Raw genomic sequence first — 112,112 nt, forward strand, 5'->3', positions numbered from 1 at the left:
TCGGACCGGCATGATCGGTCTGGCCCTGCCGGAGCTGGGGCTGCCGTACTTCGCCGAACTCGCCCAGACGATCATCCGGATCGCCGAGGAGCACGGGATCCTGGTGCTGATCGAGCAGACCAACGCCAACCGGGAGCGGGAGATCGAGGCGCTCGGCTCGCGGGTCCGGCACCTCACCGACGGGTTGATCTTCTCCCCGCTGGCCCTGGGCCAGGAGGACGTCGACCTCTTCGACGTGGACTTCCCGATGGTGCTGCTCGGCGAGCGGGTGTTCGGCGGGCCGACCGATCACGTCACGATGGACAACATCGCCGCCGCCCGGGCCGCCACGGAACACCTGCTGGCCCGGGGCCGACGACGGATCGCGGTGATCGGCGCCCACCCGGGGGAGCGGATCGGCACCGCCGCCCTGCGCGTCCAGGGCTACCGGGAGGCGATGACCGCCGCCGGGATCGCCGTCGACGAGCGGCTGGTCGCCGAGGCCGGTGCCTGGCACCGCTCCACCGGTGATGCCGCGATGACCCGCCTGCTGGACGCCGGGGTGGAGATCGACGCGGTCTTCGGCCTCAACGACGCGGTGGCGCTGGGTGCGATGCACGCCCTGCGGAGGTACGGGCGCGGCATCCCGGACGACGTCGCGGTGATCGGCTTCGACGACACGGAGGAGACCGCCTACTCGGCGCCGACCCTGACCTCGGTGGCGCCGGGCCTGGAGCAGATCGCCCGCACGGCCGTCGACTTCCTCCGTCAGCGGATCGAGGGCACCGCCCCGTCCACACCCCGGCAGGTCATCACCGACTTCTCGATCACCGAACGCCAATCCACCGGCTGAGCAACCCCCGGGTTGCGCAACCTCAGAGCGTGCGGCTGAGGACGAGGTCCCGCTCGACGCGTCGGCCGACGGTGAACGTCCGCTCGCCCGCCACGGCGAACCCGGCCCGCCGGTAGAACGCCTGCGCCCGCGCGTTCTGGCCATTCACCCCGAGCACGATCTGCACCGCCCCGGCCGCGCGGGCGGCATCCAGGGTGGCGGCCATCAGCCGACCGGCCAGGCCGCTGCCCTGCGCCCGCGGATGCACGTAGCACTTGGACAGGTACGCGGTGCTGACCGGATCGGCGACCACCGCCGACAGCTCCGGGTCCAACGGCTCGCCGACCAGCGTCAGGGTGTACCCGTCCAGCCGCCCGGCGTCCTCGGCCACGATCACCAGGTGCCCGGCGGTGCTCAGGTGACCGGCGAAGTGCTCAGCCGTCAGGTGTGCCGCGATGAACGCTCGCTGATCCGCGGCGGGCATGTCCGCCGGGCAGGCCAGCGGAAAGGTCAGCGCCGCCAGCTCGGCCAGCGCCTGCGCGTCGTCGATCCGTCCGGCCCGCACGTCCGCCCGCGCTCCCGCGTGCGGACTCGCCGGTGACTCAGCGGCCACGGAGGCGTCGCTGGATGGCACGGGCGACCAGCGCGAGCGCCCAGATCGATCCGGCCGCGGTGGCGGCGTCGACGCCACGACGGGTCTGCGCGCGCCGGTTGCGGAACTCGCGCATCGGCCAGCCGACCTCTGCCGCGTGCCGTCGCAGGCGGGCGTCCGGGTTGATCGCGCACGGGAAGCCGACCTCGGACAGCAGGGGCACGTCGTGCGCGGAGTCGCCGTAGGCGAAGGACTGGCTCAGGTCGAGCCCCAGCTTCTCCGCCAGTGCCCGGACACCCTCGGCCTTCGCCTCGCCGTGCATCATGTCGCCGACCAGCCGCCCGGTGTAGAAGCCGTCGGTGTGCTCGGCGATCGTGCCCAGCGACCCGGTCGCACCCAGTCGACGGGCGATCAGATCACCGATCTCGGTCGGGGTCGCGGTGACCAGCCACACCTGGTGGCCGGCCCGCAGGTGCTGTTCCAGCAGTCGCTGGGTGCCGGGGAAGATCCGCAGCGACAGCACCTCGTCGTAGACGTCCTCCGCCAGCGTCAGCACCTCGGCCACCGAGCGGCCGCGCATGATGCTGAGCGCCCGGTCCCGCACCTCGTCGATCTGCTTCTTGCTCTCGCCGAAGGTGAGGTAGTGCGCCAGGTTGAGCCCGAACCGCAGCACGTCGACCGTCTTGAAGAATCCGCGGCGGTACAGGCCCACGCCCAGATGGAAGGCGCTGGCCCCGCGGATGATCGTGTTGTCCACGTCGAAGAACGCGGCCACCGGTGACGGGGCAGGCGGCGCCGTGGTCTCGGCGACGATCTCGCCCACGACCCGACCGTCCACCGTCGGCTGGTGACTGCCGTCGTGAGTCGTGGGCTGGGGCACCCGGCCACTGTAACGAAGCGGCCTACGCTCGTCCTGTGCCCACACCGCCCACCCCCAGCCGCGTCACGCTCTACACCCGTTCGGGGTGTCATCTCTGCGAGGCGGCGCGGGACGTCGTGCGGGAGGTCTGCGGCACCGACTGGGTCGAGCTGGACGTCGACGACCCCGCCGTGCGCACCGGGGACGGTCGCCCGGCGGCGGAGGTCTACGGGGAGCTGCTCCCGGTGTTGGAGGTCGACGGCCGGCGGGCTGGCTACTGGCAGATCGACGCCGATCTGCTCGTCGCGGCCATGAACCGGTCCTCGACGCTCTAACCTGGGACCGTGCGCCCCCTGCCGTCGACCACCGTCGCCCGACTGCCGGGATACCTGCGCTCGCTCGGCGGTCTGGCATCGGAGAGCGTGCACACCGTGTCCTCCGACCAGCTGGCCGAGTTGGTCGGGGTCTCACCGGCGCAGCTGCGCAAGGACCTGTCGTACCTCGGTGCGGGTGGGCGACGCGGGGTCGGCTACGAGGTGGACAGCCTGCGCCGCCAGATCGCCCAGGTGCTCGGCATGACCGAGGAGCGCCGTCTGGTCATCGTCGGGATCGGTAACCTCGGCCACGCGCTCGCCACCTACTCCGGCTTCGCCGACCGCAGCTTCGAGCTGGTCGGCCTGGTCGACACCGACCCGAGTGTGGTCGGCACGACGGTCGCCGGGCACCGGGTGCGGCACGCCACCGAGCTGGAGGCCGTGGTCCAGGAGGGTCAGGCCACGATCGCCATCCTCGCCACGCCCGCCTCCGCCGCCCAGCAGACCGCCGACCGTCTGGTGGCCGCCGGGGTCTCCGGCATCCTGAACTTCGCCCCGCGCACCGTCCGGGTCCCGGACGACGTCGAGGTCCGCGAGGTCGACCTCGGCTCCGAGCTCCAGATCGTCGCCTTCCACGCCCGCCGCCTCAGCGCCGACTCCTGACCGCCCCAGCGCCGACTTCCGACCGACCCGCCGCCGACTTCCTGACCGGCTGCCGTCGACTTCGGCACATCCGCCCCGAGTTCGGCACCCCAGCCACCGCACTCGGGGCCGAACCACCGAACTCGCCGCCGCCGAGCTGCGCCAGCACCCGCGCACAGCACGAGGGCCCGGTCACGGCAGGGGGAGTGCGCGACCGGGCCCTCGTGGGCTGGGGGAGATCAGGCCTTGATGGCCGAGACCTCGAGGGCGATGTTCACCTTGTCCGACACCAGGACGCCACCGGTCTCCAGGGCGGCGTTCCAGGTCAGGTCGAACTCCTTGCGGGAGATCGTCAGGGCGGCGGAGAACCCGGCGCGCTGGTTGCCGAACGGGTCGGTCGCCGCGCCACCGAACTCGACCTTCAGGTCGACGGACTTGGTCACGCCGTGGATGGTCAGGTCGCCGGTCACGACGTAGTCGTCGCCGTCGTTCTTCACCGAGGTGGAGGTGAAGGTCCAGTCGCCGAACTTCTCCACGTCGAAGAAGTCGCCGCTCTTCAGGTGGCCGTCGCGACCGGCGTCACCGGTGGAGATGGTGGACGGGTCGAGCGTCGCGGTGACCCCGGACACCTCCAGGTCGTCGCCCACGGTGATGGTGCCACCGGTCACGGCCACGGTGCCGCGCACCTTGGAGATGCCGGCGTGACGGACGGTGAAGGACGCCTCGGTGTGCGACGGGTCGATGTTCCAGGTGCCGGCGACGAGGCCGGTGGGGAGAGCGGTCATGATGTCCATCCTCGATAGTTGAAGCGTCAATCGCTGGTAGTTGAGATTTCTACTACAGTGGCGACCAGGATGCAAGGGGTGGCGTGGAAGGATGCTGCGGTGACCGAGGTGCAGTGGCTCAACGACGACGAACAGGGCTGGTGGCGGGCCTACCGCGACGGTACGGCGCGACTGTTGGACGTGCTCGGCCACGAGCTGGAGCAGGACACCGGACTGTCCCTCGGCGAGTACGAGGTGCTGGTCCGGCTCTCCGAGGCGCCGGAGCGCACCCTGCGGATGTCCGAGCTCGCCGGTGAGCTGGCGCACTCCCGCAGCCGGTTGACCCACACCATCCGGCGGATGGAGTCGGCCGGTCTGGTCGAGCGCACCCCCTGCCTGCAGGACGCCCGCGGCGTGAACTGCACCATGACCCCGATCGGCTACCAGCGCCTGGCGGACGCGGCCCCCTCGCACGTCAGCTCGGTGCGACACCACCTGGTCGACGTGCTCTCCCCGGAGCAGCTGCGGGCACTCGGCGAGGCGATGGCGGCGGTCGGCGCGGCGCTGCAGACCGACCGGGACGACGACTAGTCCCGGGCACCCAGACTCGTTTGCGAGACTGACCCCATGGTCACCACCACCGTCCACCTGATGCGGCACGGCGAAGTGCACAACCCGGAGGGGCTGCTGTACGGCCGGCTGCCCGGCTACCACCTCTCCGAGCGCGGCGTCGCGATGGCCGAGAAGGTGGCCGCGTACCTGGCAGGCGAGGCCGACGGCCCGCGCCGGGACGTCACGGTGCTCTACGCCTCCCCGTTGCAGCGCGCCCAGGAGACCGCCGCGCCGATCGCGGCCGCCCTGGGCCTGGAGATCCGCACCGACGAGGGTCTGATCGAGGCGGAGAACGCCTTCGAGGGCATGACCTTCGGGGTCGGCGACGGATCGCTCCGTCACCCGCGGCACTGGCCGCTGCTGGTCAATCCCTTCCGCCCGTCCTGGGGCGAGCCCTACACCGAGCAGGTGGCCCGGATGGTCGCGGTGGTCGAGCGGGCCCGGGACGAGGCGCGCGGTCACGAGGCGGTGCTGGTCAGCCATCAGCTGCCGGTGTGGATCACCCGCCGGGCGCTGGAGAACCGTCGGCTGTGGCACGACCCCCGTCGCCGCCAGTGCTCCCTCGCCAGCCTGACCAGCATCACCTACGACGACGATCGGCTGGTGGGCATCGGCTACACCGAACCGGCCGCCGACCTCCTGCCCGGTGCCTCGGCGGTGGCAGGGGCATGACCTCCCGGATCAGCCGCCGGACCGTCACCGCCGCCGCACTGGCCGCCGGTCTGTTCGCCCTCACCGCCTGCTCCGCCGGCTCGCCCTCCGGCAGCGCCACCACCGACGCCGGGTACCAGTCGCAGGACGGGTCCTTCACCTCCTGGGTGGTCGGCGACCGGCAGGGGCCGGTCTCGGTCTCCGGCACCGACTACGCGGGCGCCGCCCAAGACACCGGCGACTGGCTTGGTGACGTCGTGGTGCTGAACACCTGGTACGCCGCCTGCCCGCCCTGCCGCGAGGAGGCAGCGGACCTGGTCGACATCGCCAACGACTACGCGGACCAGGGCCTGCACGTGCTCGGCATCAACGGGGTGGACGACGCGGGCGCCGCCGAGTCCTTCCAGCGCACCTTCGACGTGCCCTACCCGAGCATCGACGACCGGGACAAGGCGGCGGTCGCCGCGTTGCAGGGCGTGGTCCCGATCCAGGCGACCCCGACCACCGTCGTGCTGGACCGCCAGGGCAAGGTCTTCGCCCGGATCGTCGGCATGGCCGAGGGATCGACCCTGCGTGCTCTGGTCGAGGAGGCCCTGGCCGAGGACCCGGCGTGATCCCGGCGTCGGTGGGCGCCGACTTCGCCCAGACCGCAGCGAGCGGATCGCTGCTGGTCGCGGTGCCGGTGGCGATCCTGGCCGGACTGGTGTCCTTCGCCTCGCCCTGTGTGCTGCCCCTGGTGCCCGGCTACCTCGGGTACCTCGGTGGCATGTCGGCGGCCGTGGCGCCCACCGGTGGGCTGCCCGCACAGCCCGGACGGCTCGGGGTCGCGACCGAGACCCGACCCGCCCGTGGCCGCCTGGTCGCCGGGGTGTTGCTCTTCGTCGCCGGATTCACCGCGGTGTTCCTGGCCTACGGCTCGCTGGCCGGGTCGCTCGGTCGACTGCTGCTGCAGTGGCAGGACCCGGTCACCCGGGCGCTCGGTGTCGTCACCATCGTGATGGGCCTCGCGTTCTGCGGACTGCTGCCGTTCTGGCAGCAGGACCGTCGCCGCCTGATCGCCCCGCGCGCCGGGCTGTGGGGCGCCCCGGTGCTCGGCATCACCTTCGGCATCGGCTGGACCCCCTGCATCGGCCCCACCCTGGCGGCGATCCTCGCGCTGTCGCTGGACGGGGGTTCGGCGGGCCGGGGTGCGCTGCTCGCCCTGGCGTTCTGCATCGGCCTCGGTGTCCCGTTCGTGCTGGTGTCCTTCGGGGTGCAGCGCAGCCGCCGGGTGCTGAACTGGCTCGGCCGGCACAAGGTCGCGGTGATGCGGGTCGGTGGCGGTCTGCTGATCGCACTCGGCCTCGCGATGGTCACCGGGGTGTGGGGGCACCTGGCGACCTGGCTGCAAGGCATCCTGACCGACTCCCAGCCCTTCATCCCGGCGGTGTGACCCGATGACCCAGAGCAGTTACCGCCCCGAGGGCCTCGAGGACGCGTTCAGCGAGCCGGGCAGCCCGGCGCCCGCGCAGGTGCCGTCCATCGGCGTGGTCGGCTGGCTGCGCTGGATGTGGCGGCAGCTGACCAGCATGCGGGTCGCCCTGCTGCTGCTGATGCTGCTCGCGGTGGCCGCCGTGCCCGGCACCGTCTGGCCGCAGAACGCCCAGGACCCGGACAAGGTCGCCACCTACCTCGCCGACCACCCGACCCTCGGCCCGTTCCTGGACCGGTTGCAGGTCTTCGACGTGTACTCGTCGATCTGGTTCTCCGCGATCTACCTGCTGCTGTTCGTCTCCCTGGTCGGCTGCATCCTGCCCCGGTCGAAGACGCACTGGCGGGCGATGCGCAGCCGTCCGCCCAAGGCCCCGCGCCGCTTCGACCGCTTCCCGGCCCGGGCCGAGGGCGAGCTCGACGGGACGCCGGAGCAGGTCGCCCGCCGGGCCGCCGCGGTGCTGGGCGCCGGTCGCCGGTTCCGGGTGGACGTCAAGGACGAGGGCCGGGGCGTGTGGAGCGTCGCCGCCGAGCGCGGGTACCTGCGTGAGACCGGCAACCTGGTGTTCCACCTCGCGCTGGTCGGACTGTTGATCGCCGTCGCCACCGGACAGCTGCTGCACTACCGGGGGCAGGCGATCATCGTCGAGGGCCGGGCGTTCGCGAACACCCAGAGCGACTACGACACCTTCGAGTCCGGCACCGCCTTCGACCCGTCCTCGCTGGCACCGTTCAGCCTGCGGCTGGACTCCTTCGAGAGCCGGTTCGACCCGGACACCCTGCAGTCACGCGACTTCACCGCCGACGTCACGCTCACCGAACCGGGTGCCGAGCCGCGGTCGGAGATCATCAAGGTGAACCATCCGCTGGAGACCGGCGGCGCCAAGATCTACCTCCAGGGCAACGGCTACGCCCCGCAGGTCACCGTCCGGGACCCCGAGGGCAACGTCACCTTCTCCGGTGCCGTCCCGTTCCTGCCGCAGGACACCGTGTACACCTCCCAGGGCGTCATCAAGGTCCCCGACGTGACCTCCGGCCCGCAGATCGGCCTGCAGGGGGTGCTGCTGCCCACCGCCGAGTCCATCGGCGCCGGGGTGTACCGCTCCACCGACCCGCAGCCGAACGACCCGCTATTGGCGCTCGCCGTCTGGACCGGTGACCTGGGGCTGGACGACGGCATCCCGCAGAACGTCTACCAGCTGGACGAGACCGGCCTGACCCAGGTGACCGAGGACGACGGCACCGCCCTCACCCTGTACCTGCGACCGGGCGAGACGGTGGATCTGCCGGACGGGCTGGGCACGATCAGCTTCGAGTCGCTGCCCCGGTTCGTGGCACTGGACCTGCGGCACGACCCCTCGCTGCTCTGGGTGCTGGTGTTCGCGCTGCTCGCCTTCGCCGGTCTGGCCGCCTCGCTGTTCATCCCGCGCCGCCGGATCTGGCTGCGCCTGCGTGACGCAGACCCCACCGGGTCTCAGGACGAAGGTCCCGGCACTGGCCGTACAGTGGTGACCGCCGCGGCCTTGGCACGCGGTGACGACGTGGGGCTGCAAGCAGAGCTGGACCGGGCGATGGACCGCCTGCTCGATCGTGACCCCGACGTGCGACGCGTGGGCTGACGGAGGACGGCGGAACATGGCAATCGGCGACATCAGCACCCTGCTGGTCTGGGGTGCCGCGACGGCATTCACCATCGCCCTGATCGCGTACTCGGTGGCACTGGCCCGGGTGGCCGACGCCGCCACCGCCGAGCACCGCCGGGAGCGGGCGCGCAAGATCGCCGCCGCCAAGGCGGAGAAGGCGGCCGTCGGCGCCGGGGGCGGCCTGATCCTCCCGGTCGACGACCAGCCGCCCGCCGCTGCCGAGGAACCGGCCGACACCGGGGTGGCGAACTCCCGCGCGGCGAACGGCATCGCCCGCAGCACCTCCTGGCTCGGGCTCGTCCTGCTCGGTATCGGCATCGTGACCCGGGGCATCGCCGCCGGTCGCTGGCCCACCGCCAACATGTACGAGTTCACCCTGGTCGGCACCTTCGTCGCCGCGGTGGTGCTGGTCCTGGTGCAGCGCCGCCGGGTGATCCCGTTCCTCGGCGTCGTGGTGATGGGCATCGCGGTGCTGGCCCTGGTGCTCGGCCTGAACGCGTTCTACGTGCAGGCCGACGCGGTGCAGCCCGCCCTGCAGAACTACTGGCTGGTCATCCACGTCGGCGTCGCGATCACCGCCACCGGCGTGTTCACCGTCGCCTTCGCCACGTCCGTCCTCCAGCTGCTGCAGGACGGACGCGAGTCCGGCCGGTCCCGGGTGGAGAAGAACCGTGGCCTGGCCCGCTGGCGGGTGACCGGCCCCGCCTTCGCGTGGCTGCGCACGGTGCCCTCGGCCCGGCAGCTCGAGGCGCTGTCGTTCCGGCTGAACGCGATCGGCTTCGTGCTCTGGACGCTGACCCTGATCGGCGGCGCGATCTGGGCCGAGCAGGCCTGGGGCCGGTACTGGGGCTGGGACCCCAAGGAGGTCGGCACCTTCATCGCCTGGGTGGTCTACGCCGCCTACCTGCACGCCCGCACCACCCGCGGTTGGGCCGGTCGTCGTGCCGCCTACTTCGTATTCGTGGGCTACGCGGCCGTGCTGGCGAACTTCACCGTGGTGAACCTGTTCGTCACCGGGAAGCACTCCTACTCCGGCATCTGAGCCGACCGGGCCGGGACGATCCCGGGCCCGAGCAGGCAGGACCGGCGCTCCGACCGGCTACTCGGAGCGACCCTCGTCGACAGTGCCGTCGGTGTCGCCCTGCTCGCGCTGGCGCTTGCGCTGCTCCTGCTCCAACCGCCACAGGAAGTCCGGGTCGTCATCCGGCGCCACCGGCCCGCGACGCGGCTGACCTGGGCCTGCTGACGGCCGTCCGGCGCCGCCACCGACACCCGGGCCGCCGGCGGTCGCCGCGCGCTGCGACCGGCTGACCACGAACCACAGCACCGGTCCCAGGATCGGGAAGATCACCACGATCACGAGCCACAACCCGGCGGGCAGCCCGCGCCGGTCGCGGGAGTCGCTGTTGGTCACGTCCACCGCCGCATAGACGGCGAGGGCGATGATCAGGAGGAACAGCAGGACGCGAGCCATGCCGTCCAGCGTAGACGGCGGTGGCGCGTCCGCACCGGGTGATCCGGGCCGGGCGCGGGGTGACCGCGCGGTCGGGTGTCCGAGCTTCCACGTAGGGCCGAACACGGCCAGGGCGAGCTGACGGTGTGATCGATATCGACCCAGCGTGACGGGTGGCTAGGTGTTCCCGACGCGCACCGGTCGGCGCTCCCCACACCGTCAAGCTGCCCGCCGGGGTCACGCTGCAGAGCGGTTCCTCGCAGTGGAACGGCGAGCCGATCACCCCGGAGTACACCGCGAATGCGGACGGCACGACCACGCTGGTCTACCGGCTGGGCGACATCGCCGTGGACAGCGCCGCCGCCCAGGCGCCGGTCACCCTGTCGGTCACCCTCGACCCGGCGATGGCCCAGCCGACGACGCTCACCGTCACCGCGAAGGCCACGTCCGTCTCGGACGGTGCCGGTGGCAGCACGGCCGGCGTCACCTCGGTGCTGTCGGTCAACGTGCCGCAGAGCATCCAGGTCAGCAAGACCACGAACGTCACCTCGACCACGGCGGGCACCCCGGTGACCTACACCGTGTCCTGGGGCAACCGGACCTCGGACGACATGGCCGACAGCAGCTTCGTCGACCTGCTCCCCTTCGACGGCGACGCCCGTGGCACCACGGGTCTGGGCGGTCTGGTCCTGAACGCCGTCACCGTGGTCTCCGACACCTCGGCCGCGACGGTGCAGTACACGACGGATGCGCCCGAGTCGGTGCAGGCGGCGCTGGTCACCGACGTGACCGGCGGCACCGGCATCACCTGGACCACCGGCACCCCGCCGACTGACAGCACCGAGGTCACCGCGCTGCGGTTCGTGCCGAGCGTGCCGTTCACCACTGGCGCGATAGGGAAGGCCGAGATCACCGTCACCCCGACCGCGCTCGACTACGGCGGCCGGCTGGTCAACTCGGTGGACGGCTCCGTCGACGGCTGGGCGGTGGACCTGCGCAACGCCGCCTCGGTGACGCTGGACTCCAGCGCCTCCCAGGTGGTCGGCAACGTCTACGACGACCCGGACTTCGCGTTCGCGCGGACCGAGAACTCCACCGGTGTCGCCTCCCCGGTGGTGCAGATCGTGGCCGGCTACGCCTTCGGGCCGGACGGCGACGACAACGGCGGTGAGGGCGACGACGTGCCGCTGGCCGAGCCGATCACGGCGCTGGTCGACACGGACGCCGCCGCCTACCTGGACGACCCGCAGGTCGGGGACTTCGTGTTCCCGGGTCTGGCCCCCGGCAAGTACGACATCCAGGTCACCCCGGCCGCCGGGCACCATGTCGGCGTCCTGCCGGACCTGGCGAGCAACGACCCGCTCACCGGTCTGCACGTCGGCAGCATCGCCACGGACGTCGTGATCGCGCCGCGCACCCTGGTGAGCGGCCTGGACTTCGGCATCCAGCGGAACGTCGCGGTGCCCCAGGCCAACCCGGACCAGGCACGGATCGGGGTGGGCGCCTCCGAGGTGGTCATCCCGGTGCTGACCGACTCCACCGCGGTGGACACCGACGCCCAGGTGGCGCTGCACACCCAGGCGGACACCCTGGAGGGCGACACCGCGACGGTCACCGTCCCGGACGGCCAGACCACCAGCCAGGTGAGCGTCGACGCGGACGGACAGATCGTCTACACGCCGAACCAGGCACTGGTCGACGGCTGCACCGCGGACGGCGGGGAGGCGTGCACGGAGCAGTTCGAGTACACGCTGACCGACTGGTTGGGTCAGTCCGACACCGGGCAGCTGACCATCACGGTCCAGGCAGCACCGGTGGTGTCCGGTGGCTCCGCGACCGCGGCGCTCGGCGGCGACGTCACCTTCGACGCCGCGCCGGTCACCGCCGGCAGCATCTCCTCGGCCACGGTGGCGCAGGCACCCGAGGCCGGGACCGTGACGGCGAAGGCCGACGGGACCGTGGTCTTCCGGGCCGGCGACGCCGACGCGGGTGACTACGCATTCACCGTGCGGTTCACCGACGACCTGGGCCAGAGCAGCACGGCCGACTACACGGTCTCCGTGCTGGACGGCCCCGCCGTGGTCGGCGGCTCGGCGGTGGTGCCGCTCGGTGGCAGCCACACCTTCGACGCCGCGGTGGTCAGCGAGACGGCCATCGTGTCGGCCGAGGTCGTGCAGCCCCCGGCAGCCGGGACGGCGACCGCGGACAATGCCGGTGTGGTGGTCTACGACGCCGGGACCGCCGCCGCGGGCACGTACACCTTCCAGGTGGCGTTAACCGACGACCTGGACCAGACGTCCGTCGCCACCTACACGGTGACCGTCCAGGGCACCCCGACCCTGACCGGGGGATCGGCCACGGTGCCGATGACCGGGTCGCACACCTTCGCGGCCGCACCGGTCACCACCGGTGAGATCACCTCGGCCGTGGTGTCCCAGGCTCCGAGCGCGGGGACGGTGACCGTCACGGTCGGCGGATCGGTGGAGTTCGCCGCCGGTGACGCCGCCGCGGGTGTGTACGCGTTCGACGTCACCATGACCGACGACCTCGGACAGACCGGATCCGCCCACTACCAGGTCACCGTGCAGGCGGCCCCGGTGGTCACCGGCGGCACCGGACGCACCGGTCAGCAGGGCACCCTCACCTTCGACGCGGCGCCGGTCACCACCGGCAGCATCGCCACGGCCGCGGTCGGCACCCAGCCGGCCGAGGGCAGTGTGACGGCGGCCGCCGACGGCGCGGTCACCTACCGGGCGGACGGCGCGGCGGGCGGGGAGTACACCTTCTCCGTCGTCTACACCGACGACCTGGGCCAGACCGGCACCGCCGCGTTCACCGTCACCGTGCAGGCCGCGCCGACCGCCACCGGTGGTGCCGCGGTGATCGCCGTGGGCGGGTCGCAGACCTTCGTCGCCGACCCGGTGACCGACGGCCGGATCGACGCCGCCGCGGTGTCCGAGGCTCCGGCTCAGGGCAGCGCCACCGTCGACACCTCCGGCGCGGTGGTCTACACCGCCGGGGACGCCGCGGCCGGTGACCACGCCTTCGTGGTGACCTTCACCGACGACCTCGGGCAGACCGGCACCGCACGGTTCGTCGTCACGGTGCAGGCCGCTCCGATCGCCACCGGGGGATCGGTCGCGATCCCGCTCGGTGGATCGCACACCTTCGATGCGGCGCCGGTCACCACCGGTGAGATCGTCTCGGCGGTGGTGTCCCAGGCTCCGGCCGGCGGCACCGTGACCGTGCAGCCGTCGGGTGCGGTGGCCTTCGAGGCCGGTGACGCGCCGCTCGGCAGCTACGACTTCGCCGTGGCCTTCACCGACGACCTGGGGCAGAGCGGGACCGCGGAGTTCACCGTGGTGGTGCAGGACGGCCCGACCGCGGTCGGCGGGACCGCCCGGATCGGTCAGCACGACACGGTCACCTTCGACGCCGCACCCCAGTCGACCGGGACGATCGTCCGGGCCGAGGTGGGCACCGCTCCGGCGGCCGGGACGGTCACCGTCGCCACGGACGGCACGGTGGTCTACACCGCCGACGGGGCCGAAGGCGGGCAGTACACCTTCACGGTGGCGTTCGTCGACGACTCCGGCCAGACCGCCGAGGTCACGTTCGAGGTCGAGGTGCAGGCAGCCCCGACCGTCCTGGACGCGCGCGTGACCACCACGGTCGGCACTGCGGCGATCATCGACCTCGGAGCCGCCTTCGACGGCACCGCGGCCACCCTCGACCGGATCTCCGCGCCGGAGCACGGCACGGCGGAGCTGCGATCGGACGGCACCGTGCTGTACACCCCGGTCACCGGGTACGTCGGTGCTGACTCGTTCACCTTCACGGTGGTCGATGACCTGGGTCAGACCGGGACCGGCACGGTGTCCGTGCGGGTGGATGCCCTCGACACCAGTGGTACCGGTGGCAGCGGGGAGACGGACACGCCGGGGACCGCCACTCCGCCGGTGGTCGTCGCCCAGCCCGGGCCCGCTGCGCCCGGCGCGTCGGGTCAGCACGCCGGACCCACGTGGCTGCCGCGCACCGGTGCGGAGGTCACCGGGGCCGCGCTGCTCGCCCTGCTGCTGATCGGGGCGGGTGCGGGGCTGATCCAGAACCGGCGCAGCCGGAAGCACCGCGAGGGCTGATCGCCAGCGACGGGGCGGCATCCAGGGACTCCTTGGGTGCCGCCCCGTCGGGCTGTCCGCGGCTGCCCGCGTAGGCTGGCCGGGTGCCCGTCCTGATCTACTCCCTGCTCCGGTTGGCCCTGTTCGTGGTCGCCACCGTGGCGCTCGCCTTCGCCGGGATGGGCTGGCTGTTCGCCGTCATCGTCGGTGCCGTGCTCGCGGCGCTGCTGTCCTACCTGCTGCTGAACGGACCCCGCGACCGCGCCGCGCAGTGGATGCAGGCGCGGGCCGAACGGCGCGGCGACCGGCCCAAGCTGTCCAAGCGCGCCCAGGAGGACGCCGACATCGAGGATGCGGCCGCCGACCGCGACGCCGCCGATCAGAGCGCCAGGCCCAGCCCCAACAGCACCCCGTAGGCCAGCTCGAACATCCCGGTCCCGGCCAGCACCGGCACCAGCGCGATCCCGCGGGCACCGAGCAGCACCGTCGACGACAGCAGCACGGCGGGCAGCGCCAGCACCATCACGATCAGCGCCCACGGGTTCGCCAGTGCGCAGACCAGGCCGAGCAGCACCGGCAGGCAGATCATCAGCACATAGGCCCAGCGGGCGCGCCGCTCGCCGAGCCGCACCGCCAGGGTCCGCTTGCCGACCAGGGAGTCGGTGGGCACGTCGCGCAGGTTGTTGATCATCAGCAGCGCGCACGCGATCAGCCCGACCGCGACCGCGCCGACCACCGCGGGCCAGGTGATCCGGTCGGCCTGGGTGTACGTGGTGCCCAGCACGGCGACCAGTCCGAAGAACACGAACACCCCGACCTCGCCGAGCCCGAGGTAGCCGTAGGGCTTCTTGCCGCCGGTGTAGAACCAGGCGGCCAGCACGCACAGCACCCCGATCGCCAGCAGCCACCACTGGCCGCTCAGCGCCACCAGCCCGAGGCCGAACAGGCCCGCCACCCCGAAGCTGGCGAAGGCGGCACCCTTGACCGCGCGCGGGCTGGCGGCGGCCGAGGCGGTCAGGCGCATCGGCCCGACCCGCTCGGTGTCGGTGCCTCGGATGCCGTCCGAGTAGTCGTTGGCGAAGTTCACCCCGACCTGCAACGCCAGCGCGACCCCGGCGGCGAGCACCGCCCGGCCGAGATGCGCCTGGTCGATCTGCGCCGCGGCTCCGGTGCCGACCAGCACCGGTGCGGCGGCGGCGGGCAGGGTGCGCGGGCGGGAACCGGCGATCCACTCGGACAGCGTGGCCATGAGACTCCTGAGTCAGTGGGTGAGGCGGTCGGCGGCCAGTGCGGCCACTCCCCGACGGTCGATCTTGCCCGGTCCCCGGGTCGGCAGCGTGTCCAGCACCAGCTGGTGCCGGGGTGCGGCGGCCGGACCGAGGGCAGCGGCGACCCGGGTGCGGACCGCGGCCGGGTCGGGAACGGCGGTGCCGGGGTGCAGCACCAGGACCGCCGTCACGGCCTGACCCCAGTGCGGGTCCGGCACGCCGACCACGCAGACCTCGGCGACACCGGGCAGCTCGGCCAGCACGCGCTCGACGGCGGCGGGCGGCACCTTCTCCCCGCCGGTGATCAGCACGTCGTCCGCCCGGCCGAGCACGGTGAGCGTGCCCTGCGACCAGCGGCCCAGGTCGCTGGTGTGCAGCCAGCGGGTGCCGTCGGCATCGGTGCGGAAGCTGTCGGCGGTCAGCTCGGGACGGTCCCGGTACCCGGTGGCCAGCATCGGTCCGGTCAGTGCGATCCGGTCGTCGGGATCGATCGCCACCCGCACGCCGTCCAGCGGCACACCGTCGTAGACGCAGCCGCCGCAGGTCTCGGACATGCCGTAGGTCGTGACCAGCCGAACGCCCCGGGCCCGCGCGTCGGCGATCAGTCCGTCGGGTGCGGCGGCACCGCCGAGCAGCACCGCGTCGAAGCCGGCCAGCGCGTCGGTGGCGGCCGGATCGGCCAGCACCCGGATCAGCTGGGTCGGCACCAGGGAGACGTAGCGCGGTCCGTCCGAGGGCACCTGGGCGGCGGCCGCCAGGAAGGACGCGGCGCGGAACGGTCCCGACAACCGGACCGGTTCCGTCCCGGCGGCCACGGAGCGCAGCACCACCTGAAGCCCGGCGATGTGCGCGGTGGGCAGCGCCAGCAGCCAGTGCCCCGGCCCGGCGAGCCGGGTGTGGGTGGCACGGGCCGAGGCCAGCAGCGCGTCGGCCGACAGCAGCACGTCCCGGGGGGCGCCGGTGGACCCGGAGGTGCGGACCAGCAGGGCGACGTCGTCCGGCACCGGGGTGCCGGGCTCGGTCGGTTCGTCGGTCGGCAGCACCGCCGGACCCGCACCCGACAGCGCGTCACGCAGGGCGGTGGTCAGCTCGGCCACCGGGGTGGCGGGGACGACGCGGACGGAGCGGCTCACCGGATCAGGGTAGGTGCGCCCGTACAGTGATCGGCGATTGTCGACCCGAAGGAACCCCATGTCCACGATGACCGCACGCCGCAGCCCCCGTCGAACGGCCGGTGTGCTGCTCAGCACCTGCGTGGCCCTGCTGCTGGCCGCCTGTGCCACCGGCACCCCGGATCCTTCAGTCAGCACGGCCGCGCCGACCGTCGAGCCGAACAAGGTCGCGGTCGCCGAGCCGGAGCTGCCCGCCGTGTGGCCGCTGACCGGCGAGTCCGGTGACCTGGTGAACCGCCCGGCGTTGGCGGTCAAGATCGAGAACACCGCCGTCGCCCGGCCGCAGTCCGGCCTGAACCAGGCGGATGTGGTGTGGGAGACCATCGTCGAGTTCGAGGTGTCCCGCCTGGTCGCCGTCTTCCACTCGCAGGTCCCGGGGGAGATCGGCCCGATCCGATCGGTCCGGCCGATGGACACCGCGATCACCTCGCCGCTGAACGGTCTGCTGACCTTCTCCGGTGGGCAGCCCGGCATCCTGCAGATGGTCGCGGACGCCCCGGTGCAGGCGCTGAGTCACGACGCCGGGGTGGACGGGATGTACCGGCTGAAGTCCCGCTCGGCCCCGCACAACGTGTACGCCACCCCGGCCACGCTGTGGTCGCAGGCCGACGCCGAGCACCAGAACAGTCCGGGCCAGCAGTTCGCCATCGCGCGCTCGCCGGAGCTGGCCAGCGCCGTCGTCGCCGGCGCCCCGGCCTCCCGGCTCGACTTCCGGCTCTCCGGGCAGTCCAGCCCGGCGTGGCAGTGGAACGGCGAGGTGTGGCAGCGCTGGGAGGGCAGCACCCCGGCCACCGACGCCGCCGACGACACCCAGGTGCACGCCGACAACGTGGTCGCCATCGTCGCCGCCCACCCCAACACCGAGTTCGGTGCGCAGAACGGCGCACCGGTGCCGACCTACACGCTGGTCGGCACCGGCTCGGGCACCCTGGCCTCCGGTGGCAAGACGGTGGACGTGACCTGGCAGAAGGACTCCGAGGCGGCGCCGATGCGGCTGTTCCTGGCCGACGGCACCGAGGCGACGCTGGCACCGGGCAACACCTGGGTGGAGCTGGTCCCGGCCGAGACCGGGTCGATGACGGTCTCCTGAAGCCCTGACCCCCTGACCCCCTGCCCCGCTGGGGCCCGGCCGGACCGCTCAGCGCCGGGCGTGCCCCAACCAGCCGGCCAGCCGCTCGGTCGGGCCGGCCTGCGGGTCCACCTCGACCACGGCGGCGAACGGCGTGCGCTCGTCTCGGGCGTCGGCGGGCAGGAACTGTGCCGCGTCGGCCAGCGCGAACTCGGCGGCGGCCGCCGGTCCCTCGCTGGGCAGCCCCAGGGCGACGGCGATGTCCCAACCGTGCACCAGCGGCTCCTTGACCCATCCGGCCACGGCCGCGCGGGCGGGAACGGTGCCCCAGGGGGCGGTGACCAGGCGGTCCAGCACTGACGGCTCGGCCCAGCTCGCCAGAGTGCGCTGCACCGCCTCCTGGTGCCGGGTCGCCAGGTCCGCGTCGGCGATGTCGTCGTAGAACACCGGGACATCCCACGGCGAACCGCCGTCGACCACGACGCGGGCCCGGTCGACCGAGGCGATCACGTGGGCGATCACGGTGCGCACGTCCCAGTCGGCGCACGGCGTGGGGGCGCCCAGGTCACCGGAGATCAGGGTGGTGAACCACGCGTGGGCGTCCTGGAACAGCGGGCGGGGGTCGGTCATGTCGTGCTCCTTCGATCGGATGTGTCGTGGGGAGCGTGGCGGCCATACCCGACATCTGCTGTCATGTTTGATAGGTCACATGCGCGCCGATCGACTGCTGTCCATGCTCTGGCTGCTGATGGCACACGAGTCGCTGTCGGCCACCGAGCTGGCCCGCCGCCTGGAGGTGTCGTCCCGGACGGTGCTGCGCGACGTCGAGGCGCTGTCGGCCTCCGGCGTGCCGGTGTACTGCGAGCGCGGCCGGTCCGGTGGCGTGCGACTCCTGCCCGGCTTCCGGACGCGGGTCACGGGCATGAGCCAGGAGGAGACCCGTGGGGTGTTCCTGGCGATGGCCGCCCCGGTTGCCGACTCGTTGAACTGGGGCCGGGCGATGACCTCGGGGCTGCGCAAGATCGACGCGTCGCTGCCGGGCGATCAACGGGGGACGGTGGACGCCCTGGCCCGGCGGCTGGTGATCGACCCGGCCGGGTGGCTGTCATCCGGGTCGGTGCCACCGCTGGAACCCCTGCTGTCGGCGGCGCTGGCGGATCGCCGCCTCCGGGTCCACTACCGGCCGGGCAGCGGCGACGCGTGGGCGGACGACGTCGACGCCTATGGGCTGCTCGCCGCGGGCGGTGCCTGGTACCTGGCGGTGGGCCGAGCGGGGGAGCCGCGCTTCCTCCGGGTGGACCGGATCGTCGACCATCAGGTGCTGGCCGAGGGCTTCGACCGGCCCGGCGACCTCGATCTACGGGTGCTCTGGCAGGACCGCCGTGCCGCCTACCGGGACCTGCGCCGCGACCCGGTGCGGGTGGTCGCCGCGCTGCACCCGGATCGGCGGGCCCAGGTCGCCGAGTCGGCGATGGAGCTGACCGACACCGGGGTCACCGACGACGGCTGGCTGCGGGTCGCGGCGCGGTTCGGTGACCGGCGGCACGCGATGTCCGTGCTGGAGGCCTGTGGTGCTGACGCGGTGGTCGTCGAGCCGACCTGGCTGCGCGAGCACCTGATCGACCGCGCGCGCCGGGTGCTCGCTCAGTACATGTAGCCGAACCTGCCCCAGTCCGGGTCGCGGCGCTGCAGGAACGCGTCCCGGCCCTCGACCGCTTCGTCGGTCATGTAGGCCAGCCGGGTCGCCTCCCCGGCAAAGACCTGCTGCCCGGCCAGGCCGTCGTCGGCCAGGTTGAAGGCGAACTTCAACATCCGGATCGCCTGCGGGGACTTGGTGGCGATGACCCGGGCGTACTCCAGTGCCGCGTCCTCCAGCTCGGCGTGGTCGACCACGTCGTTCACCGCGCCCCAGTCGTAGGCGTCCTGCGCCGAGTACTCGCGGGCCAGGAAGAAGATCTCCCGCGCCCGCTTCTGCCCGACCTGACGGGCCAGCAGCGCCGAGCCGTACCCGCCGTCGAAGCTGCCGACGTTCGCGTCGGTCTGCATGAACCGGGCGTGCTCCCGGGAGGCGATGGTCAGATCCGCCACCACGTGCAGCGAGTGACCGCCACCGGCCGCCCAGCCGTTCACCACCGCGACGACCACCTTGGGCATGGTCCGGATCAGACGCTGCACCTCCAGGATGTGCAGGCGTCCGGCGCGGGCCGGGTCGATCTGGTCGGCGGTCTGGCCATCGACCGACTCGGTGTACCGGTAGCCGTCCCGGCCGCGGATCCGCTGGTCACCGCCCGAGCAGAAGGCGTAGCCGCCGTCCTTGGGGGAGGGGCCGTTGCCGGTGAGCAGCACGGTGCCGACGTCGGAGCTCATCCGGGCGTGGTCCAGCACGCGGTACAGCTCGTCCACCGTGTGCGGGCGGAAGGCGTTGCGCACCTCCGGCCGGTCGAAGGCCACCCGGACCACGGGCAGGCCGCGCGGGCTGTCACCGCTGCGGTCGACGCCCCGGTGGTACGTCAGGTCGGTGAGGTCCTCGAAGCCGGACACCGTGCGCCAGCGGGTCGGGTCGAAGGTGTCGGAGACGGTGGCGGGCAGCTGGTCGGTCACAGCCAGCAGCGTAGGCCAGCATAAAGTGGTACGGTCGTACCAATTACGGGGCGTGCGACGGCGGAGAACCCACCCGGCGCGTCCACTGGCGGGACGTCCCGTCGGAGGGTGAACGACATGGCGTGGGTCGTCCTGATCCTGTCCGGACTGCTGGAAGCCGGATGGGCGCTGAGCCTCAAGGCGTCCGAGGGGTTCAGCAAGCTGTGGCCCAGCGTGTCCTTCGTGGCGTTGCTGGCGCTGTCCATGGTCGGCCTCAGCTGGGCGTTGCGTACGCTGCCGGTCGGGCTGGCGTACGCGGTGTGGGTCGGCATCGGTGCCGCCACCACCGCGGTGCTCGCGATCATCTGGCTGGGCGAGGGAGTGTCGATGGGCAAGATCGTGTCGCTCGCGCTGATCGTCGCCGGGGTGGTCGGCCTGAACCTCACCTCGACCGGCACCGGACACTGAGCCGATGACCGTCGGTGGGACCGCCAAGGGTGCCCGGCGACGGGAGCTGATCGCCGCTGCCGCCGCGGCCCTGGTGCTGGACCAGGGACCCGGCGCGCTGAGCCACCGGGCGGTCGCCGCCCGTGCCGGTGTCCCGTTGGCCGCCACCACCTACTACTTCCGCGACCTGGACGAGCTGGCAGCCGTCGCCGGTGCGGCGCTGGTCGACAGTTGGACGGCGCACGCCCGCGCGGTGCTGGACACCCTGACCGACGGTGACGACCCCGCCGCCGTCCTGGCCGAGGCACTGCTGCCCCCCGGCGACGACTCGGCGATCCGGGCACACCACGAACAGGTGCTCGCCCTCGGTCGCAACCCCGTCCTGGCGACCGCCGTCGGCGCCGCCCGGGTCCGGCTCGACGCCGTGCTCACCGAACTGATCGAGGCGGTGCTCGGCCGCGGCGCACCGGCCCGCACCCGGGATCCGGAACTGGTGCTGGCGGTGGTGGACGGCGCGGTGGTCGCGGCGGCGAGCGAGGGCCGGGCGATCAGACCGCACACCCGCCGACTGCTGGGCATCCTGCTCGCCTGACCGCGCCCATCCGCCCGCGCCCGGGGTCGGCACTTCGCGCCCGAGTTCGGCAGTTGGCCGGGCTGGTCACGGCGCGAACTAACGACCTCGCCACCGGACTGTGCCCGAGTTCGGCACGTGGCGCCCGAGTGCGGCAGTTGGCCCCCGAGTTCGGCACCGCACGCCCGGGGTCGGCACTTCGCGCCCGAGTTCGGCACTTCGCGCCCGAGTTCGGCACTTCGCCGGGCCGGTCGCGGCGCGAACTGACGACTTCGCCACCGGACTGCGCCCTGCTGGGCTGCGACCGAGCCTCTAGGCTGAGGTGGTGCATGTCTACGCGATCGGGCTGCGGACCAGGTTCCGTCGGATCACCGTCCGCGAGGGGGTGCTGATCGAGGGACCTGCCGGCTGGGGCGAGTTCAGCCCGTTCTGGGACTACGACGCCGCCGAGTCGGCCGCCTGGTGGCGGGCCACCCGGGAGGCGACCGAGCAGGGGCTGCCCGAGCCGGTCCGCGACCGGGTGCCGGTCAACGTCACGGTGCCCGCCGTCGACGCCGCGCTGGCAGCACGGATCGTGCGCGACTCCGGTGGCTGCCGCACCGCCAAGGTGAAGGTCGCCGAACCCGGCCAGACCGCGGCACAGGAGGCCGACCGGCTGGCGGCGGTGCGCGAGGCCCTGGGACCGGAGGGCGCGATCCGGGTCGACGCCAACGGCGGCTGGGACGTGGACACCGCGATCGACCGCCTCCGTCTGCTCGATCGGGCCGCCGGAGGGTTGGAGTACGCCGAGCAGCCGGTCGCCACGGTGCCCGACCTGGCCCGGGTGCGGCGCGCCGTCCAGGTGCCGATCGCCGCCGACGAGTCGATCCGCCGCGCCGAGGACCCCTTCGCCGTGGTCCGGGCCGAGGCGGCTGACATCGTGGTGCTCAAGGTGCAGCCGATCGGCGGCGTGCGAGCCTGCCTGGACCTAGCGGAGCAGATCGGGTTGCCGGTGGTGGTCTCGTCCGCCATCGAGTCCTCGGTCGGCCTCGCCGCCGGGGTCGCCCTCGCCGCCGCCCTGCCCGAGCTGCCCTACGCCTGCGGTCTGGCCACCGCCCAGTTGCTCACCGACGACGTGACCGCCCATCCGCTGCTGCCGGTCGACGGAGCACTGGACGTGGCCGCCGCCCGGTCGCTGCGACCCGAGCCGGAGCGGCTGGCAGCCGTCGCCGCCGACCCGGAGACCGCCGCGCGCTGGCGACACCGCGTGGACCAGGTGCTGGCGGTGGCCGGATGAGCGCCCCGGCGCCGCACGCGGCCCGGGTGCTGATCCAGGCGCTCGCCGAGCTCGGGGTCCAGGACGTGGTGCTCGCCCCCGGTTCCCGTTCCGCGCCGCTCGCCTACGCGCTCGCGGCCGCCGCCGGACCCGACCGGCCCCGTCATGCCCCGGAGCTGCGCCTGCACGTCCGGGTCGACGAGCGGGTCGCGGGCTTCGTGGCACTGGGGCTCGCCCGCGCCGACCGGGCCACCGGCCGCCGACGGCCGGTGGCCGTGGTCACCACCTCCGGCACCGCGGTGGCGAACCTGCATCCGGCTGTGCTCGAGGCCCACCACGCCGGGCTGCCCCTGCTGCTGCTGACCGCCGACCGGCCGCACGAGCTGCGGGGCACCGGCGCGAACCAGACCACCGAGCAGCTCGGCGTCTTCGACGCGGCGGTGCGGTTGGCCCTGGACGTCCCGGCACCGACCGGCCGGGCCGGCGAAGACCGCGACCTGCGTCATCTGGCGGTCCGGGCGGTGTCCACCGCGCTGGGTGCCCGCACCGCCGACCCCGGCCCGGTGCAGCTGAACCTGGCGTTCCGCGAGCCGCTCACGCCGGACGACGAGAGCTGGCCGGAGCCGCCGTCGACCGGACTCACCGAGGTCTGGCCGGGTGCCGTGCTGCCGCCCTTCGGCCCGATCCCCGCCGGACCGATGGTGGTCGTCGCGGGGGACGGGGCGGGCGAGGACGCCCGGATGCTGGCGGAGACCGCCGGTGTGCCGCTGCTCGCCGAACCCTCCTCCGGGGCCCGATCCGGTTCGCACGCGATCAGCACCTACCGGCTGCTCCTGGACGACCCGGATCTGGGCGGCAGGATCCGATCGGTGGTGCTGTTCGGTCGCCCGACCCTGAGCCGACCGGTGTCCGCGCTGCTGGCCCGGGACGATGTGGACCTGACGGTGGTCGCACCGCACGGTGCCGACTGGCCGGATGCCGGCCGGGCTGCGAACACCGTGGTCAGTGCGATCCCGCAGGAGCTGATGCGGTCGGCCGGTGACCCGGAGTGGCTGGACGCCTGGCGGGTCGCCGACGTCCGTGCCCGGGCGGCGCTGGACACCGAGCTGGCGGTGGCCCCGGAACGTTCGGGTCCCGGGCTGGCGGGTCCGCTGGTCGCCGCCGCCGTCACCGCCGCGATCAGTGGCGACGACGTGCTGGTGCTGGGTTCCTCGAACCCGATCCGGGACGTCGACCTGATGGCGCGCTGGTCGGAGCCGGTCACCGTGCTGGCCAACCGGGGTCTGGCCGGGATCGACGGCACCATCTCCACCGCCACCGGGATCGCCCTCGGGATGCCCGGCCGGAGGGTGCGTGCCCTGATGGGCGACCTGACCTTCCTGCACGACGTGGGCGGTCTGCTGCGCCTGGACTCCGAGCCGGTGCCCGAGCTGCAGGTGATCGTGATGAACGACGCGGGTGGGTCGATCTTCGCCACCCTGGAGCACGGGGCGCCGGAGCGTGCGGCCGTCTTCGAGCGGATCTTCGGCACCGCCCACCGGGCCGACCTGGCGGCGCTCAGCGCCGGGTACGGCGTGCGGCACCGCCTGGTCCGCACCCGGGACGAGCTGGCCGAGGCGCTGGCGCACCCGCTGCCGGGCACCAGTGTGGTCGAGGTGCTGGTCGACCGGATCGACCGGCGGGCGCTGACCGGTCGGCTTTCCGCTGCGGTGCGGGCCGCCCTCGGGAGAGAATCGTTCTGAGCCATCGCGGATTCGCAGCGGACTCCCAGGTTCCGTCGAGGAACGCTCCAGATCGGTGGGGTCGAATGATCCCCGAGGAGGTTTGACCCCATGAGCACACCCGAGGACCGTTCCGACGGCATCCACCGCGAGGACGAGGGCGCACCCCGCCACGGCGACCAGGCGCGCGAGGACCGCGCCGTCGACCAGACCCCCGGTGACGACCAGGCGCAGACCGGGTCCGCGCACCCCGAGGCGCCCAGCGCCGGGTCGGCGCCGACCCAGCCGGTGCCCCAGCACCCGCAGGAGGCGCCGACCCAGCGGATCGCGCCCGCCGCCACCCAGGCACTGCCGCAGACGCCGGCACCCACCCAGCCTCTGCACGCGCCGCTGAGCGGCCCGGTGCCGGGCAGCGGCCAGGCAGCGCCCGCCGGCTGGGGTCGTCCCGCCGGTTCCCCGCAGCAGCCCGCTGCGTCCGGCGCCCCAGCCCCGGCTCCCCGCCCCGCCGACCCGTTCGCCGTGCCCACCGCCCCCGCGGCGGCGCACGCGCAGCACCAGCAGCCGGGCCAGGCGGCCCCGCACCAGCCCGGCCAGTCCGCCCCGCACCAGGCCGCCCAGCAGCACCCGCAGCAGCCCTACCCCGGCGCGCCGGCCCAGCCGTCGCACCAGCCGAGCGCCCGGCCGACCGTCTCCTGGGGAGCGCCGGCCCCGGCCCCCGCCCCGCAGGAGCAGCCCACCGCACTGCAGCCGCGCCCGGAGGCGTTCGCCGGTCCCTACGGCCAGCCCGCCGACCCGGAGCACGCGAACGGCGGCCCGGAGTACCCGGCCGCCTTCGGGGCGCCCGCCGCCGGTGACCAGCAGCCGCCGCAGGGCAAGAAGCAGCGCAACCCGGTGCTGATCCCGATCGTCGCCACGGCCGTCGTCACCGCGCTGCTCGCCACCGGTGGCTCCGCCCTGGTGTTCAACGCCATGAACGACGGCTCGTCCACCGGGTCGGCGAACATCGCCACCCTCGGCCAGTCCAGCGCCGACGGGGTGCCGGTCGCCGGGTCGTCGGTGGAGAACCCGGACTGGCAGGCGGTGGCCGCCGCGGTGAAGAACTCCGTGGTCGCGATCCAGGTCGTGACCAGCGCCGGTGAGGCCGAGGGCTCCGGCGTGATCGCCGACGCCGACGGCAACATCATCACCAACAACCACGTGGTCGCCGGTGCGCAGGACGACAAGGTGCAGGTCACGCTGAGCGATGGCCGGATCTACACCGCCGACGTGGTGGGCACCGACACCACCACCGACCTCGCGGTGATCCGGTTGCAGGACCCGCCGGACGACCTGTCGCCCGCGGCGATGGCGGAGAAGACTCCCACCGTGGGCGACCCGGTGATGGCGGTCGGCAACCCGCTGGGTCTGGCGAACACCGTCACCACCGGCATCGTCTCGGCGCTGGACCGCCCGGTGTCCACCACCGAGTCGGGCTCCTCGGAGACGGTGGTGACCAACGCGATCCAGATCGACGCCGCGGTGAACCCCGGCAACTCCGGTGGACCGCTGTTCAACGCCGCCGGTGAGGTCATCGGGATCACCTCGTCCATCGCGACCACCTCCAGCGCCTCTGGATCGATCGGCCTCGGCTTCGCGATCCCGATCACGCTGGCGCAGTCGGTCGCCGGGCAGCTGGTGAAGGACGGTGTCGCCGAGCACGCCTTCCTCGGGGTCGGCCTGACCGATGGCACCGCGACCGCGGACGGGGTGACCCGCGCCGGTGCGCAGGTGCAGTCGGTCTCCGGTGGTTCACCGGCGGCCAAGGCCGGGCTGCAGAACGGTGACGTGATCGTCGCCATCGACGACAAGGTGGTCGCGGGTGCCGAGTCGTTGACCGGCTACGTCCGCACCCACGCCTCCGGCGACCAGGTCACTCTGACGGTGGTCCGGGACGGGAAGTCGCTGTCGATCGACGTCACGCTCGCCGTCCGCGAGGAGGAGGGCGCCAGCTCCGGCTCCGGCGGCTCCGGGCAGGGCGGCCAGCAGGGCGGCGGCCAGGGCCAGGGTGGCCAGAACGGTCAGGGTGACCAGAACGGCCAGGGCGACGGTTCGGACGGCTCCGGGAACGGGCTGGAGAACATGACCCCGGAGCAGCTCTGGCAGTGGTTCCAGCAGCAGCAACAGCAGCAGGGCGGCGACCAGGGCTGAGACCCGTCCCGCGCTGATCGGCCCGGGAGGTGTACCCCCTGCCCCGCCCGGACCGCCGACGGCCCCCGCATCCACGTCGATGCGGGGGCCGTCGCGTGTCCGGGCTGCGCGGCGGGGGAGCGGGTCAGTCCGAGGCGAGGGCGTCGTGCATCGGGACCAGCTTGGCCCGGGACTCGGCGAGTTCGGAGTCGGGATCCGAGGCCGCGACGATGCCGCAGCCGGCGAACAGCCGCAGCCGGTGCGGGTCGGTCGGATCCAGCTCCGCCGACCGCAGACCGATGCCCCACTCGCCGTCACCATCGGCGCCCAGCCAGCCCACCGGCCCGGCGTAGCGCCCCCGGTCCATCCCCTCGATCCGCCGGATCAGCTCCCGGGCGGCGTCGGTGGGGGTGCCACACACCGCGGCGGTCGGGTGCAGGGCGGCCGCCAGGCTCAGCGAGGTGCTCTCGGTCGCGGCGAGCACGCCGGTCACGTCCGACGCCAGGTGCAGCACGTTCGGCAGGTGCAGCACGAAGGGCACATCCGGCACGTTGGTCGATGAGCAGAACGGTGCCAGGGCGTGGGCCACCGAGCTCACCGCGTACTCGTGCTCCTCGAGGTCCTTGGACGAGTGCGCCAGGATCGCCGCCCGGGCCAGATCGGCCTCGTCGTCGCCGGTGCGACGGATCGTCCCGGCCAGCACCCGCGAGGTGACCAGCCCCTTCTCCGAGCGCACCAGCAGCTCCGGGGTCGCACCGATCAACCCGGCCACGCTGAACGTCCAGCAGGTCGGGTAGTGCGCGGACAGTCGGCCCAGGGCGTGCCGCACGTCCAGCGGCTGCGCGGTGTGCGCCACCTCGTCCCGGGCGAGCACCACCTTGTCCACCTCACCGGCCCGGATCGCGGCGACGCCGCGTGCCACGACCGCGGTCCAGTCCTCGGCCGCCACCGATCCGTCGGTGTAGCTCACCTCGCCCGGCGCCGTCACCGGCGGCAGCGCGGACAGGTGGCGTGCGATCAGCTCGGCGTCCGGTGCCGGACCGAGGTTCCCGGCCGGTTCGATCACCGTCAGCCAGGACCGGCCGTCCCGGCGTCCGACCACCACCCGCGGCACCACCAGGGCACCCCCGGCGGCTGACAGGTCGTCGAAGGCGAAGGAGCCGAAGGCCACCGGCCCAGTGCCGGGCAGGCCGACCTCGTCCCGGACCACGGCGTGCGCGACCAGCCGCTGCCAGGCGCGCTCCGCGTCGGCGAACCGCTGCTCGCCGGTCACGTCGATCCGCACCGCCTCGCCCCAGCCGACCAGACCGTCGCCACGGCGCACCCAGGCCAACGGGGCGTCGGCGGGGAGCAGGGTCAGCAGGTCGTCGGGGGCGTCGAGTGCGACGGTGCGCACGACCAGCGGTGCGGCGGCGGGCGACGCGTGGTCGCCGAGGGGCGTGGTCATCGCGGACCAGGGTACGACCGCCCGGCGGGTCCGGCGGTGTGAGGTCGCCGACCGCGACCGGCCCCGCCGCCGCCCCGACCGTGCGCACCACCCGCGCCGACCTGACACGATGGCCCCATGTCTCGCGCCTCCCTCGACAAGGACCCGCACGACGTCGCCGCGATGTTCGACGGCGTCGCCCGCCGGTACGACCTGACCAATGACGTGCTCTCGCTGGGGCAGGACCGTGCCTGGCGCCGAGCCACCCTGACCGCGCTGCAGGCGGTGCCGGGGGAGAAGGTGCTGGACTTGGCAGCCGGGACCGGTACGTCGAGCGAGCCGCTGGCGGACGCCGGGGTGCGCGTGGTGCCCTGCGACATCTCGACCGGGATGCTCGCGGTGGGCAAGCAGCGCCGACCGGATCTGCCCTTCACCGCCGGGGACGCGACCGCGCTGCCCTTCGCCGACGACTCCTTCGACGCGGTGACGATCAGCTTCGGGCTGCGCAACGTGGTGGACACCGTCGCGGCGCTGGAGGAGATGCGCCGGGTGGTGCGTCCGGGCGGTCGCCTGGTGATCTGCGAGTTCTCCACCCCGTCCTGGAAGCCGTTCCGCGCTGTCTACGACGGCTACCTGACCAAGGCGTTGCCCGCGGTGGCCCGGGTGGTCGCCAAGCAGTCGGCCGCCTACACCTACCTGGCCGAGTCGATCCAGGACTGGCCGGACCAGCTGGGTCTGGCGTCGCTGATGAAGCAGGCGGGGTGGGGTGCCGTCGCGTACCGGAACCTGACCGGTGGCATCGTCGCGCTGCACCGGGCGACCAACCCCGAGCACTGAGCGCCCCCACCCGTGCAGTGACCGGCGTCACGCTGGGCGGTTGAGGCGTGATGCCCGGTTCGGGACATTGGTCCCGAGGGTCGACAGGGTGTCAGCATGAGGCTGAGCAGGCCCCATTCGTCCCGCGGGACCTTGGTCCGGGTTAGACTCGGCCGAGCAAGTGTGACGGCATTCACATAGGTGAGGATTCTGTGACCAGTGCAGTGAGCGATGACGCGGACGTCATCGTCGTCGGGGCGGGGCCTGGTGGGTCCAGCGCTGCCTATCACTGCGCCGCCGCGGGTCTGCAGGTGCTGCTGCTCGACAAGGCGTCCTTCCCCCGGGACAAGATCTGCGGCGACGGGCTGACCCCGCGCGCGGTCGCCGAGCTGGTGCGGATGGGCGTGCCGATCCGCGAGCAGGACGGCTGGATCCGGAACACCGGCCTGCGGGTGCTCGGCGGCGGTCACGTGGTCGAGCTGCCCTGGCCCGAACTGTCCAGCTACCCCTCCTTCGGCCTGGCCCGGGCGCGGATGTCCTTCGACCACCTGCTGGTCGAGCACGCCCGCTCCGCCGGCGCCAAGGTCCAGGAGCGGACGAACGTCACCGGCCCGCTGTTGGACGAGCGCACCGGTCGCGTGATCGGCGTGCAGGCCAAGGTCGCCGGTGCCGACGGCCCGGTCACCTACCGCGCCCCGGTGGTCATCGCCGCCGACGGTGTCTCCGCCCGCCTCGCCACCGGCATGGGGCTGGAGAAGCGCCAGGACCGGCCGATGGGCGTCGCCGTCCGCACCTACTTCCAGAGCCCGCGGCACGACGACCCGATGATGGAGAGCCACCTCGAGCTCTGGGACGGCAAGCCCGGCGAGTCGGACCTGATGCCCGGCTACGGCTGGATCTTCTCCCTCGGCGACGGCACCGTGAACGTCGGCCTGGGCTCGGTGAGCTCCACCGCCGCCGCGACCACCGTCAACTACCGGGACCTGTTCGCGAAGTGGATGGCGAACGCCCCCGCCGAGTGGGAGTTCACCGCCGAGCACCAGCTCGGCCCGGTGCGCGGTGCCGCGCTGCCGATGGGCTTCAACCGCGGCCCGCTGTACGGCAAGGGGCTGATGCTGGTCGGCGACGCCGCCGGGATGATCAGCCCGTTCAACGGGGAGGGCATCGCCTACGCCCTCCAGGCCGGGCGGGTGGCCGCCGACTCGATCGTGCAGTCGCTCGCCCGCGGCACGGTCGCCGGCCGGGAGCGGGCGCTCGCCAGCTACGGCACCCGGATGAAGGACGACCTCGGCGGGTATTACACCCTCGGCCGGGTCTTCGTGAAGCTGATCGAACACCCACAGGTCATGCACCTGTGCACGCGCTACGGGCTGCCTCGTCCGCTGCTGATGAAGTTCGTGCACAAGCTGCTGGCCGACTGCTACGAACCGCACGGCGGCGACTGGGCCGACCGCGTGATCGCCGGACTCGCACGGATGGCGCCCGCGGCATGAGACCACCCGAACCCCGCGCCCGCTCCTGCTCGCCCCCCAGGAGTCGATCGCGCCGATGATCCAGCAGACGCCCCCGGAAGCACTCCACCCCCCACTGGGAGAGCCCCGATGAACAACCCGTACATTCCCCTGCTCGTCCTGATGGGCGTCGCAGCGCTGCTCGCCCTCGGCGGGTTGGGCGCGAGCGCCGTCATCGGACCCAAGCGCTACAACCGCGCGAAGCTCGAGGCCTACGAGTGCGGCATCCAGCCGACCCCGCACGCGATGGGCGGCGGCCGGTTCCCGGTGAAGTACTACCTGGTCGCGATGACGTTCATCGTCTTCGACATCGAGGTGGTCTTCCTCTACCCGTGGGCGGTCAGCTTCTCCGAGCTGGCCCTGTTCGGCCTGATCGCCATGCTCGGATTCCTGGCACTCATCACGGTGCCGTTCATGTACGAGTGGCGGCGCGGCGGCCTGGAATGGGACGAGGACTGACATGGGTATCGAAGAAGCACCGTCCGGATTCGTCCTGACCTCGGTCGAGAAGTTCGCCGGCCTGGCCCGCAAGTCGTCGCTGTGGCCGGTCACCTTCGGTCTGGCGTGCTGCGCGATCGAGATGATGGCGACCGGTGGTTCCCGGTTCGACATCTCCCGGTTCGGCATGGAGGTGTTCCGCGCCTCGCCGCGTCAGTCCGACCTGATGATCGTCGCCGGCCGGGTGAGCCAGAAGATGGCCCCGGTGGTGCGCCAGGTCTACGACCAGATGGCCGGGCCGAAGTGGGTGCTGTCGATGGGCGTGTGCGCCAGCTCCGGCGGCATGTTCAACAACTACGCGATCGTCCAGGGCGTCGACCACATCGTGCCGGTCGACATCTACCTGCCGGGCTGCCCGCCGCGGCCGGAGATGCTGATCAACGCGATCCTCGAACTGCACGAGCAGATCCGGGACGAGCCGCTGGGCAAGAACCGCCAGGAGATCGCCGAGGCGGTGGAGGCCGCCGCGCTGCGTGCCGAGCCGACCTCGCACATGACGGGACTGCTGCGATGACGACACCCGATGAGAAGAAGGACGCCGCGCAGGCGGTGAACACCGCCGCGCAGTCCAGCTCCGAGACCGCCCTCGAGGCCGCGGCCCAGGGCGACCGGGGACACCGCACCCCGCTGGACGTGGTGTCGGTCCGCGAGGGCATGTTCGGTGTCGCCGGCACCGGTGACACCTCCGGCTTCGGCGGTCTGGTCAGCACGGTGGCGATGCCCGGGGCGAGCGAGCGGCCGTACGGCGGCTGGTTCGACCAGGTGGTCGACATCCTGGCCGAGCTGCTGGACGCCTCCGGCACCGGGTACGACGCCGCGGTCGAGTCCGTGGTGGTGGACCGGGGCGAGCTGACCCTGAACATCGACCGCGAGCACCTGGTCGAGGTCACCCGGCACCTGCGGGACGACCAGGACCTGCGGTTCGAGCTGTCCCTCGGTGTCTCCGGCGCGCACTACCCGCACGACACCGGCCGGGAGCTGCACGCGGTCTACCACCTGACGTCGATCACCCACGGTCGTCGCCTGCGGTTGGAGGTGGCGGTGCCGGACTCCGACCCGACCATCCCCACCACCGTCGACGTCTACCCGGCGAACGACTGGCACGAGCGCGAGACCTGGGACTTCTTCGGCATCGTCTTCACCGGCCGCGACGACCTGGCCCGGATCCAGATGCCCGACGACTGGCCCGGGCACCCGCAGCGCAAGGACTACCCGCTCGGAGGCATCCCGGTGGAGTACAAGGGCGCCACCGTGCCCCCGGCCGACCAGCGGAGGCAGTACAAGTGACGACGCAGACCCACGCCACCGGCCACCTGTTCGACGCGGAGACCGAGGGGCTGTCCACCTACGAGGCGACCGGCGGCGACTGGTCGGACATCGCCGAGGAGGCGGCCCGGCTCGGCGAGCAGCGGATCGTGGTCAACATGGGCCCGCAGCACCCGTCCACCCACGGCGTGCTCCGCCTGATGCTGGAGATCGACGGCGAGACGGTCACCGAGGCCCGGGCGGGCATCGGGTACCTGCACACCGGCATCGAGAAGAACATGGAGTTCCGCACCTGGACCCAGGGCGTGACCTTCTGCACCCGGATGGACTACCTGGCGCCGCTGTTCCAGGAGACCGCGTACTGCCTGGGCACCGAGCGGCTGCTGGGCATCACCGACGACATCCCGGAGCGGGCCACCCAGATCCGGGTGCTGATGATGGAGCTGAACCGGGTGGGCTCCCACCTGGTCGCCCTGGCCACCGGCGGCAACGAGCTGGGCGCCACCACCCTGATGACCATCGGCTTCACCGCCCGCGAGGAGATCCTGCGGGTCTTCGAGCTGATCACCGGGCTGCGGATGAACCACGCGTACGTCCGGCCCGGCGGTGTCGCCCAGGACATCCCCGCCGGTGCGCTGGACCAGATCCGCGAGGCGATCACCGGCGTCAAGCGCTATCTGCGTCAGCTGGAAGACCTGATGCTCGGCCAGCCGATCCTCAAGGGCCGGCTCCAGGAGGTCGGCGTCCTGAACCTGGCCTCCTGCATGGCGCTGGGCATCACCGGCCCGATGCTGCGCTCCACCGGCCTGCCCTACGACGTGCGCAAGGCGGCGCCGTACTGCGGCTACGAGACCTACGACTTCGACGTCCCGGTCTCGGACAACGCCGACTGCTGGGACCGGATGGTCCTGCGGATCGAGGAGTGCTACCAGTCGATGAAGATCGTCGACCAGGTGCTGGAGCGGCTGAAGGCCTCCACCGGCAGTCCGGTGATGGTCGAGGACAAGAAGATCGCCTGGCCCGCGCAGCTCGCCCTCGGGTCGGACGGCATGGGCAACTCGCTGGACCACATCCGGGAGATCATGGGCACCTCGATGGAGGCCCTGATCCACCACTTCAAGCTGGTCACCGAGGGCTTCCGCGTCCCGGCCGGTCAGGTGTGGCAGACGGTCGAGCACCCGCGCGGCGAGCTCGGCGTGCACCTGATCTCCGACGGCGGGACCAAGCCGTACCGGGCGCATTTCCGCGACCCGTCCTTCAACAACCTGCAGGCCGTGTCGATGCTCTGCGAGGGCGGGCAGGTGGCGGACGTCGTCTGCGCCGTCGCCTCCATCGACCCGGTGCTCGGAGGGGTGGACCGATGACCGTCGTCAACACGGGCCGTCGGTACGACGACGCGACCCACGCCCGCCTGGCGGCCGACGCCGCCCAGGTGCTCGGCCGCTACCCGGACGCTCGCTCGGCCCTGCTGCCGCTGCTGCACCTGGTGCAGTCCGAGGACGGCTACGTCAGCCCGGCCGGGATCGCGTTCTGCGCCGAGACCCTGGACCTGAGCACCGCCCAGGTGTCGGCGGTGGCGACCTTCTACACCCAGTACAAGCGTCGCCCGAACGGCGAGTACACCGTCGGGATCTGCACCAACACCCTGTGCGCGATCATGGGCGGCGACGCGATCTGGGCGGACCTGACCGAGCGGTTGGGCGTCGGCAACGACGAGACCACCGCCGACGGGAAGATCACCCTGGAGCGGATCGAGTGCAACGCCGCCTGCGACTACGCGCCGGTGATGATGATCAACTGGGAGTTCTTCGACAACCAGACCCCGGAGTCGGCGGCCGACGTGGTGGGTCGGCTGATCGCCGGTGAGCCGGTGGCGCCGAGCCGTGGCCCGGAGCGGGTCGGGACCTTCAAGGAGATCTCCCGGGTGCTGGCCGGGTTCAACGACGGGCACGCGAACGAGGGCGTCGGGGCCGGTGAGCCCACGCTGCGCGGTCTGGCCCTGGCCCGCGAGCACGGCTGGTCCGCGCCGGAATTCCCGAGCGGCACCCCGGACAGCGGCAGCGCCCCGCTGGGTGCCGGTGACACCACCCCGGACGTCGGCGAGCCGCAGTCGTCCACCGACCGACCCGCCGCCGGCGCCACCGAGCGGTCCGGCGAGCAGGTCAAGCGCGAACACGGAAACGAGGAGGCGTGATGTCCCAGTCGCCGACCCTGACCCCGGTGCTCAGCGAGCGGTGGGACGCCGACCGGTCCTGGACCCTGAGCAGCTACGAGGCGCACGGCGGGTACCAGGGGCTGCGCAAGGCCCTGGGCATGGACGCCGCCGACCTGGTCACCCTGGTCAAGGACTCCGGCCTGCGCGGTCGCGGCGGCGCCGGTTTCCCGACCGGGCTGAAGTGGTCCTTCCTGCCCGCCCCCGACGGTGGCCCGCGCTACCTGGTCGTGAACGCGGACGAGTCCGAGCCGGGCACCTGCAAGGACATCCCGCTGATGATGGCCGACCCGCAGGTGCTGGTGGAGGGGGTGGCGATCACCTCCTACGCGATCGGCTGCCACCACGCCTTCATCTACCTGCGCGGCGAGGTCGTGCACGTCTACCGGCGCCTGCTGCAGGCGGTGGAGGAGGCGTACGCCAAGGGCTACCTGGGCAAGAACATCCTCGGCACCGGCTACGACCTGGACGTCACGGTGCACGCCGGGGCCGGGGCGTACATCTGCGGTGAGGAGACCGCGCTGCTCGACTCGCTGGAGGGCCGACGCGGCCAGCCGCGGCTCAAGCCCCCGTTCCCGGCGGTGGCGGGGCTGTACGCCCGGCCGACCGTGGTGAACAACGTGGAGTCGATCGCCTCCGTGCCCGGCATCGTCCGGGGCGGCTCGGACTGGTTCCGGGAGATGGGCACCGACAAATCGCCCGGCCACGGCATCTTCTCGCTGTCCGGCCACGTGGTGCGGCCCGGTCAGTACGAGGCGCCCTTCGGCATCACCATGCGCGAGCTGCTGGAGATGGCCGGTGGTGTCCGGGAGGGTCACGAGCTGAAGTTCTGGACCCCGGGCGGCTCCTCGACGCCGATCTTCACCGCCGAGCACCTGGACGTGCCGTTGACCTACGACGACGTGGCAGCCGCCGGGTCGATGCTCGGCACCCGTGCCCTGCAGGTCTTCGACGAGACGGTGTCCGTGGTCAAGGCGGTCTCGCGCTGGACCCAGTTCTACAAGCACGAGTCCTGCGGCAAGTGCACCCCCTGCCGCGAGGGCACGTTCTGGCTCACCCAGGTGCTCGGTCGCCTGGAGGCCGGGCAGGGGCAGCAGGGCGACATCGAGCTGCTGCTGGACCTGTGCGACAACATCCTCGGCAAGGCGTTCTGCGCCCTCGGCGACGGCGCCACCTCCCCGATCACCTCCGCGGTGAAGTACTTCCGCGAGGAGTTCGAGGCCGGGATGCACACCGCCGCCGACGAGCTGTTCCCGCCGGAGCGCTCGACCCTGTTCGCCTACACGCCCCGTCGGAAGTCGGGTCAGTTCGCGGGAGTCCACGCATGACCCATCCCCACGCAATCGCTCGCTGCGCTCCCGATTCCGCGAGGACCCCGAAATGACTGTCACCGCCAACAAGGCCGACGCGCCCGCAGTCCAGGACGGCGTCACCTTCTCGATCGACGGCATCGAGACCACCGTGCCGAAGGGCACCCTGGTGATCCGCGCCGCCGAGCAGCTCGGCATCCAGATCCCGCGGTTCTGCGACCACCCGCTGCTCGCCCCGGCCGGCGCCTGCCGCCAGTGCCTGGTCGAGGTCTGGGCCCCCGGCCGCGACGGCAACCTGGCCAAGATGCCCAAGCCCCAGGCGTCCTGCACCCTGACCGCCACCCCCGGCATGGAGGTGCGCACCCAGCGCACCTCGGCCGAGGCGGACAAGGCGCAGCACGGCGTGATGGAACTGCTGCTGATCAACCACCCGCTGGACTGCCCGGTCTGCGACAAGGGCGGCGAGTGCCCGCTGCAGAACCAGGCGATGTCCAACGGCCGGGCCAGCACCCGGTTCGTGGACATCAAGCGGACCTTCCCCAAGCCGATCGCGGTGTCCACCCAGATCCTGCTGGACCGGGAGCGCTGCATCCTCTGCCAGCGCTGCACCCGGTTCTCCCGCGAGATCGCCGGTGACCCGTTCATCGACCTGCAGAAGCGCGGGGCGATGCAGCAGATCGGTCGCTTCGACGCGGACGTGCTCGGCTTCGCCGGTGGCGCCGACGGCGCCGACGACGACACCGCTCCCGCCCAGGACCGGCTCACCACCGACGGTCAGGTCCTGCTCGGCACCGAGATCCCGGTCGGCCCGACAGGGCCCGCCGCGCTCGCTGAGGACGGCCACGCCTTCGCCTCCTACTTCTCCGGCAACACGGTGCAGATCTGCCCGGTGGGCGCGCTGACCAGCGCCGCGTACCGGTTCCGCGCCCGGCCGTTCGACCTGGTGTCCACCCCGGGCGTCTCCGAGCACGACTCCAACGGCTCCGCGATCCGGGTCGACCACCGCCGCGGCGTGGTGCTGCGCCGGCTCGCCGGGGACGACCCCGAGGTCAACGAGGAGTGGATCAGCGACAAGGACCGGTTCGGCTTCGCGTGGCAGTCCGCCGCCGACCGGATCACCAGTCCGCTGATCCGTGAGGACGGCGCACTGCGTCCCGCCTCCTGGGCCGAGGCGCTGGAGGTCGCCGCTCACGGGCTGTCGACCGCTGCCGGTGTCGGGGTGCTGCCCGGTGGTCGTCTGACCCTGGAGGACGCCTACGCCTACGCCAAGTTCGCCCGGGTGGCGCTCGGCACCAACGACGTGGACCACCGCTCCCGCCCGCACTCGGCCGAGGAGGCCGACTTCCTGGCCCACGCCGTCGCCGGGACCGGACTCGGTGTCACCTTCACCGACCTGGAGCACGCACCCACCGTGCTGCTCGCCGGTCTGGAGGCCGAGGAGGAAGCGGGCATCCTGTTCCTGCGGCTGCGCAAGGCGGTGACCAAGGGCCGCACCCGCGTGCTCGCCGTCGCCCCCTTCGCCACCCGTGGCCTGGACCGGATGAACGGCACGCTGATCGCCGCCGCCCCCGGCACCGAGCCGGAGGTCCTGGACGCGATCACACGGTCGAGCACCGGGCGACTGACCGACGCCCACGACGCGCTCTCCGCCGACGGTGCGGTGATCCTGGTCGGTGAGCGCCTGGCCGCCGTGCCGGGTGCGCTGTCCGCCGTGCTCGGTCTGGCCGAGCGCACCCATGCTCGACTTGCTTGGGTGCCCCGCCGTGCTGGTGAGCGCGGAGCCGTCGACGCCGGTGCCCTGCCGGGTCTGCTGCCCGGCGGTCGTCCGGTCGCCGACCCGGCCGCCCGGGTGGACGTCGCCGCCGCCTGGGACGTCGAGCAGCTGCCGACCGCACCGGGCCGCTCGGCCGACCAGATCCTGGCCGCCGCCGCTGCCGGTGAGCTGGGCGCGCTGCTGGTGGGCGGTGTCGACCTGCGGGACGTCGCCGACCCGGCCGCCGCGCGGGCAGCCGTCGCGGCCGCCGGTTTCGTGGTCTCGCTCGAGGTGCGGGCCTCGGAGGTGACCGAGCTGGCCGATGTGGTGTTGCCGGTCGCCCCGCCGGTGGAGAAGCCGGGCACCTTCGTCAGCTGGGAGGGTCGTCGCCGGCCGTTCCCGCAGGCGCTGACCTCCACCGCGATGTCCGACCACCGGGTGCTGGACGCCCTGGCCGACGAGCTGGGGGTCACCCTCGGCACCAAGACCGTCGCGCAGGTGCACGCCGAACTGGAGGCGATCGGCAGCTGGGACGGCGCACGCGCAGCCGCTCCGTCGGTCAGCGCCGGAGCCGCGCCGACCATCGAGGCCGGTCAGGCGGTGCTGGCGACCTGGCACCTGCTGCTGGACGCGGGCCGCCTGCAGGACGGCGAGCCGTTCCTGGCCGGGACCGCCAAGCGCCCGGTCGCCCACGCCTCGGCCGCCACGGCCGCCGAGATCGGGGTGGTCGCCGGTGGATCGGTCCGGGTCAGCACCGACGCGGGGGCGATCGTGCTCCCGCTGGTGATCGACGACCTGCCCGACCACGTGATCTGGCTGCCCACCGCGGCCCCCGGCTGCCAGGTGCGGGACTCCCTGCACGCGGTGGCCGGTGACGTGGTGCGGATCGCTGCTGCTACTGGGGAGGTGACGGCGTGACCGGCCTGATGACTGCCACCACCACCGGTGCCGACTTCAGCAACGACGTGTTCTGGGTCTGGCTGCTCAAGGCGGTCGGGATCATCGTCTTCCTGCTGCTGTCGGTGCTGATCGCGATCTGGTTCGAGCGGCGCGTGGTCGGCCGGATGCAGCTGCGTCCCGGCCCGAACATCCACGGACCCTTCGGCCTGTTCCAGTCCCTCGGCGATGCGATGAAGCTCCTGCTCAAGGAGGACGTCACCGTCAAGGCGGCGGACAAGGTGCTCTACATCGTGGCGCCGATCATCGCGGTGTTCTGCTCGCTGCTGACCTACGCGGTGATCCCGTTCGGGCCGGAGGTGAACATCTTCGGCGTGATGACGCCGTTGCAGCTCACCGACTTCCCGGTCGCGGTGCTCTACATCCTGGCCTGCGCCTCCGTGGGCGTGTACGGCATCGTGCTCGGCGGCTGGTCGTCCAACTCGACCTACCCGCTGCTCGGTGCGGTGCGCTCCACCGCCCAGGTGATCAGCTACGAGCTCTCGATGGGCCTGAGCCTGGTCAGCGTGTTCATCGTCGCCGGGTCGATGTCGACCTCGGACATCGTGGACTCGCAGACCCAGATCTGGTGGCTGATCCCGCTGCTCCCGGCCTTCGTGATCTACGTGATCTCGATGGTGGGCGAGACCAACCGCCTGCCCTTCGACCTGCCGGAGGCCGAGGGCGAGCTGGTCGGCGGCTACACCACCGAGTACTCGTCGATGAAGTTCGCCTGGTTCTTCCTGGCGGAGTACATCAACATGCTGAACGTCTCCGCGGTCGCCACCACGCTGTTCTTCGGCGGCTGGCGGGCACCGTGGCCGATCTCCGCGATCAACGACGGGATGTTCAACACCGGCTGGTGGCCGCTGCTGTGGTTCGTGGTCAAGGTCTGGCTGTTCATGTTCCTGTTCGTCTGGATCCGCGGCACGCTGCTGCGCTTCCGGTACGACCAGTTCATGAAGTTCGGCTGGAAGGTGCTCATCCCGGCCGCGCTGGTGTGGGTGTTCTGCGTGGCGATCGTGCAGGGCGTCCAGCAGTTCACCGACCTGGACGTGCGGGTGTGGGCGATCGGTGCCGCCATCGTGTTGCTGGTCGGCGTCGGCGTGACCTTCCTGATCCCGGAGAAGAAGAAGCCGGAGCAGCCCGACCCGAGCGCCGAACCCTTCGACGCCTTCGCCGACGGCTTCCCGGTACCGCCCCTGCCCGGACAGCAGCTCCCGCCGTCCCCCCGTGCCGCCCGACTGGCCGCTCCGGCGCTGGTCGGTGGCGACGACTCCACCGCCGAGGAGGCGCCCCGTGGCTGACGACATCGTGCACAAGGACACCGGTCAGGGTGGTGCGGTGCAGCGCTCCGGCCGCGAGGTCGCGGCCCCGCAGCCGTACCAGTCGCTGATCCCGAAGCGCTCGCCGCTGGAGGACGCCCTCGGGCCGGCCGCCGGGTTCGGCGTGACGATCAAGAACTTCTTCAGCAAGACCGTCACCGAGCAGTACCCGCGCGAACCCGCTCGGGTGAAGCCCCGGTTCCACGGTCGCCACCAGCTGAACCGCTACCCGGACGGGCTGGAGAAGTGCATCGGCTGCGAGCTGTGCGCCTGGGCATGCCCGGCGGACGCGATCTACGTCGAGGCAGCCGACAACACCGCCGAGCAGCAGTTCTCGCCGGGGGAGCGCTACGGCCGCGTCTACCAGATCAACTATCTGCGCTGCATCTTCTGCGGGCTCTGCATCGAGGCGTGCCCGACCCGGGCCCTCACGATGACCAACGAGTTCGAGCTCGCCGGTCCGACCCGGGAGGGCCTGATCTTCGAGAAGCAGGACCTGCTGGCGCCGCTCGCCGACGGCATGCTCACCGCGCCGCACCCGATGGTCGAGGGCACCACGGACACCGAGTACTACCGGGGTGAGGTCACCGCACCGACCGCCGCCCAGGTGGACTGGGTCGCCGAGCAGCGCCCGGACGACCCGTCGCTCGCGGCCGCTCGGACCCGCGCCGGGGCAGGAGAGGGGCAGGAGACCCGATGAACAACCCGTCGACCGCCGAGGCAGTCCTGTTCTGGGTGCTGGCGATCGTCATGGTCGCCGCCGCCTGCGGGCTGCTGTTCGCGCGGAAGGCCGTGCACGCCGCGATGAGCGTCGTGCTCGTGATGATCTGCCTGGCGTTCATGTACGTCACCCAGGACGCCCCCTTCCTCGGGGTGGTCCAGGTGGTCGTCTACACCGGCGCCGTGATGATGCTGTTCCTGTTCGTGCTGATGCTGGTCGGGGTCGACGCCTCGGACTCGCTGGTCGAGACGATCAAGGGCCAGCGCTGGGTCGGCTGGCTGGCGGGCATCGGCCTGGCGGTCGTGCTGATCGGCGTCGTGGTGAACGCGACCTTCCCGGAGGTCGCCGGTCTGGACGAGGCCAATGCCGACGGCAACCCGACCGGGGTCGCGCGGATCATCTTCGGTCAGCACGTCTTCGGCCTGGAGGTGGTCGGCGCCCTGCTGGTGATCGCCGCCCTCGGTGCCCTGGTGCTCACCCACCGCACCCGGCTCAAGAAGCTGATCAAGCAGCCGGAGCGCCAGGCGCTGCGGATGAAGGCCGGCGGGCGGGTCACCCCGCTGCCCGCCCCCGGTGTCTACGCCCGGCACAACGCGATGGACGTCCCGGCACTCGACCCGCAGGGCAACCCGATCGAGGACTCGGTGCCGCGTGTGCTCCGGATCCGCGGCCAGGAGGCCGGTACCGCGAGCTACCACGCCGACACCTACCGCCGCGCGGTCACCGCCGTGGTCGACTCGCCTGATGACCCCGCCGCGCTGCTCGGCACGGAGGAGTCCGAGGCGAAGCCCCCGGCCGCTGCTCCGGGCCAGACCAGCGGACCCACCACGGATGTGGATCTGGGCCCCGCGTCGACGAAGACGGAGACCGAGCCGTGAGCCTGACCCACTACCTGGTGCTGTCCGGGATCCTGTTCTCGATCGGGGCCGCCACCGTGCTGCTCCGCCGGAACGCGATCATCGTGTTCATGGGCATCGAGCTGATGCTGAACGCCTCGAATCTCGCCCTGGTGACCTTCTCCCGCCTGCACGGGAACCTGACCGGCCAGGTGATGGCCTTCTTCGTCATGGTGGTCGCCGCGGCCGAGGTGGTCGTCGGACTGGCGATCATCGTGTCGATCTTCCGCACCCGGAAGTCGGCCTCGGTCGACGACATCAACCTGTTGAAGAGCTGAGGGGACCGTGAACGACCTGACCTCCCTCGCCCCATTGCTGGTGGCGGTGCCGCTGGCGAGCGCGGCGGTGCTGCTGCTGCTCGGCCGGGCGGCCGACCGCTGGGGCCACTGGCTCGGCGTGCTGGCCTCCGCCGCCTCCTTCGTGGTGGGCGCGCTGCTGCTGATCGACCTGCTCGGGCGCGATGCCGCCGACCGGGTGGTGGACGTGCACCTGTTCGACTGGATCAGCGTCGGCAGCTTCGACCTGTCCGCCGGACTGCGGGTGGACCCGCTGTCGCTGACCTTCGTGCTGCTGGTGACGTTCGTCGGCACCCTGATCCACCTCTACTCGGTCGCCTACATGGCGCACGACGTGGCCCGGCGCCGGTTCTTCGCCTACCTGAACCTGTTCATCGCCGCGATGCTGATCCTGGTGCTCGCCGACTCCTACCTCCTGCTGTTCGTCGGCTGGGAGGGTGTCGGTCTGGCGTCCTACCTGCTGATCGGCTTCTGGAACTACCGCACCGAGTACGCGGTCGCCGCCAAGAAGGCGTTCGTCGCCAACAGGGTCGGTGACATCGGCCTGCTGGTCGCGATGGGGCTGCTGTTCAGCCAGCTCGGTTCGCTGGACTTCGCGTCGGTGTCCGCCGGGGTCGAGTCGGGTGCGGTGTCCACCGGGATGCTGACCGCGATCGGTCTGATGCTGCTGCTCGCCGCCTGCGGCAAGTCGGCGCAGTTCCCGTTGCAGTCCTGGCTCGGCGACGCGATGGCCGGTCCGACCCCGGTGTCGGCGCTGATCCACGCGGCCACCATGGTCACCGCCGGTGTCTACCTGATCGTGCGCTCGGCACCGGTGTTCGAGGGTGCGCCCACCGCGCAGCTGATCGTCACCATCGTCGGTGCGATCACCCTGGTGCTCGGCGCGATCATCGGCTGCGCCAAGGACGACATCAAGAAGGCGCTGGCCGCCTCCACGATGTCCCAGATCGGCTACATGGTGCTGGCGGCGGGTCTCGGCCCGATCGGCTACGCCTTCGCGATCTTCCACCTGGTGACCCACGGCTTCTTCAAGGCCGGGATGTTCCTGGGTGCCGGGTCGGTGATGCACGGCATGGACGACACCACCGACATGCGGCACTTCGGTGCGCTGCGCACCTCGATGACGATCACCTGGGCCACCTTCGGCCTCGGCTGGTTGGCGATCCTGGGTGTGCCGCCGTTCTCCGGCTTCTGGTCCAAGGACAAGATCATCGAGTCAGCGTTCGTGGTGCCCGAGGGTGCCGGCGAATGGCGAGCCTGGGTGTTCGGCATCGTGGCCCTGGTCGGTGCCGGGATCACCGCCTTCTACATGTCGCGGATGTTCTTCATGACGTTCCACGGCAAGGCGCGCTGGACCGACAATGCCTCGCAGGCAAGCGACGAGCGACCGCTGCGGCACCCGCACGAGTCGCCGTGGCTGATGACCATTCCAATGATCATCCTGGCGGTCGGCTCGCTCGGCCTGGGCTTCGTGCTCCAGCTCGGCGGCGGGTTCACCCACTGGCTGGAGCCGGTGACCGGTCATGTCGAGCACCACGAGCCGGTGCTGTCCGTCCCGGTGATCCAGATCGTGACGCTGCTCGCGGTCGCCATCGGTCTGGTGCTGGCCTGGCGGCAGTACGGCGCGCTGCCGGTGCCGACCACCGCCCCGCGCGGATCGGTGCTGACCCGGGCGGCCCGGGTCGACATGTACCAGGACACCGTGAACGACGCCGTCCTGGTGCAGCCCGGTCAGTACCTGACCCGCTCGCTGGTCTACGGCGACCGGTCGGTGGTCGACGGCGCGTTCACCGGCCTCGGCAAGCTCACCGTCGGGATCGGCCAGTTGCTGCGACGCCTGCAGTCCGGCTACGTCCGGCAGTACGCCGCGACCATGCTGTTCGGCCTGGTCGTGCTGGCGGTCGTCGTCCTGGCCCCGCGGATCTGAGGGAGAAGAAGAACCTTGCTCACGCTCACCCCCGCCGCGACGGTCTCCGCCGACGTCCCCTGGCTCACCCTGCTGATCGTGTGGCCGCTGATCGGCGCCGCACTGCTCTGGCTGCTGCCCCGCCCCGCGGGCACCACCGCCGCTGGCCCGCGCCGGGTCCGCGAGATCGCCCTCGGTTTCGCGCTGGTCGAGGTGGTGCTGGCGGTCGTCGCCGGGATCACCGCCTTCGGCTCCGGTGCGAACGCCGGTGACTACCAGCTGTCCGAGCTGCACCAGTGGATCCCGCAGTTCGGCATCTCCTACGCCCTGGGCGTCACCGGTGTCGGCATGCTGCTGATCGGGATGGCCGTGGTCCTGGTGCCGCTGGTCGTGCTGGCCGCCTGGAAGGAACAGGGCTCGCAGTCCGAGCCGTCCAACAAGCTGCGGCACTACCTGGCGCTGGTCCTGGTGCTGACCTCGTTCATGGTCGCGGTCTTCGCCGCCCGGGACCTGTTCCTGTTCTACGTGCTCTTCGAGGCGATGCTGATCCCGGTCTACTTCATGATCGGCGCCTTCGGCGGACCGCAGCGGCGCTACGCGGCAGTGAAGTTCCTGCTGTTCTCGCTCGCCGGTGGTCTGGTCATGCTGGTCGGCGTCATCGTGCTCTACCTGCACGGACCCGGCGGCGAGCAGGGCTTCCTGATCAGCAACCTCACCGGCCTGGACCTGCCGACCGGCACCGGCCGCTGGCTGTTCCTGGCGTTCTTCCTCGCCTTCGCGATCAAGGCGCCGATGTTCCCGGTGCACTCCTGGCTGCCGGACACCGCCGAGCAGGCACCGGCTGGGACCTCGACCCTGCTGGTCGGCGTGCTGGACAAGGTGGGCACCTTCGGGATGCTGACCCTGTGCCTGCCGTTCTTCCCCGAGGCGTCCCGCTGGGCGGCCCCGGTGATCATCGTGCTGGCCCTGGTGTCGATCTTCTACGGTGCGCTGCTCGCCCTCGGTCAGCAGGACATGTTCCGACTGGTCGCCTACACCTCCGTGTCGCACTTCGGGTTCATCGTGCTGGGCATCTTCGCCTTCACCTCGACCTCGATCGGCGGCTCGTCGTTCTACATGGTCAACCACGGTCTGAGCACCGGGGGACTGTTCCTGCTGGTCGGCTTCCTGGTCGCCCGCAAGGGCTCCGCGCGGATCGCCGACTTCGGCGGGCTGCAGAAGGTCACCCCGGTGCTGGCCGGGACCTTCCTGGTGATCGGCCTGTCGGCGCTGTCGCTGCCCGGCCTGTCCACCTTCGTCAGTGAGTTCCTGGTCATCGTCGGCACTTTCGCCACCCACCGTCCGGCGGCGATCATCGCGGCCGTCGCCGTGGTGCTCGCGGCGCTGTACGTGCTCTGGACCTACCAGCGGGTGTTCACCGGCCCGGTCCGGGACGACCTGGCCGAGACCCGGGACCTGTCGGGTCGGGAGCGCTGGGTGGTCGGACCGCTGATCGCCCTGATGCTGGTGCTCGGCTTCTACCCGGCACCGGCGCTCGACCTGGTGGACCAGCCGGCCGCCACCACCATCACGCAGGTGGGCGTCACCGACGCCCCGGATCCGGTCACCGCTGGTGACGAGGGGAGCGAGCAGTGACCTTCAACGCTCCGGACATCGCGTGGGCCCAGCTCACCCCGGTGCTCCTGCCGCTCGGTGCGGCGGTGATCGGCGTCCTGATCGAGGCCTTCGCCCCCCGGGCGGCCCGTCGCCCCAGCCAGCTGGTGCTGTCGATCCTGGCCCTGCTCGGCAGCATCGTCGCGGTCGGCTTCCTCTGGTCGGACGTCAAGGACACCGGCGGCACCGACGTGCTCGGCGGTTCGGTGCTGGTGGACGGCCCGACCCTTGTGCTGCAGGCGATCATCGCGCTGCTGGCCCTGCTCGCGGTGCTGATCGCCGCCGACCGGACCACCACCGGCGAGGACGCGTTCGCCCCGCAGGCGGCCTCGGTCCCCGGCTCCGGTTACGAGGAGTCGGCCCGGCGCGCCGGTCTGCAGCAGACCGAGATCTTCCCGCTGATGCTCTTCGCCACCGGCGGCATGATGATCTTCCCGGCCACCGGTGACCTGCTCACCCTGTTCGTCGCCCTCGAGGTGCTGTCGCTGCCGCTGTACCTGCTGACCGGGATGGCGCGCCGCCGCCGCCTGCTCAGCCAGGAGGCGTCGATGAAGTACTTCCTGCTGGGTGCCTTCGCCTCGGCGCTGCTGCTGTTCGGCATCGTGCTGCTCTACGGCTACTCCGGCTCGCTGCGCTACAGCGACATCGCCGCCGCGGTCACCACCACCACCGGGATGGACGGCCTGCTGCTGGTCGGCTCGCTGCTGGTCCTGATCGGCCTGCTGTTCAAGGTCGGCGCGGTGCCGTTCCACTCCTGGACCCCGGACGTCTACCAGGGTGCGCCGACCCCGATCACCGGCTTCATGGCCGCCTGCACCAAGGTGGCGGCCTTCGGTGCGCTGCTGCGGGTGTTCTACACGGTGCTGCCCGGCATGCGCTGGGACCTGGAACCGATGATGTGGACCGTCGCGATCGCCACCATGGTGGTCGGCACCGTGATCGCCCTGGTGCAGACCGACGTCAAGCGGATCCTCGCCTACTCGTCCATCGCCCACGCGGGCTTCGTGCTCACCGGCGTGATCGCGCTCGCCCAGTCCGGCATCGTCGCGGTGCTGTTCTACCTGCTCGCCTACGGTGCGGCCACGGTCGGCGCCTTCGGCATCGTCTCCCTGGTCCGGGAGCGGGGCGTCGCCTCCACCGAGGTCCCGGAGGCGGCGGCTGCCTCCCTCGGGGTCGCGGTCGCGGCCGGTGTCCTGCCCGCCGGGTCGGCCGGGTCGGCCGGGTCCACGGTCGCCACCACCGCGGCCGGGTCCGGTGCCGCCACCGGGTCGACCGCCGACGGTGAGACCGTGGCAGCCGGTGACGACGACGCGACGGTGCTCGGTGAGGCCACCGACCTGTCCCAGTGGGCGGGACTCGGCCGCACCCACCCGGTGCTCGCCACCACGTTCGCACTGTTCCTGCTGTCCTTCGCCGGCATCCCGCTCACCGCGGGCTTCACCGGCAAGTTCGCGGTGTTCACCGCCGCGGTCGACGGCGGTACCTGGCCGCTCGCCCTGATCGGTGTGCTCGCCTCCGCCGCCGCGGCGTTCTTCTACGTCCGCCTGATCGTGCTGATGTTCTTCACCAGCCCGCACGGCGGACCGCTCTCCGACGACGACGCCGACACCACCCTCGACCGGCCGCGCACCGTGGTGGTCACCTCCCAGGGCTTCGCGGTCGCCGCCATCGCGGTCTGCGCGGTGCTGACGGTGCTGCTGGGCGTGCTGCCCGGACCGGTGCTGGACGCGATCGGTCAGGTAGCGGTGTTCCTGCCCTGACCGCGTACCCTCATCGAGTCTCCACCGCCGCCTCGCACCGAGCTCCACCGCGGGGCGGCGGTCGCACGTCAGTTCTGCTCCCAGCCGTCATGCCAGATAGGTTCGTCCCGTGACATCCTCGACCGCCCTGCCGCTCGCCGACCCGGCCCTCGCCGAGCGGATCGCGGGACGCCTCGACCTGGTCGAGAACCGCCTGCGCGACGCCGCCGCCTATGCCGACGAGCTGGTGGACAACGCCGCGCACCACCTGGCGGACGCCGGGGGCAAGCGCCTGCGCCCGATGCTGACCCTGCTGGCGGCCGAACTCGGCGACGGCGAGCGGGACGAGGTGCTGGCGGCGGCCGTGGTGGTCGAGCTGACCCACCTCGCCTCGCTCTACCACGACGACGTGATGGACTCGGCGCCGCTGCGCCGGGGCGCGCCCGCCGCGCACGAGGTGTGGGGCAACTCGGTGGCGATCCTGGTCGGCGACCTGCTGTTCTCCCGGGCCTCCACCACCGTGGCCGACCTGGGCCCGGAGGCGGTCAAGATCCAGGCCGGGACCTTCGAGCGGCTCTGCCTGGGCCAGCTGCACGAGTCGATGGGCCCCGCCGAGGGCGACGACCCGGTGCAGCACTACCTCCGCGTGCTGGCGGACAAGACCGCCTCGCTGATCGCCACCTCGGCCCGGCTGGGCGCGATGTACGGCGGCTGCTCGCCCGAGACCGTGGAGACCGTCGCCGCCTTCGGTGAGCGGATCGGCGTCGCCTTCCAGCTCGCCGACGACGTGATCGACCTGTCCCAGGACGGTTCGCTGTCCGGCAAGACCCCCGGCACCGACCTGCGCGAGCAGGTGCCGACCATGCCGGTGTTGCTGCTCCGCGAGCGTGCGGCCCGCGACGGGCGGGCCGAGGACGTGGCACTGGTCGAGCTGCTCGACTCGGATCTGTCCGACGACGCCGACCTGGCCCGTGCCGTCGCCGCGCTGGCGGGGCACGAGGTCGTCGCCGAGACCCGGAACCGCGCGCTCAGCCTGGTGGCCGAGGCGGTCGCGATCCTCGCCCCGCTGCCGGACGGGCCGGTGAAGGCGTCGTTCATCTCCTTCGCCGAAGCCCTGGTCAACCGCGCCAGCTGACCGCCCCCGCACCCGCACCGCGCGCTGTCCCCACGGTCGGCACCGCGCGCCCTGTCGCGAAGGTCGGGCACCGCGCGCCCTGTCGTCGAGGTCGGCACTTCGCGCCAGGAAGAGCTGGCCGAAGTGCCGACCTCAGGCGCGAAGTGCCGATGTGGGGCGCAAGTGCCGACCTCGGGTGGGAGTTCCGACGTCGGGCCGGCGCGTCGGCCCGAGGTGCCGACCTGGGCTGGAGCGCCGGTCCGGGGTGGAGCCGGCGACCTCAGCGACCTGGTCGCCGGCGTGCCGCACCCGGCGACCCCGGGGCCGCGGTCAGTCGGCCGCCAGCTCCAGGGCGACCCGGATCATGTCCTCGCGCGGGACGACCTTGACCCGCTCGCGCCCCTCCGCCTCGCCCAGGGTGCGCTCGTAGGCGTCCAGCAGCTCCCAGCCGGACCAGTGGATCGGCCGGGCACCCTTGCCGCGCAGGAAGTCCAGCACCGCCTCCGGCTCCGGCTCGGTGGCCGACGGCAGGCTCGCCGCGTCCGAGACCAGGTGCTCGACGGTCTCCTTGGCATCGGACTTGGTGTGGCCGATCAGGCCGACCGGTCCGCGCTTGATCCAGCCGGTGGTGTACACCCCGGGCACGGGGTCCCCGGCGGCGTCGACCACCCGGCCCTCCCGGTTCGCGATCACCCCGCCCTGCTCGTCGAACGGCACGCCGGACAGCGGCGACCCGAAGTAGCCCACCGCCCGGTAGACCGCCTGCACCGGCCAGTCGTGGAACTGCCCGGTGCCGGTGACCGTGCCGTCGCCGGTCAGCACGGTGCGCTCGGTACGCAGACCGACCACCTTGCCGTCCTCGCCGAGCACCTCGGCCGGGGCATGCAGGAAGTGCAGGTGGATCCGGCGGCTCGCGGTGAGCTCCTCCGGCTCCTTGAGGGTCCAGTCGGTGAGGGTCTTGACGACCTGCTTGGTCTGGTTGGAGGACCGGATCGCGGCGTTCGAGCCCTCGTCGAACTCGAAGTCCTCCGGGTACACGATCACGTCGACATCGGGCACGTGGCCCAGCTCGCGCAGCTCCAGGCTGGAGAACTTGGCCTGCGCCGGACCACGCCGGGCGAAGACGTGCACGTCGGTCACCGGCGATGCGGCCAGCACCTGGTAGACGTTCTCCGGCACCTCGGTCGGGCGCAGGTCCTCGGCGTGCTTGGCGAGGATGCGGGCCACGTCCAGCGCCACGTTCCCGGCGCCGATCACCGCGACCTCGCGGTCGTCCAGCGGCCAGGTGCGCGGCACGTCCGGGTGGCCGTCGTACCAGGACACGAAGTCGGCGGCACCGTAGGAGCCGTCCAGCTCGATGCCCGGGATCGGCAGGTCGGCGTCCCGGATCGCCCCGGTAGCGAAGATGACCGCGTCGTAGTGCCGCCGGATGTCGTCCAGGGTCAGGTCCGTGCCGAAGTCGACATTGCAGATCAGCCGGATGTCCCCGCGTTCGAGCACCTTGTGCAGCGCGGTGATGATCTGCTTGATCCGCGGGTGGTCCGGGGCGACGCCGTAGCGCACCAGGCCGAAGGGCGCGGGCAGTCGCTCGATCAGGTCGATGGACACGTCCAGGTCGGACCGGGACAGGATGTCGGAGGCGTAGATGCCGGCGGGTCCGGCGCCGATCACGGCCACCCGGACGGGTCGGTGGGAGCTCACGCAGCAGCCTTCTCTCATTGGTGGTCGGGTCTGCGGTCAGTCTAGGTGCCGAGGCAAGGGCACCCTCAGTCGGTGGTCGGGGCTACCGTCTGCGCTGTGACTGCACCCTCCACCCCCACCCTGGACCCGCGCGGCCTGGCCAACGGCACCGCCGCGTACCTGCTCTGGGGGATCCTCCCGCTGTACTTCACCCTGCTGGTCCCGGCCGGTCCGGTGGAGATCATCGCCCACCGGGTGCTGTGGTCCCTGGTGTTTTGCGCGGTCGTCCTGACGGTCGGGCGGGCGTGGGGCGCCTTCGTCACGGCGCTGCGGTCCGGGCGCACGCTGGGCATCCTCGCGGTCGCGGCCGTCCTGCTCGCGGTGAACTGGCTGACCTTCGTCTACGGCACGCTGTCCGGACATGTGGTCGACGCGGCGCTGGGCTACTTCATCAACCCGATCGTGACCGTGGCCCTGGCGGTGCTGGTGCTGCGGGAGCGGCTGCGCCGGTTGCAGTGGGTGGCCCTGGGGGTGAGCGCTGCCGCGGTGGTGGTCATCACGATCGGAGTCGGCCGCCTGCCCTGGGTGGCGCTCACCCTGGCGTTCTCCTTCGGCATCTACGGCCTGCTGAAGAACCGGGTCGGTCGTTCGGTCGGGGCGGCACCGTCGCTGGCCGTGGAGACCCTGGTGCTGGCACCGCTGGCCGCCGGGTACCTGCTCTGGCTCACCGCCTCCGGTGACGGCAGCTTCGGGCACCACGGTGCCGGTCAGGCGTGGGCGCTGGTCGGCACCGGGGTGATCACCGCACTGCCGTTGCTGTTCTTCGGAGAGGCCGCCCGCCGGTTGCCGCTGAGCGTGGTCGGGATGCTGCAGTACCTCGCACCGATCCTGCAGTTCCTGATCGGTGTGATCGTCCTGCACGAGACCATGCCGCCCGCCCGGTGGTGGGGCTTCGGACTGGTGTGGGTGGCACTGGTCCTGCTGACCGTCGACGGGGTGCGGGCCGGTCGGGCCCAGCGCCGGTTGATCAGCCGGTGAACCGGCGCAGGAAGTCGCGGGTGCGCTGCTCGCGCGGCTCGACCAGCACCTGATCCGGGGGCCCCTGCTCCAGGATCCGGCCCTGGTGCAGGAAGCAGACCTGATCGGCGACGTGCCGGGCGAAGCTCATCTCGTGGGTGGCGAGCACCATCGTGGTGCCCTCGCCCTTCAACTCCTCCAGCAGCGCCAGCACCTCACCGACCAGCTCCGGGTCGAGCGCGCTGGTCACCTCGTCCAGCAGCATCAGCGCCGGTTGGCCGACCAGTGCGCGGGCGATGGCGACTCGTTGCTGCTGCCCACCGGACAGCTCGTCGGGGAAGGACCGGGCCTTGGCGCCGAGCCCGACCCGGTCCAGCATGGCGGCCGCCCGCTCCCGGGCCTCGGTCTTGTCCATCTTGTGCACCAGCCGAGGTGCCAGGGCCACGTTGTCCAGCACCCGCAGGTGCGGGAAGAGGTTGTACGACTGGAAGACCATCCCGATCCGGGACCGCACCTGGTTGGCGTCCACCCGGGGGTCGGTGATCTCCTGGCCCGCCATCGTGATCGCGCCGTCGTCGACCTCTTCCAGCAGGTTGATGCAGCGCAGCAGGGTGGACTTGCCGGAGCCGGAGGAACCGATCAGCACCACGACCTGGTGCTCGCGCACGTCCAGGGAGAGGTCGTCCAGCACCACGTGGTCGCCGAACGCCTTGCGCACCCGGTCGATCTGCAGCAGCGGCGCGCTCATCGCATGGCCCCCGCCCCGGCCAGGCCGCTCTGCGACCCCAACCAGCCGCCCCGCTTGGCCAGGGCGTCGGTGAACCGGGTCAGCGGGATGGTCAGCAGCACGAACAGCACCCCGGCGACGACGTAGGGCGTGAAGTTCGCGTACTCGGCGGTCTTCAACTGGGCGGCCCGCACCGCGTCGATCGCGCCCAGGATCGAGATCAGCCCGGAGTCCTTGGACAGCGACACCAGGTCGTTCAGCAGCGGCGGGATCACCCGGCGCACCGCCTGCGGCAGCACGACGTGCCGCAGCGTCTGACCCCGGGTCAGCCCCAACGACCGGGCGGAGGCGATCTGCGAGGGATGCACCGACTCGATCCCGGCGCGGAAGACCTCGGCGACGTACGCCGAGTAGGTCAGCACCAGGGCCACCCCACCCAGCACCACGGCGGAGGTCGGGATGCCCTGCAACCGCAGCCCCGGCAGCCCGAAGCCGACCAGCAGCAGCACCAGGATCAGCGGCAGACCGCGGAACACGTCGACGTAGCCGGTCGCCAGCGCGCGCAGCGGGAAGAACGCCGGGCCGCGCAGCGTGCGGGCCAGGGCGAGCAGCATGGCCAGCACCACGATGATGACCGCGCAGACCACCATCACCCGGACGTTCAGCCACAGCCCTTCCAGCACCCGGGGCAGCGACTCCCAGGCCACGTGCGGGTCCAGGAACGACTTGCGCACCCGCGGCCACCCGGGCGAACTCACCAGGGCCAGCACCGCGACCGCCGCCACCGCCACCGTGCTGACGACGGCGATCAGCACCGACCGCCGGGCACGGCCCCGCCGGTAGCTGTCGCGCTCGACCTGACGCGCCGACGGCGCCCAGGCGGTGGCCCGGGCGCCGTCGGCGGAGCCGGCGGACATTACTTGAGGACCGGTGCGCCGGCGGCGTCGGTCAGCCACTCGGCCTGCAGGTCGTCCAGCGTGCCGTCCTCGCGCAGGGCGTCCACCGCGTCGGTCACCGGCTGGGTGAGCGAGGAGTCCTTGTCCAGCACGATCCCGAACTGGTCCGGGTCGTCACCGGCCGGGAGCTGACCGACCAGCACGCCGCCGTCCAGCTCCGCCGCGGTGATGTAGAGCGCGGTGGGCAGGTCCACGACGATCGCGTCGACCAGGCCGGAGGTCAGGGCCTGCTTCACCTGGTCGTTGTCGTTGAACACCTGGATGTCGGTGTTCGGGTCGATCGCGTCCTGCGCCACCTGGAGGCTGGTGGTGCCGACCATCGCGCCGAGCTTGACGTCCTTGAGGTCGGCCAGGCTCGCGGCGTCGGCGGCCGGGCTGCCCTCGACCGTCACCACTGCCTGCGCGGTGTCGTAGTACGAGGAGGAGAAGTCCAGGTTCTCGGCACGCTCCGGGCTGATCGACACCTGGTTGATCGCGATGTCGAAGCTCTTGGCGCCCGGCGCGATGATCTGGTCGAAGGTGACGTTCACCCATTCGACCTGGTCCGCGTCGTATCCGAGCTGCTCGGCGACCGCGTAGGCCACCGCCGACTCGTACCCCTTGCCGTTGCTGGGGTCGTTGTCCACGATCCACGGCTCGTAGGCGGGGTCGGAGGTGCCGATGGTCAGCACGCCGTCGGTCAGGGTGTCCAGCGCGCCGTCGGAGGCCGCGGGGCTCGCGCCGTCGCTGCCGTCGTCGTCGACCGGCGCACACGCCGCCAGCGCCAGGGCGCTCGCAGCGGCCAGGGCCAGAATGCGGGTGGTGGTGCGCACGGTGTCTCCTCGGGCAGTGGCGGGACGCGCGGGTGATGGCGCGGGGCCACAGAGTAGGGGAACCGGCCGCGAGCCTGCGGCGTTGTCTCGTCAGAGATGACGCGCACTGCATGAGGAAGGACCGCCATGGGTCACCGGCACTACAACGGCTTGAAGACCGCGCTGCTGTTCGGCGTGCTGTGGGCGGTGCTGCTCGGCATCGGTGCGGTGATCGCCAACGGCCGGTTCATCTGGGTGTTCGCGATCTTCGGACTCGCGACCACCGCCTACTCGTACTGGAACTCGGACAAGATCGCGATCCGGTCGATGCACGCCCGGCCGGTGTCGGAGATCGAGCAGCCCGTGATGTACCGGATCGTGCGCGAGCTCTCCACCGAGGCTCGTCAGCCGATGCCGCGGCTGTACGTGTCGCCCACCGCCGCCCCGAACGCCTTCGCGACCGGCCGCAATCCGCGCAATGCCGCGGTCTGCTGCACCGAGGGCATCCTGGTGATCCTGGACGAGCGCGAACTGCGTGGGGTGCTCGGCCACGAACTGATGCACGTCTACAACCGCGACATCCTCACCTCGTCCATCGCCGCCGCCGTGGCCGGAGTCATCACCTCCATCGCCCAGATCGCCCTGATCTTCGGCGGCGGCACCGACCGGGAGCGGGGCGGCAACCCGTTCGCCGCGCTGCTGACCGCTCTGCTCGCCCCGTTCGCGGCCACCCTGATCCAGCTCGCGATCAGCCGGACCCGGGAGTACGACGCGGACGAGGACGGCGCGAAGCTCACCGGCGACCCGCTGGCGCTCGCCTCCGCACTGCGCAAGCTCGAGGCCGGCACCCAGGCCCGACCGCTGCCGCAGGAGCGCGACCTGGTGGACGTCTCGCACCTGATGATCGCCAACCCGTTCAAGGGCGGCGGCGTCGGCAAGCTGTTCGCCACCCACCCGCCGATGGCCGACCGGATCGCCCGGCTGGAGCGGATGGCCGGGGACATCGGCGGCATCACGCGGTACTGAGCGCGCGGCGGGTCAGTCCTCCGTCCCGGAGACCCCGCCGTCCAACAACCAGTGGTAGCGCAGCCGCAGTGCACGCTCCACCGACGCCAGGATGCCCGCCACCACCAGGGCCGCATTGGTCCAGCCCGGCAGGTGCACCGGCGACTCGAACGTCCCCAGCCGTTCCGCCACGGGTGGGATCTCCGTCACCTGCTGCACGAGCTGCGGCACCCCCAGCACCAGGCTGACCAGCAGCACAGCGACCGACACCGCGCCCAGGACCCGGCTGGCGACCGGGTGCCGTCGCTGCAGGTGTGCCCGCCACCCCTCGGCGGAGCGCGGCTCGGGAGACAGCGGGCGCTCGTCCCCGGACCCGGTGACGTAGTGGCACCGTCGCAGGCCGAAGTCGCTGGCGTTCACCTCGATCACCCCGCCCGGCACCGGGAACTCGGCCGGGAGCTTCGACCGGGCGGTGTGCCGACCGTCCCGGAACAGGTGCGCGCGGACCGCGGTGTCGCTGTCGCCCCAGAAGCGCAGGTCCACCGACCACCGTTCCGGCTCGCCCGCGGTGTCCAGGTCGAGGTGCATGAGGGCCCGGGTCAGCGGCTGCCACCAGCGGTAGGGCGTCAGCGCACGACCGTCCCCGGGTTCGACCCGTCGGGCGGCGCGGCGGCGTTTCCACTCGGAGAACATCCGGGCCACGGTAGCGGCCCCGGGCCGCGGGCTTCCCGGATGCCGGCGGGGTGTGGCGGCCGAGGACCTACGGCGGGCGCTGGAGGTCCTCGGCGTCGGGTCAGCGGTAGTTCACGAACTGCAGCGCCGCGTCGATGTCGTCGGCCCCCTTGAGCAGCGCGATCACCGTCTGGAGCTCGTCACGGCTCTTGGAGGACACCCGGACCTCCTCGCCCTGGATCACGGTCTTGACGCCCTTGGGTCCCTCGTCGCGGATCTTCTTGGCGACCTTCTTGGCGTTCTCCGAGGACAAGCCCTCCTTGAGGGACCCGGTGAGGCGGTACTCCTTGCCGAAGGACTTCGGCTCGCCGTCGCCGGTGTCGATCGCCTTCAGGGAGACGCCGCGCTTGATGAGCTTGGTCTGGAACACGTCCAGCACCGCGAGCACCCGCTCCTCGGAGTTGGCCGCCATCACGATGCTGTCGCCGCTCCAGGCGATCGAGGCGCCCACGTCCTTGAAGTCGTAGCGCTGGGCGATCTCCTTGGCCGCCTGGTTCAACGCGTTGTCGACCTCCTGACGATCCACCTTGCTGACGACGTCGAACGACGAGTCGCTGGCCATGACTACCTCCTGCGATGCGGGGTCGGTGCGATGCCCGGACGGCACTGCTCGCGGACGGATGTCACGAGAGGGTCCGAACTCTTGCTATCCTTCCATCCGCACGCAGGTCGCTTCGACCGGCGAGCCACCCTTGGCGGGTTACCCGAGTGGCCAAAGGGGGCTGACTGTAAATCAGCTGGCAACGCCTACGGGGGTTCGAATCCCTCACCCGCCACCCTCGACAGGGCGTCCTCCGCACGGAGGGCGCCCTGTTGCCGTCTCCGGTGCTCTGCCTCAGGCGGTACGCGGGTCTGGTGCGCTGGCGGACCGGCACGGGGCCGTGATCACGCGGGTCACCGGCCTGATTTCACTCCGGGCCAGCAGCCGTGTAATGTTCTGCCCGCTGCCCCGATAGCTCAGTCGGCAGAGCGTCTCCATGGTAAGGAGAAGGTCAAGGGTTCGATTCCCTTTCGGGGCTCTGTGATGTGACACGGGCCAGGACTCCATGGTCCTGGCCCGTGACTCATCCCCGGCGGGGTAGCTCAGCTGGTCAGAGCGCACGACTCATAATCGTGAGGTCGCGGGTTCAAGCCCCGCTCCCGCTACCAGGTACGAATCCCGCGCGTCGGCCGGCGCGCGACCAGCAGCAGATCACTGCGCCACGGGGCGCGAAGGGTGGCACGAACATGGCCAGCAAGAGCTCGGACGTCCGTCCGAAGATCACGCTCGCATGCACGGAGTGCAAGGAGCGGAACTACATCACCAAGAAGAACCGTCGGAACGACCCCGACCGCCTGGAGATGAAGAAGTTCTGCCCCCGCGACGGCCGTCACACGCTGCACCGCGAGACCCGCTGAATCTGATCAGCCGTGGCCGTCAACGCTGAGTTCGCCGGGCGGGAATACCCGCCGAACGCACCGTACGAGGTCGGCCGCGAGAAGCTCCGCGAGTTCGCGGAGGCCGTCGGGGCGACGCACCCGGCGCACACCGATCCCGCCGCCGCCCAGGCGCTCGGCCACCCGGACGTCATCGCTCCGCCCACCTTCGCGGTGGTCGTGGCGCAGCGTGCCGAGGCCCAGCTGATCCAGGACCCGGCGGCCGGGATCGACTTCAGTCGCGTCGTGCACGCCGACGAGCGCTTCGTGCACCACCGTCCGATCCATGCCGGCGACCGGCTGGTGACGGTGCTGCACGTCGACGCGATCACCGAGCGCGCAGGGCTGTCGATGATCACCACCCGCTGCGTGATCTCCACCGAGTCCGGTGAGCCGGTCGCCTCGGTCACCTCCACCCTCGCCGTGCGCGGAGAGGACGCCTGATGCCCACGCTGAGCGAGCTCGCCGTCGGCCAGGAGGTCGCCCGCCGCACCCTCACCGTCGACCGGTCCCGGCTGGTCCGGTACGCGGGTGCCAGCGGCGACTTCAACCCGATCCACTGGAACCAGCGGTTCGCCACCGAGGTCGGCCTCCCGGGTGTGATCGCGCACGGCATGTGGACGATGGGCGCCGCGAGCTCCGTCGTCGCCGACTGGCTCGGCGACCCCGGCGCGATCCTGGACTACCAGACCCGCTTCGCTCGCACGGTGCCGGTGCCCGATCCCGGCGAGGCCGAGGTCGAGGTGGTCGCCGTGGTGGGTGCGATGGACCCGGAGTCCGGCACCGCCAGGATCGATCTCACCGTCACCTGCGACGGTGCCCGCGTCCTGGCCAAGTGCCAGGCGCTCGTCCGTCTGGGCTGAGTCGTACCACGCCACGTGCGGCCTGAACTGCCCGGTCGTTTCCCGGTCCGGGTCCGCTGAGGCGGAACGCATGACCTGAGGTCGGCTCAGAGGCTAGGCGCCGGACCCGTCGTGCTGCCGATCCGCAGGCTCACCGGCAGCACGGCATCCTCGGGCTGCTCGCCCGCCAGGAGCCGCTGCACCGCCCTCCCCACCACGGCGCCCTTCTCCGCGATCGGCTGCTCCACCGTGGTCAGCACGTCCGGGGTGAGCCACGGCAGGTCCAGCCCGTCGAAACCGGCGACCGACACGTCCTCCGGCACCCGCAGGCCCAACTCCCGGGCACCGATCACCACGCCGGAGGCCAGCAGGTCGGACTGGGCCACGATGGCGGTCGGTCGCTCGGCCGGGTCACCGGACAACAGGGCGTGGGCGGCGGCGGTCCCGTGTTCGACCAGCGAGGCCGGGGTCTCGTAGACCGCGGTGGGCCGCACCCCGGCGTCTGCCAGTCCCGCCAGTCGTCGTTCGGCGATCTTCCACCGGATGTCGGCGATCCGGTCCTGATCCGCCACCGCCGACCGGCGATCGGGCCCGAAGGGCAGTGTGACGGTCGCGATCCGCTGGTGACCGAGGTCGAGCAGGTGTCGGGCCAGGGCGGCGACCCCGTCACGGTCGTCGATGCCCACCGTGACGATGTCGCCCAGCTCGTGTCCCTCGACCACCACTGCCGGGATGCCCCGTCGGCGCAGGGCCTGGAGCGTGGGGTCCTCGGTGGTGCCGCCCCAGATCATCACCGCGACATCCATCGCCGCGGACTCGATCAGCGGGTCCACCGCGGGTTCGTCCGCGCCGGTCGGGCCCGGGATCAGCAGCACCCCCAGCCCGGCCGGGGCGATGGTGTCGACCAGGCCGTCCAGCAACTGCACCGACACCGGGTCACGGAACGACCGCTTGAGCGCATCGCCGACGACGACGCCGACGATCCCGGACCGGCCGGAGCGCAGCTGGCGACCGAGCGGATTGGGCCCCGAGTAGTCGAGCTCCGCGGCGGCGGTGAGCACCCGCTGCTTCGTGGCCTCCGCGATCGGCCCGGCGCCGGAGAAGGCGAGGGAGGCGGTGGAGACCGACACCCCGGCCCGGGTCGCGACGTCGGCGAGGGTGGGTCGTGACACGCAGGTCTCCTGCCTGCCGGGCGGTGGCCCGGCGTTGGTCGCGTGGCCGGTCGGGCGGGTGGTCGTGCCCGGATCACCAGGAACGATGTTGACGCCGCCGCCAGGGTACCCGCACACTGATGCCGACCCTCAAATCGATTCGACCCCGATGATCGCTCGTCGGCTTCGAATCGATTCGACCGGGCAGGCACCGGGAGCACTCCGACGGTAGCCGCCCTGCTCCAACCCGGGGCCGCCGCGGATGTCGCCGGCGGTTCCGTCCCGTTCGACCCCGGGGCCGCCGTGTACCTCCTCGGCCGGCTCCGCACCGCTCGACCCCGAGCCACCGCGTGCTGAACCCGCCCAGTGGCACCACCCAGCTCGACAGCCCAGGAGACCGTCGTGAGTATCCCCCGTCCGCGCACACCCCGGGGTGAGCGTGGCCCGGTCGACCCGGTCGTGGCACGCGCCCGGTGGTTGCTGCTCGGCCTGTTCATGCTGACCGGGCTGATGTTCTCCTCCTGGCTCGCCCGCATCCCCGCGGTCCGCACGGCGCTCGGGATGAGCGAGGCCGAACTGGGCGGCATCCTGATCGCCGGGTCCATCGGCTCGCTGGCCACCGTCTCCCTGGCCGGGTGGATGGTCACCCGGTTCGGCGGTCGCGTGGTGCTGTACCTGTCGACGGCCGCATTCTCGCTCGCCTATGTGCTGATCGGGCTGGGGCCGACCTTCCACTCGGTGCCGGTGCTCGCGGTGGGCATCTTCCTGTCCGGCGCCGCCTTCGCCCTGGGCAACGTGCCGCTGAACGTGGAGACCGCCGCGGTGGAGCGACGGCTCGGGCGCACGGTGCTGCCGCAGTTCCACGCGGCGTTCTCGATCGGTTCGGTCGTCGGCTCCGGGATCGGCGCGCTGGCGGCGCACGCGCAGGTGCCGCTGCTGGTGCAGTTCACCGTGACCGCCGTGGTCGGCGCCGTGTGGCGGCTCGCATCGGTGCCCGGCGCGGTGCTCGACTCCCTGCCGCCCGACCCCGCACGCCGGGCCGAGGCCCGGGCCGCCCGTGGTCCGCGCACCCTGCGGCTTCGTGGCGTGCGACGCACCGCCCGACCGGGCTCCGCGCTGCACGCCTGGCGCGAGCCGCGCACCCTGCTGATCGGCGTGGTCATCATGTCCGCCGCCCTGTCCGAGGGATCGGCGAACGACTGGCTCGCCCTCGCGGTGGTCGACGGCTTCGAGCAGACCGAGGCGATCGGTGCGGCGATGTTCGGGGTGTTCGTCGGCGCGATGACCGCCGTCCGGCTGCTCGGCACCACCCTGATCGACCGCTACGGCCGGGTGACCGTGCTGCGCACCTCCGGTGTGGTGTCCCTGCTTGGCCTGGTGCTCTTCGGCTTCGCGCCCTCGCTGCCGCTGGCCGCCGTCGGCATCGTGCTGTGGGGCTTCGGCGCCGCGCTCACCGTGCCGATCGGGATCGCCGCCGCCTCCGACGACCCGCTGCAGGCGGCGGCCCGAGTGTCGGTGGTCTCCTCCTTCAGCTCCACCGCCTCCCTGGCTGCCCCGCCGCTGCTCGGCCTGGCCGCCGAGGCGATGGGTGCCCGGCACGCCCTGCTGCTGATCACCGTGTCGATGGTGACCAGCGTGCTGCTGGCCCGGGTGGTCGCTCGCCAGGAACAGCCGGCACCTGCCACCCTCGAACCCGCCACCCCCTGATCCGAGAGCCTGGACGATGACGACCACCCACCCGCAGGTCCGTGCCGCCTCCTTCGCCGTGTTCGCGGTCTTCGTGCTCAACGGCGCGAACTTCTCCAGCTGGGCGGCCCGACTGCCCGCGGTCCGGGACGGTCTGGACCTGCAACCCGCGCAGATGGGTCTGCTGCTGCTGATCGGCTCGCTCGGGTCGATCGTCGCCCTGCCGCTGTCCGGGCTGATCGTGACCCGGCTCGGTGCGGCGCGGACCGTGCTGACCTTCGCCCTGGTGAACGCCTGCGGCTACCTGCTCGCCGCGCTCGGCGTCGGACTGGGACAGGTCCCGGTGGTCGCCGCCGCCCTGGTGCTGTGCGGCATCGGCACCGGGGTGTGGGACGCGTCGATGAACCTGGAGGGCGCGCTGGTCGAACAGCGGCTCGGCCGGACCGTGATGCCGCGGTACCACGCCGGGTTCTCGGTCGGCACGGTGGCAGCCGCCGGGATCGCCGCCCTCGCGGCCGCCGCGCGGGTGCCGGTGTGGATCCACCTGCCGCTGGTGGTCCTGGTCACCACGGTCGGTGTGTTCTTCGCGGTGCGGAAGTTCCTGCCCGTCGACCACGCCGAGACCGGGACGGTGGCCGCCGACGGGCCGAAGCAGTCGGTCTTCGCCGCCTGGCTGGAGCCCCGCACGCTGCTGATCGGCCTGGTGGTCCTGGCGGCCGCCCTCACCGAGGGTGCCGGGAACGACTGGTTGAGCCTGGCGGTGGTGGACGGCTTCGCGCAGAGCGACACGGTCGGCGCGGTGTCCTTCGGCATCTTCGTGGCGGCGATGACCGCGATGCGCTTCCTCGGCACCGGGCTGCTGGACCGGTTCGGCCGGGTCGTGGTGCTGCGGCTGTGTGCCGGGCTGGCGCTGGTCGGCCTGCTGATCTTCGGCCTGGTGCCCACCGACATGCTCTGGCTCGCGGTGATCGGGGCGGTGCTGTGGGGGATGGGTGCCGCCCTCGGCTTCCCGGTCGGGATGAGCGCCGCCTCCGACGACCCGCTGCGGGCGGCGGCCCGGGTGTCAGTGGTCTCGACCATCGGCTACACCGCGTTCCTGGCCGGTCCGCCGCTGCTCGGTCTGCTCGCCGACCACGTGGGTTACCGGCACGCACTGCTGGTGATCGCGGCGCCGATCGTCATCGGACTGCTCGTGGTGAAGGTCGCCGCCCCGCCGGTCACCGCCAAGACGCCTACCGTAGGGGCATGACCGTCAGCACCCGCAGCGCCGCCCTCGCCGATCTGACCACCCTGCGGGTGGGCGGCCCGGTGCGGGAACTGGTCGAGACCGACACCGAGCAGGAGTTCATCGACGCGATCCGGGCGGCGGATGCCGACGGCACCCCGCTGCTGGTGATCGGCGGCGGATCGAACCTGCTGGTGGACGACGCGGGCTTCGACGGCATCGTGGTGCGGGACACCCGGCAGGGCTTCACCGTGCCGGACCACTCGGCCTGCGCCGGGATCACGATGACCGTCCCGGCCGGGACCCGGTGGGACGACGTGGTCGAGCACTGCGCCGGGGTGCGGCTCAAGGGCATCGAGGCGCTGTCCGGCATCCCGGGTTCCACCGGGGCGACCCCGGTGCAGAACGTCGGCGCCTACGGCCAAGAGGTCTCCGAGACGATCGCGACCGTCCGAGTGTGGGACCGGGAGCGCTCGCGGGTGCGGACCCTGCCGCTGTTCGACCTGAAGTTCGGCTACCGGACGTCCCTGCTGAAGCAGTCGATGCTGGCCGGACCGGACGACCCCGCGGCGCCCTGGTACCCCACCCCGCGCTACGTGGTGCTGGACGTGACCTTCCAGCTCCGGGTGGCGCAGCTGTCCGAGCCGATCCGGTACGCCGAACTCGCCCGCACCCTGGGCATCGCGGTCGGGGAGCGGGCGCCGCTGCCGGAGGTGCGGGCGGCGGTGCTCGGGCTGCGTACGGGCAAGGGGATGGTGCTGGACGCCGACGACCCGGACACCCACTCGGCCGGGTCCTTCTTCACCAACCCGGTGCTGACCGAGGCGGAGGCGGCCGCCCTGCCCGATGACGCGCCGCGGTTCCCCGCCGGTGACGGGCTGATCAAGACCAGCGCCGCCTGGCTGATCGAGCACGCCGGCTTCGGCAAGGGCTACGGGATGCCTGGGCCCGCCGCACTGTCCACCAAGCACACCCTGGCGCTGACCAACCGGGGCGGGGCGACGTCGGGCGACCTGCTCACCCTGGCCCGGACGATCCGCGAGGGCGTGACGGAGCGGTTCGGGATCACCCTGGTGCCGGAACCGGTGCTGGTCGGCACCGCGCTCTGACCCCACCGGCACGGGCCGGCTGCTCCGGGCGCCCGGCTGACCCGCCCGGTTGGGCCCGGCGCCCGGCTGACCCGCGCGCCCGTCTGGCCCGGCCCGGCTGACCCGGCCCGGCTGACCCGCGCGCCCGTCTGGCCCGGCCCAGTTGGCCCGGCCCGGCTGACCCGCGCGCACGTCTGACCCGGCCCGGCCCGGCCCGGCTGGCCCGGCCCGGCTGACCCGAGCGCCCGGCTGGCCCGGCCCGGCTGGCCCGGCCCGCCCTCCGCCACCCGGCCCGCCCTCCCCGCCGCCCGGCCCGCCCCCCGCCGCCCGAGGTCGGTACTTCCCGCCACATGAAGCCCCGCTAACTGCCGAACTCGGGGGCGAACTGCCGAACTCGCCGGTGGACGTGATGGACGCGGTGGGCGCGGTGGGCGCGGACTTCGCGGGGGCGGTGGTCTGCGCGGGCGGTGGGCGGGGCGTTGGGGTGCGGTGGGCGAGGGTCAGGGGGAGCTGAGCCAGGTGTCGACCCCGGCGAGCAGGCGGTCGCGGGTGGCGTCCGAGGCGCGGGACGCGCGGATGGACGACCGTGCCAGGTCGGCCAGCTGCTCGTCGGTGAAGCCGTGCACCTCGCGCGCCGTCGCGTACTGCTCGACCAGGCGGCTGCCGAACAGCAGCGGGTCGTCGGCGCCGAGGGCGATCTGCGCCCCGGCGTCGACCAGCGCGCGCAGCGGCACCGACTCCGGGTCCGGGTAGACCCCGAGCGAGACGTTCGACGCCGGGCACACCTCGAGGGCGATCCCGGCGTCGACCACCCGGTGCAGCAGGTCCGGGTCCTCGCTCGACCGCACGCCGTGTCCGAGACGATCCGGGTGCAGGTGGTCCAGTACCTCGGTGACGTGCGAGGGCCCGAGCAGCTCTCCGCCGTGCGGCACGGAGGCCAGCCCCGCGCGCCGGGCGATGGCGAAGGCGGCGCCGAACTCGGCCGTGTCACCACGCCGCTCGTCGTTGCTCAGTCCGAAGCCGATCACCTCGCCCGGTCCGTCCCCGGCGTGGCGGGCCGCCAGCCGGGCCAGGGTGCGGGCGTCCATCGGGTGCCGCATCCGGGAGGCCGCCACGATCACCCCGACCTCGGTGCCGGTGTCCTGCCAGGCCGAGCGGGCCTCGTCCAGCACGATCTCCAGGGCCGGGGTGATGCCACCGACCCCGGCGGCGTAGGAGGTGGGGTCGACCTGGATCTCCAGCCGCCCGGAGCCCTCCGCCGCGTCGTCCACCGCCGCCTCGCGCACGATCCGGCGCAGATCCGCCTCGCCCCGCACGCAGGCGCGGGCCGCGTCGTACAGCCGCTGGAACCGGAACCAGCCGCGTTCGTCGGCCGGGACCCGCAGCCCGACCCCGTCCAGCAGGGTCGCGGGCAGCCGCACCCCGCGTTCGGCGGCCATCTCGGCCAGGGTGGACACGCGCATGGACCCGGTGAAGTGCAGGTGCAGGTGCGCCTTCGGCAGCAGCGCGAGGTCTCGCATCCACTGGATCATGCCTGATCAGACGGCCAGTGTCCCATCGGCGAGCAGGCGCAGGTGGGTCGGCCCACCGGATCGGGCGGCCACGAGCGCCTCCTGCACCCCGCGCAGCAGCACGACCTCGGTGTCCCGGCTGACCGGCGTGGCGGGGAAGTCCACCGTGACCTCGATCCCGGTCTCCGCGCGGAACCGCCCCAACAGCCGGTCCAGGGCGTCGGACAGCCCACCGTCGTCCAGCGCCGGGCTGCCGAAGGCGGCGACCAGGGCCCGGGACTCGGCCAGCCCCGCGCGGGCGACCCGTTCGAGGTCGACCGCCGTGCTGCGGGCCTGCGCCTCGTCCCCGGAACGACCGGCCTGGGCGAGCAGCACGATGCTGGTGAACCCCTGGGCGAGCGTGTCGTGCACCTGCTGGGCCACCCGCTCCCGTTCCGCCAGCACCCCGGCCTCGTGCTGGGCGCGGGCCGAGGCGGCCCGGGTCTGCTCCAGCTCCGTGATCAGCAGGGCGAGCACCTCGTTCTCCTCCGCCATCCGGGTGAGCCAGAAGCCGAGCGCGACCGAGAACCCGAAGCCGACCAGGTACTGCCCGGCGAGCTGGGCGATCTCCATCCCGTGCGGCTCGGCCCGCCAGACGTTCGCCAGCGCCACGCTGACCGTGAGCACGATGGACCCGATCGTGCCGCCGAGCAGTCCGGTGGAGAAGTACCAGACCTGGGCGAAGCCGAGGAACAGCAGGATCGACCCGAGCGAGTTCACCGCGGTGCACAGCGACACCACGATCACCAGCAGCACCAGGTAGGCGCCGATCAGCCGCTGGTCGCCCCGGCGTGCCCCCGGTCGCGCCAGGGTCAGGTAGCCGATCAGCAGCACGAGCAGCAGCCCGATCGCCGTCGCCCGCTCGGTCGCGGAGCTGCCGCCGAAGCCCATGGACGCCGCGCTCAGGGCGAGCAGGGCGTAGCAGCCGGCGTCCCAGCCGGGCAGGGTGTGCCGCCAGAAGGTCAACCGCTCCGGGGTCTGGCTCACGGTCGGGGCAGCAATCCGCGTTCCAGGGCGACGGTGACCGCGCGGGTCCGGTCGTCCACGCCGAGTTTGGCGAACACCCGCAGCAGGTGGGTCTTCACGGTGGCCTCGGCGATGAACAGCTCTGCGCCGATGGCGGCGTTCGACAGCCCTCGGGACACCGCCGCCAGCACCTCGATCTCGCGCGGGGTCGGACGCTCGGCGTCCCCGCCGCGCATCTGCTGCACCAGTCGGGAGGCCACCGACGGTGACAGGGCCGTCTCGCCCCGGGCTGCACCCCGGACCCCCGCCACCAGTTGGTCGCGCGGGGTGTCCTTCAACAGGTACCCGGTGGCCCCGGCCTCCACCGCGCGCAGGATGTCGGCGTCGGTCTCGTAGGTGGTCAGCACCAGCACCCGGACCCCGGGCACCTCGGCGACGATCCTGGCGGTGGCGGCGGCACCGTCCAGCACCGGCATCCGCAGGTCCATCAGCACCAGATCGGGCAGCAGCTCGGCGGCGGCCGCCACCGCGGCGGCACCGTCCGGCACCTCACCGACGACCTCGATGTCCGGTTCCACCGCCAGCATCCCGGCCAGGCCGGACCGCACCACGGGGTGGTCGTCGGCCAGCAGCACCCGGATCCGGTCCTCGGCATTCATCCTGCGGTCTCCCTCATCGGTAGCTCGGCCAGCACCCGGACCCCGGGGTCGGTGTTCTCGATCAGCAGCGTGCCCCCGGCGGCGGTGATCCGCTGGCGCATCCCGCGCAACCCGACCCCGTCGGCGCTGCCGGGTGCCAGCCCGGTGCCGTCGTCCTGCACCGCCAACCGGACGTGCTGGTCGGCGGCGGTCAGCCGCAGGGCGACCCGGGTGGCGCCGGCGTGCCGCCGCACGTTGTGCAGCGCCTCCTGGGCGGTGCGCAGCAGGACGACCTGCAGCTCCCGGTCCTCCGGCGGCTCACCGTCGATCGTCAGGTCCACCCGCAGGCCGGTCTCGGTGCGGGTCCGCTCGGCGATCCGGTGCAGCGCGCCGGGCAGGTCCTCGGACAACAGGCCGGACGGGCCGAAGGCGGCGACCAGCGACCGGGCCTCGGCCAGGTTCTCGCGGGCGACCGACTCGATCTGCTCCAGGCGCGCGGTCGCCCGGCCGTCGTCGACCTGGGCGGTCTGCGCCAGCATCACCACGCTGGTGAAGCCCTGGGCCAGGGTGTCGTGGATCTCCTGCGCCACTCGCGCCCGCTCGGCCAGCACCCCGGCAGCGTGGTGCCCGGCCGCCAGCTCGGCCTCCGCCGCACGCAGGCGGCCCAGCAGTTCCTCGCGCTGCTCCCGGGACCGTCCGATCCGGGTCAGCCACCAGCCCATCACCACGGAGAACAGCAGCCCGATCCCGAGCTGACCCACCAGCTCCGGCAGGTCGGTGGCCCGCAACGACTGCCCGGTGAACACCGAGACCGCCACCGCCACGGTCAGGGCCGCACACCAGGCGATCCCGGACCGCATCGACGGGGTGAGCAACCAGATCTGGGAGAAGCCGACGAACAGCAGCAGTGTGCCCAGCGAGCTGGCACCCGAGGCGGTCGCCACCACGAGGACCAGCAGCACCAGGTACACCCGCACCCGGACCTGGTCGCCGGTCAGCAGGCCACGACGGCCGAGCACCGGGTACGCGATCATCAGCAGCGCGATCGCCGCCACCGACCACAGCACCGGCCGCGGCTCGGCCGCCTCGGCGACCAGCATCGAGGCAGCCGACAGGGTGGTGAGCACGTAGAACGCCGCGTCCCAGCCGCGCGGCATGCTGAGGACGTCGTCCTCGGGCGCGGGCTGGTCGGCGGCGTTCATCGTGCTCAGTGTGCCGGAGGTCAGCTGTCGCCCCGGCGCTGCCACCGGAAGGTGCGCACCCCGATCACCAGGCCGATCACCAGCCACACCACGAGCACCAGTGCGACCAGGCCCAGCTCCCACGACCCGGCGGGTTCCAGTGCCGCCGCGCCGTCCGGCAGGAACACCGACCGCATCCCCTGCGCCATCCACTTCAGCGGGAAGATCGAGGAGACTTCCTGCATCCAGCTGGGCAGCTGGAAGAAGCTGAAGAACACGCCGGAGATGAACTGCAGGACCAGCACCACCGGTGTCACGACCGCGCTCGCGGACTTGGCGGACCGGGGCAGCGAGGAGAAGCCGACGCCGCAGATCGTGCCGGTGGCGGTGCCGAGCAGGAAGACCCAGGCCAGGGTGAACCAGCGCTCCGGGCTGTCCGGCAGACTCACATCGAACAGCAACGCCGCCACCGCCAGCAGCAACGCCAGCTGGACCAGCGAGGTGACGAGCACCTGCCCGACCTTGCCCAGGAAGTACGACGCCGGGGGCAGCGGGGTGCCGCGCAGCCGCTTCAGTCCGCCCCGGTCCCGTTCGGCCGCGATGTCCAGCGCCATCGACTGGAAGGAGCTGAGCAGGATGCCGGTGGCGATCATCCCGGGCAGGAAGTACTGCGCGAACGGGATGTCGTCCCCGACGGTCGCCCCGCCCTGGCCGAAGACCGTGGCGAAGATCGCCAGCATGATCACCGGGTAGGCGAAGATGAAGATCACCGCGTCGCGCTCGCGGAAGAAGCTGCGCACCTCGTAGCGGGTGCGCTGCCAGCCCAGTCGCATCGTGGTCATCGCACTGACTCCTTCGCGTCGACCAGCGACAGGTAGATGTCCTCCAGGGTGGGCCGCAGCACCTGCAGCCCGGGGATCTCGGTGAACCGTCCGGCCAGCTCCGCGACCACGGCGGTCGGGGTGTCGGTGCGGACCTCGCGGTGTTCGCCGTCCTCGACCCAGCGCACCATCGCCTGCCGGGCGTTGCGGTCGCCCAGGTCGGCGGGCGCCCCGGTGGCCACCACCCGACCGTCGCTGACCACCACGGCCCGGTCGGCGAGCTGCTCCGCCTCGTCCAGGTAGTGGGTGGTGAGCAGGATCGCGGTGCCGTCGTCGCGCAGGCCGGCGATCAGCTCCCAGAACGCGCGCCGGGCCTCCGGGTCGAAGCCGGTGGTCGGCTCGTCCAGGAACAGCAGCTCCGGGCTGCCGACGATCCCGAGGGCGACGTCCAGCCGTCGGCGCTGCCCACCGGAGAGCGCACCGGCCCGGGTCTTCGCCTTCTCCCGCAGGCCGACGGCGTCGATCACCTGCTCCGGGTCCCGGGGGCGGGGGTAGAACGTGGCCCAGTGGTGCACCAGCTCGGTGACGGTGGCCTCGTCCAGGTCGCTGCTGGACTGCAGCACGATCCCGATCCGGGCCCGCCAGTCCCGTCCGGCGGTCTGCGGGTCCTGGCCGAGCACGGTGACCTCACCGGCGTCGCGGTGACGGTAGCCCTCCAGGATCTCCACCGTGGTGGTCTTCCCGGCACCGTTCGGCCCGAGCACCGCGACGATCTCCCCGCGGGCCACCTCCAGGTCGAGGCCGTCGACGGCATGCTTGTCGCCGTATCGCTTGTGCAGTCCGCGCACCCGGACCGCGAGTTCGTCTGTCATGCCCACCAGCCTGCCGAGCGGGTGGGGTGGAGCGGGACGACCGGAGGAGGGGACCTGGTGTCCACCGATCGGTGGACGGGCGGCTCAGTCCGCGTCGGCGAGCAGCGCCTGGATCCGGCGCACGCCCTCGACCAGGTCCTCGTCCCCCAGGGCGTACGACAGCCGCAGGTAGCCCGACGGACCGAAGGCCTCACCGGGCACCACGGCGACCTCGGCCTGGTCCAGGATCAGCGCCGCGAGCTCCGCCGAAGTGGTCGGGGTGACGCCGCGGATGGTGCGGCCCAGCACCCCCGTGACCGAGGGGTAGGCGTAGAACGCGCCCTGCGGCACCGGGACCAGCACCCCGTCGATGGCCGCCAGCATCTCGACCATGGTGCGTCGCCGCCGGTCGAAGGCGGTGCGCATGGCGTGCACGGCCGACAGATCACCGGTCAGCGCCGCCACCGCCGCCCGCTGGGAGACGTTCGCGACGTTCGAGCTCAGGTGCGACTGCAGATTGGTCGCCGCCGTGATGACGTCCTGCGGGCCGATCATCCAGCCCACCCGCCAGCCGGTCATCGCGTAGGTCTTGGCGACGCCGTTCAGCACCACGGTGGTGTCGGCCAGCTCGGGCACGGCGCGCACGATCGGCGTGGCGACGGCACCGTCGTAGACCAGGTGCTCGTAGATCTCGTCGGTGATCACCCAGATCCCGTGCTCCAGTGCCCAACGGCCGATCTGCTCGGTCTGCTCCGGGGTGTAGACGGCGCCGGTCGGGTTGGACGGCGACACGAAGAGCACCACCTTGGTGCGCGGGGTGCGCGCCGCCTCCAGCTGCTCGACGGTGACCCGGTAGTCCTGGTCCTCGCCGGCGAAGACCTCCACCGGAACGCCGCCCGCGAGCCGGATCGCCTCCGGATAGGTGGTCCAGTAGGGGGCGGGCAGCAGCACCTCGTCGCCCGGGTCGAGCAGGGTGGCGAACGCCTGGTAGACGGCCTGCTTGCCACCGTTGGTGATCAGGACCTGGCTCGGCGAGACCTCGTAGCCCGAGTCGCGCAGCGTCTTGGCCGCCACCGCCTCGCGCAGCACCGGCAGCCCGGCGGCGGGGGAGTAGCGGTGGTTCGCGGGATCGTGCACGGCGCGCGCCGCCGCCTCGACGATGTAGTCCGGCGTCGGGAAGTCGGGTTCACCGGCACCGAAGCCGATCACCGGGCGACCGGCCGCCTTGAGCGCCTTCGCCTTCGCATCCACCGCCAAGGTCGCGGACTCCGCGATGCTGCCGATCCGGGTGGAGACCCGGCGGGGACGGTCGGCGGGGACGGGGCTGGAGGCGGCGTGCGCGGTCACGGGAACCATCCTGTCAGACCGGGTTCGATTCTGACGCGTGCGTCGCGTACAGTGGTCCCTCGGTGGTTGACCTCCGCCATGATGAGCCGTGCCCAGCGCGGAGCCTCGTGGCATGGGACGCCGCCGTAGGGCAGTGGCGCAATTGGTAGCGCACCGGTCTCCAAAACCGGCGGTTGCGAGTTCGAGTCTCGCCTGCCCTGCGCGTGTGGTCACGGCCCGCCGCTCCGTGACACGGACGGCGGTTCGATCGCTGGCCACCGATGATCAGACGCCGCACGGCGTCGCCTAGACGTAGGGGAACGAACCGTGAGCGAATCGGCACCGGTGGCGGCGTCCGGCGCGGACGAGCCGACCCGGACCACCAAGTCCGGCGGCAAGACCGGCACGCCCGAGAAGCGTCGCGGACTGTTCGCGCGGATCGCGTTGTTCATCCGCCAGGTGGTCGCCGAGCTCAAGAAGGTCGTCTGGCTGACCCGCTCCGACCTGGTCACCTACACGATCGTGGTGCTGGTCTTCGTGGCCGTCGTCATGGCCTTCGTGACCGTGGTCGACCTGGGCATCGGACAGCTCACCCGGTGGATCTTCGGCGGCTGACGCCGACCGTCCCCCTCTTCATCCGCAGCAGAAAGCAGGTCAGTACGTGTCGCAGGAATCGCAGGAGCCCGAGGTCGGCGCCGCAGCTGACGCGGCCCAGCTCGACGATGCCCTGACGTCGGTGCAGGCCACGGAGGACGAGGCCGCGATCGAAGCAGCCGACGCCGTGGGCGACGAGGCAGCCGAGCCGCAGGAGCTGGCCGAGGACGACGAGGTCGTGGAGGCCGAGCCTGAGTCCGACGTCGACGAGGACCCGGTGGCGGCGTTCAAGGCGCAGCTGCGGTCCCAGCTCGGTGACTGGTACGTCATCCACTCCTACGCCGGGTACGAGAACCGGGTGAAGGCGAACCTGGAGAACCGCACCCAGTCGCTGAACATGGAGGACTTCATCTACCAGGTGGAGGTCCCCATGGAAGAGGTCGTGGAGATCAAGAACGCGCAGCGCAAGGTCGTGCGCCGCGTCCGGATCCCCGGCTACGTCCTGGTGCGGATGGACCTGACCGACGAGTCGTGGGGCGCCGTCCGGCACACCCCGGGCGTGACCGGGTTCGTGGGCCACACCCACCAGCCGGTGCCGCTGACCCTCGACGAGGTCTTCTCCATGCTGGCCCCGACCATCGAGGAGAAGGCTCCGGCCGCCGCCTCCGGTGGGCAGGCGCAGTCCGGCAAGAGCGCCACCCCGATCGAGGTCGACTTCACCGTCGGCGAGTCGGTCACCGTCACCGACGGTGCCTTCGACACGCTGCCGGCCACGATCTCCGAGATCAACCCCGAGAACCAGAAGCTCAAGGTCCTCGTCTCCATCTTCGGCCGGGAGACCCCGGTCGAGCTGTCGTTCAGCCAGGTCGCCAAGATCTGAGCCCCAGGGCGGCCTGAGCCGCCCGCGACGGCACTGCAACCGGGTCATCGCCCACGGCGTCGGTCCACGAACAAGGAAGGGGATGGCGCATGCCTCCCAAGAAGAAGGTCACCGGCCTTATCAAGCTCCAGATCAACGCGGGTGCCGCGACCCCGGCCCCCCCGATCGGTCCGGCCCTCGGTGCCGCCGGTGTGAACATCATGGAGTTCTGCAAGGCCTACAACGCGGCCACCGAGTCGCAGCGCGGCAACGTGATCCCGGTGGAGATCACGGTCTACGAGGACCGTTCCTTCACCTTCATCACCAAGACCCCGCCGGCCGCCGAGATGATCAAGAAGGCCGCCGGTGTGGCCAAGGGTTCCCCGACCCCGCACACCGTCAAGGTCGCCTCGATCTCGGCCGACCAGGTGCGCGAGATCGCCACCACCAAGATGCCGGACCTGAACGCGAACGACATCGAGCAGGCGATGAAGATCGTCGCCGGCACCGCTCGGTCCATGGGCATCACCGTCAACGACTGACACCGCTTGATGCGAGCGCCGGATCGCCCGGCGTTCGTAGTGGCAGGGCCAGTGCGGCCCGATGACCACGACTGCTCACGATTGGGAGAAGCAGATGGCAAAGCACAGCAAGGCATACCGCGCCGCGCTCGAGAAGATCGAGCCGGGCGAGGTCTACAACCCGCTGCAGGCGATCCGCCTGGCCCAGGCGACGTCGACCACCAAGTACGACGCGACCGTCGAGGTCGCCATGCGTCTCGGTGTCGACCCGCGTAAGGCCGACCAGATGGTCCGTGGCACGGTCAACCTGCCGCACGGCACCGGCAAGACCGCTCGCGTCATCGTCTTCGCCACCGGCGAGCGTGCCGAGCAGGCCCGTGAGGCCGGCGCGGACGAGGTCGGCGGCGACGAGCTGATCGAGAAGGTGGCCGGCGGCTGGACCGGCTTCGACTCCGCGGTCGCCACCCCGGACCTGATGGGCAAGGTCGGTCGTCTCGGTAAGGTGCTGGGCCCGCGTGGTCTGATGCCGAACCCGAAGACCGGCACCGTCACCATGGACGTGGCCAAGGCCGTGTCCGACATCAAGGGCGGAAAGATCGAGTTCCGCGTCGACAAGCACTCCAACCTGCACTTCATCATCGGCAAGACCTCGTTCTCCGATGTGCAGCTGGTGGAGAACTACGCCGCCGCGCTGGAGGAGATCCTGCGTCTGAAGCCGTCCGCGTCGAAGGGTCGCTACATCTCCAAGGCGACCATCTCGACCACCAACGGCCCCGGCATCCTGGTCGACCAGTCCAAGACCCGGAACCTCACCTCCGAGGAGGACGCTGCCTGAGGTAGCGCCCCACTCGAACGAACGGCCCCGGCCCCCCGTGAGGGGGACCGGGGCCGTTCGTCATGCACCGACGGGTGAGGAGCCCGTCGGGTCAGTGGTGGTGCTCTTCGGTCGGAAGCCCATGACTGCCGTGCGGCACAGCGTGCTCGCCGGCAGTGGTCGCCGCCAGTCCGGGGACGATGACGGCGGCGATCAGCATCGCGCCGACGAACAGCGCGAGGGCCAGGCGTCCTGCGGGCGGGGCACTCTGCTCGACCCCGCACCGCAGATGGAGGGCGGTGAGCACCGCCGCGCCCAGCCCGAGGGCCAGGGCGGAGGCCTCCGCCGCGGTGAGTGCGGTCCCGGTGAGCGGGGCGCTCAACAGGACCGCGGGTGCCAGCACCACCAGCGTCAGGGTGGCCGGGCGCGGTCGGGGGAGGGTGCCGCGCAGGGCGAGCACCGCCCACCCGATCCCGAGGGCCCCCGCCACGGTCAGCGCGATGCCGACCGGGAGGTGGTGGTCCAGGTGCCCGGCACCGATGCCGAGGGTGACCAGCCCGAACCCGAGGGCAGCCAGTGCCGCCCACATCCGGGTGGCCGTGGGCAGCACCGCACCGGTGGCCCGCTCCCGGGTTCGGAGGTCGGTCAGCCGGAGCTGACCGACATGGGCGGTGGTCATGCCCGGGCCGGCGCCACGGTCTTGTCGGCACCCAGACCCACGGCCAGGAGCAGGATCGCCGAGCCGAGGTGCAGCACGTTGTCGGCACCGTTCAGCGCAATGATGTTCGCCGAGGAGTTGACCAGGAACAGACCGACGATGCCGACCAGCAGGTAGACGGCGCCGACCGCGGTGTTGGCGGACTTGGCGGCGCGGACCGACGAGGCGGCACCGGCCACCAGCAGGGCGCCGATCAGCAGGTGGATGATGTTGTGCAGCGGGTTGACCTCGAACACGATCAGCAGCTTGCCCTCGGTCCCGGCGAAGTCGACGCCGGAGGTGATGAAGAAGCCGACGATGCCGACCAGCAGGTAGACCACGCCGAAGATGCCGCCGACCAGGCGGTTCACAGAGTTGCTCATGATGGTGTCCTCTCCTCCCGGGGCCCGGTGGACCCCGAACGCGCGTGCACCGGTGTGCACGACCGAGGTTCGGAGTCTGCTGTGGATCGGATGGGTGAGCATCCGGGGAGAGTTTCGGCCCGGGGCTGGACGGCTCCGGACAGGTACGGGAGGGTGGGGACATGTTGGTCGCGTTCTCGGTGTCCCCACTCGGTGCAGGTGAGTCCGTGGCGGCGGCGGTGGCCGACGCCGTCCGGGTGGTCCGGGAGTCCGGGCTGCCGCATCGGACGGATGCGATGTTCACCACCATCGAGGGCGAGTGGGACGAGTGCATGGACGTGGTGCGCCGGGCCTCCGAGGCCGTCGGGGCGCACGCCGGTCGGGTGAGTCTGGTGCTCAAGGCGGACATCCGCCCCGGCCACACCGGTGAGCTGACCGGCAAGCTGGAACGACTGGAAGCCGAACTCGAGCGCTAGGGCCGCCGCAGCGGAGCGTGGACATGCTGTGCAGAAGGTCCACGTTCGACCGGCTGCTGCCCGGCGGGATGAAAGACTTCGGTGCGGCGACCCGGGTACTCGGGTCAGGGGATGCAAGTGGGATGGAGCAACCGACGAATGGCGATCTTCGAGCTCGACGACGGCCACGGCACGCTCGTCCAGCCGATGCGGCCCAGTGCCGACTCCTTCGACCGCGACGCCGCGGCTCTGGTGGCGGAGAACGCCGGTGAGCTGATCGGTGAGCCGGTGCTGACGGTGCGTGAGATCGGGGCCGGCGACGGCTCCCAGTTGCTCGCCCTGGACGCTGCCGCCCAACCGGTGGTGGTGGAGGCCGTGCAGCTGCTCGACGCCAGCACCCTGCTGCGCGCGCTGCGGCACGCCGGTGGTGCCGCACGGATGAGCCGCTCGGACATCGCCCGGTTGTACCGCGGTGGCCCCGAGGCGTTCGAGGCCGATCTGGCGGTGTTCCGGGACCGGGCGCCGCTGGTGCGTTCCGAGCGGACCGGCCGTGAGGGCGTGCGCCTGGTGTTGGTCTGCGGCGACATCGCCGAGGGCCTGCAGGAGGCGGTCGAGTACCTGACCTCCGGCACCCAGGTCGACGTGCTGCGGCTCGGCGTGACCGAGGGGCCCGGCGGTCGGCGCTATCTGGACGTCTCGCCGCTGCGCCCGGGCGCTCCGCGGGAGCGCCGTCCGGTGGAGCCGGGGTCGGCGACGGGTGCGATCCCGACCGTGTCCGCTCCTCCGACGGCCCGCGCCACGCCCACCGACACCACCGCCCGTTCCGAGGCCCCGGCCGGACCGGCCGCCCAGGTCGACGACCCGTCCCGTGCGGCCGCATCGGCACCGCCTCAGCCGACGCCCACCGCCACCGAGCGACCGTTGACCCGGCGTCGTCGCCACCACGGCGGCGCACCCGCGGTGCCGACCCCGGCCGGTGAGCCCCGACCGGTCCCCGCGGACGCGACCACGGTGATCCCCCCGGTGCGCGGCGACGGCCCGCTGCCCGAGCTCGCGGCGTTCGCGGCCGCCGAGCGGCAGCCGGTGGAGCTGCTGTGGGTGCGGGTCCGGCGCAACCAGCGGCTGACGGCGACCCTGCGCACCGACGGCATGATCGAACTCGAGGACGGCAGCCTGCACGCCGACCCGGGTCAGGCAGCGGTGTCCGCCGCCGATCTGGAGCGACCGGCCGACGGCTGGCGGCTGTGGCACCTCGGCGCCGACGGCCCGAGTCTGGGTGAGGCGGTCGGCGTCCTCTAGGGCGTCAGCGGGGTCACTCCCAGCCGTAGCCCGCGCACCAGCGAGCGATCTCCGCGTACAACCGTGCCCGCACGGGCGCCGGTGACAGCGTGAGGTCGTGCAGCCCCCCGGTGATCCGGACCACGGTCACCACCGGGCCGAGGTGCACTGCCCGCCGGACCAGCGACTCCACGTCCAGCACGGTGTCGGCACCGCGCATGTCCTCGTTCCACCACGGGCTGATCAGGCTGCGTGCGGAGGCCATCATCAGCACCGGCACCGTGATGTCCAGGCCGCGGGCGACCCGGGCGTGTCCGGCGATCACCGCTGCCAGCCAACCGGCCCGCACCGGGAAGGACGGGGTGGGCCGCCACTCGTCCTGGTAGGTCCACTCGCCGCCGTCGGCCTTGCGCACGGTGCGGGCGTAGAAGCCGGGGTCGACATTCGGCAGCGGCGCCTTGGGCTGCAGCTTCGCCAGTCGAGCCACTGCCGGGGCGCTGAAGTGCCGGACCACCGAGGAGCCCTGCAACTCCAGCCACGGGCTGTTCAGCACCAGACCGTGCACCCGCCCCGGGTGGCGGTCCACCCACAGCGTCGCGGTCAGGCCGCCGGTCGAGTGGCCCATCAGCATCACCCGGGCCGGGTCGCCGAGGTCCTGCTTGATCTGCGCGAGGGCCGCCTCGATGTCCTCGTCGTAGGTCGCCAGGTCGTCCACGTAACCGGGGGTCTGGTGCGGGCGCAGGCTGCGGCCGTACTTGCGCAGGTCGAGGGCGTAGAAGGCCACCCCCTGCCCGGACCAGAACTCGGCGAGTCCGGTCTGGAAGAAGTAGTCCGACCAGCCGTGCAGGTAGAGCACCGCCCGTGACGGCCGCAGCGGCTCGGGGGTGGGCGGCGCGTGCCGGACCAGAGTGGCGACCACCGCGCCCTCGTCGTCGTCGGCCAGCTCCAGGGTCAGTGCCCGGTAGTCCGGGCCGAGCACGTCCTGCTGCCACTCCTGCGTCACTGCGCCTCCCCGCCGACTGTCAGGACCACCTTGCCGAACTGGTCGCCGCGGGCCAAGCGTGCCAGCCCGTCGGCGGCCCGGGCGAGCGGATAGCTGCTGTCGACGATCGGTCGCACCCCGGTGCGGGCGCAGAACGCCAGCAGCGCCGCCAGGTCCTCCTTGCTGCCCATGGTGGCGCCCAGAACCTGGATCTCGGTGAAGAAGATCCGTTGCAGCTCCATCCGTTCCGGGTCACCGGTAGTCGCTCCGGCGACCACGATCCGTCCACCCGGACGCACCGACCGCACCGAGTGCGACCAGGTGGCGGCCCCGACCGTCTCGATCACCAGATCCGCCCGGGTGGGCAGCCGGTCACCGGGGGCGAGGGCGCCCGCAGCACCGAGGCCCAGGGCGCGCTCCCGGCGGGCCGCGTCGCGGCTGGTGACCCAGACTTCGAGCCCGGCGGCGGCGCCCAGCAGCAGGGCGGCCGTGGCGACACCGCCTCCGGCGCCCTGCACCAGCACCCGCTGACCGGGCTTCGCACCGCCGGTGGTGAACAGCATCCGATAGGCGGTCAACCAGGCGGTCGGCAGGCACGCGGCCTCCGCGAAGGACAACTCCGCGGGCTTGTCCACCAGGTTCCAGGTCGGCACGGCGGTGCGTTCGGCCAGGGTGCCGGGGTGGCGCTCGGACAGCAGCGACCGGGGCTCGTCCGGGCCGACGCCGTGGCCCGACCCGCCGCCGATCACCGCGTGCAGCACCACCTCGCGGCCGTCGGGGGTGACCCCGGCACCGTCGGTGCCCAGCACCATCGGCAGCTGCTCGGCCCGCAGACCCACGCCGCGCAGCGACCACAGGTCGTGCTGGTTCAGCGCCGCCGCCCGCAGGTCGACGGTGGTCCAGTGCTCCCGGGCCTCCGGCTCGGGATGCTCACCGACGGTGAGCCCTGCCAGCGGATCGTCGGGGTGGAAGGCGGTGACCTGTGCGGCGAGCATGCTGCGACCCTAGGCCGGTCAGAGCACCGGCAGCATGCGACCGAGGTCCGGCACCGCATCCGAGGAGAACCGGGGCACCAGCGCCGCCGCCATCACGTCGACGTCGTAGGGCACCCGCCCGGCGGCGAGCCGCACCCAGGTCAACGGCTGCGCCACCTCCAGATCCCAGCCGCCCCGGGCCACCACGATGGTCAGCAGCTCCCGGGCCACCAGGTCCAGGGCGTCGCCGTCGATCGGGCCACCCGACTGCACGCCGTCGCCGAGCCCGCCGATCGGGCCCAGCCCACCCGGCACCCCCGGCAGCGGACCGATCCCGTCGCCCAGTTCCGCCCGGCTGCCCGGTGCCGCGCCCCGGGAGCGGGCCAGCGACCGTTGCAGGTCGTCGGCGTGCACCACCAGCTCGGTGATCCGGGAGGCCAGCATGGTGGACAGCAGCACCGGTCCACGCCGGGCCAGCACCACCCGGTCCTCCGGTCCGAGCTCGCGCGCACGCGCCAGGGCTGCCCGCGCGCGCTCGTCCACCTGCCGCAGCGGGTCGTCGGCGATCTCCTCCGCCAGGTCCCGGGTCACCGCCGCGATGTCGGCTGCCCGCCCGGCGTAGCCCCCGAGGTACTCGGCCAGCGTCGCGGGCACCGTGCCTTCCGGTGCGGGCTCGCACACCGCCAGTGCCTCCATCGCCCGGCCCAGGTGGGCGACCAGCTCGGCGACCGTCCACCCGTCCAGCACCGAGGCCGATCCGCGCTCGCGGACGGTGACGGCGGTGCCGACCCAGTCGCGCAGGGTGTCCCACTGGCGGGCCAGCAGGTCGATCCGGGCGGCGAGGTCGTCAGGGCGCAGGCGCATGGGGACAGGGTCGCACGCGGATCACTCCGGGTGCCCGGTGCTCTCCAGGTGCCCCCGCACCATCGGCCCCAGCTGCTCGAACTCGATCAGGAACCCGTCGTGCCCGTAGGGCGTGTGCAGGGTGTGCAGCGGCGCGGCACCGGGCACTCCGGCGGCGATCCGGGCCGACTGTTCGGGCAGGAAGAGCCGGTCGGAGTCGACGGCGACGACCAGGGTGCGGGCGGTGATCTGGCGCAGCGCCGCCTCGACGCCGCCCCGGTCCCGGCCGATGTCGTGGGTGATCATCGAGCGGGTGAGCACGGCGTAGGTGTTGGCGTCGAACCGGCGGGCGAGTTTGTCGCCGTGGTGGTCCAGGTAGGACTGGACCGCGAACCGGCCGCCGGACAGCGGCTGCTCGCCGCCCTGCGGGAACCGGCCGAACCGGGTGTTGAGCTCCTCGGCGCTGCGGTAGGTCTGGTGCGCGATCTGCCGGGCCAGGCCGAGCCCGGCGTGCGGACCGTCGCCGTCGGCCGCGTCGTAGTAGTCGCCGCCCCGGAACCGGGGGTCGGCGGTCAGCGCGGTGAGCTGGGTGTGGAAGGACGCGATCTGGTCGCCGGAGGTCTGGGCACTGGTGGCGATCGCGGCCAGCGACCGGACCCGGTCCGGGGCGGTGACGGCCCATTCGAGGGCGCGCTGCCCACCCATCGAGGCACCGACCACCAGGGCCCAGGACCGGATGCCCAGCGCGTCGGCCAGCCGCAGTTCGGCCGCCACCTGGTCCCGGACAGTCAGCTGCGGGAACCGGCTGCCCCAGGGGCGGCCGTCGTCGGGGTGCGGGGAGGACGGGCCGGTGCTGCCCTGGCAGCCGCCGAGCACGTTGGGGGCGACCACGAACCAGCGGTCGGTGTCGATCGGGGCGCCGGGCCCGACCAGGGTGGACCACCACCCGGGGGTGGGGTGGCCGGGTCCGGCGTCCCCGGTGACATGGGCGTCACCGGTGAGGGCGTGTAGCACCAGCACGGCGTTCGACCGATCGGGGGCGAGGGTGCCCCAGGTCTCGTAGGCCAGCCGGACCCCGGGCAGGAAGCCATCGGCCTCCAGCGCCAGGGGGCCGAGGTCGACGAACCGCCGACGGCCCACCGGGTCGCCCTCGCGCCAGGCGGAGGACGCCCGGGGCGGGCCCTCGGGCACGATGCGGGGGCTCGCCACGCGGTGCTGCGGCATCAGGCTCCCTTGGCGGCGCGGAACCCGGCGTCCAGGTCGGCGAGGATGTCCTCGATCCCCTCCAGGCCGACGGCGAGCCGGACCAGCCCCGGGGTGACGCCGGACTGCGCCTGCTCCTCCGGGGTGAGCTGGCTGTGGGTGGTCGAGGCGGGGTGGATGACCAGCGACCGGACGTCGCCGATGTTGGCGACGTTGGAGTGCAGTTCCAGGGCGGAGACGAACGCCTGCCCGGCGGCCGCACCCCCGGCGATCTCGAAGGCCAGCACCGCGCCGGTGCCGCGCGGCGCGTACTTGCGGCCCAGCTCGTACTGCGGGTGGCTCGGCAGCCCGGCGTAGGTCACCGACAGCACGTCGTCCCGCGCCTCCAGCCACTCGGCGACCCGCTGTGCGTTGGCGACGTGCCGCTCGATCCGCAGCGAGAGCGTCTCCAGGCCCTGGGCGATCAGGAAGGCGTTGAACGGGCTGATCGCCGCCCCCAGGTCGCGGAGCAGCTGGACCCGCGCGCGCAGGACGTAGGACAGGTTCACCCCGAAGGCGCCGTCCTTGCCCAGGTCCCGGGCGAACACCAGGCCGTCGTAGGACGGGTCGGGCTGGTTGAACGAGGGGTAGCGCTCGGGGTCGGCGCCGTAGTCGAAGGTGCCGCCGTCGACGATCACGCCGCCGATCGCCGTGCCGTGGCCGCCCAGGTACTTGGTCGCCGAGTGCACCACCACGTCGGCACCGTGCTCCAGCGGCCGGATCAGGTAGGGGGTGGCGACCGTGTTGTCCACGATCAGCGGCACACCCGCCTCGTGGGCGATCCCGGCGACCGTCTCGATGTCGAGCACGTCCTGCTTGGGGTTGGGCACCGACTCGGCGTAGAAGGCCTTGGTGTTCGGTCGCACCGCGTCGCGCCATGCCTGCGGGTCCTGCGGGTCGGAGACGAAGGTGGTCTCGATCCCGAGCCGGGGCAGCGTGTAGTGCAGCAGGTTGTAGGTGCCGCCGTACAGGCTGGGGCTGGCGACGATGTGGCTGCCGGCCTCGGCGACGTTGAGGATCGCGTAGGTCTCGGCTGCCTGGCCGCTGGCGACCAGCAGGGCGCCGACCCCGCCTTCCAGGGCGGCGATCCGGTTCTCGACCACCTCGACGGTGGGGTTGCCGATCCGGGTGTAGATCGGGCCGAGGTCCTTGAGGGCGAACCGGTCGGCGGCGACCCCGGCGTCGGGGAACACGTAGCTGGTGGTCTGGTAGATCGGCAGCGCGCGGGCGCCGGTGGTCGGGTCCGGGGTCTGGCCGGCGTGGATCTGCTGGGTCTCGAAGGACCACTGCTGCGACATGGTTTCTCCTGGGGTGTGCGGGGCGGGGCTGCTTCGGGGGAGCGGGGCGCACGCCGCGGTGCCAAGAGGGTGCCGGATGCCACTGGCCGGATTCCGGCCCACGGGCACAGCCGAGCGTGCGCTGGTCAGCGACACATTCGGCAGGTCATGTCTGGACCCTACGACCGACGATCCACCAGATGGAACCGGCGTCTTGCCCAGTGAGATGGGCTACCCGTCGGCACCTGGATGGGTGAAAGTCTGTCCGATTCGTCCCGAATGTTACTGCTGTGACGTCAGTGAAAACTGTGACGACAGTTCACTTCTGTGAAGAAGGCGGGTAGCGTCGCCGCGGAACACCTGACTGATGTGAGAGGGACGGCTCTGTGAGGCAACCGAATCGTCGGCGGACCGGGCGCGCGGCCGCCGCGGTGATCGCCGCGGCACTGCTCGTCGTCCCCGGCAGCATGGCCATGGCCGACCCGGACGTCAGCGACAACGACGTCCGTCAGGCACAGCAGGCCGAGGCCAGTGCGGCCGACTCTGTGGCCGACATCGAGGTGCGGCTGGCCCAGCTGTCCGCCACCAGCGACCAGGCCCAGATCGCCGTGCAGCAGGCGGCCGAGGCCTACGCCCAGGCGCAGGCCGACCTGGCCACCGCCCAGCAGGCGGCCACCGACGCCGAGTCCAAGTACGCGGGTGCGCAGGACGACCTGGAGTCCGCGCGCTCCACCCTGGTCGCCATCGCCCGTGAGGCGGCCCGCAACGGCGGGTCGATGGACGACCTGCAGGCGGTGCTCTCCGCCGAGGGCCTGGAGGACGTCGTCGCCCGCAGCGAGGCGCTCGGTCTGGTCAGCACCAAGGCCGATCAGGCAGTGCAGTCCTACCGGGCGGCCGACCAGGTCGCGAGCACTCTGAAGGAGGAGGCCGACGCCGCGCAGACCGCGAAGCAGTCGGCCGCCGACGCCGCACAGTCCACGCTCACCGCGGCCGAGGACGCCCAGTCCGACGCGGATGCCGCGGTCGCCAGTGCCGCCGCCCAGCGCCAGTCCCTGATCCAGCAGCTCGCCGCCGCGCGGAACACCACCGCCGAGGTCGAGCAGCAGCGTCAGGACCAGATCGACGCCGAGCGCCAGGCCCAGGCCGAGGCTGCCGCCCGCACCGAGCGCGCCGCCGAGCCCGCCCCGACCCAGTCGGCACCGTCCGCACCCGCAACACCGTCGGCTCCCGGGCCGAGCACCCCGGCGGCGCCGAGCACGCCGTCGAACCCCGCCGCTCCGGCTGCCCCGAGCAACCCGGCCCCGAGCAACCCGACCCCGGTCACGCCGGCCCCGAGCAAGCCGAGCGTGCCGAGCGGCAGCTCCTCCGGCTCGGCCAGCTCGGCGGAGACCGCCATCGCCTGGGCGAAGACGCAGCTGGGCAAGCCCTACATCTGGGGTGGCACCGGCCCGACCGGTTATGACTGCTCCGGGCTGACCCAGGGCGCCTGGCGTTCGGCCGGGGTGAGCCTGAACCGCACCTCCCGCGACCAGTACCGCCAGGTGCAGAAGATCAGCTACAACGAGCTGCGGCCCGGCGACCTGATCTTCTACGGCACCAATGCCAACGACGCGAGCAGCATCTACCACGTCGCGATGTTCATCGGGAACGGTCAGATGATCGAGGCCCCGAAGCCCGGCGACGTGGTGAAGATCGCCTCGGTGCGCTGGTCGAACTCGATGGCCTACGCCGGCCGTCCCTGAGCACCCAGCACGAAGCCCCTGACACCGACCGGTGTCAGGGGCTTCGTCGTGTGCGGGCGACTCAGTGGTCGTTGTACCCGGCGTCCGCCGCCCGCTGGATGGAGCGCTGGATCTCGGCCTCGGCCTCGGCCCGGCCGACCCAGTGCGCGCCCTCGACCGACTTGCCCGGCTCCAGGTCCTTGTAGACCTCGAAGAAGTGCTGGATCTCCAGCCGGTGGAAGTCGGAGACGTCGTCGATGTCCTGGCGCCAGGCGGCGCGCTGGTCACCGGTCGGCACGCACAGCACCTTGTCGTCGCCGCCGGCCTCGTCGCGCATCCGGAACATGCCCAGGGCGCGGCACCGGATCAGGCAGCCGGGGAACGTCGGCTCCTCGAGCAGCACCAGGGCGTCCAGCGGGTCGCCGTCCTCGCCGAGGGTGCCGTCGATGAACCCGTAGTCGTCCGGGTAGCGGGTCGAGGTGAACAGCATCCGGTCCAGCCGGATCCGCCCGGTGGCGTGGTCCACCTCGTACTTGTTCCGCTGACCCTTGGGGATCTCGATCGTGACGTCGAACTCCACACCCGCTCCTTCGTCTGGACATGGCTCCCTGCGGCGGGACCCTGCTGCCCACATCCTCACACGGCCGCAGGCGTGACGTTAGTGTGACGCACGCGGCCCGGCGGCGGGACGCTGGATCGAAGCGAGGAGACGGACGCGTGGCGCGTGCTGCCCGGACGGTGGGGGTCACGGCCCTGGTGCTGGTGCTGGCCGGTGGCGGGTACCTGACCGCCGATGCCTACGACGTGGCACCCGGATTCCTCACCCTCGCCCCCGAACCGGACCCGGCGGCACCCTTCCCGACCGCACCGGCCGCCACCGATCTGACCACCGACGCCACCGTGCTCACCGACCTGGACCCGGCCGCCCCGGTGCCCAGCGCCTCGGTGCTCGCCGGTCAGGTGGCCGGGCTGACCACCGATCCCCGCCTCGGCCCCACCGTCGGGGTGCTGGTCGCCGACGCGCTGACCGGGCAGGTGCTCGCCCAGAACAACCCGGACCAGGGCCGGACCCCCGCCTCCACCCAGAAGGTGGTCACCGCGGTCGCCGCGCTGTCCGAGCTGGATGCCGACACCACCTTCGACACCACGGTGGTGCAGGGCGGGGCCTCCGACCAGATCGTGCTGATCGGCGGCGGCGACATGATGCTGGCGGCCGGGGCGGGCGACCCGCAGGTGGTGAACGGTCGTGCCGGGCTGGCCGACCTGGCGACCGCCACCGCGCAGAAGCTGCAGCTGGCCGGGATCACCTCGGTCACCCTCGCCGTGGACGACACCCTGTTCACCGGCAGCCTGCTCGCCCCGGGCTGGGACCCGGCCGACGTGGGTGCCGGGTACGCCGCGCCGGTGGCCGCCCTCGGGGTGGACATCGCCAAGATGTCCGACGAGGAGTACGCCCCGCGCTACCCGGACCCGGCGATGAACGCCGCCGAGGTCTTCGTGCAGCGGCTCGCGGACCAAGGGATCAGCGTGCAGGGATCGCCCGCCCGGGTGTCCGGCGACTACACCCGGGGCGACACCCTCGCCACGGTGTCCTCCGCGCCGCTCCCCGATGTGGTGGCGTACTTCCTCGACCACTCGGACAACACCATCACCGAGGTCGTCTCCCGGATGGTCGCAGTGGAGCAGGGCTTCCCGGCCAGCTTCGAGGGCGCGACCCAGGCGGTGTTACAGACCGTGCGCGGCCTGGGGGTGGACATCACCGGGGCGGCGTTGGCCGACGCCAGCGGACTGGCCGAGGGATCGCGGCTCAGCCCGGCGATGCTGCTCAGCCTGCTGCAGCTGATCGTGGACCCCGCTCACCCCGAGCTGCGGGCGGTGGGCACCGGGATGCCGATCGGTGGCCTCACCGGCACGCTGTCGGACCGGTTCACCTCCGGTGCGGGCACCGGCGTGGTGCGGGCCAAGACCGGATCGCTCAAGGGTGTGACCTCCCTGGCCGGGTTGGTGGTCGACGCCGACGGTCGGATGCTGCTCTACGTCGTGATGGCCGACCAGACCGGTGAGGGCGGCCAGTGGGGCCCGCGCCAGGCGATCGATTCCTTCGTCACCGGGTTGGCCGGCTGCGGGTGCCAGGGCTGAGCCGTGGCTACCGTGGGCGGATGAGCGCACCCGCCGTCGACTGGGACCTGGCAGCCCGGCTCGCCCCGACGCTGGTCCGCCCCGGGCCGCCGTCGACCCTGGTCGAGCGGGCGCTCCTGGTGGAGTCGCTGCGCTCCGCCGCCGCGACCGCCCTGCCGCATGCCGCCCGGGTGACCGGGTTGGAGCCGCCCGAGGCCCCGCAGACCCTGGTGGTGGACCGGGGCACCTGGGCGCGGGCGAACGTCCGGGCGCTGCACCGGGTCACCCGCGCCGAGCGGAGTCGCCGGGGCGCGGGCACCGGGATCGAACTCGCCGGAGCGCTGGCCCTGTTGTCCGGGTCGGTGCTGGGCCAGGTCGAGCCGTGGGGCGCCGACCGGCCCCGGTTGCTGCTGGTCGCGCCGAACGTGCTGGCGACCGAACGCGGGCTGGACGTCCCCCCGGACGACTTCCGGCTCTGGGTGGCCCTGCACGAGCAGGCCCACGTGCTGCAGTTCGCCGCCGCCCCGTGGCTGGCCGGTCACCTGGCGGACCGGGTCGCGGCGCTGTGGGCGCAGCAGCCGCGGGTGAGTCCCGCCGCCCTGGCGCGCGCCGCCCGGGCCCGCAGCCTGTCGCCGCTGGATCTGCTGCACCCGGAGCAGCGCGCCGAGGTGGACCGGATCGGTGCGGTGATGTCCCTGCTGGAAGGGCATGCCGACGTGGCGATGGACGCGGTGGGCACCGCGGTGATCCCGAGTGTGCGGTTGTTGCGCCGCCGGTTCGGCCGCCGTCGTGCGGCCGGGGCCCGGGCGACCGGCCTGCGCCGGGTGGTCCGCACCGTCCTCGGGGTCGACGTGAAGATGGCCCAGTACGCGCAGGGCGCGGCCTTCGTGCGCACCGTGCGGCGCCGGGTCGGTCGGGACGGGCTGAACGCGATCTGGTCGGCACCCGACCAGCTGCCCAGCCCGGCGGAGATCGCCGACCCGGCGGCCTGGGTGCGACGGGTGCACGGCTGAGATGCCAGGTCCGCATCCGGCGGTGGCCCGTACCCGCAGAGCGGTGGCGGACGCCTGCGCCGATCTGCCGGACGGGGCGCTGGTGCTGGTCGCCTGCTCCGGGGGCACCGACTCCCTCGCGCTCGCGGCGGCCACCGCGTTCGCCGTTCGGGACCACGGACCGTCCACCCTGCGCGCCGGGGCGGTGGTGATCGACCACGGGATGCAGCCCGACAGCGCGGTGGTGGCCGAGCGGGCTGCGGAGCAGTGCCGGGCGCTCGGGCTGGACCCGGTGCGGGTGCGCCGGGTGCTGGTCGCGGGGGCCGGTGGGCCGGAGGCGGCTGCCCGGCAGGCCCGGTACGCGGCGCTCGCGGCGGCGGCGGAGGAACTCGGCGCGGCCACGGTGCTGCTGGGTCACACCCGGGACGACCAGGCGGAGGGGGTGCTGCTCGGCCTGGCCCGTGGATCGGGCGCGCGGTCACTGTCCGGCATGGCGGTGATCCGGGACCGGTGGCGACGGCCGCTGCTCGACCTGCCGCGCACCGACACCGCCGCTGCCTGCGACGCCCAGGGCCTCGACCCCTGGCACGACCCGACGAACACCCCGGCCGTCGACGACCACGACGCCCCGCTGCGCTCGCGGGTGCGGCACCGGGTGCTGCCGGTGCTCGAGGCAGAACTCGGACCGGGGGTGTCGGCCGCACTCGCCAGGACGGCGGCCTCGCTGCGCGAGGACGCCGACGCGCTGGACGCCTGGGCGGAGTCGGTGGCCGGAGCGGCGGTGTCCGCGGGCGCGCGCCCGGTGACGGCACCGGCTGACCAGGGACCGGGGACGAACCCCACCAGCCCCGCCGAGGTGCCCCGCGTCCCGACCGAGCTGCTGGTCGAGATCGCCCCTCTGCTCCCGGTGCCCCCCGCCGTCCGCCGCCGGGTGCTACGCCTGGCGGCACTGCGCGCCGGGGTCCCCGCCGCGGCGCTCACCCGCACCCACCTGCTCGCGGTGGAGGCGTTGCTCACCGACTGGCACGGGCAGGGGCCGATCCCGTTGCCCGGGCGTGTGGTCGTCTCCCGCGGGTGTGGCAGGCTTGCTCTGCGCGCGGGTGCGACCCACACCGCCGCCGAACACGACGTCCAGCACCAGCAAGGAGAGCCGCAGCGGTGAACGTGGAGGACATGGGCGAGGACCTGGAGCGCGTGCTCCTGACCGAGGAGCAGCTCGGCACCCGCCTGGACGAGATCGCCGCCGAGATCGACGCGGACTACGCCGGGCAGGACGTGCTCCTGGTGGGCGTGCTCAAGGGCGCCGTGATGGTGATGGCCGACCTGGCCCGCCGGATCAGCACCCCGGTGTCGATGGACTGGATGGCGGTGTCCTCCTACGGCTCCGGCACCAAGTCATCCGGTGTGGTGCGGATCCTCAAGGACCTGGACGCCGACCTCACCGGCCGGCACGTGCTGATCGTCGAGGACATCATCGACTCCGGGCTCACCCTGTCCTGGCTGCTGGCGAACCTGCGCAGCCGCGGCCCGGCGAGCGTCGAGATCGCGACCATGCTCCGCAAGCCGGACGCCGCGAAGGTCGAGGTCGACGTGCGCTACGTGGGCTTCGACATCCCGAACGAGTTCGTGGTCGGCTACGGACTCGACTACGCGGAGAAGTACCGGAACCTGCCGTTCGTCGGCACGCTGGCACCGCACGTCTACTCGCACTGAGCGCCACCGCTCAACTGGGCACGATTCCCACCCGCCCGCGCGGGTGTGGCCACTCAATCGCGGCCCGATCACCACTCAATCCCTGCTGAAGTCGTTGCGCCCCTGACTCGGCGCTGCGAGCTTCGTGCTGTCCCGGCCTGACCGGGGGCGAGCAGGGGAGCAGGGCGTGACTGAGCTGGCCATCAGCGCGGACGATGCCGAGGATGCGTGCGCGCAGCTGACGCGCATCGGGGATGCGGTGGGTCTGGACCTGCGGGCGTTCAGTCCCGATCCGGGGGCACCTGGTCCGCGGGATGCGGTCGAACAGTGGCTGGGCTGGGTCGCGATGCGTGCGGGCATGCTGGCGGGTCGGGTGCAGGGTTCGGGGCGCGCGGCCGCGGATGCTGCCGGTCTGCTGACGGACACCGACCAGCATCTCGGGCGTGCCACGGCCGGGATGCAGGTGGCGGTGTGACGGACTGGGACGAGCAGCACCCGGGCCGGGGCGACACCGCCGGGATGGACGCGTTGATCGCGCGGGTGCTGGAGCACGTGCACACCCTGGATCAGAGTGCCGACGAGCTGCGTGCTGTCACCGAACGGCTGACATCGACCTGGCGCGGTGCCGGTGCGGACGCGTGGGCGGTGGAGAACACCGGCGCGGAGGGTGAGCTGCGTGCGTTCCGTCAGCAGCTGTACGACGGGTTGGACGTGGCCAACCAGTACAACGAGGCAGTGCGCCTGATCGCCGCCCGGACGGTCACCATCGAGGGTGATCTGGACCAGGCGCGGTACGCCGAGTCGGTAGCGCAGGCGGCGTTGGACGAGCTGCGGTCGCTGGACGACCCGGACTCGTGGGAGGTGTCGCGGGCGCGCTCGCGGGTGGACCTGGCGCAGGAAGATGCCCTGTACGCCACTCGCCAGCTGGCGCAGTTGGTCTTCGAACGTCAGCAGGCGGATACCTACCTGACCTCGTCGTTGGGAGCGGGGCTGCCCACCGGGTGGGGTGGTGGCGGCGGATTCGGTGCGCTGACCGCGGCCCTTCCGGCCGTGGCTTTCAGTCGTGGTCCGGAGGGACTGGCGGTCTGGATCGCCGGGCTGCCGGACGGGGCTGAGGGTGATGCCGCGCTGCGGTGGTTGGTCGAGAACCTCTCGGATGCGCAGTTCGAGGCGTTGCTGGCTGCGCGCCCGGAGGTCGCGAGCCGGTTGATGGGCGGCCCGGATGGGGCTTTCGCCGAGCGGTTCCCTGCTCTGGCGACCGCGTTGGACGTCGAAGGCCCGGATGCCAGGATCGCGGCGGTGATCGACGCGTGCGCGGGGTTGAGCGCGCACGATCTGGTGGTCATCGCCCGGTGTTACCCCGGGGTGGTCGGGAACCTCGACGGGGTGCCGCTGACCACGCGGATCGCTGCCAACCGGGTCGCGATCAGCGCGGACCTCGCCGCATCCCGGGCGGGGCTGGCGGCGATGGAGGACCTGCTCGCCGAGGAGCCGGGTGAACCGGCACCCATGCAGCTCACCCTGCTGGCCGGCTTCCGCACCTCGGTCGCCCGCTGCGAGGACCTGCTGTACGGCGAGGTGGCTGTGGTCGGGGACGGCGGTGGGTTCACCACCGGTCGTCATCAGGTGGTGGTCTTCGACGCCGCTGCGGGCAGGTTCGGTGAGCTGGTCGGCGACCCCACCGCCCCGAACATCGCGGTCCTGCTCGGGGGAACCGGGACGGGAGTGTCGAACATGAGTGGGCAGTACGACCGGGCGCTGGACCTGGTGGCGGGCGTCCCGGAACACAGCCTGGCGATCATCACCTACCTGGGCGGGTCCATGCCGCCGACCCTGGATATGGCGACCCGGTCGCGATACGCGATGGACATCGCCCCGCACCTGGCGTCCTTCGCCAACGGGGTCAAGGCGGTCACCGGGGCCACGATCACCGTGGCCGGGCACTCCTACGGCGGATCGGTGGTCGGCCGCGCCGAGGTCGAGGGCATGGTCGTCGACCGCATCCTGCACATCGAGTCCGCGGGTTCCGGCCCAGGTGTGGACAGCGTGCAGGACTATGCGGCACCCGAGACTCCACGGTATTCGATGACCGCTCCGGGCGACCCGATCGGGATGATCCAAGGGCTGTCGGCGGGCGGCACCGACATCGGACACGGCATGGACCCGGACATCCTCGACGGCGTGGTGCGGTTGGAGACCGGGCGCGTGAACGCGCGTGATCCGCACAGTCCAGTGCTGTCGGGGAGTGACGCCCACAGCGGGGTATTCGGCGATGACACCAAGCGGAACGTCAAGCCGGACGCGTGGGACAACATCTTGGCAGTCATGACCGGGGGAGAGGTGACGGTATGGACGGCACCGACGGTCGAGTCGACCGTGCCATGGGATGTCGAGGTCACGTATCCGATGTCCGATCCCACCTTTGTGCCACCGACGCAGGTAGTGCGGTGAGGCGGGGAGCGGCCGTCGCCGCAGTGCTGCTGGTGCTGTCGTTGGTGTCGGGGTGCGGTGCGGGGTATCCGACCGAGACCCAGGAGGTGCGGTACAGCGACGCGCAGATTTCCTACCGGCTGACGACCGAGATGTCGGACGCGATCTTGTCCCACGCGCGGGAGGTGTTCCCGGAGCTGACGTTCGACCTCAATTACGACGCCAGTAGGGACGACACCTGGCGAGATTGCAGCGAGGTCCCAGGCAACGCGCACCCGACGCATGTGGCGTGGAACTCCGATCGCAACGTCACTATAGAGCCGCGCCAGACGACGGGTGAACTAGTGATGCCCATCATGCAGATCTTCATCGAAGACGGGTGGGAGGTGAATGAGACAGAATTGGGTCGCAGTATGGGATTCTACGGTTTCAGCAAAGACGGCTTCGATGTCGGGTTCCAGACCGCAACCGAGGGGTCGATCGAGGCGGGAATGGTCGCTCGCCTGTACTTCGGTACCGGGTCGCCGTGTCTGGAAGCCCCCGACGACCTCGCGGACTTCGACCCTGACAACCCGGACGCGTACTTCGGCCCGGGCTCGGCACCCACAGTCGGCCCGTTCACCCCGCCGCCGACACTGCCTCCGGTGTGGCAGCGGTCGCCGTGAGGCCGGGCCGTGGGGCGCAGCCTGCTGGTCCGGGTGTCCGTCGTGGCCTGTCCGGGACGAGGAAGCGATCCGTTGCGGGTGCTGCGTGCGGTACCACCGGCATGATGCGGGCGGTGCCGGTGGCGGCGATGCTGCTGGTGGCCTGGCTGGTGTCGGGATGTGGCACCGGGTATCCCACCGAGACCCAGGAGGTGCGGTACAGCGACGCGCAGATCTCCTACCAGCTGACCACCGAGATGTCGGACGCGATTTTGTCCCACGCGCGCGAGGTGTTCCCGGAGCTGACGTTCGACTTGAACTATGACGCCAGCAGGGATGACGCCTGGGGTGATTGCAGCGAGGTCCCGGGTAACGCGAATCCGACGCATGTGGTGTGGAACTCCAATCGCAATGTCACGATCGAGCCGCGTCAGCCAACGGTCGAGTTGGTGACGCCGATTATGCAGGCGTTCATCGATGATGGCTGGGAGGTCAGCGGAGGCGATCTGGGTCGCGGCATGGGTTTCTATAGATTTAGCAAGGATGGTTTCGGTATTGGGTTCTGGACGGCGGACGAGGGGTGGATCGAAGAGGGCTACGTCGCCCGCCTATACTTCGGCACCGGGTCGCCGTGTCTGGAAGCCCCCGACGACCTCGCGGACTTCGACCCTGACAACCCGGACGCGTACTTCGGCCCGGGCTCGGCACCCACAGTCGGCCCGTTCACCCCGCCGCCGACACTGCCTCCGGTGTGGCAGCAGTCGCCGTGAGGGCCGGGCGTGACGCACAGCCCGGTCGGGTCATTGTCGCGGCGGGTGCCAGGTCCGCAGTGGGTACCGCGGGTGCGAGCGCACGGCGGTGCCCACCCGAGGAGCCGCACCCCTCCGGTGCGGTGGCCGCGCACCCGCTGTGGCAGCGGTGCTCCTGACCAGCAAGCCCTGGGCGAACATCGGGTGATCGGACTCCTGCTGTCCAGATCCACCGTGTAGCTTCAAGGCCTCCACCCCTGCAACCGGAGGGACGAGGGGGCGCACGCCCTCGCTGACCACATGACTCTCAAGCGACTCACCCGCGGCCCCATCCCGTGGATCCTGCTCGGCGTCCTGGTGCTGTGGATCGGGGCGAGCTTCTTCACCTCCTCCGGGGTGCAGCGCATCGACACCTCCGACGGGCTTGCCCTGATCGAGGACGGCAAGGTCGAGCAGGCGAAGATCACCGAGGGCGTCCAGCGCGTCGACCTGGTGCTCGCCGACGACTTCGTCAAGGACGACAAGAACTACGGCAAGGACGTCCAGTTCAACTACGTCCTGCCCCAGGGGCCGACCGTGGTGGACGCGATCGCCAAGGCGGACCCGGACAAGGGCTACACCTCCGAGGTGCCCACCACCCCGTGGTGGAGCAGCCTGCTGACCCTGGTCCTGCCGTTCGTGATCATCGTCGGCCTGTTCTGGTTCCTGATGAGCTCGATGCAGGGCGGCGGCCGGGGTGCGATGGCCTTCGGCAAGTCCAAGGCGAAGCTGGTGTCCAAGGAGTCGCCGCAGGTCACGTTCGCCGACGTCGCCGGGGTGGACGAGGCGGTCGAGGAGCTGCAGGAGATCAAGGAGTTCCTCTCCGAGCCGGACAAGTTCCAGGCGGTCGGCGCCAAGATCCCGAAGGGCGTGCTGCTCTACGGCCCGCCCGGAACCGGCAAGACCCTGCTGGCCCGCGCGGTCGCCGGTGAGGCCGGGGTGCCGTTCTATTCGATCTCCGGGTCGGACTTCGTCGAGATGTTCGTCGGTGTCGGCGCCTCCCGGGTGCGTGACCTCTTCGACCAGGCGAAGCAGAACGCCCCGGCGATCATCTTCATCGACGAGATCGACGCGGTGGGTCGCCACCGTGGCGCCGGGATGGGCGGCGGCCACGACGAGCGCGAGCAGACGCTGAACCAGATGCTGGTCGAGATGGACGGCTTCGACGTCAAGACCAACGTGATCCTGATCGCCGCCACCAACCGGCCGGACATCCTGGACCCGGCGCTGCTGCGCCCGGGCCGCTTCGACCGCCAGGTCGCCGTGGAGCCGCCGGACCTCAAGGGCCGGGAGCGGATCCTGCAGGTGCACGCCGCCGGGAAGCCGATGGCCACCGACGTGGACCTCAACGGCGTCGCGCGTCGCACCCCGGGCTTCACCGGTGCCGACCTGGCCAACGTGCTGAACGAGGCGGCGCTGCTGACCGCGCGGTCGAACGCGCAGATCATCGACAACCGGGCGCTGGACGAGGCGATCGACCGGGTCATCGCCGGACCGCAGAAGCGCACCCGCGTGATGAACATCAAGGAACTCAAGATCACCGCGTACCACGAGGGCGGTCACGCCCTGGTGGCGGCGGCGCTGCGATACACCGACCCGGTGACCAAGGTGACGATCCTGCCCCGTGGCCGTGCCCTGGGCTACACGATGGTCATGCCCACCGAGGACAAGTACTCCACCACCCGCAACGAGCTGCTGGACCAGCTGGCCTATGCGATGGGTGGCCGGGTGGCCGAGGAGCTGGTGTTCCACGACCCGACCACCGGCGCCTCGAACGACATCGAGAAGGCATCCGGCACCGCCCGCAAGATGGTCACCCAGTTCGGGATGAGCACCAAGGTCGGCGCGGTCAAGCTCGGCCAGGACTCCGGCGAGGTGTTCATGGGCCGGGACATGGGCCACGGCCGGGAGTACTCCGAGTCGGTCGCCAGCACCGTGGACATGGAGGTGCGCGGTCTGATGGACCACGCCCACCACGAGGCGTGGGAGATCCTCAACGAGTACCGCGACGTCCTGGACGCCCTGGTGCTGGAGCTGCTGGAGAAGGAGACCCTGAACCAGCAGGAGCTGGCCCGGATCTTCGAGCCGGTGACCAAGCGCCCGCCGCGCACCGTGTGGCTGACCAACGACGAGCGCGGTGTCTCCGACCGCCCGCCGGTGATGACCCCCGCCGAGCTCGCCGAGCAGACCGGTCCGGTCATCCCGCAGGACGAGGCGGCCGCCGCGAACGACGAGCACCCGGCGGTGGGCGCCGTCGAGGTCCCGCCGAACCAGGCCCCGGACGCCAGCGGTCCGGCCGACACCCAGCAGGACTGACACCGTGGGCGAGACCATCCCGCCGTACGACGCGGCGCGGGCCGAGGCGGCAGTGCGTGAGCTCCTGCTCGCGGTCGGGGAGGACCCGGACCGCGAGGGGCTGCGGGACACCCCGGCCCGGGTCGCCCGCGCCTACCAGGAGATCTTCGCCGGGCTGCGGCAGGACGCCGGGGAGGTGCTCAGCGCGACCTTCGACATCGGCCACGAGGAAATGGTCCTGGTCAAGGACATCGAGGTGTACTCCACCTGCGAGCACCACCTGGTGCCCTTCCATGGGGTCGCCCACGTCGGGTACATCCCGGGGGAGAACGGCAAGGTGACCGGGCTGAGCAAGCTGGCCCGCCTGGTGGAGGTGTACGCCCGCCGTCCGCAGGTCCAGGAGCGGATGACCGGGCAGATCGCTGACGCCCTGGTCGAGCACCTGCAGCCGCGCGGCGTGCTGGTCGTGGTCGAGTGCGAGCACCTGTGCATGTCCATGCGCGGGGTGCGCAAGCCCGGCAGCCGGACCATCACCTCCGCGGTGCGGGGCCAGATGCGCGACCCGGCCACCCGTGCCGAGGCGATGAGCCTGATCCGCTGACCGGCCCTGCGACCGCCTAGGCTGATCCACGTGCATCACCCCCTCCCGCTGCCCGATGCCATGACCTCCCTCGACCGCACCCTGGTGATGGGAGTGGTCAACGTGACCCCGGACTCGTTCTCGGACGGCGGGGAGTGGTTCAGCGCCGATGCCGCGGTGGCGCACGCGCGGGAGCTGATGGCGGACGGCGCCGACCTGGTCGACGTCGGCGGCGAGTCCACCCGGCCCGGTGCCGAGCGGGTGCCGGTCGAGGAGGAACTGCGCCGCGTGGTGCCGGTGATCCGCGAGCTGGTCGCCCAGCAGATCCCGGTCAGCGTGGACACCACCCGGGCGGCGGTGGCCGCGGCCGCCGTCGAGTCCGGCGCGGTGATCGTCAACGACGTCTCGGGTGGGTTGGCCGACCCGGAGATGTACCCGGTCGTCGCCGGGACCGGAGTGGTCTACGTGGCGATGCACTGGCGCGGGCACGCGGATGTGATGGACCAGCTCGCCGACTACGACGACGTGGTGACCGACGTGGGCGCCGAACTGCGGCAGCGGGTCGCCGGGCTGCGCTCCGCCGGGGTCGCCGACCACCAGATCGTGCTCGACCCCGGACTGGGCTTCGCCAAGCCCGGATCGGCGAACTGGCCGCTGCTCGCCCGCCTGGACGAGCTGCTGGCCGAGGGCTTCCCGGTGCTGGTCGGGGCGTCCCGCAAACGCTTCCTGGGCCACCTGCTGGCGGGCGCCGACCACGTGCCGGTGCCGCCACGGCAGCGGGATGCCGCCACGGCGGCGATCTCGGCACTCGCGGCGGCGGCCGGGGCCTGGTGCGTCCGGGTGCACGACGCGCGGGGGACGGCGGACGCGGTGCGGGTCGCGTCGGCATGGCAGGGCGGACGGACCGTAGGAGAGGACGCACGATGACCGAGCAGCCGACCACCCCGGACACGATCCGCCTGACCGGCGTCAGCGCCACCGGGTACCACGGGGTCTTCGACCACGAGCGCCGCGAGGGCCAGACCTTCGTGGTGGACCTGGTGATCGAGCTCGACACCCGACGGGCCGCCGCCACGGACGACCTGGACCACACCCTGAACTACGGCACCCTGGCCGAGCAGGTGGTCGCGGTGCTGCGCGGCGAGCCTGCGAACCTGATCGAGACCGTGGCCGAGCGGATCGCCGCCACCGTGCTCGCCCATCCGCAGGCGTACGGCGTCGAGGTCACCGTGCACAAGCCGCAGGCCCCGATCACCGTCCCGTTCGGCGATGTCGAGGTGCGGGTGCGTCGGGACCGGAACCGGCTGCCCGCCGCCGAACCGTTGGCCGCGGACGCCCGCCCGTGGCAGCCGGAACCGGCCCAGCCCGAGTCGACCCAGCCCGAGTCGGCCCCGGTCCCGGCGACGCACGCCGCGCCCGCGCTGTCCGAGTCGGCGCCGGAACCGCCCGAGGTCGAGCCGCTGCTGTCATCCGGCGAGCACCCCACCACCGACGGTCGTCCGACCACCGGCCCGATCCGGGTCTCCGGCACCGGTGCTCCGGCCACCGCCGTCCTGCCCGCCATCGCCGCCGAGGACGCCGGTGCCGCCAGCGCCGGAGCCGCGCTGGCCGGTGCCGCCCTGGCCGGGATGCTGGACCTCGGCGACGCGGGTCGCCCGACGGCGGAGGTCGATGCCGACACCGCGGCCGCGGCGGCCGCCGTCGCCGGTCTGAGCGGCTCCGCCCCGGTGCCGGTGGTGGACGCCCGTGACCCCTTCGATCTGCCGCCCACCGAGCCGACCGAGGTGGTGCTGGCCCTGGGGTCGAACCTCGGCAACGCGCAGGACACCCTGCGCTCGGCGGTGGCCGCCATCGCCGCCATCCCGGGACTCGAGCTGCTGGACGTCTCCGCGCTGGCCCGGACCGCGCCGGTCGGTGGCCCCGAGCAGCCCGACTACCTGAACGCGGTGCTGATCGCCCGCACCACCCTCGCCCCCCGCGAGCTGCTGCACGCCACCGCGGCGATCGAGCAGGAGCACGGCCGGGAACGGCTGGAGCACTGGGGCCCGCGCACCCTGGACATCGACATCATCGCCTTCGGCGGCCTGAGCCTGGTCACGGACGACCTGGAGCTGCCGCACCCCCGGGCGCACGAGCGAGCATTCGTGTTGCAGCCCTGGGCGCAGATCCGACCCGACGCGGTGCTGCACGGTCTGGGTGGCGGCCCGGTGGCTCAGCTCGCCGCGACCGCCCCCGACCGCGAAGGGGTGCGGTGGCTGGCCCTGGACTGGCTGACCCAGCCGGTGCCCGCGGCGCCCGAGTCCGCGACCGCCGCACCCGAGCACGACCCGCTGCGTGACCACCCGGCCCTGTTCGACATCCCGCCGATCACCCCGGATCTCGACCCCGAGCGCCCGGCGCCGTGATGCACCGCACCCGGGTCGGTTCGCTGCTGCTGGTCGTCGCGCTCACCACCGCCGCCGCCTGGGCGGTGCTGCGCGTGCTGGCGAGCCGGGGCGTGCTGCCGCCCGAGGTGCCGTGGCCGACCGGCGGGGTGCTGGTGTTCATCGCCGCGGTCGTGTTCTGGCTCGGTTGGACGGTCCGGCAGTACCTGCACGGCAAGCGGCCGAGCCTGGACCCGATCCGCGCCGCCCGGACCGCCGTGCTGGCCAAGGCGTGCTGCTATGCCGGGTCGCTGCTCGCCGGCTGGTACCTGGCCCAGGTGCTGCACACCGTGACCGAGCTGAGCGGTCCCGCGCTGGTGGACCGTGCCTGGTCGGCGGGTCTGGCGGTGGCGGGCGCCGTCGTCCTGGTGGTGGTCGGACTGGTCGTGGAGTGGTTCTGCCGGATCCCGCCACCGGAGGACCCGGAAGAGCACGAGCACGCGCTGGACCCCGCCGCGGGCTGATCGCCCCCCGGACGGTGCCAGGATGGTCGCCATGAGCACCGAGCCGTTCGAACCCGAGGGCGTGACCTGGACCCCGGTCTCCCCGCGCCTGATCACCGCACGACTGCTGCTGGCCGGGCTCTGGCTGCTGCCGGTGCTGGTCGGCGCCGTCCTCGCCCCGGTGCTCTCCGGTGTGGTGTGGCTGTGGGCCATCCCGCTCGCCGTCGTGCTCCTGGGCGTCTGGATCGCCTGGCTGGTCCCGCGACAGGTGCGCGCGATGGGCTACGCCGAGCGGGCCGACGACCTGCTGGTGCGCCGCGGCATCCTGTTCCGCTCGATGGTCGTGGTGCCCTACGGGCGGATGCAGTACGTCGACGTGAACGCCGGTCCGCTGGCCCGTCGCTTCGACATCGCCACCGTGCAGCTGCACACCGCCTCGCCCAGCAGTGAGGTCACCGTGGACGGGCTGCCCACCGACGAGGCGGCCCGGTTGCGCGACCAGCTCGCCTCCCGTGGCGAGTCCCGGCTGGCGGGGCTGTGAACGAGCCGATCACCGCGGGCAGCCCGGCCGAGGTCGAGGACGGCGTCGAGTGGCGGCGGATGCACCCGGTCACCCCGGCGGTGAAGGGCTGGAAGGTCTTCGTCGCGGTGCTGGTCGTGATCGGCAGCCAGTCGACGAACGGCGTCCAGGAACTGGCCGAGTGGCTGGGCGGACGGGTCTGGCTGGCCGCGCTGGGTCTGCTCGCTGTGGTGTTCCTGGTCGGGTTCGGCTACTCGGCGATCGCCTGGCGGGTGACCCGGTTCGCCGTCACCGACGACGCGGTGCGGCTGCGCACCGGTGTGCTGTTCCGCCAGCACCGACAGGCCCGGCTGGACCGGTTGCAGGCCGTCGACGTGGTCCAGCCGCTGCTGGCCCGGCTGTTCGGGCTGTCCGAGCTGCGGCTGGAGGTGGCCGGGGGCTCCGGCAGTGCGGTGTCGCTGGCCTTCCTGCGGGAGGACGACGCGGATCAGCTGCGGGCGGAGTTGCTGGCACGCGCGGCGGGATTGCACCACCGTGCGGCCGCGGCTGTCCCCACTGTTGACGGCACTAACGGCACTAACGGCACTGACAGCACTGACAGCACTGACAGCACTGACAGCACTGACGGCACTCTCGGCACTGATGCCCCGGCCGATGCCGTGCGACCGCTGCCCGCGGGGCCGATCCCGGCGCAGACCGCCCCGGAGAACGCGGTGTTCGCGGTGCCGGTGAAGCGGCTGCTGCTGTCCACCCTGCTGACCTGGTCGGTGTTCTGGCTGCTGCTGTGGGTCACGGTCCTGGTGGTCAGCATGGTGCTGGCCCGCAGCATCAGCCCCGCCTTCGGCATTCTGCCCGGTCTGCTCGTCGTGGTCTCCTACCAGTGGAACCGGATCAACCGCGGCGCGAACTTCCGGGCGGCGATCTCCCCGGACGGCATCCGGCTGCGGCACGGCCTGACCGAGACCCGGGCGCAGACGGTTCCGCCCGGTCGGGTGCAGGCGGTCCGGGTGTACCAGAGCATCCTCTGGCGCAAGGCCGATTGGTGGCGGGTGGAGATCAACGTCGCCGGGTACGCCCAGTCCGAGGCCGGACAGGAGAGCGAGACCGCGCTGCTGCCGGTGGGCACCCGGGAGGACGTGCTCCTCGCACTGTGGCTGGTGCTGCCCGACCTGGGCACCGACGACCCGCGCGCCCTGGTGCAGGCGGGCCTGACCGGTACCGAGCAGGAGTTCGGCTTCCTCACCGCCCCGCGGCGCGCCCGCTGGCTGGACCCGATCGCCTGGCGCCGGACCGGGGTGACCGTCACCGACCGGGCGCTGCTGATCCGGCGCGGCCGGTTGACCCGCAGCCTGATCGTGGTCCCGCACGAGCGCACCCAGTCGCTCGGCATGCGGCAAGGACCGCTGGAGCGACGGCTCGGCCTCGCCGACTTCAGGCTGCACTCCACCCCGGGCCCGGTGACCCCCGCCGTGGCGCACCTGGATGCCGGGGACGCCGCCCGGCTGATCGAGGACCAGGCGGTGCGTGCCCGCACGGCCCGGGCAGGGGCCGGCCCCGAGCAGTGGATGAGCGCCCGATGACGACACGGCTGGGTGTGGGCGTGATCGGCGCCGGACGAGTCGGCGCGGTGCTCGGCAGCGCGCTGCGTGCCGTCGGCCATCGGGTGGTCGGGGTGTCCGCGGTCTCCGAGGCGTCCCGGGAGCGCGCCGACACCCTGCTGCCCGGCGTCCCGGTGCTGGAGGTGCCCGAGGTGGTGCGCCGCGCCGAGCTGGTGCTGCTGGCGGTGCCGGACGACGCACTGCCGGAGCTGGTCGCGGGGCTGGCGCGGACCGGTGCCTGGCAGGCGGGACAGATCGTGGTGCACACCGCCGGTCGGTTCGGGGCCGCGGTGCTGGACCCCGCGCGGGCGATGGGGGCGATCCCGGTCGCTCTGCATCCGGCGATGACCTTCACCGGCACCTCGCTGGACCTCTCCCGGCTGGAGGGCTGCACCTTCGCGGTCACCGCCCCCGCGCCGGTGCTGCCGATCGGTCAGGCATTGGTGGTCGAGATGGGCGGCGAGCCGGTGGTGATCGAGGAATCGGCGCGCCCGCTCTACCACGCGGCCCTGGCGCACGGCGCGAACCACCTGGTCGTGCTGGTCGCTCAGGCGGGTGACGCGCTGCGGGCCGCCGGGGTGAGCGACCCGGGGGCGGTGCTGCGGCCGCTGCTGGACGCCGCCCTGGACGGGGCGCTCCGGGCCGAGTCGGCGGGCGGTGCGATCGCCACCCTGACCGGTCCGGTGCGGCGCGGGGACGCGGGGACGGTGCGCGACCACCTGCGCGAACTCGCCTCCCTGGGGTCGACCGACCTGCTCGACTCCTACCGGGCGCTGTCCCGGGCCGCGACCGCGCGGTCCCTGGTCGACGGGCAGATCACCGCCCAGCAGGGTGCTGCCCTGTTGGACGAGCTGACCCCGACTCACACCTCCGGCCGCGACGGGGGTAGCGTTCCGGAGGCCCCCACCACCGATCCGGAGGACGACGACGCATGACCACCGCACCGACGCTGGCCCGCACCCGAGCGGAGCTGAGCGTGGCACTGCGACCGGTCAGCCGGGCGGTGGTGATGACGATGGGTGCCCTGCACGACGGGCACCTGGCCCTGGTCCGAGAGGCGCGCGGTCGCGGCGAGCAGGTGGTGGTGACGATCTTCGTCAACCCGCTGCAGTTCGGCCCCACCGAGGACCTGGACCGCTACCCGCGCGACCTGGCCGGCGACCTGGAGCGCCTGACCGGCCCCGGGCTCCTCGGTGCCGGGGACGTGGTCTTCGCCCCCGAGCCCGACGAGGTCTACCCGGACGGCGACCCGGTGGTGCGGGTGTCGGCCGGTGCGATCGGCGAGGTGTACGAGGGAGCGATCCGCCCGGGTCACCTGGACGGGGCGCTCACCGTCGTCCTGAAGCTGATGCACCTGACCCGGCCGGATGCCGCGATGTTCGGCCGCAAGGACGTGCAGCAGCTGGTCGCCGTGGCCCGGATGGTCCGTGACCTGGACCTCGGCCTGACCGTGGTGCCGGTGCCCACCGTCCGGGACGCCGACGGCCTCGCGCTGTCGTCCCGGAACGCGTACCTCAGCGCCGACCAGCGGGAGACGGCCCTGGCCCTTTCCCGCGCCGTCACCGCCGGTCAGCGGGCGGCGGCGGACGGTGCCGGACCGGACGCCGTGCGCGACGCCACCCGCGCTGTGCTGGTCGCCGCCGGGATCGAGCCCGACTACGTGGCGTTGGTCGACCCGCAGACCTTCGGCGACATCCCCGACGACCGGGCCACCCAGCCCGGGGCGGTGGCGGTGCTCGCCGTGGCAGGCCGGGTGGGCGACACCCGGTTGATCGACAACATGGACGTGAGGTGGGCGTGACCATGCTGCGCCCGATGATGATCGGCAAGATCCACCGCGCCACCGTGACCCAGGCCGACCTGCACTACGTCGGTTCGATCACCGTGGACGCGCACCTGCTCGCGGCGGCTGACCTGCTGCCAGGGCAGCAGGTCGACGTGGTCGACGTGACCAACGGTTCCCGGCTGACCACCTACGTGATCGCGGGGGAGCCCGGCTCCGGGCAGATCTGCATCAACGGCGCCGCCGCGCACCTGGTGCACCCCGGCGACGTGGTGATCCTGATCGCCTACGGCATGCTGGACGACGCCGAGGCACACAGCTACGAGCCGAAGGTGGTCCTGGTGGACGCCGACAACCGGATCGTCGACACCGGCCACGACCCGGGCACCGTCCCGGCCGAGTGGACCGAGCGGTCCGGGCTGCATCCCAGCGGACTGCCCTTCGACGACGGTCGGTCCGCCGTCACCGGTGACGCCGAGCCGGACGGCGGTCGGTGAGCACACCGGTCCTGGCGCGCAGCCTCGCCGCACCCGCACCCGGGTGGACCATCACCGCCGACGCGATCGTGGTCGGATCCGGGATCGCCGGGCTGACCGCCGCCCTGGAGCTGCGCAGCCGGGTGGACCGGGTGCTGCTGGTCACCAAGGGCGAGCTGGTGTCCGGCTCGACCATCTGGGCGCAGGGCGGCATCGCGGCCGCCCTGGACCCGACCGACTCACCGGCCGCCCACCTGCGCGACACCCTGGAGGCCGGGGTGGGGCTCTGCGACCCGCGCGCCGCCGAGGTGCTGGTCACCGAGGGCCCGGCCCGGGTCCGGGAACTGGTCGCCGGGGGTGCCGTCTTCGACACCGCACCCGACGGCAGGATCGCCCTCACCCGGGAGGGTGGCCACCGCGCCGACCGGATCGCGCACGCCGGGGGCGACGCCACCGGCGCCGAGATCTCCCGGGCCCTGGTCGCCCAGCTCGCCGCCGTCCGCGAGGACCCGGGCATCGAGGTGATCGAGCAGGCCCTGGTGCTGGACGTGCTCACCGCCGCCCCGGACGCCGACGGTCGACCCGGACCGGTCTGCGGCGTCACCCTGCACGTGATCGGTGCCGGGTCCCGGGACGGTGTCGGTGCCGCGCTGGCCCCGGCCGTGCTGCTGGCCACCGGCGGGATCGGCCAGGTCTTCCGGTCTTCGACCAACCCGGCGCAGGCCACCGGCGACGGGTTGGCCGCCGCGCTCCGGGCGGGTGCCGCGGTCGCCGACATCGAGTTCGTCCAGTTCCACCCCACCGTGCTGTGGCTCGGCTCCGGGGTGAAGGGCCAGCTCACCCTGATCTCCGAGGCGGTCCGGGGTGAGGGCGCGATCCTGCTCGACGTCGACGGGCACCGCTTCCTGCCCGCCGCGCACCCGATGGCCGAGCTCGCCCCCCGCGACGTCGTCTCCCGGGCCATCGTCGACCAGTTGGCCCGCACCGGCTCCGACCACGTCCTGCTGGACGCCCGGCACCTGGGCAGCGCGGGAGCCCGACGCCGCTTCCCGACCATCGCCGCCCGGCTCGCCGAGCACGGACTCGACCTGGGCGCCGACCTGATCCCGGTCGCCCCCGCACAGCACTACCACTCGGGCGGGGTGCTCACCGACCTGTCCGGCCGGTCCACGCTGCGCGGGCTGTACGCGGTCGGCGAGGCGGCCTGCACCGGCGTGCACGGCGCGAACCGGCTGGCATCGAACTCGCTGCTCGAGGGCCTGGTCTTCGCCCACCGCGCCGCCCACGACGTCGCCGACCGGGTGGGCCGTGGCCGTCTGACCCACGCCGACCCGGTGCCGCGCGCCGGCGACAGCGCCCTGGTCTCCGGCGCCGCCCGGTCCCGGGTGCAGCGGATCGCCACCGCCGGACCCGGGGTGCTGCGCTCCGCCGAGGGCCTGGCCACCGCCGCCGAACGCCTGGCAGCCGTCCGCACCGACGCGCACCGGGTCGGCGACGGGGGAGTCGCCCCGATCGCCGACCCCCAGGTCGCCGAGTGGGAGACCACCAACGTGCACCAGGTCGCCACCGTTCTCACCGCGGTGGCCGACACCCGGACCGAGTCCCGGGGCGGGCACGTCCGCACCGACTTCCCGGAGCGGGACGACGCGTGGCTGGTCCGGGTGCGGGCCGAGCTCGACCCCGACGGTCGACTGCTGCGCACCCGCGCACCGGTCGCCGACTGAGGCGACCGACGGGCCCTAGGCTGCGGGGGTGAGCGATCTCGATGGGCAGTGGCTGAGCCGGACCGTGCGGGTGGCGTTGGACGAGGACCTGGGCCCCGAGCCCGGCCGCGACCTGACCACCCAGTCCACGGTCCCGAGCGACCTGATCGGCACCGCACACCTGGTCGCCCGCCAGGACGGGGTCGTGGCAGGTCTCCCGGTCGTCGCCGAGGTCACCGCCCAGGTCGCCGCCCGCCTCGGTCTGCCCGCCCCCGCCGTCGACCAGCGGGTCGCCGACGGCAGCCGGGTCGCCCGGGGTGACGTCCTCGCGGTGCTCACCGGCCCGGTGCAGGTGCTGCTGATCGCCGAACGCACCGCCCTCAACCTCGCGTCCCGTGCCTCAGGCGTCGCCACCCACACCCGGCGCTGGGCGGATGTGCTCGACGGCTCCGGCGCGCAGGTGCTGGACACCCGCAAGACCACCCCCGGACTGCGCGAGCTGGAGAAGTACGCGGTGCGCTGCGGCGGCGGTACCAACAAGCGGATGGGCCTGTACGACGTCGCCATGATCAAGGACAACCACGTGGTCGCGGCCGGTGGCATCACCGCCGCGATCGACGCCGTCCGTGCCCGGTTCGGCGACGTGCCGCTGCAGGTCGAGGCGGATACCCCCGCGCAGGCCCTGGAAGCGGTCGCCGCCGGTGCCCGGTTCCTGCTGTTGGACAACATGCCGCCGGAGGTCCTCACCGAGGTGGTCACCGCGGTGCGTGCGGGCGAATCCGGCACCGGCCGGGTCGAGCTGGAGGCCACCGGCAACCTCACCCTGGACCGGGCAGCCGCGGTCGCCGCCACCGGGGTCGACTACCTCTCCGTGGGGGCGCTGACCCACTCGTCGCCGATCCTCGACCTCGCGCTCGACCTGGTCGACGGGCTCTGACACACGACGAGGCCCCGGGATATCCCACCCCGGGGCCTCGTCGAACCAGTGGTGTCAGCCGCGAACGCCCTTGCGGCCGGTGATCGCACCGTAGATCGCGAGCACGATCACGGAACCGACGATCGCCAGCGCCCAGGTCTGGATGGACCAGAAGTTCTCCAGCGGCGCATCGAAGAGGATGCTCCCCAACCAACCGCCGACCAACGCACCGATCACACCCAGCAGCAACGTGGCGAACCAACCGCCGTTGTCACGCTTGAGGATCGCCTTCGCGATCGCACCAGCGATGAGCCCCAGAATGATCCAGCCGAACAGTCCCATGTCAACCTCCTCTTTCGACGGAGATGACCTTGACACCGCGCGGACGGTTCCGCATCCGGAAGACCGGGGGTGTGTGACCAGCGCCTCAGCGTGCGCCGACCGCCACCGGCTCGGCAGCGGGATCGGCCTGCTCAGCCCGGAAGATGATCTTGAGGATCGGGAAGAACACCACGAACGAGATCAGCGCGTTGATGATCATCGTCACCACATCCGCCCCGGCCTCACCGGTCGCACCCCAGCGCCCGATCATCCACTGATAGATCGGATCCTTGTAGAAGCCCTGCAACCAGGCGGCCAGGAACGTGATGATCACGTACGCCACCGCGTACCAGGCGGCTGCCCGCCACGGGTTCGAGGTCGACTTGAACGTGACGTTGCGCTGCAGGAAGAAGTTGATCACCTGGGCGATCAGCAACGTCAGCTGCACCGCCAGGAAGTACGCCAGCCCGCCGCCACCGTCCGGCAACGCCCCCGCCGGATAATCGAAGATGAAGAACGTGCTGCCATCGGCATTCGTCGTCGTGCCCAGCACCTGGAACGTGGTGTCCACCAGCGACGTCAGCCCGAACACCCACTTGAGGATCGGCATCAACGCCAGCTGGAGCACGGTCATCCCCATGCTGATCAGACTGAACACCACGAACTCGGCGGTGGCGGGCCGCGCCGTCGCGAAGGCACCCCACCAGCGCCGGATGCTGCTGACCATGCGACGTCCTCTTCCTCACCGGGCGTCGGCGGGCCCCGACGCTCAGGGGTCAGACAAGCCGATGCCGGACGGCGGGCGGGGGTGATCCGGGCAACCTGTCGTCCTCGGCGCACAGGTTGTGTGGGCGGTTCGGCGCGAGTGCTCGACCCGCGCCCCCTGATCGGCTCCGGGTCGAGCTTCCCGTCGGCTGCGGTCTCGTACCGTGGCGGCATGTACCCACCCGTGGAACCGTCCGCCTCCGGCTGGCTTGATCGGCCCTTTGGAGCGCGCCTGTACTGGGAAGAGTCGGGGACATCCGCGGGTATCCCGGCGCTGTATCTGCACGGCGGGCCGGGCAGCGGCTTGGGTGCCGGCGGCTATCGCCGGAGGTTCGATCCCGAGCGCTACCGGATCGTCGGCGTGGACCAGCGCGGTTGTGGGCGTAGCACCCCGTGGGCGATCGATGACCTCGCACACCTGGACTCCATCACCACCGACGCCCTGATCGCTGACATCGAGGCGCTCCGCTCCCACCTCGGAATCGACGCGTGGTTGGTACACGGCGTCTCCTGGGGATCGACTCTCGCCCTGGCATACGCCCTCGCATGCCCGGACCGGGTCACCGGACTCGTGCTGACCGCGGTCACCACCGGCGGCCGGGAGGAGCTCGACTGGATCACCGAGGGTGTGGGCAGGATCTTCCCCGAGGCGTGGCATCGGTTCGCTGCTGACGTCCCCGTCGGCGTCCGGGTGGTCGAGCATTACGCACGCCTGCTGCGTGATCCCGAGCCGGCCATCCGGGCTCGAGCAGCCGACGCGTGGGACATATGGGAGGCGACCCACGTTTCGCTCGACCCGGGGTGGGTGCCGGGACCTCTCCACGCCGATCCGCGCGAGCGTGCCAACTTCGCGACGCTGGTGACGCACTTCTGGGCGAATGACTGCTTCCTGGTAGGGGACCAGGCGGTGCTCCGCCGCGCGCACCAGCTGACCGGCATTCCTGGCGTGCTGATCCACGGGCGCCGCGACATCAGCGGACCGGTGATCACGCCGTGGCGGCTGCACCAGGCGTGGGAAGGCAGCGAGCTGCACGTCGTCGAGGCCGAGGGGCACGGCGGGACGGCGGAGATGGAACTCACGCGTCACGCGCTCGACCGGCTCCGGCGCTGACCCGCCACATCGAACTCGGCTCGTCGGTGGGCCCCGTGGGGATCGAACCCACAACCCGCGGATTAAAAGTCCGCTGCTCTGCCAATTGAGCTAGAGGCCCGGTGCACCCGCCAGCCTAGCGGTGGCGCCGGGCCTCCCCGTGCGGGTCAGCGTGCCCGATCCGGCGGGGCAGCGGCTCACCGCGTCCGTGCCACCTCGCGCAGGAACCGTGCCGACCGCTCCTGCAACCCGGCGATCCGCAGCTCCCGCATGATCAGCAGCTCCTCGTCGGTGGCCTGCCCGGCCTCGGTGCGGGTGGGCTTGCGGCGCACGTTGGTGGAGCAACGGAAGTCGGTGCACAGCAGGGTGCCGATGGTGTCGCCCTTGCGTCCGGCGGCACCGGCGCGGCGGGCGACGTAGAGGCCGACGTCGTCGGTGACGATGACGTCCTCGCACCAGCCGCAGACGGCCTTACGGCGCTTGCCGGTGCGTTCGGCGGCGCGGAGCAGGACGCCGATCAGTTCGCCGTCGACCTCGGCGACGACGTAGGAGGACAGCGGGGCCCTGCGGTCACGCCAGCCGAGGAAGTCCAGGTTGTCCCAGTCGACGGCGTCGAGGTCGGGGAGGGTGGCGTTGGCGGCTTCGCGGCGGGAGGCGTTCACGAAGGCGGCGCGGATCTGCTGTTCGGTCAGGGCATGCATGATGAGGGGTCCTTGCGATGGCGGTGTGCGGGGTCGACAAAATCCCGCGTCGCCGGGACCTCAGGGGGTCAGGCGACGCCGGGGCAGTCGGGCGTGATGCAGGCCATGCAGGCCACCCCCACCATCGGTGCTCCTCGTTCGTCATTGCTGCGGACCAGGGGCGACGGTACGCCGGTCATCGGGCGGGTGCCAGTGTTTTCCTGCCGGGTGCTGAGGCGAACGTGCCGTACGGGGGCGGTGCAGCACATCGGTCGGCAGACGGTGTCGCTCAGCCGTCGTCGTCGGCGGAGCCGTTGAGCGGATCGGTGGAGCTGGTGTCGGTGGGTGCCGGCTCGGCCGGCCCGGGGCTGGTCGGCGCGATGGTGATGCTGATCGTCACCGCGGCGCTGCTGCCGAACTTCGCGTGGGCGATGCCCATCGTGGGCAGTCCGAGGGCGAGGGCGAGCAGCACGATGGCCAGCGTCAGCCGCTTCCGGTCACGCGAGCAGGCGCGCATCGTCCTCCACCTCCCGTCGACTCGGGGCGCTCGCAGTCCGGGAGCGTCGTTCGCGGAGCAGGGCCAGTCCCTCCAGGGTGGCGAGGGCGGCGAGCGGGGGGCCGAGCAGTACCAGGCGACCGACCGGCGACCCGGCCCAGTCGAGCACCCAGCCCCACTTGGGGTGGACGTCGAGCACGATGCCGCGGACCTGGGACAGCGGGGTGGCGTCGGGGTCGGGGTTCGGGTTCGCGTCGCCCTTGGTGAAGATGTACGGCCGCATGATCGGCTCGCCGGTGTCCGGGTCGAGGGTGGGGACCATGCGGCCGGTGTCGGTGTCCTGTTGCATCACCGGCAGGGACTGGAGTGCGACGATCCGGTGGGTGACGAGCTGATCCGATCCGACCGGCCAGAACGAGGCGACCTGGCCGACCCGGAGCTCGGAGGGGTCGCTGATCTGGCGCAGGACCACGGCGTCCCCCGCGTCGAAGGCGCCCTCGGCGGAGCCGGACATCGACCCGGAGGTGACGATCATCAGGCGCTGGTCGTTCAGGGTGAACCACAGCGGCACCGCGACCGAGACGGCGTAGGCGAGGCCGAACAGCAGCACGATGGTCCACAGCCCGGCGGTGACCACGCGACGGCCCGGGGTGGGGGGCGTCTGGCGGTGCCGGGGCGGCGCGGGCGCACGACGGTCGTAGGCCGGTTGCGTGGCGTGCACGCTCCGGCGACCGAACGCGGCGGGTGCTGTCATCGGGTCACTGGTGCGGGTTGGCCGCGTCCTGCTCGGCGTTGAAGGTCAGGGTGAGGTCGGCGCGGGAGTCCTGGTACTGGTTGTCCAGGTCGGGGACGTTGACCCGGACGCACAGTTCCTCGCTGGCACCGGCGATCAGGCCGCGGCTGGCGGTGGTGAGGTCGACGGTGCTGCCGGACAGGCCGTTCGCGCTGCCGATCGGGGTGGAGGCGCCGATCCGGTCGGCGGAGCAGCTGGCGGCGGGCACCGCGAACAGTTCCATGGTGAGCACCTGGGCCAGGCCCTTGTCGTCCGGGCTGGTGGCGGAGTACTGCACGCCGTAGGTCAGGGCGAGCGACCCGGCGTTGTTCACGGTGACCGGGGAGTAGATCGAGTCCCCGGGGGCCAGGTTGCCGGGCGGCAGCACGAAGGCGACGTCCTCCCCGGCCTCGATGTCGACGGTGCCGGTGACGATGCCGGTGCGGCCGGTGTCGTCGTTGTCGGTGAAGATCGCGGAGGTGACCAGCGTGGTCAGGCCGACTCCTGCCAGGCCGAGGATCGCGACGGTGCCGACCAGTCGGCGGCGGCGCGCGGGGTCACGTCGGGGGGCCGGCGGGGTGATCATGTCGCGCAGCAGGTCGTCCATCGGTGGTCCTGACGAGTGAGCGGATGTGGGCTGTTCGGGTGTTATCGACCCGACTCTCGGGCGACTTGAGGTGATGTGTCGGATTTTTAGTCACCCAGTCGGCGCAAGTGTTCCACGCCCAGTCTTTCCGCTGGTAAGGCCGCTGCATACAGGTAGCCCTGCGCCTGATCGACGGTGAGCTGACGCAGCGCGTCGGCGGTGGTCTCGTCCTCCACGCCCTCCGCCACCACTTGCAGCCCGAAGGAGTGCGCCAGGTCGACCATCGCCTTGACCACCACCTCGGAGCCACGCTTGCCGCTGGTCGCCAGGTCGGCCACGAACAGCCGGTCGATCTTCAGGCCGTGCACCGGCAGATCCCGCAGCTGGGAGATCGAGGTGTTGCCGATGCCGAAGTCGTCGATGGCGACCCGCACACCGATCTCGCCCAGCCGGTGCAGCACCGGGACCACCCGGGAGGGGTCGGAGACCAGCGCGGTCTCGGTGATCTCGACCTCCAGGAGCTCGACCGGGACCCGGTGCAGGGTGAGCAGGTCCTCGATCACCTCGACCACGTCCTGCGCGGTGACGTCGTGCGCCGACAGGTTCACCGCGACCGGCACCGGCACCCGGTCCACCGACCAGGCGGCGATCTGGGCGACACAGGACCGCAGGGCGTACCGGGTCAGGTCGTGGATCAGCCCCGACTGCTCGGCCAACGGGATGAACAGGTCGGGCGGCAGCATGCCGCGGGTCGGGTGGCGCCAGCGCATCAGCGCTTCCAGGCCGATGGTCTCGCCCGTGTGCAGGTCGATCTTCGGCTGGTAATGCATCTGGAGCTCGTCGTCGACGCTGAGCGCGCGGTGCAGGTCGCCGAGCAGGACGAGCCGGGCCGGTGACGAGTCGTCCTCCTCCGGGGAGTACACCGAGACGCCGAGGCGGTGGGTCTTGGCGGTATACATCGCCACGTCGGCCATCCGCATCAGCGACGAGGCGTCCTCGGCGTGGTCCGGCAGGCAGGCGACGCCGATCGAGCTGTCCACGTGCAGGGCCAGGTCGCCGAGCGGGAACGGCGGGACGAACAGCTGACGCACCCGGCGGGCGGCGGCCTCGGCGTCCGCGACCGAGCGCACGTCCGGGAACAGGATCGCGAACTCGTCACCACCGAGTCGGGCGACCACGTCGTCCTGGCGCATCGCGTCCCGCAACCGGGTGGCGACCTGCTGCAGCAGCTCGTCGCCCCGGTCGTGGCCGAGGGAGTCGTTGATGTCCTTGAACCGGTCGATGTCCAGCAGCGCCAGACCGACGGTGGTGCCCGCACTGGTGTGGTCGGCGATGGCCCGTTCCAGCCGGTCGCCGAGCATCCGGCGGTTCGGCAGCCCGGTCAGAGCGTCGATGAGCGCGAGCCGGGCGTTCTCCAGCGCCGAGGTGTGCAACCGGTGCGAGGCGTTGCGGACCGTGCGGAACAGGCCGAGCCAGAGCAGGACCAGCCCACCGGCGACCACCGCGGTGACCGTGCGGATGGCGCTGCTCAGGGCCGCTTGGGTCTCCGAGTAGTCGAGCATCACCTCCGCGGCGCCCACCACGGTGCCGTCCCGGTCGATCGGGACGTAGACGTCCAGCTGACTGGACTCCGTGCCGCCGAACTGGGCCCCGCGCACCTCGGTGACCACCTGGGCGTCCGGCTCGCGCTGGCGGACGGCGGCGTCCAGCCGGTCGCCGTCCGGGAAGCCGGTGGAATCCTGCAGGGAGTCGAAGAGCAGCACCCCGTCCACCGTCCACAGCCGGAGTCGGGTCAGGTTCTCGAAGCCGGCGACCTGCTCGGTGATCCGGGTGAATGTCTCCGGGGCCAGCACGCCGACGGTGTACGCGTCCTCCGGGACGTCGGAGGTGGCGTAGGACTCGATGCTCTGCGCCATGACGATCCCGTCCCGGCGTGCCTGGTCTCGCATCACGTTCGCGGTGACCCAGACCAGCGCGACGCCCAGGGCGAGCATGGCGAGCACGCTCACGACGGCGAAGTACCGGGTCAGGGACCAGCGGCGTCGGGGGGTAGCCAGCAGAACCTCGCGGAGGGGGCGGAGGGTGGTCACCGGCGGGTGCTGGTGACTCGGGGCGAGACTAGGGGTTTGTCCGCAAATGAGCGAGGGGCCCGGCTCCCGGCGTTTCGGATGAAATGGGCGCTCCGAGCACCGAATTCACCCGCTCTCCTGGGCTGAAACCCCCGGACAGCGCACGCGGAGGGGTGGCCGATCTGCGTAGCGTGACCGCGCCCCCCGTCCGCCCACCCGAGGACTCTCCCCATGCACGAGCTCGCCGTCACCACTGTCGAGGTCGATGGTGTGATCCGGCTGGACGGCTACGTCCGGGAGTTCGAGGACGGCGTGATGTGGGTGGGATCGGACACCCTGGTGCGCGGGTTCACCGAGGGGGAGCGGGTGGTGCTCCGGGTGATGGACGACCAGCGCGGCGAGTGCGTCTACGGCGGGGTGATCGGCCGGGTGTCGGCGGACATGCTGGGCTGCGCCGAGGTCGAGCTGCTGTCCACCCTGCAGAAGCGTGCGGTGGCCCGGGTGCAGGTACGGGTCGAGTGCGAGGGCTGGGTGACCTTCCCCGAGGACGCCGAGCTGCCCGACGACAAGCCCGCCGACATCGACTCCACCACCGGTGAGCGGCGGCGCACCTTCGTCGCCCTCGATGTGTCCGCACACGGCATGCGTATGATGTCCATGGCCGAACTCCCGATCGGGAGCACGGTCCGGTTCGTCTTCCCGGAGCTCTCCGAGGCGTTCTGGCTGCACGCAGAGGTAGTGCGTGCCCAACCTTCCCGCAGCGGCACCCACTACGGCTGCCAGTTCCGGGATGCCACCCCCAGAGAGCTCGACGAACTGTTCAGCTATGTCCTGCGCACGCAGGGCGCCCTGCGCCGCCAGCAGATGCTCAGCCGAGACTGAGCCTGCGGGTCAGCGCAGCCGAGCGCCGGCGAAGCGCGCAGGCCCGATCCGCCGGAAAGGCGACATGACCTTCATCGACCTCGGCGTTCCTGCTGTCCTGGCCCGCACCCTCGCGGACGCCGGCATCACGGAGCCGTTCCCCATCCAGACCGCCACCCTCCCCGACACCATGGCCGGCACCGACGTGCTCGGCCGCGGCCGCACCGGGTCCGGCAAGACCCTGGCCTTCAGCCTCCCGGTGGTCACCCGCCTCGCCGCTTCCGGCCGTCAGCGCACCTCGGGTCGCCCCCGCGCCCTGATCCTCGCGCCGACCCGTGAGCTGGCCAGCCAGATCCACGCCACCATCGCGCCGCTCGCCGACGCCCTCGGCCTGACCAGCACCACCGTCTTCGGTGGCGTCGGACAGGGGCCGCAGGTCGCCGCGCTGAAGAAGGGCATCGACATCCTGGTCGCCTGCCCCGGCCGGCTGGAGGACCTGATCAAGCAGGGCCTGTGCTCCCTGGACGCCATCGAGATCACCGTGCTGGACGAGGCCGACCACATGGCCGACCTCGGCTTCCTGCCGGTGGTCCGCCGCCTGCTCGACCGCACCCCCGCCGGTGGTCAGCGCCTGCTGTTCTCCGCGACGCTGGACAACGGTGTCGACACCCTGGTCAAGCGCTACCTGCACCAGCCGGTCACCCACTCGGTGGACCCGGCCGTGGCGCCGGTGTCGACCATGACCCACCACGTCTTCGCGCTCGCCGACGCGGACGCCAAGAAGCAGGTGCTCCGCGAGCTGGCATCCGGCACCGGGCGGCGCGTGCTGTTCACCCGCACCAAGCACCAGGCCAAGAAGCTCGCCAAGCAGCTCACCGCCGACGGCATCCCCGCTGTCGACCTGCAGGGCAACCTGGGCCAGGGCGCCCGGGAGCGGAACCTCGCCGCCTTCACTTCCGGTGAGGTGCGCGTGCTGGTCGCCACCGACATCGCCGCCCGCGGCATCCACGTCGACGACGTCGAGCTGGTCGTGCACGTCGACCCGCCCGCCGAGCACAAGGCGTACCTGCACCGCTCCGGCCGCACCGCCCGTGCCGGTTCCGGCGGTGTGGTCGTCACCCTGCAGCTGCCCGAGCAGGCCGGCGACGTCCGCGACCTGACTCGCAAGGCCAAGATCAACGTCACGCCCGAGCGGGTCACCCCGGGCTCCGCGGTGATCACCGAGCTGGTCGGCGAGGTGGCGCCGT

General features: G+C 72.1%; 111 protein-coding genes and 5 tRNA genes (2 of these 116 running past the window's edge). 77 read left to right on the plus strand and 39 right to left on the minus strand.

Annotated elements, in window-relative coordinates; translation table 11 throughout:
- A protein-coding gene (locus tag HGK68_RS01540) for a LacI family DNA-binding transcriptional regulator (protein WP_343036982.1) crosses the window boundary here: on the plus strand, positions 1 to 832 show its 3' portion. It extends 194 nt beyond the left edge of the window; only the last 832 of its 1,026 coding nucleotides appear in the window; its start codon lies beyond the left edge, outside the window; it ends in the stop codon at positions 830 to 832.
- A 22-nt stretch (positions 833 to 854) separates the two neighbouring features.
- Here HGK68_RS01540 and HGK68_RS01545 read toward each other — a convergent pair whose 3' ends face one another.
- Both HGK68_RS01545 and HGK68_RS01550 read right to left on the minus strand, forming a co-directional pair.
- A complete protein-coding gene (locus HGK68_RS01545) occupies positions 855 to 1,424 on the minus strand; it encodes a GNAT family N-acetyltransferase (protein WP_246260494.1) in 570 nt (189 codons plus the stop codon).
- Positions 1,414 to 2,226, minus strand: a complete 813-nt coding sequence (locus HGK68_RS01550) for an HAD family hydrolase (RefSeq protein WP_246260677.1) — start codon at positions 2,224 to 2,226, stop codon at positions 1,414 to 1,416. Before HGK68_RS01550 ends, HGK68_RS01545 begins: the two co-directional genes overlap by 11 nt.
- Before the next feature lie 92 nt (positions 2,227 to 2,318).
- On the opposite strand from HGK68_RS01550, the gene HGK68_RS01555 reads away from it, so the two are divergent.
- Entirely contained in the window at positions 2,319 to 2,597 is a 279-nt protein-coding gene (locus HGK68_RS01555) for a glutaredoxin family protein (RefSeq protein ID WP_169164377.1), read from the plus strand.
- A 9-nt stretch (positions 2,598 to 2,606) separates the two neighbouring features.
- The gene (locus HGK68_RS01560) at positions 2,607 to 3,239 is read left to right on the plus strand and encodes a redox-sensing transcriptional repressor Rex (RefSeq protein WP_169164378.1); all 633 of its coding nucleotides are present in this window, start codon (positions 2,607 to 2,609) and stop codon (positions 3,237 to 3,239) included.
- Positions 3,240 to 3,457: 218 nt separating this feature from the next.
- Here HGK68_RS01560 and HGK68_RS01565 read toward each other — a convergent pair whose 3' ends face one another.
- Positions 3,458 to 4,003: a YceI family protein gene (locus HGK68_RS01565; RefSeq protein WP_169164379.1), complete on the minus strand. Its 546-nt coding sequence runs from the start codon at positions 4,001 to 4,003 to the stop codon at positions 3,458 to 3,460.
- Between the two features lie 69 nt (positions 4,004 to 4,072).
- On the opposite strand from HGK68_RS01565, the gene HGK68_RS01570 reads away from it, so the two are divergent.
- The 6 genes from HGK68_RS01570 to ccsB are packed head-to-tail and all read left to right on the plus strand — an operon-like array spanning position 4,073 to position 9,400.
- Positions 4,073 to 4,573: a MarR family winged helix-turn-helix transcriptional regulator gene (locus HGK68_RS01570; protein ID WP_169164380.1), complete on the plus strand. Its 501-nt coding sequence runs from the start codon at positions 4,073 to 4,075 to the stop codon at positions 4,571 to 4,573.
- 36 nt (positions 4,574 to 4,609) lie between these two features.
- Positions 4,610 to 5,266: a histidine phosphatase family protein gene (locus HGK68_RS01575; protein ID WP_169164381.1), complete on the plus strand. Its 657-nt coding sequence runs from the start codon at positions 4,610 to 4,612 to the stop codon at positions 5,264 to 5,266.
- Entirely contained in the window at positions 5,263 to 5,859 is a 597-nt protein-coding gene (locus tag HGK68_RS01580; protein ID WP_169164382.1) for a TlpA family protein disulfide reductase, read from the plus strand. Before HGK68_RS01575 ends, HGK68_RS01580 begins: the two co-directional genes overlap by 4 nt.
- On the plus strand, positions 5,856 to 6,677 hold the full coding sequence (locus HGK68_RS01585) for a cytochrome c biogenesis CcdA family protein (protein WP_246260496.1): 822 nt from the start codon (positions 5,856 to 5,858) through the stop codon (positions 6,675 to 6,677). The genes HGK68_RS01580 and HGK68_RS01585 overlap by 4 nt, the downstream gene beginning before the upstream one ends.
- 4 nt (positions 6,678 to 6,681) lie before the next feature.
- Positions 6,682 to 8,334, plus strand: a complete 1,653-nt coding sequence (gene resB / locus HGK68_RS01590; RefSeq protein WP_169164383.1) for a cytochrome c biogenesis protein ResB — start codon at positions 6,682 to 6,684, stop codon at positions 8,332 to 8,334.
- 16 nt (positions 8,335 to 8,350) lie between these two features.
- A complete protein-coding gene (ccsB, locus tag HGK68_RS01595) occupies positions 8,351 to 9,400 on the plus strand; it encodes a c-type cytochrome biogenesis protein CcsB (protein ID WP_169164384.1) in 1,050 nt (349 codons plus the stop codon).
- Positions 9,401 to 9,457: 57 nt separating this feature from the next.
- On the opposite strand, the gene HGK68_RS01600 is transcribed toward ccsB, so the two are convergent.
- Positions 9,458 to 9,832, minus strand: coding sequence for a PLD nuclease N-terminal domain-containing protein (locus HGK68_RS01600; RefSeq protein ID WP_169164385.1), 375 nt, complete (start codon positions 9,830 to 9,832; stop codon positions 9,458 to 9,460).
- Between the two features lie 152 nt (positions 9,833 to 9,984).
- Here HGK68_RS01600 and HGK68_RS01605 point away from each other — a divergent pair, with 152 nt between their 5' ends.
- The gene (locus HGK68_RS01605) at positions 9,985 to 13,950 is read left to right on the plus strand and encodes a beta strand repeat-containing protein (RefSeq protein ID WP_169164386.1); all 3,966 of its coding nucleotides are present in this window, start codon (positions 9,985 to 9,987) and stop codon (positions 13,948 to 13,950) included.
- A gap of 83 nt (positions 13,951 to 14,033) precedes the next feature.
- Complete coding sequence (locus HGK68_RS01610; RefSeq protein ID WP_169164387.1) at positions 14,034 to 14,345, plus strand: DUF4229 domain-containing protein; 312 nt, start codon at positions 14,034 to 14,036, stop codon at positions 14,343 to 14,345.
- On the opposite strand, the gene HGK68_RS01615 is transcribed toward HGK68_RS01610, so the two are convergent.
- Positions 14,309 to 15,178: a 1,4-dihydroxy-2-naphthoate polyprenyltransferase gene (locus tag HGK68_RS01615; protein WP_169164388.1), complete on the minus strand. Its 870-nt coding sequence runs from the start codon at positions 15,176 to 15,178 to the stop codon at positions 14,309 to 14,311. The genes HGK68_RS01610 and HGK68_RS01615 overlap by 37 nt on opposite strands.
- A 12-nt stretch (positions 15,179 to 15,190) precedes the next feature.
- Positions 15,191 to 16,330 carry an o-succinylbenzoate--CoA ligase gene (gene menE, locus HGK68_RS01620; RefSeq protein WP_246260498.1) on the minus strand — a complete coding sequence of 380 codons (1,140 nt, stop codon included), beginning with the start codon at positions 16,328 to 16,330 and terminating at the stop codon, positions 15,191 to 15,193.
- A 58-nt stretch (positions 16,331 to 16,388) separates the two neighbouring features.
- Between menE and HGK68_RS01625 the strand changes: the two genes are divergently transcribed.
- Positions 16,389 to 17,459, plus strand: a complete 1,071-nt coding sequence (locus HGK68_RS01625; protein WP_169164390.1) for a DUF3048 domain-containing protein — start codon at positions 16,389 to 16,391, stop codon at positions 17,457 to 17,459.
- A 48-nt stretch (positions 17,460 to 17,507) separates the two neighbouring features.
- Here the strand turns inward: HGK68_RS01625 and HGK68_RS01630 are convergent, their stop codons facing one another.
- Entirely contained in the window at positions 17,508 to 18,068 is a 561-nt protein-coding gene (locus HGK68_RS01630) for a TIGR03086 family metal-binding protein (protein WP_169164391.1), read from the minus strand.
- Between the two features lie 79 nt (positions 18,069 to 18,147).
- On the opposite strand from HGK68_RS01630, the gene HGK68_RS01635 reads away from it, so the two are divergent.
- Complete coding sequence (locus HGK68_RS01635) at positions 18,148 to 19,095, plus strand: helix-turn-helix transcriptional regulator (protein WP_169164392.1); 948 nt, start codon at positions 18,148 to 18,150, stop codon at positions 19,093 to 19,095.
- Here the strand turns inward: HGK68_RS01635 and HGK68_RS01640 are convergent.
- Positions 19,083 to 20,039 carry a 1,4-dihydroxy-2-naphthoyl-CoA synthase gene (locus tag HGK68_RS01640; RefSeq protein ID WP_246260500.1) on the minus strand — a complete coding sequence of 319 codons (957 nt, stop codon included), beginning with the start codon at positions 20,037 to 20,039 and terminating at the stop codon, positions 19,083 to 19,085. The genes HGK68_RS01635 and HGK68_RS01640 overlap by 13 nt on opposite strands.
- 117 nt (positions 20,040 to 20,156) lie before the next feature.
- Between HGK68_RS01640 and HGK68_RS01645 the strand changes: the two genes are divergently transcribed.
- The 5 genes from HGK68_RS01645 (at position 20,157) to HGK68_RS01665 (ending at position 26,199) form a co-directional block, all read left to right on the plus strand.
- Complete coding sequence (locus HGK68_RS01645) at positions 20,157 to 20,486, plus strand: DMT family transporter (protein WP_169166881.1); 330 nt, start codon at positions 20,157 to 20,159, stop codon at positions 20,484 to 20,486.
- A gap of 4 nt (positions 20,487 to 20,490) precedes the next feature.
- Entirely contained in the window at positions 20,491 to 21,057 is a 567-nt protein-coding gene (locus tag HGK68_RS01650; RefSeq protein ID WP_169164393.1) for a TetR/AcrR family transcriptional regulator, read from the plus strand.
- Between the two features lie 301 nt (positions 21,058 to 21,358).
- Positions 21,359 to 22,312 (plus strand): o-succinylbenzoate synthase, encoded by a 954-nt coding sequence (locus HGK68_RS01655; protein ID WP_169164394.1) that lies wholly within the window; start codon positions 21,359 to 21,361, stop codon positions 22,310 to 22,312.
- A complete protein-coding gene (gene menD, locus HGK68_RS01660) occupies positions 22,309 to 24,033 on the plus strand; it encodes a 2-succinyl-5-enolpyruvyl-6-hydroxy-3-cyclohexene-1-carboxylic-acid synthase (protein ID WP_169164395.1) in 1,725 nt (574 codons plus the stop codon). Before HGK68_RS01655 ends, menD begins: the two co-directional genes overlap by 4 nt.
- A gap of 90 nt (positions 24,034 to 24,123) precedes the next feature.
- On the plus strand, positions 24,124 to 26,199 hold the full coding sequence (locus HGK68_RS01665; protein WP_169164396.1) for a trypsin-like peptidase domain-containing protein: 2,076 nt from the start codon (positions 24,124 to 24,126) through the stop codon (positions 26,197 to 26,199).
- Between the two features lie 124 nt (positions 26,200 to 26,323).
- On the opposite strand, the gene HGK68_RS01670 is transcribed toward HGK68_RS01665, so the two are convergent.
- On the minus strand, positions 26,324 to 27,625 hold the full coding sequence (locus tag HGK68_RS01670) for an isochorismate synthase (RefSeq protein ID WP_169164397.1): 1,302 nt from the start codon (positions 27,623 to 27,625) through the stop codon (positions 26,324 to 26,326).
- Between the two features lie 117 nt (positions 27,626 to 27,742).
- Here HGK68_RS01670 and HGK68_RS01675 point away from each other — a divergent pair, with 117 nt between their 5' ends.
- The 17 genes from HGK68_RS01675 to HGK68_RS01755 all read left to right on the plus strand — a co-directional run bounded on the left by HGK68_RS01675 (position 27,743) and on the right by HGK68_RS01755 (position 47,577).
- Complete coding sequence (locus HGK68_RS01675) at positions 27,743 to 28,441, plus strand: demethylmenaquinone methyltransferase (protein ID WP_169164398.1); 699 nt, start codon at positions 27,743 to 27,745, stop codon at positions 28,439 to 28,441.
- A 191-nt stretch (positions 28,442 to 28,632) separates the two neighbouring features.
- Entirely contained in the window at positions 28,633 to 29,913 is a 1,281-nt protein-coding gene (locus HGK68_RS01680; protein WP_169164399.1) for a geranylgeranyl reductase family protein, read from the plus strand.
- Positions 29,914 to 30,021: 108 nt separating this feature from the next.
- On the plus strand, positions 30,022 to 30,390 hold the full coding sequence (locus tag HGK68_RS01685) for an NADH-quinone oxidoreductase subunit A (RefSeq protein WP_169164400.1): 369 nt from the start codon (positions 30,022 to 30,024) through the stop codon (positions 30,388 to 30,390).
- A gap of 1 nt (position 30,391) precedes the next feature.
- Entirely contained in the window at positions 30,392 to 30,943 is a 552-nt protein-coding gene (locus tag HGK68_RS01690; protein ID WP_169164401.1) for an NADH-quinone oxidoreductase subunit B, read from the plus strand.
- The gene (locus HGK68_RS01695) at positions 30,940 to 31,716 is read left to right on the plus strand and encodes an NADH-quinone oxidoreductase subunit C (RefSeq protein WP_169164402.1); all 777 of its coding nucleotides are present in this window, start codon (positions 30,940 to 30,942) and stop codon (positions 31,714 to 31,716) included. The genes HGK68_RS01690 and HGK68_RS01695 overlap by 4 nt, the downstream gene beginning before the upstream one ends.
- Positions 31,713 to 33,059 (plus strand): NADH-quinone oxidoreductase subunit D, encoded by a 1,347-nt coding sequence (locus HGK68_RS01700; RefSeq protein WP_169164403.1) that lies wholly within the window; start codon positions 31,713 to 31,715, stop codon positions 33,057 to 33,059. Before HGK68_RS01695 ends, HGK68_RS01700 begins: the two co-directional genes overlap by 4 nt.
- Positions 33,056 to 33,889: an NADH-quinone oxidoreductase subunit NuoE gene (gene nuoE, locus HGK68_RS01705; RefSeq protein ID WP_169164404.1), complete on the plus strand. Its 834-nt coding sequence runs from the start codon at positions 33,056 to 33,058 to the stop codon at positions 33,887 to 33,889. Before HGK68_RS01700 ends, nuoE begins: the two co-directional genes overlap by 4 nt.
- Positions 33,889 to 35,235 carry an NADH-quinone oxidoreductase subunit NuoF gene (gene nuoF / locus HGK68_RS01710; protein ID WP_169164405.1) on the plus strand — a complete coding sequence of 449 codons (1,347 nt, stop codon included), beginning with the start codon at positions 33,889 to 33,891 and terminating at the stop codon, positions 35,233 to 35,235. The genes nuoE and nuoF overlap by 1 nt, the downstream gene beginning before the upstream one ends.
- A 52-nt stretch (positions 35,236 to 35,287) precedes the next feature.
- Complete coding sequence (locus HGK68_RS01715) at positions 35,288 to 37,888, plus strand: NADH-quinone oxidoreductase subunit G (RefSeq protein WP_169164406.1); 2,601 nt, start codon at positions 35,288 to 35,290, stop codon at positions 37,886 to 37,888.
- Between the two features lie 8 nt (positions 37,889 to 37,896).
- Positions 37,897 to 39,213 (plus strand): NADH-quinone oxidoreductase subunit NuoH, encoded by a 1,317-nt coding sequence (gene nuoH, locus HGK68_RS01720; RefSeq protein WP_169166882.1) that lies wholly within the window; start codon positions 37,897 to 37,899, stop codon positions 39,211 to 39,213.
- A gap of 88 nt (positions 39,214 to 39,301) precedes the next feature.
- On the plus strand, positions 39,302 to 39,931 hold the full coding sequence (nuoI, locus tag HGK68_RS01725; RefSeq protein ID WP_425483671.1) for an NADH-quinone oxidoreductase subunit NuoI: 630 nt from the start codon (positions 39,302 to 39,304) through the stop codon (positions 39,929 to 39,931).
- Positions 39,928 to 40,830: an NADH-quinone oxidoreductase subunit J gene (locus tag HGK68_RS01730; RefSeq protein WP_169164407.1), complete on the plus strand. Its 903-nt coding sequence runs from the start codon at positions 39,928 to 39,930 to the stop codon at positions 40,828 to 40,830. Before nuoI ends, HGK68_RS01730 begins: the two co-directional genes overlap by 4 nt.
- Positions 40,827 to 41,126 (plus strand): NADH-quinone oxidoreductase subunit NuoK, encoded by a 300-nt coding sequence (gene nuoK / locus HGK68_RS01735; RefSeq protein ID WP_169164408.1) that lies wholly within the window; start codon positions 40,827 to 40,829, stop codon positions 41,124 to 41,126. The genes HGK68_RS01730 and nuoK overlap by 4 nt, the downstream gene beginning before the upstream one ends.
- A 16-nt stretch (positions 41,127 to 41,142) precedes the next feature.
- The gene (gene nuoL, locus HGK68_RS01740; RefSeq protein ID WP_169166884.1) at positions 41,143 to 43,071 is read left to right on the plus strand and encodes an NADH-quinone oxidoreductase subunit L; all 1,929 of its coding nucleotides are present in this window, start codon (positions 41,143 to 41,145) and stop codon (positions 43,069 to 43,071) included.
- 15 nt (positions 43,072 to 43,086) lie between these two features.
- A complete protein-coding gene (locus tag HGK68_RS01745) occupies positions 43,087 to 44,685 on the plus strand; it encodes an NADH-quinone oxidoreductase subunit M (RefSeq protein WP_169164409.1) in 1,599 nt (532 codons plus the stop codon).
- A complete protein-coding gene (gene nuoN / locus HGK68_RS01750; RefSeq protein ID WP_169164410.1) occupies positions 44,682 to 46,463 on the plus strand; it encodes an NADH-quinone oxidoreductase subunit NuoN in 1,782 nt (593 codons plus the stop codon). Before HGK68_RS01745 ends, nuoN begins: the two co-directional genes overlap by 4 nt.
- A 109-nt stretch (positions 46,464 to 46,572) precedes the next feature.
- Positions 46,573 to 47,577 carry a polyprenyl synthetase family protein gene (locus HGK68_RS01755; protein WP_169164411.1) on the plus strand — a complete coding sequence of 335 codons (1,005 nt, stop codon included), beginning with the start codon at positions 46,573 to 46,575 and terminating at the stop codon, positions 47,575 to 47,577.
- A gap of 309 nt (positions 47,578 to 47,886) precedes the next feature.
- On the opposite strand, the gene HGK68_RS01760 is transcribed toward HGK68_RS01755, so the two are convergent.
- Positions 47,887 to 49,257: an FAD-dependent oxidoreductase gene (locus tag HGK68_RS01760; protein WP_425483658.1), complete on the minus strand. Its 1,371-nt coding sequence runs from the start codon at positions 49,255 to 49,257 to the stop codon at positions 47,887 to 47,889.
- 96 nt (positions 49,258 to 49,353) lie between these two features.
- Between HGK68_RS01760 and rarD the strand changes: the two genes are divergently transcribed.
- Positions 49,354 to 50,274, plus strand: a complete 921-nt coding sequence (gene rarD / locus HGK68_RS01765; RefSeq protein ID WP_169164413.1) for an EamA family transporter RarD — start codon at positions 49,354 to 49,356, stop codon at positions 50,272 to 50,274.
- Here rarD and HGK68_RS01770 read toward each other — a convergent pair.
- The 3 genes from HGK68_RS01770 to HGK68_RS01780 are packed head-to-tail and all read right to left on the minus strand — an operon-like array spanning position 50,264 to position 52,748.
- On the minus strand, positions 50,264 to 51,001 hold the full coding sequence (locus HGK68_RS01770) for an amino acid ABC transporter ATP-binding protein (protein ID WP_169164414.1): 738 nt from the start codon (positions 50,999 to 51,001) through the stop codon (positions 50,264 to 50,266). The two genes, rarD and HGK68_RS01770, sit on opposite strands and share 11 nt — an antisense overlap.
- Positions 50,998 to 51,897 carry an amino acid ABC transporter permease gene (locus HGK68_RS01775; RefSeq protein WP_169164415.1) on the minus strand — a complete coding sequence of 300 codons (900 nt, stop codon included), beginning with the start codon at positions 51,895 to 51,897 and terminating at the stop codon, positions 50,998 to 51,000. The genes HGK68_RS01770 and HGK68_RS01775 overlap by 4 nt, the downstream gene beginning before the upstream one ends.
- On the minus strand, positions 51,897 to 52,748 hold the full coding sequence (locus HGK68_RS01780; protein WP_169164416.1) for an ABC transporter substrate-binding protein: 852 nt from the start codon (positions 52,746 to 52,748) through the stop codon (positions 51,897 to 51,899). The genes HGK68_RS01775 and HGK68_RS01780 overlap by 1 nt, the downstream gene beginning before the upstream one ends.
- A gap of 126 nt (positions 52,749 to 52,874) precedes the next feature.
- On the opposite strand from HGK68_RS01780, the gene htpX reads away from it, so the two are divergent.
- A complete protein-coding gene (htpX, locus tag HGK68_RS01785; protein ID WP_169164417.1) occupies positions 52,875 to 53,753 on the plus strand; it encodes a zinc metalloprotease HtpX in 879 nt (292 codons plus the stop codon).
- Between the two features lie 12 nt (positions 53,754 to 53,765).
- On the opposite strand, the gene HGK68_RS01790 is transcribed toward htpX, so the two are convergent.
- Both HGK68_RS01790 and HGK68_RS01795 read right to left on the minus strand, forming a co-directional pair.
- Positions 53,766 to 54,425 carry a hypothetical protein gene (locus HGK68_RS01790; RefSeq protein WP_169164418.1) on the minus strand — a complete coding sequence of 220 codons (660 nt, stop codon included), beginning with the start codon at positions 54,423 to 54,425 and terminating at the stop codon, positions 53,766 to 53,768.
- A 100-nt stretch (positions 54,426 to 54,525) separates the two neighbouring features.
- Positions 54,526 to 55,026 carry a YajQ family cyclic di-GMP-binding protein gene (locus HGK68_RS01795; RefSeq protein ID WP_169164419.1) on the minus strand — a complete coding sequence of 167 codons (501 nt, stop codon included), beginning with the start codon at positions 55,024 to 55,026 and terminating at the stop codon, positions 54,526 to 54,528.
- Positions 55,027 to 55,158: 132 nt separating this feature from the next.
- On the opposite strand from HGK68_RS01795, the gene HGK68_RS01800 reads away from it, so the two are divergent.
- The 6 genes from HGK68_RS01800 (at position 55,159) to HGK68_RS01825 (ending at position 56,743) form a co-directional block, all read left to right on the plus strand.
- Positions 55,159 to 55,240: transfer RNA gene (locus tag HGK68_RS01800), tRNA-Tyr, on the plus strand.
- A 170-nt stretch (positions 55,241 to 55,410) separates the two neighbouring features.
- A tRNA-Thr gene (locus HGK68_RS01805) sits at positions 55,411 to 55,483 on the plus strand.
- Positions 55,484 to 55,536: 53 nt separating this feature from the next.
- Positions 55,537 to 55,613, plus strand: a tRNA-Met gene (locus tag HGK68_RS01810).
- Between the two features lie 78 nt (positions 55,614 to 55,691).
- Positions 55,692 to 55,862 (plus strand): 50S ribosomal protein L33, encoded by a 171-nt coding sequence (rpmG, locus tag HGK68_RS01815; RefSeq protein ID WP_169164420.1) that lies wholly within the window; start codon positions 55,692 to 55,694, stop codon positions 55,860 to 55,862.
- A 12-nt stretch (positions 55,863 to 55,874) separates the two neighbouring features.
- Positions 55,875 to 56,324, plus strand: a complete 450-nt coding sequence (locus HGK68_RS01820) for a MaoC family dehydratase N-terminal domain-containing protein (protein ID WP_169164421.1) — start codon at positions 55,875 to 55,877, stop codon at positions 56,322 to 56,324.
- Positions 56,324 to 56,743: a MaoC family dehydratase gene (locus HGK68_RS01825; protein ID WP_169164422.1), complete on the plus strand. Its 420-nt coding sequence runs from the start codon at positions 56,324 to 56,326 to the stop codon at positions 56,741 to 56,743. The genes HGK68_RS01820 and HGK68_RS01825 overlap by 1 nt, the downstream gene beginning before the upstream one ends.
- An 86-nt stretch (positions 56,744 to 56,829) precedes the next feature.
- Here the strand turns inward: HGK68_RS01825 and HGK68_RS01830 are convergent, their stop codons facing one another.
- Positions 56,830 to 57,894 (minus strand): LacI family DNA-binding transcriptional regulator, encoded by a 1,065-nt coding sequence (locus HGK68_RS01830; RefSeq protein ID WP_169164423.1) that lies wholly within the window; start codon positions 57,892 to 57,894, stop codon positions 56,830 to 56,832.
- 381 nt (positions 57,895 to 58,275) lie between these two features.
- Between HGK68_RS01830 and HGK68_RS01835 the strand changes: the two genes are divergently transcribed.
- Genes HGK68_RS01835 through HGK68_RS01845 form a run of 3 tightly spaced genes read left to right on the plus strand, consistent with a single transcriptional unit; the run spans position 58,276 to position 61,893 of the window.
- Positions 58,276 to 59,580, plus strand: a complete 1,305-nt coding sequence (locus HGK68_RS01835; protein WP_246260503.1) for an MFS transporter — start codon at positions 58,276 to 58,278, stop codon at positions 59,578 to 59,580.
- Positions 59,581 to 59,596: 16 nt separating this feature from the next.
- Positions 59,597 to 60,808 (plus strand): MFS transporter, encoded by a 1,212-nt coding sequence (locus HGK68_RS01840; protein ID WP_169164424.1) that lies wholly within the window; start codon positions 59,597 to 59,599, stop codon positions 60,806 to 60,808.
- Positions 60,805 to 61,893, plus strand: a complete 1,089-nt coding sequence (locus tag HGK68_RS01845) for a UDP-N-acetylmuramate dehydrogenase (protein ID WP_169164425.1) — start codon at positions 60,805 to 60,807, stop codon at positions 61,891 to 61,893. The genes HGK68_RS01840 and HGK68_RS01845 overlap by 4 nt, the downstream gene beginning before the upstream one ends.
- Before the next feature lie 479 nt (positions 61,894 to 62,372).
- On the opposite strand, the gene HGK68_RS01850 is transcribed toward HGK68_RS01845, so the two are convergent.
- The 7 genes from HGK68_RS01850 to HGK68_RS01880 all read right to left on the minus strand — a co-directional run bounded on the left by HGK68_RS01850 (position 62,373) and on the right by HGK68_RS01880 (position 69,235).
- Positions 62,373 to 63,392: an adenosine deaminase gene (locus tag HGK68_RS01850; protein ID WP_169164426.1), complete on the minus strand. Its 1,020-nt coding sequence runs from the start codon at positions 63,390 to 63,392 to the stop codon at positions 62,373 to 62,375.
- A gap of 18 nt (positions 63,393 to 63,410) precedes the next feature.
- Positions 63,411 to 64,409 (minus strand): sensor histidine kinase, encoded by a 999-nt coding sequence (locus HGK68_RS01855; RefSeq protein WP_169164427.1) that lies wholly within the window; start codon positions 64,407 to 64,409, stop codon positions 63,411 to 63,413.
- Positions 64,406 to 65,047 (minus strand): response regulator, encoded by a 642-nt coding sequence (locus HGK68_RS01860; RefSeq protein ID WP_169164428.1) that lies wholly within the window; start codon positions 65,045 to 65,047, stop codon positions 64,406 to 64,408. The genes HGK68_RS01855 and HGK68_RS01860 overlap by 4 nt, the downstream gene beginning before the upstream one ends.
- Positions 65,044 to 66,228, minus strand: coding sequence for a sensor histidine kinase (locus tag HGK68_RS01865; protein ID WP_169164429.1), 1,185 nt, complete (start codon positions 66,226 to 66,228; stop codon positions 65,044 to 65,046). Before HGK68_RS01865 ends, HGK68_RS01860 begins: the two co-directional genes overlap by 4 nt.
- A 20-nt stretch (positions 66,229 to 66,248) precedes the next feature.
- Complete coding sequence (locus HGK68_RS01870) at positions 66,249 to 67,049, minus strand: ABC transporter permease (RefSeq protein ID WP_169164430.1); 801 nt, start codon at positions 67,047 to 67,049, stop codon at positions 66,249 to 66,251.
- On the minus strand, positions 67,046 to 67,900 hold the full coding sequence (locus tag HGK68_RS01875; protein WP_169164431.1) for an ABC transporter ATP-binding protein: 855 nt from the start codon (positions 67,898 to 67,900) through the stop codon (positions 67,046 to 67,048). The genes HGK68_RS01870 and HGK68_RS01875 overlap by 4 nt, the downstream gene beginning before the upstream one ends.
- 84 nt (positions 67,901 to 67,984) lie before the next feature.
- Complete coding sequence (locus HGK68_RS01880) at positions 67,985 to 69,235, minus strand: pyridoxal phosphate-dependent aminotransferase (RefSeq protein ID WP_169164432.1); 1,251 nt, start codon at positions 69,233 to 69,235, stop codon at positions 67,985 to 67,987.
- A gap of 118 nt (positions 69,236 to 69,353) precedes the next feature.
- On the opposite strand from HGK68_RS01880, the gene HGK68_RS01885 reads away from it, so the two are divergent.
- The 5 genes from HGK68_RS01885 to rplA all read left to right on the plus strand — a co-directional run bounded on the left by HGK68_RS01885 (position 69,354) and on the right by rplA (position 72,014).
- Positions 69,354 to 69,426 (plus strand) — tRNA-Trp (locus tag HGK68_RS01885).
- 106 nt (positions 69,427 to 69,532) lie between these two features.
- Positions 69,533 to 69,820, plus strand: coding sequence for a preprotein translocase subunit SecE (secE, locus tag HGK68_RS01890; RefSeq protein ID WP_169164433.1), 288 nt, complete (start codon positions 69,533 to 69,535; stop codon positions 69,818 to 69,820).
- 46 nt (positions 69,821 to 69,866) lie between these two features.
- A complete protein-coding gene (nusG, locus tag HGK68_RS01895) occupies positions 69,867 to 70,679 on the plus strand; it encodes a transcription termination/antitermination protein NusG (protein WP_169164434.1) in 813 nt (270 codons plus the stop codon).
- Between the two features lie 89 nt (positions 70,680 to 70,768).
- Positions 70,769 to 71,200 carry a 50S ribosomal protein L11 gene (gene rplK, locus HGK68_RS01900; RefSeq protein ID WP_169164435.1) on the plus strand — a complete coding sequence of 144 codons (432 nt, stop codon included), beginning with the start codon at positions 70,769 to 70,771 and terminating at the stop codon, positions 71,198 to 71,200.
- 94 nt (positions 71,201 to 71,294) lie between these two features.
- Complete coding sequence (gene rplA, locus HGK68_RS01905; protein WP_169164436.1) at positions 71,295 to 72,014, plus strand: 50S ribosomal protein L1; 720 nt, start codon at positions 71,295 to 71,297, stop codon at positions 72,012 to 72,014.
- Between the two features lie 91 nt (positions 72,015 to 72,105).
- On the opposite strand, the gene HGK68_RS01910 is transcribed toward rplA, so the two are convergent.
- Positions 72,106 to 72,672: a hypothetical protein gene (locus HGK68_RS01910; RefSeq protein ID WP_169164437.1), complete on the minus strand. Its 567-nt coding sequence runs from the start codon at positions 72,670 to 72,672 to the stop codon at positions 72,106 to 72,108.
- On the minus strand, positions 72,669 to 73,073 hold the full coding sequence (locus tag HGK68_RS01915) for a DUF4383 domain-containing protein (protein WP_169164438.1): 405 nt from the start codon (positions 73,071 to 73,073) through the stop codon (positions 72,669 to 72,671). Before HGK68_RS01915 ends, HGK68_RS01910 begins: the two co-directional genes overlap by 4 nt.
- A 161-nt stretch (positions 73,074 to 73,234) precedes the next feature.
- Between HGK68_RS01915 and HGK68_RS01920 the strand changes: the two genes are divergently transcribed.
- On the plus strand, positions 73,235 to 73,528 hold the full coding sequence (locus tag HGK68_RS01920) for a thiamine-binding protein (RefSeq protein ID WP_169164439.1): 294 nt from the start codon (positions 73,235 to 73,237) through the stop codon (positions 73,526 to 73,528).
- Positions 73,529 to 73,666: 138 nt separating this feature from the next.
- Positions 73,667 to 74,806 (plus strand): hypothetical protein, encoded by a 1,140-nt coding sequence (locus HGK68_RS01925; protein WP_169164440.1) that lies wholly within the window; start codon positions 73,667 to 73,669, stop codon positions 74,804 to 74,806.
- A 13-nt stretch (positions 74,807 to 74,819) separates the two neighbouring features.
- Here the strand turns inward: HGK68_RS01925 and HGK68_RS01930 are convergent, their stop codons facing one another.
- Genes HGK68_RS01930 through HGK68_RS01950 form a run of 5 tightly spaced genes read right to left on the minus strand, consistent with a single transcriptional unit; the run spans position 74,820 to position 80,124 of the window.
- Positions 74,820 to 75,788, minus strand: a complete 969-nt coding sequence (locus HGK68_RS01930; protein ID WP_169164441.1) for an alpha/beta hydrolase — start codon at positions 75,786 to 75,788, stop codon at positions 74,820 to 74,822.
- Positions 75,785 to 76,762 (minus strand): zinc-binding dehydrogenase, encoded by a 978-nt coding sequence (locus HGK68_RS01935; protein WP_169164442.1) that lies wholly within the window; start codon positions 76,760 to 76,762, stop codon positions 75,785 to 75,787. The genes HGK68_RS01930 and HGK68_RS01935 overlap by 4 nt, the downstream gene beginning before the upstream one ends.
- 18 nt (positions 76,763 to 76,780) lie before the next feature.
- Entirely contained in the window at positions 76,781 to 77,605 is an 825-nt protein-coding gene (locus tag HGK68_RS01940; protein ID WP_169164443.1) for a maleylpyruvate isomerase N-terminal domain-containing protein, read from the minus strand.
- Between the two features lie 21 nt (positions 77,606 to 77,626).
- Positions 77,627 to 78,808 (minus strand): homoserine O-acetyltransferase MetX, encoded by a 1,182-nt coding sequence (gene metX / locus HGK68_RS01945; RefSeq protein WP_169164444.1) that lies wholly within the window; start codon positions 78,806 to 78,808, stop codon positions 77,627 to 77,629.
- Positions 78,808 to 80,124: a bifunctional o-acetylhomoserine/o-acetylserine sulfhydrylase gene (locus tag HGK68_RS01950; RefSeq protein ID WP_169164445.1), complete on the minus strand. Its 1,317-nt coding sequence runs from the start codon at positions 80,122 to 80,124 to the stop codon at positions 78,808 to 78,810. The genes metX and HGK68_RS01950 overlap by 1 nt, the downstream gene beginning before the upstream one ends.
- 365 nt (positions 80,125 to 80,489) lie before the next feature.
- On the opposite strand from HGK68_RS01950, the gene HGK68_RS01955 reads away from it, so the two are divergent.
- Positions 80,490 to 81,845 carry a C40 family peptidase gene (locus tag HGK68_RS01955; protein ID WP_169164446.1) on the plus strand — a complete coding sequence of 452 codons (1,356 nt, stop codon included), beginning with the start codon at positions 80,490 to 80,492 and terminating at the stop codon, positions 81,843 to 81,845.
- Positions 81,846 to 81,906: 61 nt separating this feature from the next.
- Here the strand turns inward: HGK68_RS01955 and HGK68_RS01960 are convergent, their stop codons facing one another.
- Positions 81,907 to 82,404: an inorganic diphosphatase gene (locus HGK68_RS01960; protein WP_169164447.1), complete on the minus strand. Its 498-nt coding sequence runs from the start codon at positions 82,402 to 82,404 to the stop codon at positions 81,907 to 81,909.
- 137 nt (positions 82,405 to 82,541) lie between these two features.
- Here HGK68_RS01960 and dacB point away from each other — a divergent pair, with 137 nt between their 5' ends.
- The 20 genes from dacB to nadC all read left to right on the plus strand — a co-directional run bounded on the left by dacB (position 82,542) and on the right by nadC (position 103,246).
- Positions 82,542 to 83,963 (plus strand): D-alanyl-D-alanine carboxypeptidase/D-alanyl-D-alanine endopeptidase, encoded by a 1,422-nt coding sequence (gene dacB / locus HGK68_RS01965; protein WP_169164448.1) that lies wholly within the window; start codon positions 82,542 to 82,544, stop codon positions 83,961 to 83,963.
- 20 nt (positions 83,964 to 83,983) lie between these two features.
- Complete coding sequence (locus HGK68_RS01970) at positions 83,984 to 84,955, plus strand: zinc-dependent metalloprotease (RefSeq protein ID WP_169164449.1); 972 nt, start codon at positions 83,984 to 83,986, stop codon at positions 84,953 to 84,955.
- A 1-nt stretch (position 84,956) separates the two neighbouring features.
- Positions 84,957 to 86,096 carry a tRNA lysidine(34) synthetase TilS gene (tilS, locus tag HGK68_RS01975; protein ID WP_169164450.1) on the plus strand — a complete coding sequence of 380 codons (1,140 nt, stop codon included), beginning with the start codon at positions 84,957 to 84,959 and terminating at the stop codon, positions 86,094 to 86,096.
- A gap of 11 nt (positions 86,097 to 86,107) precedes the next feature.
- Complete coding sequence (gene hpt, locus HGK68_RS01980) at positions 86,108 to 86,647, plus strand: hypoxanthine phosphoribosyltransferase (RefSeq protein WP_425483672.1); 540 nt, start codon at positions 86,108 to 86,110, stop codon at positions 86,645 to 86,647.
- 166 nt (positions 86,648 to 86,813) lie between these two features.
- Complete coding sequence (locus tag HGK68_RS01985) at positions 86,814 to 87,101, plus strand: hypothetical protein (RefSeq protein ID WP_169164452.1); 288 nt, start codon at positions 86,814 to 86,816, stop codon at positions 87,099 to 87,101.
- A complete protein-coding gene (locus HGK68_RS01990) occupies positions 87,098 to 89,077 on the plus strand; it encodes an alpha/beta hydrolase (protein WP_169164453.1) in 1,980 nt (659 codons plus the stop codon). Before HGK68_RS01985 ends, HGK68_RS01990 begins: the two co-directional genes overlap by 4 nt.
- Before the next feature lie 23 nt (positions 89,078 to 89,100).
- Entirely contained in the window at positions 89,101 to 89,721 is a 621-nt protein-coding gene (locus HGK68_RS01995) for a hypothetical protein (RefSeq protein WP_169164454.1), read from the plus strand.
- Between the two features lie 119 nt (positions 89,722 to 89,840).
- A complete protein-coding gene (locus HGK68_RS02000) occupies positions 89,841 to 90,470 on the plus strand; it encodes a hypothetical protein (protein ID WP_169164455.1) in 630 nt (209 codons plus the stop codon).
- Positions 90,471 to 90,749: 279 nt separating this feature from the next.
- Complete coding sequence (ftsH, locus tag HGK68_RS02005) at positions 90,750 to 92,804, plus strand: ATP-dependent zinc metalloprotease FtsH (RefSeq protein ID WP_169164456.1); 2,055 nt, start codon at positions 90,750 to 90,752, stop codon at positions 92,802 to 92,804.
- Between the two features lie 4 nt (positions 92,805 to 92,808).
- Entirely contained in the window at positions 92,809 to 93,384 is a 576-nt protein-coding gene (gene folE, locus HGK68_RS02010) for a GTP cyclohydrolase I FolE (RefSeq protein ID WP_169164457.1), read from the plus strand.
- Between the two features lie 60 nt (positions 93,385 to 93,444).
- A complete protein-coding gene (gene folP, locus HGK68_RS02015; protein WP_169166886.1) occupies positions 93,445 to 94,290 on the plus strand; it encodes a dihydropteroate synthase in 846 nt (281 codons plus the stop codon).
- A complete protein-coding gene (gene folK, locus HGK68_RS02020) occupies positions 94,287 to 95,768 on the plus strand; it encodes a 2-amino-4-hydroxy-6-hydroxymethyldihydropteridine diphosphokinase (RefSeq protein WP_169164458.1) in 1,482 nt (493 codons plus the stop codon). The genes folP and folK overlap by 4 nt, the downstream gene beginning before the upstream one ends.
- Positions 95,768 to 96,250, plus strand: coding sequence for a DUF3180 domain-containing protein (locus tag HGK68_RS02025; protein WP_169164459.1), 483 nt, complete (start codon positions 95,768 to 95,770; stop codon positions 96,248 to 96,250). Before folK ends, HGK68_RS02025 begins: the two co-directional genes overlap by 1 nt.
- 31 nt (positions 96,251 to 96,281) lie before the next feature.
- A complete protein-coding gene (locus HGK68_RS02030) occupies positions 96,282 to 96,770 on the plus strand; it encodes a PH domain-containing protein (protein WP_169164460.1) in 489 nt (162 codons plus the stop codon).
- Positions 96,767 to 98,329 (plus strand): PH domain-containing protein, encoded by a 1,563-nt coding sequence (locus HGK68_RS02035; protein ID WP_246260508.1) that lies wholly within the window; start codon positions 96,767 to 96,769, stop codon positions 98,327 to 98,329. Before HGK68_RS02030 ends, HGK68_RS02035 begins: the two co-directional genes overlap by 4 nt.
- On the plus strand, positions 98,326 to 99,282 hold the full coding sequence (locus HGK68_RS02040; protein WP_169164461.1) for a Rossmann-like and DUF2520 domain-containing protein: 957 nt from the start codon (positions 98,326 to 98,328) through the stop codon (positions 99,280 to 99,282). Before HGK68_RS02035 ends, HGK68_RS02040 begins: the two co-directional genes overlap by 4 nt.
- Positions 99,279 to 100,148 carry a pantoate--beta-alanine ligase gene (panC, locus tag HGK68_RS02045; protein WP_169164462.1) on the plus strand — a complete coding sequence of 290 codons (870 nt, stop codon included), beginning with the start codon at positions 99,279 to 99,281 and terminating at the stop codon, positions 100,146 to 100,148. The genes HGK68_RS02040 and panC overlap by 4 nt, the downstream gene beginning before the upstream one ends.
- Positions 100,149 to 100,150: 2 nt before the next feature.
- Entirely contained in the window at positions 100,151 to 100,627 is a 477-nt protein-coding gene (panD, locus tag HGK68_RS02050; protein WP_169166888.1) for an aspartate 1-decarboxylase, read from the plus strand.
- A complete protein-coding gene (locus HGK68_RS02055; protein ID WP_169164463.1) occupies positions 100,624 to 102,330 on the plus strand; it encodes an L-aspartate oxidase in 1,707 nt (568 codons plus the stop codon). The genes panD and HGK68_RS02055 overlap by 4 nt, the downstream gene beginning before the upstream one ends.
- 28 nt (positions 102,331 to 102,358) lie before the next feature.
- Entirely contained in the window at positions 102,359 to 103,246 is an 888-nt protein-coding gene (nadC, locus tag HGK68_RS02060) for a carboxylating nicotinate-nucleotide diphosphorylase (protein WP_169164464.1), read from the plus strand.
- Between the two features lie 54 nt (positions 103,247 to 103,300).
- Here nadC and HGK68_RS02065 read toward each other — a convergent pair whose 3' ends face one another.
- Positions 103,301 to 103,567 (minus strand): GlsB/YeaQ/YmgE family stress response membrane protein, encoded by a 267-nt coding sequence (locus HGK68_RS02065; protein WP_169164465.1) that lies wholly within the window; start codon positions 103,565 to 103,567, stop codon positions 103,301 to 103,303.
- A gap of 85 nt (positions 103,568 to 103,652) precedes the next feature.
- A complete protein-coding gene (locus HGK68_RS02070) occupies positions 103,653 to 104,273 on the minus strand; it encodes a hypothetical protein (protein ID WP_169164466.1) in 621 nt (206 codons plus the stop codon).
- Positions 104,274 to 104,483: 210 nt separating this feature from the next.
- Here HGK68_RS02070 and HGK68_RS02075 point away from each other — a divergent pair, with 210 nt between their 5' ends.
- Positions 104,484 to 105,422 (plus strand): alpha/beta fold hydrolase, encoded by a 939-nt coding sequence (locus HGK68_RS02075; protein ID WP_169164467.1) that lies wholly within the window; start codon positions 104,484 to 104,486, stop codon positions 105,420 to 105,422.
- Between the two features lie 27 nt (positions 105,423 to 105,449).
- On the opposite strand, the gene HGK68_RS02080 is transcribed toward HGK68_RS02075, so the two are convergent.
- The 6 genes from HGK68_RS02080 to HGK68_RS02105 form a co-directional block, all read right to left on the minus strand.
- Positions 105,450 to 105,522 (minus strand) — tRNA-Lys (locus HGK68_RS02080).
- A gap of 76 nt (positions 105,523 to 105,598) precedes the next feature.
- A complete protein-coding gene (locus HGK68_RS02085) occupies positions 105,599 to 106,102 on the minus strand; it encodes an FBP domain-containing protein (RefSeq protein WP_169164468.1) in 504 nt (167 codons plus the stop codon).
- Positions 106,103 to 106,370: 268 nt separating this feature from the next.
- Complete coding sequence (locus HGK68_RS02090) at positions 106,371 to 106,598, minus strand: hypothetical protein (RefSeq protein WP_169164469.1); 228 nt, start codon at positions 106,596 to 106,598, stop codon at positions 106,371 to 106,373.
- Entirely contained in the window at positions 106,579 to 107,331 is a 753-nt protein-coding gene (locus HGK68_RS02095; protein WP_169164470.1) for a S24/S26 family peptidase, read from the minus strand. Before HGK68_RS02095 ends, HGK68_RS02090 begins: the two co-directional genes overlap by 20 nt.
- 4 nt (positions 107,332 to 107,335) lie before the next feature.
- A complete protein-coding gene (locus tag HGK68_RS02100; protein WP_169164471.1) occupies positions 107,336 to 107,956 on the minus strand; it encodes a hypothetical protein in 621 nt (206 codons plus the stop codon).
- A gap of 86 nt (positions 107,957 to 108,042) precedes the next feature.
- On the minus strand, positions 108,043 to 110,025 hold the full coding sequence (locus tag HGK68_RS02105) for a putative bifunctional diguanylate cyclase/phosphodiesterase (RefSeq protein ID WP_246260511.1): 1,983 nt from the start codon (positions 110,023 to 110,025) through the stop codon (positions 108,043 to 108,045).
- Positions 110,026 to 110,235: 210 nt separating this feature from the next.
- On the opposite strand from HGK68_RS02105, the gene HGK68_RS02110 reads away from it, so the two are divergent.
- Positions 110,236 to 110,886, plus strand: a complete 651-nt coding sequence (locus HGK68_RS02110; protein ID WP_169164472.1) for a PilZ domain-containing protein — start codon at positions 110,236 to 110,238, stop codon at positions 110,884 to 110,886.
- A 64-nt stretch (positions 110,887 to 110,950) separates the two neighbouring features.
- Positions 110,951 to 112,112: the 5' portion of a DEAD/DEAH box helicase gene (locus tag HGK68_RS02115; protein WP_169164473.1), read on the plus strand. It continues 413 nt past the right edge of the window; the window shows 1,162 of its 1,575 coding nt (coding positions 1-1,162); it begins with the start codon at positions 110,951 to 110,953; the stop codon falls past the right edge of the window.

Origin of the sequence: Cellulomonas taurus, assembly GCF_012931845.1 — a bacterium.
GTDB lineage: Bacteria > Actinomycetota > Actinomycetes > Actinomycetales > Cellulomonadaceae > Cellulomonas > Cellulomonas taurus.

What these genes read in the sequence shown, in the direction of transcription:
- HGK68_RS01565 (WP_169164379.1), bottom strand. Translation starts at nt 4,003, where the DNA reads ATGACCGCTCTCCCCACCGGCCTCGTCGCCGGCACCTGGAACATCGAC.
- HGK68_RS01570 (WP_169164380.1), top strand. Translation starts at nt 4,073, where the DNA reads ATGCAAGGGGTGGCGTGGAAGGATGCTGCGGTGACCGAGGTGCAGTGG.
- HGK68_RS01575 (WP_169164381.1), top strand. Translation starts at nt 4,610, where the DNA reads ATGGTCACCACCACCGTCCACCTGATGCGGCACGGCGAAGTGCACAAC.
- HGK68_RS01580 (WP_169164382.1), top strand. Translation starts at nt 5,263, where the DNA reads ATGACCTCCCGGATCAGCCGCCGGACCGTCACCGCCGCCGCACTGGCC.
- resB (WP_169164383.1), top strand. Translation starts at nt 6,682, where the DNA reads ATGACCCAGAGCAGTTACCGCCCCGAGGGCCTCGAGGACGCGTTCAGC.
- ccsB (WP_169164384.1), top strand. Translation starts at nt 8,351, where the DNA reads ATGGCAATCGGCGACATCAGCACCCTGCTGGTCTGGGGTGCCGCGACG.
- HGK68_RS01600 (WP_169164385.1), bottom strand. Translation starts at nt 9,832, where the DNA reads ATGGCTCGCGTCCTGCTGTTCCTCCTGATCATCGCCCTCGCCGTCTAT.
- HGK68_RS01615 (WP_169164388.1), bottom strand. Translation starts at nt 15,178, where the DNA reads ATGGCCACGCTGTCCGAGTGGATCGCCGGTTCCCGCCCGCGCACCCTG.
- HGK68_RS01625 (WP_169164390.1), top strand. Translation starts at nt 16,389, where the DNA reads ATGTCCACGATGACCGCACGCCGCAGCCCCCGTCGAACGGCCGGTGTG.
- HGK68_RS01630 (WP_169164391.1), bottom strand. Translation starts at nt 18,068, where the DNA reads ATGACCGACCCCCGCCCGCTGTTCCAGGACGCCCACGCGTGGTTCACC.
- HGK68_RS01635 (WP_169164392.1), top strand. Translation starts at nt 18,148, where the DNA reads ATGCGCGCCGATCGACTGCTGTCCATGCTCTGGCTGCTGATGGCACAC.
- HGK68_RS01645 (WP_169166881.1), top strand. Translation starts at nt 20,157, where the DNA reads ATGGCGTGGGTCGTCCTGATCCTGTCCGGACTGCTGGAAGCCGGATGG.
- HGK68_RS01650 (WP_169164393.1), top strand. Translation starts at nt 20,491, where the DNA reads ATGACCGTCGGTGGGACCGCCAAGGGTGCCCGGCGACGGGAGCTGATC.
- menD (WP_169164395.1), top strand. Translation starts at nt 22,309, where the DNA reads ATGAGCGCCCCGGCGCCGCACGCGGCCCGGGTGCTGATCCAGGCGCTC.
- HGK68_RS01665 (WP_169164396.1), top strand. Translation starts at nt 24,124, where the DNA reads ATGAGCACACCCGAGGACCGTTCCGACGGCATCCACCGCGAGGACGAG.
- HGK68_RS01670 (WP_169164397.1), bottom strand. Translation starts at nt 27,625, where the DNA reads ATGACCACGCCCCTCGGCGACCACGCGTCGCCCGCCGCCGCACCGCTG.
- HGK68_RS01675 (WP_169164398.1), top strand. Translation starts at nt 27,743, where the DNA reads ATGTCTCGCGCCTCCCTCGACAAGGACCCGCACGACGTCGCCGCGATG.
- HGK68_RS01685 (WP_169164400.1), top strand. Translation starts at nt 30,022, where the DNA reads ATGAACAACCCGTACATTCCCCTGCTCGTCCTGATGGGCGTCGCAGCG.
- HGK68_RS01690 (WP_169164401.1), top strand. Translation starts at nt 30,392, where the DNA reads ATGGGTATCGAAGAAGCACCGTCCGGATTCGTCCTGACCTCGGTCGAG.
- HGK68_RS01695 (WP_169164402.1), top strand. Translation starts at nt 30,940, where the DNA reads ATGACGACACCCGATGAGAAGAAGGACGCCGCGCAGGCGGTGAACACC.
- nuoE (WP_169164404.1), top strand. Translation starts at nt 33,056, where the DNA reads ATGACCGTCGTCAACACGGGCCGTCGGTACGACGACGCGACCCACGCC.
- nuoF (WP_169164405.1), top strand. Translation starts at nt 33,889, where the DNA reads ATGTCCCAGTCGCCGACCCTGACCCCGGTGCTCAGCGAGCGGTGGGAC.
- HGK68_RS01715 (WP_169164406.1), top strand. Translation starts at nt 35,288, where the DNA reads ATGACTGTCACCGCCAACAAGGCCGACGCGCCCGCAGTCCAGGACGGC.
- nuoH (WP_169166882.1), top strand. Translation starts at nt 37,897, where the DNA reads ATGACTGCCACCACCACCGGTGCCGACTTCAGCAACGACGTGTTCTGG.
- HGK68_RS01730 (WP_169164407.1), top strand. Translation starts at nt 39,928, where the DNA reads ATGAACAACCCGTCGACCGCCGAGGCAGTCCTGTTCTGGGTGCTGGCG.
- HGK68_RS01770 (WP_169164414.1), bottom strand. Translation starts at nt 51,001, where the DNA reads ATGAGCGCGCCGCTGCTGCAGATCGACCGGGTGCGCAAGGCGTTCGGC.
- HGK68_RS01775 (WP_169164415.1), bottom strand. Translation starts at nt 51,897, where the DNA reads ATGTCCGCCGGCTCCGCCGACGGCGCCCGGGCCACCGCCTGGGCGCCG.
- htpX (WP_169164417.1), top strand. Translation starts at nt 52,875, where the DNA reads ATGGGTCACCGGCACTACAACGGCTTGAAGACCGCGCTGCTGTTCGGC.
- HGK68_RS01790 (WP_169164418.1), bottom strand. Translation starts at nt 54,425, where the DNA reads ATGTTCTCCGAGTGGAAACGCCGCCGCGCCGCCCGACGGGTCGAACCC.
- HGK68_RS01795 (WP_169164419.1), bottom strand. Translation starts at nt 55,026, where the DNA reads ATGGCCAGCGACTCGTCGTTCGACGTCGTCAGCAAGGTGGATCGTCAG.
- rpmG (WP_169164420.1), top strand. Translation starts at nt 55,692, where the DNA reads ATGGCCAGCAAGAGCTCGGACGTCCGTCCGAAGATCACGCTCGCATGC.
- HGK68_RS01825 (WP_169164422.1), top strand. Translation starts at nt 56,324, where the DNA reads ATGCCCACGCTGAGCGAGCTCGCCGTCGGCCAGGAGGTCGCCCGCCGC.
- HGK68_RS01840 (WP_169164424.1), top strand. Translation starts at nt 59,597, where the DNA reads ATGACGACCACCCACCCGCAGGTCCGTGCCGCCTCCTTCGCCGTGTTC.
- HGK68_RS01845 (WP_169164425.1), top strand. Translation starts at nt 60,805, where the DNA reads ATGACCGTCAGCACCCGCAGCGCCGCCCTCGCCGATCTGACCACCCTG.
- HGK68_RS01850 (WP_169164426.1), bottom strand. Translation starts at nt 63,392, where the DNA reads ATGCGAGACCTCGCGCTGCTGCCGAAGGCGCACCTGCACCTGCACTTC.
- HGK68_RS01860 (WP_169164428.1), bottom strand. Translation starts at nt 65,047, where the DNA reads ATGAATGCCGAGGACCGGATCCGGGTGCTGCTGGCCGACGACCACCCC.
- HGK68_RS01865 (WP_169164429.1), bottom strand. Translation starts at nt 66,228, where the DNA reads ATGAACGCCGCCGACCAGCCCGCGCCCGAGGACGACGTCCTCAGCATG.
- HGK68_RS01870 (WP_169164430.1), bottom strand. Translation starts at nt 67,049, where the DNA reads ATGACCACGATGCGACTGGGCTGGCAGCGCACCCGCTACGAGGTGCGC.
- HGK68_RS01875 (WP_169164431.1), bottom strand. Translation starts at nt 67,900, where the DNA reads ATGACAGACGAACTCGCGGTCCGGGTGCGCGGACTGCACAAGCGATAC.
- HGK68_RS01880 (WP_169164432.1), bottom strand. Translation starts at nt 69,235, where the DNA reads ATGGTTCCCGTGACCGCGCACGCCGCCTCCAGCCCCGTCCCCGCCGAC.
- rplK (WP_169164435.1), top strand. Translation starts at nt 70,769, where the DNA reads ATGCCTCCCAAGAAGAAGGTCACCGGCCTTATCAAGCTCCAGATCAAC.
- rplA (WP_169164436.1), top strand. Translation starts at nt 71,295, where the DNA reads ATGGCAAAGCACAGCAAGGCATACCGCGCCGCGCTCGAGAAGATCGAG.
- HGK68_RS01910 (WP_169164437.1), bottom strand. Translation starts at nt 72,672, where the DNA reads ATGACCACCGCCCATGTCGGTCAGCTCCGGCTGACCGACCTCCGAACC.
- HGK68_RS01915 (WP_169164438.1), bottom strand. Translation starts at nt 73,073, where the DNA reads ATGAGCAACTCTGTGAACCGCCTGGTCGGCGGCATCTTCGGCGTGGTC.
- HGK68_RS01920 (WP_169164439.1), top strand. Translation starts at nt 73,235, where the DNA reads ATGTTGGTCGCGTTCTCGGTGTCCCCACTCGGTGCAGGTGAGTCCGTG.
- HGK68_RS01925 (WP_169164440.1), top strand. Translation starts at nt 73,667, where the DNA reads ATGGCGATCTTCGAGCTCGACGACGGCCACGGCACGCTCGTCCAGCCG.
- HGK68_RS01935 (WP_169164442.1), bottom strand. Translation starts at nt 76,762, where the DNA reads ATGCTCGCCGCACAGGTCACCGCCTTCCACCCCGACGATCCGCTGGCA.
- HGK68_RS01940 (WP_169164443.1), bottom strand. Translation starts at nt 77,605, where the DNA reads ATGCGCCTGCGCCCTGACGACCTCGCCGCCCGGATCGACCTGCTGGCC.
- metX (WP_169164444.1), bottom strand. Translation starts at nt 78,808, where the DNA reads ATGCCGCAGCACCGCGTGGCGAGCCCCCGCATCGTGCCCGAGGGCCCG.
- HGK68_RS01950 (WP_169164445.1), bottom strand. Translation starts at nt 80,124, where the DNA reads ATGTCGCAGCAGTGGTCCTTCGAGACCCAGCAGATCCACGCCGGCCAG.
- HGK68_RS01970 (WP_169164449.1), top strand. Translation starts at nt 83,984, where the DNA reads ATGAGCGCACCCGCCGTCGACTGGGACCTGGCAGCCCGGCTCGCCCCG.
- tilS (WP_169164450.1), top strand. Translation starts at nt 84,957, where the DNA reads ATGCCAGGTCCGCATCCGGCGGTGGCCCGTACCCGCAGAGCGGTGGCG.
- hpt (WP_425483672.1), top strand. Translation starts at nt 86,108, where the DNA reads ATGGGCGAGGACCTGGAGCGCGTGCTCCTGACCGAGGAGCAGCTCGGC.
- ftsH (WP_169164456.1), top strand. Translation starts at nt 90,750, where the DNA reads ATGACTCTCAAGCGACTCACCCGCGGCCCCATCCCGTGGATCCTGCTC.
- folP (WP_169166886.1), top strand. Translation starts at nt 93,445, where the DNA reads ATGACCTCCCTCGACCGCACCCTGGTGATGGGAGTGGTCAACGTGACC.
- folK (WP_169164458.1), top strand. Translation starts at nt 94,287, where the DNA reads ATGACCGAGCAGCCGACCACCCCGGACACGATCCGCCTGACCGGCGTC.
- HGK68_RS02025 (WP_169164459.1), top strand. Translation starts at nt 95,768, where the DNA reads ATGCACCGCACCCGGGTCGGTTCGCTGCTGCTGGTCGTCGCGCTCACC.
- HGK68_RS02030 (WP_169164460.1), top strand. Translation starts at nt 96,282, where the DNA reads ATGAGCACCGAGCCGTTCGAACCCGAGGGCGTGACCTGGACCCCGGTC.
- HGK68_RS02040 (WP_169164461.1), top strand. Translation starts at nt 98,326, where the DNA reads ATGACGACACGGCTGGGTGTGGGCGTGATCGGCGCCGGACGAGTCGGC.
- panC (WP_169164462.1), top strand. Translation starts at nt 99,279, where the DNA reads ATGACCACCGCACCGACGCTGGCCCGCACCCGAGCGGAGCTGAGCGTG.
- panD (WP_169166888.1), top strand. Translation starts at nt 100,151, where the DNA reads ATGCTGCGCCCGATGATGATCGGCAAGATCCACCGCGCCACCGTGACC.
- HGK68_RS02065 (WP_169164465.1), bottom strand. Translation starts at nt 103,567, where the DNA reads ATGGGACTGTTCGGCTGGATCATTCTGGGGCTCATCGCTGGTGCGATC.
- HGK68_RS02070 (WP_169164466.1), bottom strand. Translation starts at nt 104,273, where the DNA reads ATGGTCAGCAGCATCCGGCGCTGGTGGGGTGCCTTCGCGACGGCGCGG.
- HGK68_RS02075 (WP_169164467.1), top strand. Translation starts at nt 104,484, where the DNA reads ATGTACCCACCCGTGGAACCGTCCGCCTCCGGCTGGCTTGATCGGCCC.
- HGK68_RS02085 (WP_169164468.1), bottom strand. Translation starts at nt 106,102, where the DNA reads ATGCATGCCCTGACCGAACAGCAGATCCGCGCCGCCTTCGTGAACGCC.
- HGK68_RS02090 (WP_169164469.1), bottom strand. Translation starts at nt 106,598, where the DNA reads ATGCGCGCCTGCTCGCGTGACCGGAAGCGGCTGACGCTGGCCATCGTG.
- HGK68_RS02095 (WP_169164470.1), bottom strand. Translation starts at nt 107,331, where the DNA reads ATGACAGCACCCGCCGCGTTCGGTCGCCGGAGCGTGCACGCCACGCAA.
- HGK68_RS02100 (WP_169164471.1), bottom strand. Translation starts at nt 107,956, where the DNA reads ATGGACGACCTGCTGCGCGACATGATCACCCCGCCGGCCCCCCGACGT.
- HGK68_RS02110 (WP_169164472.1), top strand. Translation starts at nt 110,236, where the DNA reads ATGCACGAGCTCGCCGTCACCACTGTCGAGGTCGATGGTGTGATCCGG.